At 59.7% G+C, this 113,359-nt stretch carries 112 protein-coding genes and 2 pseudogenes (2 of these 114 only partly in view); 56 read left to right on the top strand and 58 right to left on the bottom strand.

The genetic code is table 11. From position 1 onward, the window contains the following. The 3 genes in view from arsH to BM267_RS08265 are tightly spaced (each overlapping or abutting the next) and all read right to left on the bottom strand, a layout consistent with a single transcriptional unit that may run on beyond the window. Positions 1–92: the 5' portion of an arsenical resistance protein ArsH gene (arsH, locus tag BM267_RS08275; protein WP_074778825.1), read on the bottom strand. Its footprint begins 634 nt before the window's first position; only the first 92 of its 726 coding nucleotides appear in the window; the start codon lies at positions 90–92; its stop codon lies off the left edge, out of view. After that, the gene (gene arsC, locus BM267_RS08270; RefSeq protein WP_074778828.1) at positions 89–502 is read right to left on the bottom strand and encodes an arsenate reductase (glutaredoxin); all 414 of its coding nucleotides are present in this window, start codon (positions 500–502) and stop codon (positions 89–91) included. Before arsC ends, arsH begins: the two co-directional genes overlap by 4 nt. Then, positions 499–870 carry an ArsR/SmtB family transcription factor gene (locus BM267_RS08265; protein ID WP_235818248.1) on the bottom strand — a complete coding sequence of 124 codons (372 nt, stop codon included), beginning with the start codon at positions 868–870 and terminating at the stop codon, positions 499–501. The genes arsC and BM267_RS08265 overlap by 4 nt, the downstream gene beginning before the upstream one ends. 198 nt (positions 871–1,068) lie before the next feature. Here BM267_RS08265 and desA point away from each other — a divergent pair, with 198 nt between their 5' ends. The 4 genes from desA (at position 1,069) to BM267_RS08245 (ending at position 5,162) form a co-directional block, all read left to right on the top strand. After that, on the top strand, positions 1,069–2,256 hold the full coding sequence (gene desA, locus BM267_RS08260; RefSeq protein ID WP_074778830.1) for a delta-9 fatty acid desaturase DesA: 1,188 nt from the start codon (positions 1,069–1,071) through the stop codon (positions 2,254–2,256). A gap of 173 nt (positions 2,257–2,429) precedes the next feature. After that, a complete protein-coding gene (locus tag BM267_RS08255; RefSeq protein ID WP_074778831.1) occupies positions 2,430–2,852 on the top strand; it encodes a DUF2231 domain-containing protein in 423 nt (140 codons plus the stop codon). Continuing rightward, on the top strand, positions 2,849–4,153 hold the full coding sequence (locus BM267_RS08250) for a PQQ-dependent sugar dehydrogenase (protein WP_074778833.1): 1,305 nt from the start codon (positions 2,849–2,851) through the stop codon (positions 4,151–4,153). Before BM267_RS08255 ends, BM267_RS08250 begins: the two co-directional genes overlap by 4 nt. Before the next feature lie 115 nt (positions 4,154–4,268). Then, the gene (locus BM267_RS08245; protein ID WP_074778835.1) at positions 4,269–5,162 is read left to right on the top strand and encodes a peptidoglycan DD-metalloendopeptidase family protein; all 894 of its coding nucleotides are present in this window, start codon (positions 4,269–4,271) and stop codon (positions 5,160–5,162) included. Positions 5,163–5,216: 54 nt separating this feature from the next. Here BM267_RS08245 and rpmG read toward each other — a convergent pair whose 3' ends face one another. From rpmG to radC, 3 genes are all read right to left on the bottom strand, one after another. Then, entirely contained in the window at positions 5,217–5,372 is a 156-nt protein-coding gene (gene rpmG / locus BM267_RS08240) for a 50S ribosomal protein L33 (protein ID WP_022960960.1), read from the bottom strand. Positions 5,373–5,383: 11 nt separating this feature from the next. Further along, positions 5,384–5,620: a 50S ribosomal protein L28 gene (gene rpmB / locus BM267_RS08235; RefSeq protein WP_036991876.1), complete on the bottom strand. Its 237-nt coding sequence runs from the start codon at positions 5,618–5,620 to the stop codon at positions 5,384–5,386. Positions 5,621–5,805: 185 nt separating this feature from the next. Further along, a complete protein-coding gene (gene radC, locus BM267_RS08230) occupies positions 5,806–6,480 on the bottom strand; it encodes a RadC family protein (RefSeq protein ID WP_074778837.1) in 675 nt (224 codons plus the stop codon). A gap of 168 nt (positions 6,481–6,648) precedes the next feature. Between radC and coaBC the strand changes: the two genes are divergently transcribed. From coaBC to BM267_RS08205, 5 genes are read left to right on the top strand one after another with little or no spacing between them, the layout of a single operon-like run. After that, positions 6,649–7,863: a bifunctional phosphopantothenoylcysteine decarboxylase/phosphopantothenate--cysteine ligase CoaBC gene (coaBC, locus tag BM267_RS08225; protein WP_074778839.1), complete on the top strand. Its 1,215-nt coding sequence runs from the start codon at positions 6,649–6,651 to the stop codon at positions 7,861–7,863. 9 nt (positions 7,864–7,872) lie between these two features. Continuing rightward, complete coding sequence (gene dut / locus BM267_RS08220) at positions 7,873–8,328, top strand: dUTP diphosphatase (RefSeq protein WP_074778841.1); 456 nt, start codon at positions 7,873–7,875, stop codon at positions 8,326–8,328. Positions 8,329–8,361: 33 nt separating this feature from the next. Continuing rightward, positions 8,362–10,839 (top strand): hypothetical protein, encoded by a 2,478-nt coding sequence (locus BM267_RS16975; RefSeq protein WP_083392437.1) that lies wholly within the window; start codon positions 8,362–8,364, stop codon positions 10,837–10,839. A gap of 58 nt (positions 10,840–10,897) precedes the next feature. Beyond that, positions 10,898–11,800 (top strand): acetylglutamate kinase, encoded by a 903-nt coding sequence (gene argB, locus BM267_RS08210; RefSeq protein WP_074778845.1) that lies wholly within the window; start codon positions 10,898–10,900, stop codon positions 11,798–11,800. Between the two features lie 5 nt (positions 11,801–11,805). Further along, positions 11,806–12,237 (top strand): acyl-CoA thioesterase, encoded by a 432-nt coding sequence (locus tag BM267_RS08205; RefSeq protein WP_036991869.1) that lies wholly within the window; start codon positions 11,806–11,808, stop codon positions 12,235–12,237. 32 nt (positions 12,238–12,269) lie between these two features. On the opposite strand, the gene BM267_RS08200 is transcribed toward BM267_RS08205, so the two are convergent. After that, positions 12,270–12,872: a DUF4124 domain-containing protein gene (locus BM267_RS08200; RefSeq protein WP_177217179.1), complete on the bottom strand. Its 603-nt coding sequence runs from the start codon at positions 12,870–12,872 to the stop codon at positions 12,270–12,272. 40 nt (positions 12,873–12,912) lie between these two features. Continuing rightward, positions 12,913–13,557: an orotate phosphoribosyltransferase gene (gene pyrE, locus BM267_RS08195; RefSeq protein ID WP_036991865.1), complete on the bottom strand. Its 645-nt coding sequence runs from the start codon at positions 13,555–13,557 to the stop codon at positions 12,913–12,915. 78 nt (positions 13,558–13,635) lie between these two features. Here pyrE and BM267_RS08190 point away from each other — a divergent pair, with 78 nt between their 5' ends. The 6 genes from BM267_RS08190 (at position 13,636) to BM267_RS08165 (ending at position 19,942) form a co-directional block, all read left to right on the top strand. Continuing rightward, the gene (locus BM267_RS08190; RefSeq protein WP_036991862.1) at positions 13,636–14,415 is read left to right on the top strand and encodes an exodeoxyribonuclease III; all 780 of its coding nucleotides are present in this window, start codon (positions 13,636–13,638) and stop codon (positions 14,413–14,415) included. 172 nt (positions 14,416–14,587) lie between these two features. After that, a complete protein-coding gene (locus tag BM267_RS08185; protein ID WP_074778847.1) occupies positions 14,588–15,742 on the top strand; it encodes a cytochrome P450 in 1,155 nt (384 codons plus the stop codon). Between the two features lie 287 nt (positions 15,743–16,029). Next, positions 16,030–17,067: a FecCD family ABC transporter permease gene (locus BM267_RS08180; protein ID WP_074778849.1), complete on the top strand. Its 1,038-nt coding sequence runs from the start codon at positions 16,030–16,032 to the stop codon at positions 17,065–17,067. Between the two features lie 2 nt (positions 17,068–17,069). After that, positions 17,070–18,113 carry a FecCD family ABC transporter permease gene (locus tag BM267_RS08175; RefSeq protein WP_074778851.1) on the top strand — a complete coding sequence of 348 codons (1,044 nt, stop codon included), beginning with the start codon at positions 17,070–17,072 and terminating at the stop codon, positions 18,111–18,113. Then, entirely contained in the window at positions 18,113–18,895 is a 783-nt protein-coding gene (locus BM267_RS08170; protein ID WP_074778853.1) for an ABC transporter ATP-binding protein, read from the top strand. The genes BM267_RS08175 and BM267_RS08170 overlap by 1 nt, the downstream gene beginning before the upstream one ends. A 93-nt stretch (positions 18,896–18,988) precedes the next feature. Beyond that, complete coding sequence (locus BM267_RS08165; RefSeq protein ID WP_143063034.1) at positions 18,989–19,942, top strand: ABC transporter substrate-binding protein; 954 nt, start codon at positions 18,989–18,991, stop codon at positions 19,940–19,942. Between the two features lie 123 nt (positions 19,943–20,065). On the opposite strand, the pseudogene BM267_RS08160 reads toward BM267_RS08165, so the two are convergent. Both BM267_RS08160 and rph read right to left on the bottom strand, forming a co-directional pair. Further along, a pseudogene (locus tag BM267_RS08160) lies at positions 20,066–20,440 on the bottom strand (DUF4870 domain-containing protein). A 91-nt stretch (positions 20,441–20,531) separates the two neighbouring features. Continuing rightward, a complete protein-coding gene (rph, locus tag BM267_RS08155) occupies positions 20,532–21,251 on the bottom strand; it encodes a ribonuclease PH (protein ID WP_074778857.1) in 720 nt (239 codons plus the stop codon). A gap of 141 nt (positions 21,252–21,392) precedes the next feature. Here rph and BM267_RS08150 point away from each other — a divergent pair, with 141 nt between their 5' ends. The 4 genes from BM267_RS08150 to BM267_RS08135 all read left to right on the top strand — a co-directional run bounded on the left by BM267_RS08150 (position 21,393) and on the right by BM267_RS08135 (position 25,653). Beyond that, on the top strand, positions 21,393–22,259 hold the full coding sequence (locus tag BM267_RS08150; protein WP_074778859.1) for a YicC/YloC family endoribonuclease: 867 nt from the start codon (positions 21,393–21,395) through the stop codon (positions 22,257–22,259). Between the two features lie 341 nt (positions 22,260–22,600). Further along, entirely contained in the window at positions 22,601–23,857 is a 1,257-nt protein-coding gene (locus BM267_RS08145; protein ID WP_036991804.1) for an acyl-CoA dehydrogenase family protein, read from the top strand. Between the two features lie 137 nt (positions 23,858–23,994). Further along, positions 23,995–24,768, top strand: coding sequence for an SDR family oxidoreductase (locus tag BM267_RS08140; protein WP_074778861.1), 774 nt, complete (start codon positions 23,995–23,997; stop codon positions 24,766–24,768). Between the two features lie 210 nt (positions 24,769–24,978). After that, positions 24,979–25,653 (top strand): TetR/AcrR family transcriptional regulator, encoded by a 675-nt coding sequence (locus tag BM267_RS08135; protein WP_036991801.1) that lies wholly within the window; start codon positions 24,979–24,981, stop codon positions 25,651–25,653. Between the two features lie 93 nt (positions 25,654–25,746). Here BM267_RS08135 and BM267_RS08130 read toward each other — a convergent pair whose 3' ends face one another. The 4 genes from BM267_RS08130 to BM267_RS16705 all read right to left on the bottom strand — a co-directional run bounded on the left by BM267_RS08130 (position 25,747) and on the right by BM267_RS16705 (position 30,998). After that, positions 25,747–27,672 carry a TRAP transporter permease gene (locus BM267_RS08130; protein ID WP_074778863.1) on the bottom strand — a complete coding sequence of 642 codons (1,926 nt, stop codon included), beginning with the start codon at positions 27,670–27,672 and terminating at the stop codon, positions 25,747–25,749. Between the two features lie 59 nt (positions 27,673–27,731). Then, the gene (locus BM267_RS08125) at positions 27,732–28,931 is read right to left on the bottom strand and encodes a TAXI family TRAP transporter solute-binding subunit (protein WP_074778865.1); all 1,200 of its coding nucleotides are present in this window, start codon (positions 28,929–28,931) and stop codon (positions 27,732–27,734) included. 181 nt (positions 28,932–29,112) lie between these two features. Beyond that, the gene (locus tag BM267_RS08120) at positions 29,113–30,672 is read right to left on the bottom strand and encodes a class I adenylate-forming enzyme family protein (RefSeq protein ID WP_074778867.1); all 1,560 of its coding nucleotides are present in this window, start codon (positions 30,670–30,672) and stop codon (positions 29,113–29,115) included. A gap of 65 nt (positions 30,673–30,737) precedes the next feature. Then, positions 30,738–30,998 (bottom strand): hypothetical protein, encoded by a 261-nt coding sequence (locus tag BM267_RS16705; protein WP_143063035.1) that lies wholly within the window; start codon positions 30,996–30,998, stop codon positions 30,738–30,740. Between the two features lie 87 nt (positions 30,999–31,085). On the opposite strand from BM267_RS16705, the gene BM267_RS08115 reads away from it, so the two are divergent. The 5 genes from BM267_RS08115 to BM267_RS08095 all read left to right on the top strand — a co-directional run bounded on the left by BM267_RS08115 (position 31,086) and on the right by BM267_RS08095 (position 36,054). Continuing rightward, positions 31,086–32,345: an MFS transporter gene (locus BM267_RS08115; protein ID WP_074778868.1), complete on the top strand. Its 1,260-nt coding sequence runs from the start codon at positions 31,086–31,088 to the stop codon at positions 32,343–32,345. 138 nt (positions 32,346–32,483) lie between these two features. Continuing rightward, positions 32,484–33,107, top strand: coding sequence for a guanylate kinase (gene gmk, locus BM267_RS08110; RefSeq protein ID WP_074778870.1), 624 nt, complete (start codon positions 32,484–32,486; stop codon positions 33,105–33,107). Positions 33,108–33,189: 82 nt separating this feature from the next. Beyond that, entirely contained in the window at positions 33,190–33,447 is a 258-nt protein-coding gene (gene rpoZ / locus BM267_RS08105; protein WP_036991788.1) for a DNA-directed RNA polymerase subunit omega, read from the top strand. 63 nt (positions 33,448–33,510) lie between these two features. Continuing rightward, positions 33,511–35,655, top strand: a complete 2,145-nt coding sequence (gene spoT, locus BM267_RS08100) for a bifunctional GTP diphosphokinase/guanosine-3',5'-bis pyrophosphate 3'-pyrophosphohydrolase (RefSeq protein ID WP_036991786.1) — start codon at positions 33,511–33,513, stop codon at positions 35,653–35,655. 18 nt (positions 35,656–35,673) lie between these two features. Further along, positions 35,674–36,054: a RidA family protein gene (locus BM267_RS08095; RefSeq protein ID WP_036992108.1), complete on the top strand. Its 381-nt coding sequence runs from the start codon at positions 35,674–35,676 to the stop codon at positions 36,052–36,054. A gap of 80 nt (positions 36,055–36,134) precedes the next feature. Here BM267_RS08095 and BM267_RS08090 read toward each other — a convergent pair whose 3' ends face one another. Next, positions 36,135–36,974 (bottom strand): SDR family oxidoreductase, encoded by an 840-nt coding sequence (locus tag BM267_RS08090; RefSeq protein WP_036991785.1) that lies wholly within the window; start codon positions 36,972–36,974, stop codon positions 36,135–36,137. 67 nt (positions 36,975–37,041) lie between these two features. Between BM267_RS08090 and BM267_RS08085 the strand changes: the two genes are divergently transcribed. The 3 genes from BM267_RS08085 (at position 37,042) to BM267_RS08075 (ending at position 41,564) form a co-directional block, all read left to right on the top strand. Beyond that, complete coding sequence (locus BM267_RS08085) at positions 37,042–37,968, top strand: hydrogen peroxide-inducible genes activator (protein WP_036991782.1); 927 nt, start codon at positions 37,042–37,044, stop codon at positions 37,966–37,968. A 7-nt stretch (positions 37,969–37,975) separates the two neighbouring features. Beyond that, positions 37,976–40,060, top strand: a complete 2,085-nt coding sequence (gene recG, locus BM267_RS08080) for an ATP-dependent DNA helicase RecG (RefSeq protein ID WP_036992105.1) — start codon at positions 37,976–37,978, stop codon at positions 40,058–40,060. 91 nt (positions 40,061–40,151) lie between these two features. Then, entirely contained in the window at positions 40,152–41,564 is a 1,413-nt protein-coding gene (locus BM267_RS08075) for an aminoacyl-tRNA deacylase and HDOD domain-containing protein (RefSeq protein WP_074778872.1), read from the top strand. A 50-nt stretch (positions 41,565–41,614) separates the two neighbouring features. Here BM267_RS08075 and BM267_RS08070 read toward each other — a convergent pair whose 3' ends face one another. Together BM267_RS08070 and BM267_RS08065 are read right to left on the bottom strand one after the other, a co-directional pair. After that, positions 41,615–41,887: an HU family DNA-binding protein gene (locus BM267_RS08070; RefSeq protein ID WP_036991779.1), complete on the bottom strand. Its 273-nt coding sequence runs from the start codon at positions 41,885–41,887 to the stop codon at positions 41,615–41,617. Between the two features lie 206 nt (positions 41,888–42,093). Continuing rightward, positions 42,094–42,261: a rubredoxin gene (locus BM267_RS08065; RefSeq protein ID WP_036991777.1), complete on the bottom strand. Its 168-nt coding sequence runs from the start codon at positions 42,259–42,261 to the stop codon at positions 42,094–42,096. A 147-nt stretch (positions 42,262–42,408) separates the two neighbouring features. Here BM267_RS08065 and BM267_RS08060 point away from each other — a divergent pair, with 147 nt between their 5' ends. From BM267_RS08060 to phoR, 4 genes are all read left to right on the top strand, one after another. After that, positions 42,409–42,930, top strand: coding sequence for a chorismate--pyruvate lyase family protein (locus BM267_RS08060; RefSeq protein WP_459562110.1), 522 nt, complete (start codon positions 42,409–42,411; stop codon positions 42,928–42,930). A gap of 25 nt (positions 42,931–42,955) precedes the next feature. After that, the gene (gene ubiA / locus BM267_RS08055; protein WP_074778876.1) at positions 42,956–43,846 is read left to right on the top strand and encodes a 4-hydroxybenzoate octaprenyltransferase; all 891 of its coding nucleotides are present in this window, start codon (positions 42,956–42,958) and stop codon (positions 43,844–43,846) included. A gap of 78 nt (positions 43,847–43,924) precedes the next feature. Then, positions 43,925–44,614 carry a phosphate regulon transcriptional regulator PhoB gene (gene phoB / locus BM267_RS08050; protein WP_036991775.1) on the top strand — a complete coding sequence of 230 codons (690 nt, stop codon included), beginning with the start codon at positions 43,925–43,927 and terminating at the stop codon, positions 44,612–44,614. A 48-nt stretch (positions 44,615–44,662) separates the two neighbouring features. Then, positions 44,663–45,955 carry a phosphate regulon sensor histidine kinase PhoR gene (gene phoR, locus BM267_RS08045; RefSeq protein WP_074778878.1) on the top strand — a complete coding sequence of 431 codons (1,293 nt, stop codon included), beginning with the start codon at positions 44,663–44,665 and terminating at the stop codon, positions 45,953–45,955. A gap of 22 nt (positions 45,956–45,977) precedes the next feature. Here phoR and BM267_RS08040 read toward each other — a convergent pair whose 3' ends face one another. Both BM267_RS08040 and BM267_RS08035 read right to left on the bottom strand, forming a co-directional pair. Beyond that, entirely contained in the window at positions 45,978–46,817 is an 840-nt protein-coding gene (locus BM267_RS08040; RefSeq protein ID WP_036991772.1) for a response regulator, read from the bottom strand. 157 nt (positions 46,818–46,974) lie between these two features. Next, complete coding sequence (locus BM267_RS08035; protein ID WP_074778880.1) at positions 46,975–48,132, bottom strand: iron-containing alcohol dehydrogenase; 1,158 nt, start codon at positions 48,130–48,132, stop codon at positions 46,975–46,977. A 252-nt stretch (positions 48,133–48,384) separates the two neighbouring features. Between BM267_RS08035 and BM267_RS08030 the strand changes: the two genes are divergently transcribed. Then, positions 48,385–48,693 (top strand): c-type cytochrome, encoded by a 309-nt coding sequence (locus BM267_RS08030; protein WP_036991770.1) that lies wholly within the window; start codon positions 48,385–48,387, stop codon positions 48,691–48,693. An 82-nt stretch (positions 48,694–48,775) separates the two neighbouring features. On the opposite strand, the gene BM267_RS08025 is transcribed toward BM267_RS08030, so the two are convergent. Genes BM267_RS08025 through BM267_RS08015 form a run of 3 tightly spaced genes read right to left on the bottom strand, consistent with a single transcriptional unit; the run spans position 48,776 to position 50,351 of the window. Further along, positions 48,776–49,210: a hypothetical protein gene (locus tag BM267_RS08025; protein ID WP_074778882.1), complete on the bottom strand. Its 435-nt coding sequence runs from the start codon at positions 49,208–49,210 to the stop codon at positions 48,776–48,778. Continuing rightward, the gene (locus BM267_RS08020) at positions 49,207–49,773 is read right to left on the bottom strand and encodes a T6SS effector amidase Tae4 family protein (RefSeq protein ID WP_074778884.1); all 567 of its coding nucleotides are present in this window, start codon (positions 49,771–49,773) and stop codon (positions 49,207–49,209) included. Before BM267_RS08020 ends, BM267_RS08025 begins: the two co-directional genes overlap by 4 nt. After that, positions 49,773–50,351: a PAAR domain-containing protein gene (locus BM267_RS08015; RefSeq protein ID WP_074778886.1), complete on the bottom strand. Its 579-nt coding sequence runs from the start codon at positions 50,349–50,351 to the stop codon at positions 49,773–49,775. Before BM267_RS08015 ends, BM267_RS08020 begins: the two co-directional genes overlap by 1 nt. Positions 50,352–50,550: 199 nt before the next feature. Between BM267_RS08015 and BM267_RS08010 the strand changes: the two genes are divergently transcribed. After that, entirely contained in the window at positions 50,551–50,853 is a 303-nt protein-coding gene (locus tag BM267_RS08010; RefSeq protein WP_074778888.1) for a DUF2845 domain-containing protein, read from the top strand. 11 nt (positions 50,854–50,864) lie between these two features. Here BM267_RS08010 and phoU read toward each other — a convergent pair whose 3' ends face one another. The 5 genes from phoU to BM267_RS07985 form a co-directional block, all read right to left on the bottom strand. Continuing rightward, positions 50,865–51,614: a phosphate signaling complex protein PhoU gene (gene phoU, locus BM267_RS08005; RefSeq protein WP_036991767.1), complete on the bottom strand. Its 750-nt coding sequence runs from the start codon at positions 51,612–51,614 to the stop codon at positions 50,865–50,867. Positions 51,615–51,632: 18 nt separating this feature from the next. Next, positions 51,633–52,466, bottom strand: a complete 834-nt coding sequence (gene pstB, locus BM267_RS08000; RefSeq protein WP_036991766.1) for a phosphate ABC transporter ATP-binding protein PstB — start codon at positions 52,464–52,466, stop codon at positions 51,633–51,635. Between the two features lie 33 nt (positions 52,467–52,499). Then, on the bottom strand, positions 52,500–54,116 hold the full coding sequence (gene pstA, locus BM267_RS07995; protein WP_407920271.1) for a phosphate ABC transporter permease PstA: 1,617 nt from the start codon (positions 54,114–54,116) through the stop codon (positions 52,500–52,502). A gap of 81 nt (positions 54,117–54,197) precedes the next feature. After that, positions 54,198–56,474, bottom strand: coding sequence for an ABC transporter permease subunit (locus BM267_RS07990; RefSeq protein WP_036991764.1), 2,277 nt, complete (start codon positions 56,472–56,474; stop codon positions 54,198–54,200). A gap of 114 nt (positions 56,475–56,588) precedes the next feature. Then, on the bottom strand, positions 56,589–57,560 hold the full coding sequence (locus BM267_RS07985) for a PstS family phosphate ABC transporter substrate-binding protein (RefSeq protein WP_036991763.1): 972 nt from the start codon (positions 57,558–57,560) through the stop codon (positions 56,589–56,591). A 336-nt stretch (positions 57,561–57,896) separates the two neighbouring features. On the opposite strand from BM267_RS07985, the gene BM267_RS07980 reads away from it, so the two are divergent. Next, complete coding sequence (locus BM267_RS07980; RefSeq protein ID WP_036991762.1) at positions 57,897–58,289, top strand: acyl-CoA thioesterase; 393 nt, start codon at positions 57,897–57,899, stop codon at positions 58,287–58,289. A 70-nt stretch (positions 58,290–58,359) separates the two neighbouring features. On the opposite strand, the gene BM267_RS07975 is transcribed toward BM267_RS07980, so the two are convergent. The 3 genes from BM267_RS07975 to BM267_RS07965 form a co-directional block, all read right to left on the bottom strand. Then, on the bottom strand, positions 58,360–59,268 hold the full coding sequence (locus BM267_RS07975) for a hotdog family protein (RefSeq protein ID WP_036991760.1): 909 nt from the start codon (positions 59,266–59,268) through the stop codon (positions 58,360–58,362). Between the two features lie 11 nt (positions 59,269–59,279). Continuing rightward, positions 59,280–60,257 (bottom strand): NAD(P)H-dependent flavin oxidoreductase, encoded by a 978-nt coding sequence (locus tag BM267_RS07970; RefSeq protein WP_074778890.1) that lies wholly within the window; start codon positions 60,255–60,257, stop codon positions 59,280–59,282. 171 nt (positions 60,258–60,428) lie between these two features. After that, positions 60,429–60,563, bottom strand: coding sequence for an entericidin A/B family lipoprotein (locus tag BM267_RS07965; protein ID WP_051611213.1), 135 nt, complete (start codon positions 60,561–60,563; stop codon positions 60,429–60,431). A gap of 205 nt (positions 60,564–60,768) precedes the next feature. Between BM267_RS07965 and BM267_RS07960 the strand changes: the two genes are divergently transcribed. Beyond that, the gene (locus BM267_RS07960) at positions 60,769–62,025 is read left to right on the top strand and encodes an MFS transporter (RefSeq protein ID WP_074778892.1); all 1,257 of its coding nucleotides are present in this window, start codon (positions 60,769–60,771) and stop codon (positions 62,023–62,025) included. Positions 62,026–62,073: 48 nt separating this feature from the next. Beyond that, positions 62,074–62,730: a glutathione S-transferase gene (locus tag BM267_RS07955; RefSeq protein ID WP_074778895.1), complete on the top strand. Its 657-nt coding sequence runs from the start codon at positions 62,074–62,076 to the stop codon at positions 62,728–62,730. On the opposite strand, the gene BM267_RS17000 is transcribed toward BM267_RS07955, so the two are convergent. The 3 genes from BM267_RS17000 to BM267_RS07940 form a co-directional block, all read right to left on the bottom strand. Further along, positions 62,667–62,873: an IS66 family transposase gene (locus BM267_RS17000; RefSeq protein WP_074778896.1), complete on the bottom strand. Its 207-nt coding sequence runs from the start codon at positions 62,871–62,873 to the stop codon at positions 62,667–62,669. The two genes, BM267_RS07955 and BM267_RS17000, sit on opposite strands and share 64 nt — an antisense overlap. A gap of 312 nt (positions 62,874–63,185) precedes the next feature. Next, entirely contained in the window at positions 63,186–63,854 is a 669-nt protein-coding gene (locus BM267_RS07945) for a hypothetical protein (protein ID WP_036991753.1), read from the bottom strand. A 14-nt stretch (positions 63,855–63,868) separates the two neighbouring features. Continuing rightward, the gene (locus BM267_RS07940) at positions 63,869–64,516 is read right to left on the bottom strand and encodes a HupE/UreJ family protein (RefSeq protein WP_036992099.1); all 648 of its coding nucleotides are present in this window, start codon (positions 64,514–64,516) and stop codon (positions 63,869–63,871) included. A 587-nt stretch (positions 64,517–65,103) separates the two neighbouring features. On the opposite strand from BM267_RS07940, the gene BM267_RS07930 reads away from it, so the two are divergent. Genes BM267_RS07930 through BM267_RS07920 form a run of 3 tightly spaced genes read left to right on the top strand, consistent with a single transcriptional unit; the run spans position 65,104 to position 66,704 of the window. After that, positions 65,104–65,391: a metal-sensing transcriptional repressor gene (locus BM267_RS07930; protein WP_074778900.1), complete on the top strand. Its 288-nt coding sequence runs from the start codon at positions 65,104–65,106 to the stop codon at positions 65,389–65,391. Positions 65,392–65,416: 25 nt separating this feature from the next. After that, on the top strand, positions 65,417–66,259 hold the full coding sequence (locus BM267_RS07925) for a nickel/cobalt efflux transporter (RefSeq protein WP_074778902.1): 843 nt from the start codon (positions 65,417–65,419) through the stop codon (positions 66,257–66,259). Further along, positions 66,252–66,704, top strand: coding sequence for a YqaA family protein (locus BM267_RS07920; RefSeq protein ID WP_036991748.1), 453 nt, complete (start codon positions 66,252–66,254; stop codon positions 66,702–66,704). The genes BM267_RS07925 and BM267_RS07920 overlap by 8 nt, the downstream gene beginning before the upstream one ends. Before the next feature lie 181 nt (positions 66,705–66,885). Here BM267_RS07920 and chrA read toward each other — a convergent pair whose 3' ends face one another. Beyond that, a complete protein-coding gene (chrA, locus tag BM267_RS07915; protein ID WP_036991744.1) occupies positions 66,886–68,262 on the bottom strand; it encodes a chromate efflux transporter in 1,377 nt (458 codons plus the stop codon). A gap of 77 nt (positions 68,263–68,339) precedes the next feature. On the opposite strand from chrA, the gene BM267_RS07910 reads away from it, so the two are divergent. Further along, positions 68,340–69,308: a chromate resistance protein ChrB domain-containing protein gene (locus BM267_RS07910; RefSeq protein ID WP_074778904.1), complete on the top strand. Its 969-nt coding sequence runs from the start codon at positions 68,340–68,342 to the stop codon at positions 69,306–69,308. Between the two features lie 239 nt (positions 69,309–69,547). Here BM267_RS07910 and BM267_RS07905 read toward each other — a convergent pair whose 3' ends face one another. From BM267_RS07905 to BM267_RS07875, 7 genes are all read right to left on the bottom strand, one after another. Then, positions 69,548–69,841 (bottom strand): copper-binding protein, encoded by a 294-nt coding sequence (locus tag BM267_RS07905; protein ID WP_074778906.1) that lies wholly within the window; start codon positions 69,839–69,841, stop codon positions 69,548–69,550. A 31-nt stretch (positions 69,842–69,872) separates the two neighbouring features. Beyond that, entirely contained in the window at positions 69,873–70,364 is a 492-nt protein-coding gene (locus BM267_RS07900) for a cupredoxin domain-containing protein (RefSeq protein WP_136868613.1), read from the bottom strand. Positions 70,365–70,385: 21 nt separating this feature from the next. Continuing rightward, the gene (locus tag BM267_RS07895) at positions 70,386–71,777 is read right to left on the bottom strand and encodes a multicopper oxidase family protein (protein WP_074778908.1); all 1,392 of its coding nucleotides are present in this window, start codon (positions 71,775–71,777) and stop codon (positions 70,386–70,388) included. 1 nt (position 71,778) lies between these two features. Continuing rightward, positions 71,779–73,197: a TolC family protein gene (locus BM267_RS07890; RefSeq protein ID WP_051611248.1), complete on the bottom strand. Its 1,419-nt coding sequence runs from the start codon at positions 73,195–73,197 to the stop codon at positions 71,779–71,781. Between the two features lie 10 nt (positions 73,198–73,207). After that, entirely contained in the window at positions 73,208–73,534 is a 327-nt protein-coding gene (locus BM267_RS16690) for a hypothetical protein (protein WP_136868612.1), read from the bottom strand. Between the two features lie 68 nt (positions 73,535–73,602). After that, positions 73,603–73,968 (bottom strand): hypothetical protein, encoded by a 366-nt coding sequence (locus BM267_RS07880; protein ID WP_074778912.1) that lies wholly within the window; start codon positions 73,966–73,968, stop codon positions 73,603–73,605. A gap of 190 nt (positions 73,969–74,158) precedes the next feature. After that, on the bottom strand, positions 74,159–74,914 hold the full coding sequence (locus BM267_RS07875; RefSeq protein WP_235818256.1) for an HNH endonuclease: 756 nt from the start codon (positions 74,912–74,914) through the stop codon (positions 74,159–74,161). A 106-nt stretch (positions 74,915–75,020) separates the two neighbouring features. Between BM267_RS07875 and BM267_RS07870 the strand changes: the two genes are divergently transcribed. After that, entirely contained in the window at positions 75,021–76,079 is a 1,059-nt protein-coding gene (locus BM267_RS07870) for a hypothetical protein (RefSeq protein WP_074778916.1), read from the top strand. A 59-nt stretch (positions 76,080–76,138) separates the two neighbouring features. On the opposite strand, the gene BM267_RS07865 is transcribed toward BM267_RS07870, so the two are convergent. Beyond that, positions 76,139–77,503 (bottom strand): hypothetical protein, encoded by a 1,365-nt coding sequence (locus BM267_RS07865; protein ID WP_074778918.1) that lies wholly within the window; start codon positions 77,501–77,503, stop codon positions 76,139–76,141. 27 nt (positions 77,504–77,530) lie between these two features. Further along, positions 77,531–78,391 carry a restriction endonuclease gene (locus BM267_RS07860; protein ID WP_074778920.1) on the bottom strand — a complete coding sequence of 287 codons (861 nt, stop codon included), beginning with the start codon at positions 78,389–78,391 and terminating at the stop codon, positions 77,531–77,533. Positions 78,392–78,586: 195 nt separating this feature from the next. Between BM267_RS07860 and BM267_RS07855 the strand changes: the two genes are divergently transcribed. Both BM267_RS07855 and BM267_RS07850 read left to right on the top strand, forming a co-directional pair. After that, positions 78,587–80,161 carry a class I SAM-dependent DNA methyltransferase gene (locus tag BM267_RS07855; RefSeq protein ID WP_074778922.1) on the top strand — a complete coding sequence of 525 codons (1,575 nt, stop codon included), beginning with the start codon at positions 78,587–78,589 and terminating at the stop codon, positions 80,159–80,161. Continuing rightward, positions 80,151–81,548: a restriction endonuclease subunit S gene (locus BM267_RS07850; protein WP_074778924.1), complete on the top strand. Its 1,398-nt coding sequence runs from the start codon at positions 80,151–80,153 to the stop codon at positions 81,546–81,548. Before BM267_RS07855 ends, BM267_RS07850 begins: the two co-directional genes overlap by 11 nt. Before the next feature lie 250 nt (positions 81,549–81,798). Here the strand turns inward: BM267_RS07850 and BM267_RS07845 are convergent, their stop codons facing one another. Continuing rightward, on the bottom strand, positions 81,799–82,113 hold the full coding sequence (locus BM267_RS07845; protein ID WP_074778926.1) for a helix-turn-helix domain-containing protein: 315 nt from the start codon (positions 82,111–82,113) through the stop codon (positions 81,799–81,801). 267 nt (positions 82,114–82,380) lie between these two features. Here BM267_RS07845 and BM267_RS07840 point away from each other — a divergent pair, with 267 nt between their 5' ends. From BM267_RS07840 to nadE, 3 genes are all read left to right on the top strand, one after another. Beyond that, positions 82,381–82,947: a DUF6933 domain-containing protein gene (locus tag BM267_RS07840; protein ID WP_074778928.1), complete on the top strand. Its 567-nt coding sequence runs from the start codon at positions 82,381–82,383 to the stop codon at positions 82,945–82,947. Between the two features lie 79 nt (positions 82,948–83,026). Then, complete coding sequence (locus BM267_RS07835) at positions 83,027–86,254, top strand: type I restriction endonuclease subunit R (protein WP_074778930.1); 3,228 nt, start codon at positions 83,027–83,029, stop codon at positions 86,252–86,254. 106 nt (positions 86,255–86,360) lie between these two features. Then, positions 86,361–87,188 carry an ammonia-dependent NAD(+) synthetase gene (nadE, locus tag BM267_RS07830; RefSeq protein WP_074778933.1) on the top strand — a complete coding sequence of 276 codons (828 nt, stop codon included), beginning with the start codon at positions 86,361–86,363 and terminating at the stop codon, positions 87,186–87,188. A 100-nt stretch (positions 87,189–87,288) separates the two neighbouring features. Here nadE and BM267_RS07825 read toward each other — a convergent pair whose 3' ends face one another. The 9 genes and pseudogenes from BM267_RS07825 to BM267_RS07785 form a co-directional block, all read right to left on the bottom strand. Beyond that, positions 87,289–87,870 (bottom strand): DJ-1/PfpI family protein, encoded by a 582-nt coding sequence (locus tag BM267_RS07825; RefSeq protein WP_074778935.1) that lies wholly within the window; start codon positions 87,868–87,870, stop codon positions 87,289–87,291. Positions 87,871–87,955: 85 nt separating this feature from the next. Continuing rightward, positions 87,956–89,446, bottom strand: a complete 1,491-nt coding sequence (locus BM267_RS07820) for a helicase HerA-like domain-containing protein (protein ID WP_074778938.1) — start codon at positions 89,444–89,446, stop codon at positions 87,956–87,958. A 60-nt stretch (positions 89,447–89,506) separates the two neighbouring features. Then, positions 89,507–91,714 carry an OsmC domain/YcaO domain-containing protein gene (locus BM267_RS07815; RefSeq protein WP_074778940.1) on the bottom strand — a complete coding sequence of 736 codons (2,208 nt, stop codon included), beginning with the start codon at positions 91,712–91,714 and terminating at the stop codon, positions 89,507–89,509. Positions 91,715–91,851: 137 nt separating this feature from the next. After that, on the bottom strand, positions 91,852–93,384 hold the full coding sequence (locus BM267_RS07810; RefSeq protein ID WP_074778942.1) for a hypothetical protein: 1,533 nt from the start codon (positions 93,382–93,384) through the stop codon (positions 91,852–91,854). Beyond that, on the bottom strand, positions 93,374–93,673 hold the full coding sequence (locus BM267_RS07805) for a hypothetical protein (RefSeq protein WP_074778944.1): 300 nt from the start codon (positions 93,671–93,673) through the stop codon (positions 93,374–93,376). The genes BM267_RS07810 and BM267_RS07805 overlap by 11 nt, the downstream gene beginning before the upstream one ends. A gap of 133 nt (positions 93,674–93,806) precedes the next feature. After that, entirely contained in the window at positions 93,807–94,475 is a 669-nt protein-coding gene (gene tenA / locus BM267_RS07800; protein WP_074778946.1) for a thiaminase II, read from the bottom strand. Between the two features lie 44 nt (positions 94,476–94,519). Beyond that, on the bottom strand, positions 94,520–94,831 hold the full coding sequence (locus BM267_RS07795; RefSeq protein ID WP_407920269.1) for an AzlD family protein: 312 nt from the start codon (positions 94,829–94,831) through the stop codon (positions 94,520–94,522). Next, a pseudogene (locus tag BM267_RS07790) lies at positions 94,828–95,535 on the bottom strand (AzlC family ABC transporter permease). The gene BM267_RS07795 and the pseudogene BM267_RS07790 overlap by 4 nt, the downstream one beginning before the upstream one ends. Positions 95,536–95,654: 119 nt before the next feature. Beyond that, the gene (locus tag BM267_RS07785; protein WP_074778948.1) at positions 95,655–96,647 is read right to left on the bottom strand and encodes a bile acid:sodium symporter family protein; all 993 of its coding nucleotides are present in this window, start codon (positions 96,645–96,647) and stop codon (positions 95,655–95,657) included. A 95-nt stretch (positions 96,648–96,742) separates the two neighbouring features. On the opposite strand from BM267_RS07785, the gene BM267_RS07780 reads away from it, so the two are divergent. After that, positions 96,743–97,567, top strand: a complete 825-nt coding sequence (locus BM267_RS07780) for an AraC family transcriptional regulator (RefSeq protein ID WP_074778950.1) — start codon at positions 96,743–96,745, stop codon at positions 97,565–97,567. A 56-nt stretch (positions 97,568–97,623) separates the two neighbouring features. Here the strand turns inward: BM267_RS07780 and uvrD are convergent, their stop codons facing one another. Further along, a complete protein-coding gene (gene uvrD / locus BM267_RS07775) occupies positions 97,624–99,804 on the bottom strand; it encodes a DNA helicase II (protein ID WP_074778952.1) in 2,181 nt (726 codons plus the stop codon). 191 nt (positions 99,805–99,995) lie between these two features. On the opposite strand from uvrD, the gene BM267_RS07770 reads away from it, so the two are divergent. Then, positions 99,996–102,839 (top strand): putative bifunctional diguanylate cyclase/phosphodiesterase, encoded by a 2,844-nt coding sequence (locus BM267_RS07770; protein ID WP_177173388.1) that lies wholly within the window; start codon positions 99,996–99,998, stop codon positions 102,837–102,839. Here BM267_RS07770 and zwf read toward each other — a convergent pair. Continuing rightward, positions 102,836–104,302 carry a glucose-6-phosphate dehydrogenase gene (zwf, locus tag BM267_RS07765; protein WP_143063037.1) on the bottom strand — a complete coding sequence of 489 codons (1,467 nt, stop codon included), beginning with the start codon at positions 104,300–104,302 and terminating at the stop codon, positions 102,836–102,838. The genes BM267_RS07770 and zwf overlap by 4 nt on opposite strands. 92 nt (positions 104,303–104,394) lie before the next feature. On the opposite strand from zwf, the gene hexR reads away from it, so the two are divergent. From hexR to BM267_RS07730, 8 genes are all read left to right on the top strand, one after another. Beyond that, a complete protein-coding gene (hexR, locus tag BM267_RS07760; protein WP_036991696.1) occupies positions 104,395–105,270 on the top strand; it encodes a transcriptional regulator HexR in 876 nt (291 codons plus the stop codon). Between the two features lie 4 nt (positions 105,271–105,274). Next, positions 105,275–106,135 (top strand): DUF2071 domain-containing protein, encoded by an 861-nt coding sequence (locus BM267_RS07755; protein ID WP_083392440.1) that lies wholly within the window; start codon positions 105,275–105,277, stop codon positions 106,133–106,135. 41 nt (positions 106,136–106,176) lie between these two features. Beyond that, complete coding sequence (locus BM267_RS07750; protein WP_036991694.1) at positions 106,177–106,455, top strand: peptidylprolyl isomerase; 279 nt, start codon at positions 106,177–106,179, stop codon at positions 106,453–106,455. A gap of 66 nt (positions 106,456–106,521) precedes the next feature. After that, positions 106,522–106,680 carry a hypothetical protein gene (locus tag BM267_RS16790; RefSeq protein ID WP_169304539.1) on the top strand — a complete coding sequence of 53 codons (159 nt, stop codon included), beginning with the start codon at positions 106,522–106,524 and terminating at the stop codon, positions 106,678–106,680. Between the two features lie 12 nt (positions 106,681–106,692). Next, positions 106,693–107,553, top strand: a complete 861-nt coding sequence (locus BM267_RS07745; protein WP_074778958.1) for a c-type cytochrome — start codon at positions 106,693–106,695, stop codon at positions 107,551–107,553. 22 nt (positions 107,554–107,575) lie between these two features. Beyond that, positions 107,576–108,946 carry a cbb3-type cytochrome c oxidase subunit I gene (locus tag BM267_RS07740; protein WP_074778960.1) on the top strand — a complete coding sequence of 457 codons (1,371 nt, stop codon included), beginning with the start codon at positions 107,576–107,578 and terminating at the stop codon, positions 108,944–108,946. Between the two features lie 61 nt (positions 108,947–109,007). Beyond that, on the top strand, positions 109,008–109,823 hold the full coding sequence (locus BM267_RS07735; RefSeq protein WP_074778962.1) for a CbbQ/NirQ/NorQ/GpvN family protein: 816 nt from the start codon (positions 109,008–109,010) through the stop codon (positions 109,821–109,823). An 11-nt stretch (positions 109,824–109,834) separates the two neighbouring features. Further along, positions 109,835–111,874: a nitric oxide reductase activation protein NorD gene (locus BM267_RS07730; protein ID WP_074778964.1), complete on the top strand. Its 2,040-nt coding sequence runs from the start codon at positions 109,835–109,837 to the stop codon at positions 111,872–111,874. Between the two features lie 26 nt (positions 111,875–111,900). Here the strand turns inward: BM267_RS07730 and BM267_RS07725 are convergent, their stop codons facing one another. From BM267_RS07725 to BM267_RS07715, 3 genes are all read right to left on the bottom strand, one after another. Beyond that, positions 111,901–112,395, bottom strand: coding sequence for a GFA family protein (locus BM267_RS07725; RefSeq protein ID WP_074778966.1), 495 nt, complete (start codon positions 112,393–112,395; stop codon positions 111,901–111,903). A 29-nt stretch (positions 112,396–112,424) separates the two neighbouring features. Then, positions 112,425–112,946, bottom strand: a complete 522-nt coding sequence (gene sodC, locus BM267_RS07720) for a superoxide dismutase family protein (RefSeq protein WP_074778968.1) — start codon at positions 112,944–112,946, stop codon at positions 112,425–112,427. A gap of 88 nt (positions 112,947–113,034) precedes the next feature. Continuing rightward, positions 113,035–113,359, bottom strand: the 3' portion of a protein-coding gene (locus tag BM267_RS07715) for a DUF808 domain-containing protein (protein ID WP_177173389.1). It continues 602 nt past the right edge of the window; only the last 325 of its 927 coding nucleotides appear in the window; the start codon falls outside the window, past its right edge; it ends in the stop codon at positions 113,035–113,037.

Genomic DNA, 113,359 nt, shown 5'->3' with positions numbered 1-113,359 from the left:
GGCGCATCCGGGCCGACCAGGGCGCCGACATCTATCGGCTGCAGCTGCTCCGGATCGATATTGGGCAGGTCAGCGGCGACTGACTCGCTCATTGCGCGCCTCCGGCGTAGCGAATGGTTTCACCATCTTCCTTGGTGAAGAGCGCTACCGGGTTGGCCAGCAGGTCAAGTACCCGCTCCGATGGGCGGCACAGACGCGCGCCCCGGTCGGTGACGACGATGGGACGATTGATCAGGATCGGATGCTCCATCATGGCATCGACCAGTTGGTCGTCAGTCAGGGCGGGGTCGCCAAGATTCAGCTCGTCATAAGGCGTCCCCTTGTGGCGCAGCAGCTCGCGCGGCGTGATGCCCATCATGGCGATCAGCTCGACCAGGCGTTGCCGCGACGGTGGCGTGACCAGATATTCAATCACCTCCGGCGTCTCGCCGGATGCTTCAAGCATCGCCAGCGTATTACGCGATGTCCCACAGTTGGGGTTGTGGTAGATCAACGGTTTCATGGAGTCTTTCTCTCTGCATTGATGGTGGAACAGGCGCCTGGCAGCGTCAGCGATGGCTCGCAGATCTCCGGGTGACCACCGCAGCAATCGCGCACCAGAAACCGGAGCACGTCCTGCATGTGAGCAAGATCCGCGCGATAGATGATCGAGCGGCTCTGCCGACGCGAAGAAACCCAACCCGCGCGCGCCAGCACCGCAAGATGTGCCGACATGGTGTTGTGCGGCACCGCCAGCTGGCGGGCGATTTCACCCGCCGCAAGCCCCTCTGGCTCATGGTGTACGAGCAGCCTGAATGCCTCCAGGCGTGTTTCCTGGGAGAGCGCGGCGAAACTGTCAATGGCACTTTTTATTTCCATGCGTCCAAACATATAGACATATTAAAGCCTCGTCAACGAATTGCAGCGCAGCGCGCCTCCCGCCGAGAGCCGGCACGGAAAAATCCCGTAGCAATTGCCCTTCACCACCTTCTTCCAATCGACCTGCGGTCATGTCAGTTTGAATCAGCTCATTCATACTCAGGCGATGGGAAACCTGCTCCCCTTCGTCTTCCAAAGAGGTTTCGGTTCATGTGGTACAACGGTTTGCTCGATCCCTCCGGCTGGCAGCTGCTGGCAATCATCCTGGTGCTGACGCATATCACCATCGTCAGCGTGACGGTCTACCTGCATCGCTATTCGGCGCATCGCTCGCTGGAACTGCATCCGGCGCTGAAACATTTCTTCCGCTTCTGGCTATGGCTGACGACCAGCATGAATACCCGGGAGTGGACCGCCATCCACCGCAAGCACCACGCCAAATGCGAGACGCCGGACGACCCTCATAGTCCGGTGCAGAAAGGCCTGTCGACGGTTCTGCGCAAGGGTGCCGAACTCTACATGGAGGAAGCGAAGAACGAGGACACGCTGCGTATCTACGGCAAGAACTGCCCTGACGACTGGATCGAACGCAATCTGTACGGGCGCTTTCGCAATGCCGGGATCATCAGCATGCTGGTGATCGACCTGGCACTGTTCGGCGTGCTCGGCCTGACCGTCTGGGCCGTGCAGATGATCTGGATTCCGCTGCTGGCCGCCGGGGTGGTCAATGGTCTGGGCCATGCGGTGGGCTATCGTAATTTCGAATGCAAGGATGCGGCGACCAACATTCTGCCCTGGGGCATCCTGATTGGCGGTGAGGAGCTGCATAACAATCACCATACCTATCCCAACTCGGCCAAGCTGTCGGTAAAGAAATGGGAGTTCGATATGGGCTGGCTATGGATTCGCCTCTTTAGTGCGCTGGGCCTGGCCACCGTACGGCGCACCGCGCCGATTGCCCACCGCATCGAAGGCAAGCAAACCATGGACATGGACACCGCCATGGCCATTCTCAATAACCGCTTCCAGATCATGGCGCAGTACCGCAAGCAGGTGATCAAGCCCCTGGCGCAGCAGGAGATGCAGCGGGTGGATGAGTCTGTTCGGCATCTGTTCCGCCGGGCCAAGCGCCTGCTCAGTCGCGAAACCAGCCTGCTCGAGCCCCAGCAGGAAGCGAAGATCCAGACCATTCTGGAGCAGAGCCAATCGTTACGCATCATCTATGAAAAGCGCCTGGCATTGCAGCAGATCTGGACCCGCACCAGCAGCAACGGCCATGAGATGCTGCAGGCCCTGAGCGATTGGTGCACCCAGGCCGAGGCCACGGGCATCAAGGCATTACGCGACTTCGCCGCACAATTGCGCACCTATTCACTGCAGCCGGCAGTCCCGGCCTGACCAGCATTTTCCGATCCGGGCGCCTGGCAGGGGCGCCCGTACGGATCGAACCGCTTCGCTAGCCAGCGCAGACGGGTGAACTATACTCCGGCAGTATGCCTCCGATTTCCCCGATTCCAGAGCGGGACTCGGCGACCGGATTTCGCTCGCTCAACGAAGAGGAACCCCTCCCGATGGCTACTGTCGACCGAACCTATCTGTATGCTCCCCACCCCCTGCACGCGATACTACTCGCCGGACCCATTCCCCTGTTTCTAGGCGCTCTTCTGAGCGACATAGCCTATTCGTCGAGCCACCACATACAGTGGAATAACTTCTCCTCCTGGCTGATCGCCGGCGGTCTGGTCTTTGCCGGCCTGGCTATTCTGTGCGGGATCATCGGATTGTTCCGGGCCGATGGCCGTCATCGTCACGCCCTGTTGTCATTGTTGCTGCTCGTGGTCACCTGGATTGTCGGCTTCATCAACGCGCTGATTCATGCCAAAGACGCCTGGGCGAGCATGCCGATGGGCCTGGTACTCTCGGTGGTGGTCACACTATTGGCCTGTGCCGCCGCCTGGTTCGGGCTGGCCACTGCACGTGGGGGTGACGCATGAAGTATTTCAACCTGTCCCCGGTTTTCCCGCTCTGCACCCTGGCAATTCTGCTCAGCGCCTGTGGTGGCAATGAGGGCGATCAGCAGCAGACATACGGCACGGTCGATGAGTTACCCAAAGCCCAGCGCGGCCTGCTCCCCGACATGACCATTGCCGAGCCGACCGAATGGGGCGACCAGGTTCCCACCGTGCCTGAAGGCTATACCGTCACGGCCATTGCCACCGACCTGAAGATTCCACGCCAGACACTGGTATTACCCAATGGCGACATCCTGGTGGCTGAAGGCCGCGGCGGTAACGCCCAAGCGCTGAAACCCAAGGACGTGATCGCCGGCTACATCAAGGCCCAAGGCAATACCCAGGTGGAAAGCGGTAATCGTCTGACTCTCCTGCGCGATGCCAATGGCGATGGAACCTATGAGGAGCAGACGGTATTCGCTGAAGATCTCAATGCGCCCTACGGGCTGGCGTTGGTGGATAACAATCTGTACGTCGCCAATCAGGATGCCCTGGTGCGCTTCGACTACGAGGAAGGTCAGACCCGGGCCAGCGGGCCGCCGGAAAAAATCACCGACCTGCCGTCTGCGATCAACCACCACTGGACCAAGGCCATGACTGCCAGTGAGGATGGGCGCTTCCTCTATGTGGGCATTGGTTCCAACAGCAACATCACCGAACGGGGCATGGCGGCGGAAGTGAACCGCGCCGAGGTTTGGCAGATCGATGCCGAAACGGGGATGCACAAGCCCTATGCCACCGGCCTGCGCAACCCCACGGCGTTAGCCGTGCAACCGGGTACCGGCGTGCTCTGGTCGGTGGTGAACGAGCGCGACGAGATGGGCCCGGACTTGGTGCCCGACTATCTCACCTCCGTTCAGGAAGGCGGCTTCTACGGCTGGCCCTACAGCTACTGGGGCCAGAATGTGGATCCTCGCGTAAAACCGGGGGATCCGGAGAAGGTCGCCTCGGCAATCGTGCCGGATTACGCCCTGGGTTCCCACGTGGCAGCACTGGGCCTGGATTTCTCCAGCCCGGCGATGGGCGCTGAATATGCCGACGGCGTATTTATCGGCGAGCATGGCAGCTGGAACCGCAAGAACCCGGTCGGTTACAAGGTGATCTTCGTGCCGTTCAGTAATGGTCGGCCGTCTGGCCCGCCGGTCGATTTCGTCTATGACTTCCGTACGGCCGATGGCAAGACCCGTGGCCGGCCAGTAGGCGTGACCGTTGATCCCGAGGGTGCGCTGATCGTGGCGGATGACCTGGCCAATATCATCTGGCGAGTGACGCCTGCCCAGTAACGGCAGGCTTCCGACGAACGTAGCGGCTCGCGCGCCCTAACCTATTTGCGCGGGTCGCTTTCGCGCGCGTCACGGTTTATCCTTGGCGCTCGATCATGATTGACGGTTGCAACGGATGCGTACCTTTTTTCTGGGGGCTGTCCTGCTGCTGGCCAGCCCAGCCCTGCTTGGCTCCACCATCTACAAGTACACCGACGCGAACGGCGTCGTTACCTACACCGATCAGCGTGTGCAGGGCGCCCAGGTGTTCGTGTTCCGCGACCGGATGGTCGAGGACAATGACCGTCAGGTGTATGTCACCACGCGCAAGCATGCCGGCGGCGATACGCTGGTAGTCAACAATGACCTGTACGTGCCGGTCGAAATCGAACTGTCCATCATCGCTGCCGAACATGTGCTGGGCGCACCCGACGCGCCAGTGCGCTGGGTTCTGCCGCCGCGCGGCAATATCCGTCTGCTGACCCTGGCTCCGACTGGCACCGGCACCCCGCGCTACCAGCACAAGTTGCGTTACGCGCTGGGCGACCCCCGCGCCAAACCCAGCCCGCTCGCCTACCCACTGCCCTGGCGCGGCGGCCCCTTCCGCATGACCCAGGGCCCGGGTGGACGCTACAGTCATACCGGTCCGAAAGGGCGCTACGCGGTGGACATCGCCATGCCAGTCGGCACACCCATCGTCGCCGCCCGCGGCGGACTGGTGGTCAAGACCGAGAACCAGCAAAGCGGCCGCGGCACCAACCCGGCCGGCAATTTCGTCCGGCTGCTGCATGACGACGGCACCATGGGCGTCTATCTGCACCTGAAACAGGGGTCGGTCAATGTGCGGGAAGGTCAGCGGGTGCGCGCCGGCGAGCTGCTGGCGCTGTCCGGCAATACCGGCAACAGCACCGGCCCGCATTTGCACTTCGTGGTGCAGAAGAACGTCGGTCTGAACACCGTGTCCATTCCCTTCGAATTCGCCCAGCCCGTGAACAGCATGCCCAACTTTGCGGTGGGTGGGGAGCGCTAGATTACAGGCAACAAAAAACCCGCCGAAGCGGGTTTCTTGTCAGTCAGGCGGATCTTATTTGATCTTGCCTTCCTTGTACATCACGTGCTTGCGTACAACCGGATCGAATTTCTTGATTTCGATCTTGTCGGGAGTAGTACGCTTGTTCTTGTCGGTAGTGTAGAAATGACCAGTACCGGCAGAGGAGATCAGACGAATCAATTCACGCATGGTGCTGCTCCTTAAACTTTAATGCCGCGACCGCGGATTTCAGCCAGAACGGCGTCAATACCACGCTTGTCGATGATACGCATGCCCTTGGCGGACGTGCGCAGACGGACAAAACGCTTTTCGGATTCTACCCAGAAACGATGGTACTGCAGGTTAGGCAGAAAACGACGCTTGGTTCTGTTGTTAGCGTGGGAAACATTGTTCCCAGTCACCGGGCCTTTGCCGGTCACTTGACATACTCGAGACATGGTTAACCCTCTCCAACCACTTGCCCAACCCGAACTGGTTGGAAGTCAAAATAAGAATCTGTTGTCCAGCCGGGGCAACCCATCACGCTTCACTGTAATGTATGGATTACAGGTGCAGCCCCGAGAAGAGCGGAGCTTTATACCAAAATGTGCCACCCCAGGCAATGATTTTTGATGTAACCGCCTCATAAAAGCCCGCGTTCGGCAAAGGACACCGGGTCACCATCACCCACCACCAAATGGTCAAGCACGCGGATATCCACCAGCGCCAGCGACTCCTTCAGCCGCCGGGTCAGCAGCAGGTCGGCCTGGCTCGGCTCGGCCACTCCCGACGGATGGTTGTGGGTCAGGATCAGCGCTGCGGCATTGTGTGACAAGGCGCGCTTGATCACCTCACGGGGATAGACACTGGCACTGTCCAGGGTGCCGCGAAACAGCTCCTCGAAGGCAATCACCCGATGCTGATTGTCGAGATACAGGCAGGCAAAGACCTCGTGGGGCAGCGCCATCAACTTGCTGCGCAGAAAGTTGCGCACCGCACCGGGCGAGGTCAGCGCATCGCCGCGCTTCAGGTCCTCGAACAGATGCCGCCGGGCCATTTCCATGACGGCTTGCAACTGCACGAACTTGGCCGGACCCAAACCCCGATGGCGACAAAAGTCCTGCTGCTCGGCGTGCAGCAGGGCACGCAGGCTGCCAAAGCCCTGCAGCAGATCGCGGGCCAGATCCACGGCGCTGCGCCCCGGCAGGCCCGTGCGCAGGAAGATCGCCAGCAGCTCGGCATCGGATAGGGCAGCAGCCCCTTGCAGCAACAGTTTCTCCCGGGGGCGTTCAGCCTCCGGCCAATCGGTAATGGGCATGACATGCACTCCTTGCGTTCATCAATGCACGTACTGCCCTTTTCGTGCTGGCAAAACCCCGAGTATAGGGTGGGCTCGCATCGATGGTCGAGTCGCGCAGGGGGAGCGCGTGACAGGGTCGCCATATGGTATCGTTAGCGCCATTTGCCAGGCACTCTGGAGTCGATGATGCAGCGGTTGTTGAACAAGCAGGTGGTACTGGGAATCAGCGGCGGGATCGCTGCCTATAAAAGCGCCGAGCTGGTGCGCCGGTTGAAGGACGCCGGGGCCGATGTGCGTGTGGTGATGACCCGCGCTGCCCACGAGTTCATCACGCCCCTGACCCTGCAGGCGCTGTCCGGCAACCCGGTACATGGCGACCTGCTGGACCCCGCGGCGGAAGCAGCCATGGGGCATATCGAACTGGCGCGCTGGGCGGATCTGGTGCTGATCGCGCCGGCCACCGCCGACCTGATGGCACGGCTGGCCACTGGTCGCGGCGATGATCTGCTGACTACCCTGGTATTGGCCACCGATGCCCCGATCGCCCTGGCGCCGGCCATGAACCAGGCCATGTGGCGCGACCCGGCGACCCAGGCCAACCTGCAAACGCTGTTGCAGCGCGACATCAAGGTCTACGGCCCCGCTGCCGGCGAGCAGGCCTGCGGCGATATCGGCCCCGGCCGCATGCTCGAACCCACCGAGATCGCCGCGCGCTGCGCCGAATGCTTCGAGCGCGGGCTGCTGACCGGCCGCCATGTGCTGATCAACGCCGGCCCGACCCGCGAGGCGATCGACCCGGTCCGCTACCTGTCCAATCACAGCTCCGGCAAGATGGGCTTTGCCCTGGCCGAGGCAGCCGCCGAGGCCGGTGCCCGGGTTACTCTGGTGGCCGGCCCGGTCAACCTGCCAACCCCGCCCCGGGTCGACCGGGTGGATGTGACCAGCGCCGCCGAGATGCTGGCTGCCTGCGAAGCCGCCCTGCCCGCCGATCTGTTCATTGCCTCGGCGGCGGTGGCGGATTACCGGCCCGCCAGTTGTGCTCCGGGCAAATTGAAGAAAGAAACCGACAGCGACGCCGGCCTGACCCTGACCCTGATACGCAACCCGGATATCCTGGCGACCCTCGCCGGCCATGCCCAGCGCCCCGGCTTCTGTGTCGGCTTCGCCGCCGAGACCGATGATGTGCTCGGTTATGCCAGTGACAAGCTCACCCGCAAGAACCTGGACCTGATCGTTGCCAATGATGTCAGCCAGCCGGGGATCGGCTTCAATGCCGATGACAACGCCGTCACCCTGATCGACCGCAGCCTGGCTCCACAGCCGCTGCCCCGCGCCAGCAAGCACAAGCTGGCCCGCCAGCTCATCGCTGTCATTGCCGATCGCCTGACTACTTCAGCCTGAGGAAACACCATGCACGCCCTGCAAGCCCGCATTCTCGACCCCCGCCTCGGCCAACAATGGCCGCTGCCCACCTACGCCACCACAGGCTCCGCCGGGCTGGATCTGCGGGCCATGATCGACGCGCCGCTGACGCTGGAGCCTGGCCAGACCACGCTGCTGCCCAGCGGCATGGCCATCCACATCGCCGATCCCGGGCTGGCGGCGATGATCCTGCCACGCTCGGGGCTGGGCCATAAACATGGCATTGTGCTGGGCAACCTGGTCGGATTGATCGATTCGGATTACCAGGGCGAGCTGATGGTGTCCTGCTGGAACCGCGGGCAGCAGGCTTTCACCATCGAGCCGGGCGAACGCATCGCCCAGCTGGTACTGGTCCCGGTGGTCCAGGCGCAGCTGGAGATCGTCAGCGAATTCGACGACAGCCAGCGCGGCGCAGGTGGGTTCGGACACACCGGCAGCCACTGATTTCTTTGATTTGCAGGGAGGCAATACACAAAGATGAAACTGACGAAACCATCCATGACCCGACAGCCCAGCACCGTACCGGGCACCCTGGCACCGCTGCTGGTGATGCTCGCCAGCCTGGCCGCCGCGCTGACGCTGCTGTGGCTGCTGCTGTTCGCCCCGGCGGCGGACAGCTATCGCAGCGACCTCAGTCAGGCCTATGCCATTCAGCAGCAGAGCGCGCTCAATCGCGCGCTGGCGCAGCTCGATGCGGATGTGGCCCGGGCTGCCGCCAATCCCCAGCTGCAGGCCCTTCTGCAGCAGCAGGGCAGCCTCCGTCCCGCAGGCACACTGGTTCACCAGTTGGCAACCTACCTGCACCGTCCCGGCGCTGCACGTCACATCAATGATGCGCAGGCGCCGCTGAGCTTTGCGGCGCTGGACATGATCCGCCGCGCCGAACGTGGCCTGCCGGTCCCGGCCGAAGCGCACAAGGTCGGCGAGCACTGGCGGCTGTATCTGGTTGAACCGCTGCGCACCGCGCCCACAGCGCCGATTGCCGGCACCCTGTTGGTAGTATTCGAGTTGCAGCGCCTGACTGCGGCATTGCCGCAGCTGCCCCAGGATGCCGGCAAGGTCGCGCTGATCCAGCAATTCCCGGCTGGGCCGGCACAACCGCTGTATCAGGCCGGTAGCGGCCATGGCGACGTTCTCAGCCTGGCTACTGACAATCCCGCCTGGCGCCTGGAATTCCAGGCCGGGAGCGCCATGGGCGCAGGGGCACCCAATCCGCTGGTACTGCTCGCCGCAGTGCTGCTGGCGCTGGCCGGCGCCCTGGCCAGCCTGCTGTTGCTGCAACGCAGCTGGAACCAGGCACTGGCCGCCGATGCCCAGACCCTCGAGCAACTGACCCAGGGCCACAAGGCCGCTGGCTTGCGGCTGGGCCCGCTGGAGCCTCTGGCGCAGAGCATCATGCAGCTGGTCAGCCGCGGCAGGCAGGCACCGGTAGCGCCTGCTGCCAGTCAACCGGTACGGCCAACGCCACCCGTTGCCGATTCCGCCGCCGCGCCCCTGCCGCCGCTGGAAGATGTACTGGATATCGATATTCTCGATGACCTGCCCGACGAGCCGATGGCCGGCGCGCCTTCCCTGCCGGCAGAAATCTTCCGCGCCTATGACATCCGCGGTGTAGTCGGCCGCACCCTGAGCCCCGAGTACGTCTATTGGCTGGGACGGGCGATCGGCAGCGAATCGCTGGATGCCGGCCAACCCCGGGTTGCCGTGGCCCGTGATGGTCGACTGTCCGGCCCGGAGTTGCTGGAACAACTGATCCGCGGTCTGACCGACTGTGGCTGTCAGGTAGTCGATCTGGGCATGGTGCCGACTCCGGTGCTCTACTACGCCACCCACACCACCGAGGCCACCTCGGGAGTGATGCTCACCGGCAGTCACAATCCGCCGGACTACAATGGGTTGAAGATCGTCATTGCCGGTCAGACCCTGTCTGGCGAGCGTATCAGTGCGCTGCGCCAGCGGCTGGAGCAGAACCTCCTGCATGAGGGCAATGGCGAATGCCAGCCGCTGGACATCCTGGACTCCTATACCCATCGCATCGTCGACGACGTACTGCTGGCGCGCCCACTTAAAGTGGTGGTTGATTGCGGCAATGGCGTGGGCGGAGTGATTGCCCAGAACCTGCTGGAGCAGCTTGGCTGCGAGGTGGTGGCGCTGTACTGCGAGGTCGATGGCAACTTCCCCAACCATCATCCAGACCCGGGCAAACCCGAGAACCTGCGCGACCTGCAATTGATCGTCAAACAACACAACGCCGACCTGGGGCTGGCCTTCGATGGCGATGCCGACCGCCTGGGCGTGGTCATGGCCAATGGCGAAATCATCTGCGCCGACCGGCTGCTGATGTTGTTTGCCGAGGATATAGTGACTCGCAACCCCGGTGCCGATATCGTATTTGACGTGAAATGTACCCGCCAGCTACCACAGTTGATCAGCCGCCTGGGTGGTCGCCCGGTGATGTGGAAATCCGGCCACTCACTGATCAAGGCCAAGATGCAGGAAACCCAGGCCCTGCTCGGTGGCGAGATGAGCGGCCATGTGTTCTTCCAGGAACGCTGGTACGGCTTCGATGACGGTCTGTACAGCGCCTGCCGACTGCTGGAACTGGTCTCGATGCTGACTCAGGATCGCGAGCAGATCAACGCGATGTTCGACCGCTACCCGACCGGCCTGAGCACACCAGAGCTGCATGTCGAGGTTGGCGAAAAGCGCAAGTTCGCGTTGATGAACGACCTGGAAAACACTGCCGAATGGGGCGAGCAGGCCCGCGTCACCACGATCGACGGGCTGCGCGTGGACTACCCTGATGGCTGGGGCCTGGTACGGGCGTCCAATACCACCCCGGTGCTGGTGCTGCGGTTCGAGGCCGAAGACGCCGGTGGGCTGGAGCGCATCCGCCAGCGATTCCGCGAGCAGCTGACCCGCGTCGCGCCCGACCTGACATTGAACAATCTGTAATATCCACAGCCGGGGTTGCCCCGGCGCTGACGATTCCGATCAGGAGAAGAGAACCACCATGTTGAACCGTGACGCCGCTACCCAGGTATCCATGATCCTGACCGAGGCTCTGCCCTATATCCAGCGCTTCACCGGCAAGACCATCGTCATCAAGTACGGCGGCAACGCCATGGAGAGCGAAGAGCTGCAGGCCAGCTTCGCCAAGGATATCGTGCTGATGAAGACCGTTGGCATCAATCCGGTGGTAGTGCATGGCGGTGGTCCACAGATCGGTGACCTGCTCAAGCGCCTGAACATCACCAGCGAGTTCATCGAAGGCATGCGCGTGACCGACGGCGCGACCATGGATGTGGTGGAAATGGTTCTCGGCGGCCAGGTGAACAAGAATATCGTCAACCTGATCAACCAGCATGGCGGCCAGGCGCTCGGCCTGACCGGCAAGGATGCCAACCTGATTCGCGCGCGCAAGCTCAAGGTCACCCGCCGCACCCCGGGCATGGACAAGCCGGAGATCATCGATGTGGGGCAGGTCGGTGAAGTCAGCGAGGTCAATGTGAAGCTGATCAACCGACTGATTTCCGATGACTACATTCCGGTAATCGCGCCCATCGGCGTGGGTGACGACGGCACTTCCTACAACATCAACGCCGACCTGGTCGCCGGCAAGGTGGCCGAGGCGCTGGGCGCCGAGAAGCTGATGCTGCTGACCAATATTGCCGGGCTGATGGACAAGGCAGGCAAGGTGCTCACCGGCCTGACCACCGCACAGGTCGACGAGCTGATCGCCGATGGCACCATCTACGGCGGCATGTTGCCGAAGATCCGCTGCGCACTGGATGCGGTGCAGGGCGGGGTTGGCAGCGCCATCATCGTCGATGGCCGGGTACCCAATGCGGTACTGCTGGAAGTCTTCACCGACACCGGTGTTGGCACTCTGATCACCAATCAGCAGCCGGAGTGAACCACATGCAGCAGAGCGACTTCCGGTTCAGCTGCCCGCTGCGCGTGCGCTGGGCCGAAGCCGACCCCCAGGGCATCGTGTTCAATGGTCATTATCTGACCTATGCCGATGTGGGCATTACCGAGTATTTCCGTGCTCTGCGGGAGGTGCACCCTGACACCGGTGTCAGCGGCAGCGACTTCTTTGCCGTACGGACCTTGCTGGAGTATCAGGCGCCAGCCTGCTTCGACGATGTGTTGCAGATTCATGTGCGTATCGCCCGGCTGGGCAACAGCAGCATGCAGTTCGCCATCGGTATCTACCGCGAACAGCAACTGCTGGTAACCGGGGAAATCGTCTACGTGCATGCGGATATGACAACCCGGCGGCCGCAAGCCATCCCGCAAGCGTTCCGCGAGGCCATCGCTGCCTTCGAGAAAACCAGCGTTCAGCTATAACTTGCGCTGGCAGCTTGAAGCGCTGAATCGCCTCAGTCTGCCAGCAACAACTGCAACCGCTGACGGCGATTGGCGAAGGTGTCATTGACCGTCGCGATATCCTGACGGTTGTTATTGATCAGCCGCTGCAGGCGCTGCTGCTCCGCTTCTACTTCCGCCAACTCCCGGAGAATCTGCGGGTCTACCTTGCGACCAGCCCGCTCCTGCACCGCCGCCCGGCTCAGCAAGTCTTCGCGCTGGTTGTTCAGGGTGAGAATGCCCGTTTCGGAAGTGGCAATCAGGTTCTCGATCTGCTGGACCTGGCGACTGTAGGCACGGTCGAGGTCTTCCACACTGGAATACAACCGCAGCAGGGTCTCGTCGGCGCTGCGGCGCTGCTGCTGCTCGCGCTCGGCGGCCCGCGCCGCCTCCCGTTCCTCGGGCGTGAGCGCCGCCGGCACCACCTGCTTTACCCGGCCATCGCCATCGAGCACCTCATAACCGCGACTGACATGCTGGGGCGGCACGCTGCGGTCCAGCACCGTGATGCCCTTGTCATTGACGTAGCGATACAGGTCGGCGGACTGGGCCTCGGCGGCAAGCGCAATACTGCCGAGAACCACGGCCATAGCTCGATACCCAATCCTTTTCTGCATAACTGGACCACCCTGTCCTGGCTTGGTTGACGGCCTCCGCTCAGATGCCGTACTGCTCGCGATACGCCTGCACTGCAGGCAGGTATTTGCGCAATTGCGCGTCGTCTTCAAGAAACGCAAGAATCTGGGTCAGCGACACGATGCTCACCACCGGGATGCCGAAATCACGCTCGACTTCCTGAATAGCTGACAGCTCGCCCTGGCCCCGCTCCTGGCGATCTAGCGCTACCATCACCGCGGCCGGCTCGGCGCCTGCCGCCTGGATAATCTGCATGACCTCGCGGATCGCCGTCCCGGCGGTGATGACATCATCGACGATTACCACCCGACCCTGCAGCGGCGCGCCCACCAGAGAACCACCTTCACCGTGGTCCTTGGCTTCCTTGCGATTGAAACAGTATGGCAGATCGATATCAAAGCTGTCAGCCAGGGAAACGGCCGTAGCCGCCGCCAGCGGAATACCCTTGTAGGCCGGCCCGAAGATCATGTCGAACTCCTTCGGACCATTGTGGATCAGCGCCTGGGCATAGTAGCGCCCCAACCGGGCCAGCGAACTGCCAGTATTGAACAAGCCGGCATTGAAGAAGTAAGGGCTCTGGCGTCCAGACTTGAGGGTAAATTCACCGAAGCGCAAAACATTGCGATCCAGCGCAAACCGAATAAATTCCCACTGATACTCATGCATCTATTCTATTACCCTCATCTATAACAAAATTCCTTTCAGCTCGGGTATCATACACGCACGAATTTGAGGGAGCCATGTATGCGAATAATCAGTCTTAATGTCAACGGTGTCGAGGCCGCTGCGGCCCGGGGTCTGTTTGACTGGCTGCGCACGCAGGATGCGGACGTCATCTGCCTTCAGGACATACGCGTCACCGCTCCCGAGCTGGAACAGGACCCCTATTGGCTTGAAGGCTACTGGCAATATTGCTTCGAAGCGGAAGTGCCCAGCCAGGGCGGCGTAGCCATTTATACCAAGACCGCACCCAAGGCGATCATCATGGGGCTCGGCTTCGAGCTGGCCGATCGTTACGGGCGTTATATCCAGGCGGATTTCGACAAGGTCAGCATCGGTTGCCTGCTGCTGCCGTCGGGCCGGGACGGGGATGCCAGTCTGAACCAGAAATTCAAGTTCATGAATGACTTCACCACCTACCTGACCAAGCAGCGCCGCAAGCGCCGCGAGTTCATCTATTGCGGCTCGCTGCACACCGCACATCTGAAACTGGACGTGAAGAACTGGCGCGACTGTCAGCACCAGCCTGGCTTCATGGCGCCGGAGCGGGCCTGGATGGATGAAATCTTCGGCACCCTGGGCTATGTCGATGCCCTGCGCGAAGTCACCCGCGAGTCCGATCTGTACAGCTGGTGGCCGGATAGCGAACAGGCCCAGGACCTGAATCTCGGCCTGCGCATGGACTACCAGATCCTGACCCCTGGCCTGCGCCGTTTCGTGAAGCATGCGGCAATTCCGCGCAAGGTGCGCTTCTCGGAGCATGCTCCGGTCATCATCGACTACGATTGGGTGCTGAGCATCTGATCGCTGGCGGGCGCTGTCTCGGCGCCCGTTTCCCCTGCCTGCCGTTCTTGATATTGATCAATTACTGATCATTTCGCTCGCGCTAAACTCAACCCGGCTTATTACCACTTCCCCTTATATGAATGCATCTGGCTGCCCTGTGCGGCTGTCTGCGTTTCACAGGAATTGTCGTATGTCCGAATCGTTGAAGCAGGATTGGGACCCCCGGTCCGATAGCGTTCTGCGTGACCAGCGCGCCGCCTATGACGCCATGCGCGAGCACTGCCCCGTTGCTCACAGCGACTATGCCGGCTGGAGCCTGTTTCGCCATGCCGATGTCCGCCGCGTTCTGCTCGATCATGCCAGCTTCAGCAACCAGGTATCGCGTCACGTATCCGTACCTAACGGCATGGACCCGCCGGAACATACAGCCTATCGGAAAATCATCGAGCCCTACTTCAACGCCGAGCGCATGGCTGAGTTCGAGCCCATTTGCCGGGCAATCGCCGAGGACCTGGCGACCAGCGTCCTGCACCAGGACCACATCGAGGTGATGGCTGACTACGCCCAGCCCTTCGCCCTGCGCATTCAGTGCGCCTTCATGGGCTGGCCGCTGAACCTGCAGGACCCGCTGCTCAGTTGGGCTACCCGCAATGCCCGGGCCACCCTGGCTCGTAACCGTGCGGCACTGAAAGAACTGGCGCAGGAGTTCGATACGCTGATCGCGGATCTGCTGAGGATGCGCCGCCAGGCTGACAGCGAAGCCGATGACGATGTCACCACCGCGCTGATGCGGGAACAGATTGATGACCGGCCGCTGAGCGATCAGGAAATTGCCAGCATCCTGCGCAACTGGACGGTCGGCGAAGTCGGTACCATCGCCGCCTCGGTCGGTATCCTGGCGCAGTTTCTGGCCGTGCATCCCGAGGTCCAGCAGCAACTGCGCGACAACCCCGAACTATTGTGGCAGGCCAACGATGAGATCCTGCGCCTGCACGGCCCGCTGGTCGATAACCGCCGGCGCACCGCTTGTCCGGTTGAGTTTGACGGCCAACACATCGAGGCAGAGCAAGCCATCACCATCAACTGGATCGCCGCCAACCGAGACCCTGCCGTGTTCACCCAGCCGGAACGCTTTTCCCTGGACCGCGACCCGTCGCTGAACCTGCTGTATGGCGCAGGCATACATGTGTGCCCCGGCGCGCCGCTAGCCCGCATGGAGCTGGTCATCATCATGCGCAGCCTGTTACAGCACAGCCGTGAACTCAGCCTGATCGCCGGGCAATCCGCGTTGCTGGCGACCTACCCTTCGAGCGGTTACGCCCGCCTGCCGCTGCGCCTGCGCTGACCCCACTCCTCCCGATCTAATGCCGGGCGCGACAGATTGCCGCCCGGGCAGCGCCTTCCAAGGGGCGACAGCCGCTGCGCATAGGCGTATGATGCGATTGATATTACTTCCCATTATCATAAAAACCTCACCATTGGCAGCACGAGTCATCGACTCTTGCCGCAGCCCCCGTGGACCTCACTCTCTTTCAGTGCAGCAGCCAGGCACCGTCAGACCGCGTCACTATCCATCCATGAACGGGCCGCAGCAGTGTTGCCGGTGTGGTTGAGAATGCATCGATCAGGACAATGGTAAAAACTGCAATCAATCTGCCCACACACCAGTGGGCGCTGCTGGCAACCGGTGCCGCTCTACTCACCGCTCTGCTCATGCTGTCCATGGCCACCGGCGCGGGCGTGTATGGCGCCGCGCAGGTATTCGGCTATTTCCGTGGCGATGCCGCCCTGCTCGCCGATGACAAACTGGCAATGATTATCCATACCCTGCGCATGCCGCGTACCCTGGCCGCACTGTTGGTGGGGGGTAGCCTGGCGGTAGCAGCCAGCCTGCTGCAGAGTGCCACGCGCAACCCCCTGGCCGAGCCGGGTCTGTTGGGGGTCAACGCCGGAGCGGTCATGGGGCTGGTGATCGGGCTGATCTATTTCGGGGTCGAATCGACCCAGGGCTATCTGGTGTGGTCAAGCGCTGGCGCACTGCTCGGCAACCTGGTGGTGTTGGGCATCGGGTTGATGTTGGGGCAGGCCAGCCCACTGAAACTGATCCTCGCCGGGGTGGCGCTCAGCGCGGTCTTTGGCGGGCTGTCGAACTATCTGCTGCTGGCCAACCAGACGGCGCTGGAGCAATTCCGTTTCTGGAACCTGGGCTCGCTATCCGCCTCGGAGCTGGATGCAGTGCGCATCATCACCCCCGTCGTCCTCGTCGCACTGGGTCTGGCGGCCATGCTCTGTCGGCAACTGACCTTGATGCAAATGGGCGACTCGCAGGCCAAGGCGTTGGGCATCCATACCACCCGGGTGCGCATCGGCGTGCTGGTGGCGTCCACTCTGTTCACCGCCTGCGCTATTTCCCTGGCCGGCCCGATCGGCTTCGTCGGCTTCCTGGCGGCCTACTGCGCGCGCCTGGTGGAACCGGTGAAACTGATCACCCAGATGGTATTTTCCGCCCTGTTCGGCATGTTGTTCCTGCTGGCCGCCGACATCCTGGCGCGCTGGGTGATCCAGCCCTTCGAGATGCCGGTGGGTACGCTGTTGGCGGTGATCGGCGCGCCGGTGCTGATCGCCATTGTGTTACGCGGCGGTTTCCGCTCGCTGTTGACGGTGAGGTGACGATGAACACGAGCATCCCTTCCGGCGTATGGCGTCTGCAGCTGGGCAAGGCCACCGTGCTGCTGCACCGCCGCACCTGGCTGATGACCTTGCTGATGCTGATCACCCTGCTGTTGTTATTCGTCCTGTCGGTGAGTATCGGCTCGGCGGACATGAGCATGCGCGAGGTCATTGCCACCCTGGGCGGTCAGGGCAGCAAGCTGCATGAGATCATGGTGTACAAGATCCGCCTGCCACGGGTCACCGGGGTGGTGGTGGCCGGGCTGGCGATGGGTATGGCCGGCTGCCTGATCCAGACGCTGGTGCGCAACCGGCTGGCGACCCCGGACATGGTTGGGGTCAACGAGGGCGCTTCGCTGGCAGTCATCGTATTCGCTCTCTATCTCACCCTGGGCAGCTGGCCTTGGTGGGCATCGCCGCTGGGTGCGGCATTGGCCGCGGTGGCGCTGTTCGTACTGTGCCGTCGGCCGGGGGAGCAGGGCTATCTGTTCATCATCATTGGCATCGCGATTTCCGAGCTGTTCAATGCCGTCGGCGAGTTCGCCATGTCCACCCAGCCCCTGACTCACCTGGGCAGCGTCTATCTATGGACCATGGGGCACTTCGCCCATGTCAGCTACCAGACCACCCAGCCCATCACCCTGATTCTGCTGGCGCTGTGCCCGCTCATGGCACTGATCAACCGACCGCTGGCGCTGCTGCGCTTCGGCGACGCCACGGCGCGTAATCTGGGCGTGAACGTGCCGCTGGTACAGCTGGGCATACTCGGGCTGGCGATCCTGGTGGCCTCGCTGGGCACCGCGATCGGCGGGCCGGTAATCTTCGTGGCGATGGCCGCGCCCATCCTGGCCTCCTGGCTTACCCGCGATAATCTGGCGCCGATCTGGCTGGCGGCGCTGTGCGGCGCCGTAATGCTCATGGGCAGCGACATTCTGGTACGGGTGCTGGCCCAGCCCAATGAAATCCCGACCGGCATCATGACCCGCATCTTGGGCGGCTTCCTGCTGCTCTTCCTCCTGATCAAAGACAGACAGTGGTCCGACTGATGACAGTTCTGCAAGTACGCAATCTGCAATTTGGCTATCACCAGAAACCGGTTCTGCACGATGTATCTTTCAGCCTGCCCCGGGGCAAGCTGATTGGCATCGTCGGGCCAAATGGCAGTGGCAAATCCACCCTGCTCAAATTGCTGGCGGGACAACTGCCGCTGCAGCAAGGCGAGGTGGATATCCAGGGCCAGGCGCTGGCCAGTTTCTCCACCAAGGCACTGGCCCGGCAACTGGCATTCCTGCCCCAGCGGCCGGTAATGGCCGAGGGTATACGGGTAGAGCAACTGGTGCAGTACGGTCGCCACCCGCATCAGGGGTGGTTCAACCAATGGAGCGCAGAGGATGCCCGGCAGGTGGCCCGCGCCCGGGACATCATGCAGCTGGAGCCTTTATGGCAGCGCATTGCCTCTTCCCTGTCCGGCGGCCAGGCCCAGCGCGCCTGGCTGGGCATGATCCTGGCGCAGAATACCGACCTGATCCTGCTGGACGAGCCCACCAGCGCGCTGGATATCGGCCTGCAGACCGAAGTGATGGAGTCGATCCGCCACATCACCACCGAGAACCGCACGGTACTGATCGTGATCCATGACCTGGGCATGGCGGCGCGCTACTGCGATGAGCTGATCGCCCTTGATGAAGGGCGGGTCGCCGCCATGGGTCCTGCGCGGGAGGTCATCACCAAGGCATTGGTGGATCGGTTGTACAACACCAATGTGGATATTCTCGCCGCACCGGATGACGGTGCGCCGGTGATCGTACCGCGTCGGCGGACGTCCTGACGTGGGTGAGACAATTTGACCCTTTAATGAGAATCGTTATTAATATCAACAAGTGATATCATCCCCTCACTTTCCCCGTCACAGGACATTCCCATGACCACATCAATCTATCGCAGCGCCCTGGCGCTGCTGCTGGCCGGGCTGGCCAGCGTCGGTGCCTTGGCCGAGACCCGTCAGGTCGAAGACGCCCAGGGCAACCAATTAACGGTCCCCGCCGAGCCCAAGCGTATCGTGACCCTCAGTGAACTGGATCTGGATACCGCGCTGGCTCTGGGTATCACCCCGGTGGGCACCACCGATGGCCGTGGCCAGGCGTCGCCACCACGCTATCTGGAAGGCAAGGTACCGGCGCAGACCCGCTCGGTCGGCCTCCTCAACGATCCCAACCTGGAAGCCCTGCTGGAGCTGCAGCCGGACTTGATCCTCACCGGTCCGCAGAAACCCGAGCAGCTGGCGATTCTCAATGAAATCGCACCGACCGCCGTGTCCTATGCGCTGGGAGAATACTGGATGGACGCCACGCTGCGCGTCGCCAACATCCTCAACCGCGAAGCCGAAGGCCAGCAACTGCTTGAGCGCTACAAGGCCCGCGCCGCCGAGGGCCGCGACAAGCTCAGCGAGCATCAGGGCGAAACGATCAGCATTGCACGCTGGAACCCCAAAGGGCCGGCCTACATGCTCAAGGATTCCTTCGCCAGTACCGTTGCCCATGACCTGGGTCTGGTGCGCCCGGGTCATCAGCAGGAGCCGGGCACCACCCACTCCATGTCGCTGAGCCTGGAATCACTGGCCATGCTGGACGCGGATTGGCTGGTCGTCGGCACCCTGGCCACCACTGGCGATGCGGTAAACGCCATGCGTCAGGCGGAGCAAACCCCCATGTTCCTGCAAATGGAATCGGTCAAGGCCAATCAGTACAGCGCCGTCGACGGTTCCGTGTGGACCTCCACCGGCGGACCGCTGGCTGCATTGCAGGTGATCGAGGATATTGAAACCATGGTGCTGGACAGCGAAGCGAACGCCACCGCGGTCGCCGCTACCCCCTGATCCGCCCTGCCACGCCCGGCTCGTTCAGCAAGATCGGGCCGGCGCGATCAGCAAGCGCCGCAAGAATCGAGGGAATCGGATAACACTGGAAAAGCCGACCACCGGGCGGTGGCCGGCCAGGCCTTACTTGATCAAGCGCAGGCAGAACGGATAACGATAGGCCGTACCTTCGTTGGCCTTGATCGCGGCGATGATCATCAGCACGATCGCACCGACCCCCACCACCCAGATCAGCAGAAAGCCGATCGCCACGATCATCAGCAGCAGGCAGACCAGCACCGCGATGGCGACCGTAATCTGGAAATTGAGCGCCTCCTTGCCCTGGTCATCGACAAAGGGATGCAGCTACTTCTTCATCTGCCAGATGATCAGCGGGCCGATCAGGCTGCCGATTACCGGAAGGAAATAACCGAGAAACCCGGCCAGATGCGCAATCATCGCCCACAGGCGAGCATCCTTATCCGGTTCCAGCGTCTCGATGCGCGACTCATCATCAATCATGCTCGCGGCTCCTCATAGTATTAATGGGTATCATGCTTAGCGTCAGGATAGTCGAACACCACAAGACTGTCTTAACGCCGGTCAAGAATCAGTCCGCCAACGCTGCCAGCTGCGCCGCGAAGAGCTCGTTGATGCCCGCGGTGGCCAACTCCAGCATGGCAGTCAGCTCCTGGGGCGTGAACGGCGCCGCCTCGGCAGTACCCTGCACCTCGATAAAGCCACCTTTATCGGTCATGACCACATTCAAATCGGTATCGGCTGCGGAATCTTCCGGGTAGTCCAGATCCAGTACCGGCGAGCCCTGGTAGATACCCACCGAAATCGCCGCGATCATCTGCACCGAAGGTACCTTCTTGATTGCGCCACGCTGCTTCATTGACCGCAGCGCATCGACCAGCGCCACGCAGGCCCCGGTAATGGATGCCGTGCGGGTGCCACCATCGGCCTGGATCACGTCACAATCGATATAAATGGTGTTTTCACCCAGCGCCTTCAAATCCACCGCCGCGCGCAGCGAACGTCCAATCAGCCGCTGGATCTCCAGGGTCCGCCCACCCTGTTTGCCCTTGCTCGCCTCCCGTTGCATGCGCTCACCGGTCGCTCGCGGCAACATGCCGTATTCAGCAGTGATCCACCCCTGGCCGGTGCCGCGCAGAAAACGCGGCACGCCGCCTTCCACGCTGGCCGTACAGATCACCTTGGTATCGCCGAACTCAACCAGCACCGAACCTTCGGCATGCTTGGTGTAATGGCGGGTCAGGGTTACCTGACGCATCTGGTCTGCCGCGCGGCCGCTGGGTCGTATCATCTGTTCAATTCCTTACTGCATGTGTGAGCGGCGATTATACGGAGCCTGCCCGGCGGTACAACAGCAGCCTGTACCCCCGAGCCGACTGGCGGAGTACAATGCCCGCCGCCGAGCAATAAATAGACAAATTGGAGTGGACCCATGGTATTCAGCATGACGGCCTTCGCCCGCAGCGAACTCAGCACCGATCAGGGCAATCTGGCCTGGGAGTTGCGTTCGGTGAATCATCGCTACCTGGAATCCGCCCTGCGCCTGCCCGACGCCTTTCGCGATCTGGAAGGCCCGCTGCGCGAACGCCTGCGCAAACACATCGCCCGCGGCAAGGTGGAATGCACCCTGCGCTTCAACCCGGCTACGGACGCCGCACCCGACCTGAGTCTCAACCAGCCCCTGCTTGATCAACTGATCGAGGCTGCCGGCCGCATCGGCAAACAGCTGGACAATCCGGCCCCCATCAACCCGCTGGAACTGCTGGCCTGGCCAGGCGTGCTCGGTGGCGAGGGCCGTGACCAGGTAGACCTCAAGGCGCAGGCCGACCAGTTGTTCAATCAGGCGCTGGAAGAACTCAAAGCGCACCGCGCCCGCGAAGGCGCCGAACTGCGCGAGCTGATCGAAAGCCGCCTCGACAGCATGGCCGAACGGGTCATTACCCTACGCGAGATGATGCCCACCCTACTCGCCGCCCACCGCCAGAAGCTGATTGATCGCTTCAATGAAGCCAAGCTGGAATTGGACAGCACCCGCATCGAACAGGAACTGGTGATACTGGCGCAGAAGATCGACGTCGCCGAAGAGCTCGACCGCATCGACACCCACATCAACGAAACCCGCCATGTACTCGACAGCAAGGCCGCCATCGGCCGCCGCCTGGACTTCCTGATGCAGGAATTCAACCGCGAAGCCAACACCCTGGGCTCCAAGGCCATCGACGCCCGCAGCACCCAGGCAGCGGTGGATCTGAAGGTGTATATCGAGCAAATGCGGGAGCAGGTGCAGAATATCGAGTGAGCCAAGCGGCCTGACCTGATGCCCTCGAAAAGGGTGATATCACTAGATACATCCTGGTAATGACCCCGCAACACCAGGCCAGGCCGACGTTTGCTCCGATCACCCCCTTCCCTTTCCTGAAACTTCTCCAGGCCAGCTCCCTTCCTTATAGCCACCTGCCTTGACACCTCCCCGGCATCAATCGTAGCGTGAAGCTGACAGCTGTCAGGAAAGCAAGATGAGCTCTTCTCTCCGGCTAAACCTGTACCCCTCCCATTGCCGGCGGAACCATATCTGAATGAGTCGATTCCCATCGGCCCCGAACCAAAGCCGTGCTACCGATATCCCAAGGAGAACTGCACGTGAATAATGACAATAACCGTGATGACCTCAATAACCTCGCCATATCAGAGAAGGCCAAGCCGCTGCTTGAAGCTGTAATCAAGCATGTGCGCGAGAACGTGGATCCGATACTGGAAGAATACGATCGGCTGGGCGAAGGTCGGGCAGATCGTTTCAGTTATGTGCCGGGACAGTTGGAGTTGATCGAAGGTGCCAAGGCCAAGGCAAAGGCCGCCGGGCTCTGGAATTTCTTTCTGCCCAATGCGGAAACCGGTGAAGGGCTATCCAACCTCGACTATGCCTATATCGCATTCGAGCTGGGTAAGAACCCTCTGGCTTCCCAGACGCTGAACTGCTCTGCGCCCGATACCGGCAATATGGAAGTCCTGGAGCGGGTCGGGACCCCGGAGCAAAAGGAAAAATGGCTGAAGCCGCTACTGGCTGGCGAGATTCGTTCCTGCTTTGCGATGACCGAGCCGGATGTAGCATCGTCCGATGCGCGCAATATTGGCACCACCGCTGTATTAGAGGGCGATGAGTGGGTCATCAATGGCGACAAGTACTATATTTCCGGGGCAGGCGATCCGCGCTGCAAGATAATGATCTGCATGGTCAAGACCAGCCCAGACGCAGAGGCGTTCCGGCAACAGTCGCAGATCCTGGTGCCCATGGATACCCCCGGCGTCCAGATACTGGGGCCCATGAACGTGTTCGGCCATGACGACGCACCCCACGGCCATATGCACATCAAACTAGACAATGTCAGGGTGCCCAAAGAGAACATCCTGTGGGGTGAGGGCCGGGGTTTCGAGATATCTCAGGTCCGCCTGGGGCCAGGTCGCATCCACCACTGCATGCGCTCCATCGGTGCCGCCGAAAAGGCGCTGGATCTGACTCTGGAGCGCGGTATTTCTCGCGAGGCTTTCGGCAAACGCATTATCGATCTCGGCAAGAACATGGAGACCGTTTCCCGGGCCAGAATCGAGATCGAGGCGATGCGCCTTATGGTCCTGAAGGCAGCAAAAGCCATGGATGTGCTGGGCAACAAAGAAGCCCGTATCTGGGTCTCCATGGCCAAGGCGATGGTCCCGGAGAAATGCTGCAAGATCATCGACGAGGCCATTCAGATTCACGGCGCAACAGGCGTTAGCCAGTGGTCACCACTGACCGAAATGTATATGAAGCAGCGCACCCTGCGGCTGGCCGATGGACCAGACGAGGTGCATCATAATGTTGTTGCACGGGCTGAGGTGAAACGCGTCGAAAATCTCGGTTAATTCCGAGAAGAATCGGAGCGGCCGCCGATCAGCCAGATAGCCCACCGCCTGTTGCGAGCACGCCGGACAGGCGGGCAAGGCTCGCTTCAGCGGCCAATCCATTTCGACAAACAAATCAAATAACAGGATTATCAACCATGGATATAAGAGGTCGTATTGTCGTCGTTACCGGCGCGGCTGGTGGTATTGGCCGGGCCCTAGCTCTGCGTTTCCACGAGGCCGGAGCCAAGCGCATCATTTGTGCAGATATTGATGGTGCGGGGGCAGCCGCTACCGCCGAAGCCGTTGACGGCATAGCCCGGCAGGTCAACGTCGCCTCCGAGCAGGAGATAAAGGCACTGATTGATGACGTCGAGACGCAGGAAGGTCCTATCGACCTGTTCTGCTCCAACGCGGGCATTCTGCTGCGGGGCGGTCCGGAAGTTCCCGACGATGATTGGCAGCGTATTTGGGACATCAACGTCATGTCCCATATCTATGCCGCACGACATCTCGCGCCCCGCATGAAAGCACGCGGCGGCGGTTATTTGCTCAATACGGCTTCCGCCGCGGGCCTGCTTTCGCAGGTCGGCTCCGCTCCCTACGCAGTAACCAAGCATGCCGCGGTTGGTTTTGCCGAATGGCTGGCGCTCACCTATGGTGACGATGGGATCAAGGTCTCTGTGCTATGCCCCCAGGCTGTGCGAACCGCAATGACCCAAGGTAAAGAAGACAGCGTTGCCAGCATCGACGGCCTGCTCGAGCCTGAACCGGTGGCAGAAGCCTGCCTCAAGGCAATCGAAGAAGAAACCTTCCTGATCCTGCCCCACCCAGAGGTACTTGGTTACATGCGTAACAAGGTGGAGAACTACGACCGCTGGATTGGCGGAATGCGTAAACTCAACCGCCGTTACGCTCCGTCGAAAGACTAACGGACAGCGCGCCCGTCAAAAACGGGTAGCGCGGCATTATCGGCCATTTCTCCAAAGTTGTTGGCAAAGTCTGTGCCGAACGTCGCTGGCACATGCCCAACATGACGGATAAACTGACAGGCATCAGGATTGTCATTATTGCCTGTCAGTCCCCCACCGCTGCAGCGCAATACTGATACATATCAGAACCTTTCCGTAATGGATTAAATAATGTCCGATAATAAAAACAGTTCGGGGTCGGCGGAACATGCTCCGGATCCGCTGTTCGAAGCCAGACTCGTAGGTATTCAGGACTCATCCCTTGCCGAACAACGTCGGGACCAGATATGCGACGCGGCGCTTGAACTCTTTTTGCAGAAGGGATTTGCCTCAACAACGATCCGTGATATTTGCGCGCTCTCGGGCGTCAACCAGGCGAGCATCTATGACTACATCGCCAACAAGAACGACATCCTTCGGCGCCTACTGAACAAGCTCTGGTTTCGGTCCGGGGTGCCCAATCTGCATGAACTACTGAAACAGGACCCCGAGGCCTCGCTGGAGGACTGCCTGCGCCTGTATCTGCGTGAATCCTGGACGACAAAACGCAAGGGTACGATACTCGCTTACCGTGCGGTTCCTCATTTGCAGAAGGACGACCGCGCTGCCATGCGCGCCCGTGACCAACTCGTGATTCAGGAAATGGCGATGGAGCTGCGGGAACGAGCGGATCTAGCGGAGAATGACCCAAGAGCGGATATCATTGCCAACCTGATCATGTACCTTGCCGGCTTCGGTCCCCTGCGTGACTGGTTGCATCAGGACATTGACGACGACGTCATCGTTGACACGATTGCGGCAGGTGTCACTGCCATGATCGAAAAACTCTCCGAACACCAGCGCTAGCCAAGCCCCTCCTACCGGTTCAGCCAGCGTAAGCTGGCCGCAATCCGGAGCCATCAAGAATCTCTGCCTCCGGATTGCTGGCCAGGTACCCCATCAGGCCAGACTCGGGCTCAGCCGATTCTCGCGCCAAATGATCGCTACCAACAGGGCCGATGCCAGGCCGCCGACAATAGTCGTTATCACTCCCGGAAAGCTGAAGACAAAGCCGGCGATAATCAGCGGCAACCGTTGCCACGGTTTCACCAGACCCGCACCCAGCAAGTAGCCCTCAAGACCGCCAGAAATCAGCATGATGCCGGCAATGATTGATGGCAGAACGTACAACAACGGCGTCAGGTCTCCCTGCAGTACCAGCGCAGGCTGGAACAGGAAGAACAACGGGATAAAGTAGATAACCACTCCGAGACGCATGGCTGTGAACGAGGTTTTCATCGGCTTCGCCCCAGCCATGGTGCCAGCCAGGAACGCCGCAGCGCCGACAGGCGGTGTGATCACCGACAGCATTGCGTAGTACACGATGAAGAAATGCACGGCGATGGTATTCAGCCCGCCAACTTCAATGATCGCTGGAGCCAGTGTCACCGCCAGGAAGATATAGGCGACGATGGCGAGGCCGGCCATGCCCATGATGAAGCAGGCCGCGATACCGAAGAGAATGACCAGGAAAACGTTATCGCCACCGAGCCCCACCAGACCGGAGGTCAGTGACCCGGTCACGCCCGTAATGGTCAAGGCACTGACGACAAAGGCAATGGGCAAGATGATCGCGGCAGTCTGGGTGATCAATACGCCAATCTGCCGTATCGCACTGTATAGCCGCTTTGGTGTCAGGCGTGTCTCTTTACGCAGGAAGGACAGGCCAATCATCAGGATGCACGCATACCAGGGCGTATAGTATTCCCACCGCATATACAGCAGACCCCAGATGAGGAATACCATCACCAACAGGAACGGCCACCCGCGCAGCAGAACCTTGCGCGCCGACGGAATGTCCTCTTTAGCCATGCCCTTCATACCGGTGCGGGCGGCGTAGGCATCCACCTGCAAGATCAGGCCGAAGTAGAAGAGCAGCGACGGCAGGATCGCAGCAATCATGATGACCGCGTAATCCACCCCAATGGTGATCGCCATGACGAAGGCGATCGCCCCCATGACTGGCGGCATTACCACGCCACCGGTCGATGCGCAGGCCTCAATCGCTCCAGCGTAATGCGCGGGATACCCGGCCTTCTTCATCGTCGGAATGGTGATCGAGCCCGTCCCGGCGATATTGGAGAAAATGGAACCGGAGAGACTTCCCATGAAAGCACTGGCGACCACAGCCACTTTGGCGGGGCCGCCGCGGTAGCGCCCGAAACTGGCGTTGGCCAGGTCAATAAAGAAGTCGCCCGCGCCCGTGGCCAGCAAGATACCAGCGAACACCAGAAACCCCAGGATAATCTCAGCGACAATCTTGGTAGTGATACCCATCATGCCTTCGGTGCGGAAGATATGGGCCTCAATCATGTGCTCGAACTGATAGGGGATGCCCATGAACAAGCCCGGGAAATAGTCCGCAATCAGGGGATACAGCCCAATGAGCACGACCACCAGCAGGAAAGGCACTCCACCGCTGCGCCGGGCAAGCTCCATCATCAGCAGCCAGACCACAATGCCCATGTACAGGTTGCTCCACCCTGCCTGAGCCATATCCCAGGCATTGGCGGCAAAGTAGAAGCTCACGCCCACTACCAGCACGGCCGCGATCAAATCATAGAATGGCACCTTGTACTGGCCGGACTTCCCGGGCAGCGCTATAAACGCCGCCGCTGCGAAGAGGCCGATAAAGATCCAGTAGTATTCTCCTTCGAGCAACCGATGATCGGCAAATGTGAGCCCGAAAATATAGGCAATACCCGCTAGCAGCCCACAGACACAGAGTGTGACAAAAACGATACTCTGCCACGAGTTCGCGTCGCCAAGCCGAGTTACCTCAGAACTATGCTCAACACTTTCAGGAGCGACGGCATCAGACTTCATGAGTTTTCTTCCGAAGATAAGGGAATGTTGTGAGGCGTGGCCCGGCCACGCCCTGCTGCTTAGAGGCGGGTGCGGAAATGCTCCAGCCCTTTCGTATGCTCGTTCATGATTGCCATGAACTCTTCGTTGTTATGACTCGCCGGGATCCGACGCTCCCTTGCTTCATCCAGCGCCGCCTGGCGTGCCTTGTTCCAGAGATCCATCTTCTCGATTGCGGCCTGATTCCACTGGTCATCTTCGGCGGTCCAGGCGCCAACTTCTTTCAGGTAGCGGATGGTGCCTTCATGAACCGGCAGCGGTGAGCGATCCAGGTATTCCCGGAAAACGGCCAGATCCATACGAGAGGATAAAGGGTGCGTGTTCTTGTACTTGTCAAAGGACTGGTGGAGCCACTTGGCCATGTTGTAAGCGAACTCTTCATCAGCATCCGCCGGAACGGCATACAGGAAGTTGGACGCCAGACCATCGACACCTCTTGCCGTTGAAACCCCCAGATTGATGGTGGTGGGCACAACCATCGTGCGGTGCTCCAGGAACCGGTCCCACGCTTCCTTGTTGTCCCTGTCCATCGGCAGCCAGCGAATTCCTCCGGGGGCGCCTTCCATTTCCGAGAGGATGGAACTGGTGGGCGCGCAATAGGCGACGTCAGCCCGGCCTTCCACAACAGAACGGCAGCTCTGGGCGTAGCTGCTTGCAGACACGTAGGAGAATCTCTCAGAGACCTCTTCATCCGTCATGTCCAGGTAGGCAGGGAGTGCTTTCGTTACAGCGACTACCATGGGAGGCGAGAATTCGCCCTGCGCGACGGAGATCTTGCCTTTTTTCAGATCATCCATGGTATGCAGGTTAGAGCTACCCGCAACGACAAACCCCCACGGCGTGTCGTTATGGTGCCAGATCACGCGCTGGGCCACCGGCTTCATGCTGGCATAGGCCCCAATACCTTCGATCTGAAAGCGCATTTCCGCAGATGACACCGAACTGATGCTCAGATCCCTGCGATCAGTCAGCCGCCGGTAGCGCTGGGCTTCGTTATCCACCGGGACTATACGGACGTTCGAGCCAGTCTCTTTCTGAAAAACCGGGCCCCAGCCATTGGTCGAGGCAAAGCTACCGCTGGAGGTACCGGATGTACCTATCGCCAGCAGGCGCGGCATTTTGTATTCCGCCGCATTCGCCAGACTGGCACTGCTTATTGCAAGGACGGCTGCGATCGATATGCCTGAGCTCAGGATACCTTTGAGAAACGTGGTTTTCATGTGGATCTTCTCCGGTTTTATTATTTTCACGACCCAGGGGGTAGCGTATGGAACAGGCCGTCCTTGGCGGGCTTCTTGCCCCACTTTCAATCTGGCTGACACTTGTCAGGCTAAGATCGAAAGGGGCATCAGGTCAAGCAAAGCTTGTGCTCTTTCGGTCATCGGGAATTCTGGCGTAGCCCTAGATCAGGCCTTGCTCCGCGGCCATTGTGGCTATCTGTTCACGCAGGGATTTCTTCAGTATTTTGCCCACACCACTGCGAGGTAGCGCCTCAACGAAAATGATGCCGCACGGCGTTTTATATTTCGCCAAGTGCTCGTGGCAGTAGTCCAGCAATTCGGCTTCGGTCACCATGGCACCCGGGACAGGTACAACCACGGCGATCACCTCCTCACCCATGCGTTCCGACGGCACGCCCACCACCGCTACTTCCGCCACGCTTGGATGAGCAATAATCAGCTCCTCCAGATCGCGTGGATAAATATTGAAGCCGCCCCGCAGAATCAGATCCTTCTTGCGGTCGACGATATAGAGGTAGCCGTCTTCATCAAGGCGTCCAACATCGCCGGTATGGAGCCAGCCGTCCTGAATCGCAGCTCTGGTTGCTGCCTCGTTCTGATAGTACCCAGGTGTGATATTTTCGCCGCGCACCAGTAATTCGCCGATCTCTCCTACGGGCAGTGGCTGCCCGACCTCATCAGCGATGCGTAGCTCGACGCCCGGGAAAGCGCGCCCCACCGATCCAGGCTTGAGGGACTCACCGGTACGATGCGCCGATACTGTCGGAGCGGCCTCGGACAAGCCGTAACCCTCGTATACATCGACACCAAACCGCTGTTTAACCGCGGCTATCAAGGCTACTGGCATGGGAGCGGAGCCGGATCCTACTATCTCCAGGCTCGAAAGGTCGTAGTTATCCGTCGCGGGATCGGCCATCAGTGCCTGAATCATGGCCGGCACGGCGCTGAAGCGGCGGATCCTGTGTTCCTGAATCGCCTGACAGACTTCGGGGACACTGAACTTCGCCAGCACGACGATCGTCCCCCCTCGCAGAAACAGCGTATTGGCCGTGGTGAAACCATAGATATGCGCCAACGGCAGTACACCCAGGGTAACGCCAGCCGGCTCGCCGGACTGTTCAGCCAAAGCCGCCGCCGCAGCGGCATTGCTGTAGAGGTTACGGTGGGTAAGCATGACGCCTTTGGGCTGGCCTGTTGTGCCGGAGGTAAACAGAATCACCGCCGTATCGTCCGGTTGCAGATCGGGTTTTTGAACCAGCTCTGGCGCCAGTTCCACCAGCGTCTGAAGGTCCATAGTCCGCTCACTCACCAAGCCGGCATTCGCCGCATCCAGCCCAGCAACCAGCAGTAGCGGCTGCACTGCAAGGCCCTCTACCGCTTGCTGCACATTGGGCAGCACCGAGGCACTGGTAATGATCGCGCAAGCCTCGGACGCGCTCGCGATAAATCTGATTTCCTTGGGGTGGAGCACGTGCATCACCGGCAGCACAATCGCACCAGCGCGCATGACTGCCTGGTAGGCAATGAAAACCTCTGGCGAGTTCGCCATGCAGACAATGACCCGATCACCAGGCTTGACGCCCTGCGCCTGGAGCCCCGCCGCCATGCGATTAGCCGTGTCCAGAAGATAGCGATTGCTCAAGGCCTGACCATTGAAGTACAGGAACGGGTATTCGCCAAAGCGCTTCAGGTTGTGTTCAGGCAGGTCAGTCAGAATCATAGTGAAGCCCTCAGACCGCTACAGCGACCAGTATTGTTGTTGTCGACTTTTCTATTCACTCCACGTCATGTCAGGCTATGTTCAGCCTCAGTACAAGGAGAATCCATAATCCTGATAACGGTAACTAAGGAAAAGCAAAGTGGCCGAGAGGGCAGCGTTCTGCCAGGAAGCTCAAGCTTGGTTAGAAAAACTGCCCGTACAGCATGTGCTCCCTCTTCAGGAATGAGAGAGAGACTTGCCGCTGGCCTGCTGCGCTTGCCAAGACTGACGGCGAAGCCGGTCTCGAACAGGCCACCAATGATCAGCATGCTCCAGTTGATGCTCATGATTTCCCCTCTGCCCGCCCGCGCTGACGCCATGGGCGTCCGCTGCTATCATGTGCTGCTCATCCATCCCGCACCGAAGATGTCACCTTGGCTCTCTCCGCTTCCCGCTTGAACGTCTACCGTCAGCCGGGCTTCATGCCCTTCGTCATCGCCCGCCTGCTGGCGGTATTTGCCATGCAGATCCAGGCCATTGTGGTCGCTTGGCAGATCTACGAAATTACCGGTGATCCGTTGTCGCTGGCATGGGTCGGGCTGGCGCAGTTTTTGCCGATGCTGTTTCTGCTGATGCCTGCGGGCGACCTGATCGATCGCTACAGCCGCAAACTGATTCTCGCTCTCTCTTGGGCTGGCGCGGCGGGCTGCAGTGGCATCCTGCTGTGGCTGACCGCACGTGGCGAGCATGAGCCGGGCTGGTTCTATGGTGCGCTGGTACTGTACGGCTGCTCGCGGGCGTTCATCGGGCCGGCCCTACAAAGCCTGTTGCCGCAAATCGTGCCGCGGGATCAGTTGGCCCAGGCGATTGCCGCCAACAGCACCATCATGCGTACCGCGACCATCCTCGGTCCGGTGTTGGGGGGCGTGCTCTATGCCGTCGGCGGCGGTGAGCTGACTTATGCGATCTGCCTGGTGTGCTTTGCCGGCGGGCTGTTGCTGCTCAGCCGCGTACCGGTGCTCTATGCCGAAGCCATGCAGATTACCGAAACCTCCGGCTGGCAGCGCTTTACCGCCGGGCTGCATTTCATTCGCACCCGGCCGATCATTCTCGGCACCATTTCCCTGGATCTGTTCGCCGTGCTGTTGGGCGGTGTGGTCGCTCTGCTGCCGATCTATGCCAGCGATGTGTTGCACGTCGGCCCCGAGGGCCTGGGCATTCTGCGCAGCGCCATGGCCGTGGGTGAAATCTGCGTGGGCCTGTACCTGAGCGCCAGGCCATTCAACAGCAATGTCGGGCGCACCATGTTTATCGCGGTAGCGATCTTCGGTGTGGCCAATCTGGTGTTCGCGCTGTCGACGCTGTTCTGGCTGTCCTTCGTTGCGCTGCTGATAGCCGGCGCCGCAGACATGGTCAGCGTGTATATCCGCTCGGCGCTGATCCAGTTCTCCACGCCCGATGCCATGCGCGGCCGGGTCAATGCGGTCAACATGTTGTTTATCGGCTCGTCCAACGAACTGGGCAATTTCCGCGCCGGCACCAGCGCGGCCTGGTTCGGCGCGGTACCGGCCGCCTTGATCGGGGCCTTCTGCACCCTGGGCGTGGTGGCCGGCTGGGCTGCGGGGTTCCGCACGCTGCGCCAGGTCGATCGCTTCGAGGATGCCTCGCCCGAGAGCCGGACCGCACGTAGCTGATATTCATGGCCGGCACTAGTCGGCCGCACCTGGCCGGTCGCACCTAACCGGCCGTACCTCGCCGGCCACACCGAAATGACGGCGCCGGCCAATGCCTTTATAATCCCGCCACTTCGTCGATCCCGTCAGGAACCTGCCATGAGCCAAGCCACCGGTACTCTTTATATCGTTTCCGCCCCGTCCGGTGCGGGCAAGACCAGCCTGGTCAAGGCCTTGATCGAGCAGATCGACAGTCTGCGGGTGTCGGTATCCCATACCACCCGGGCGATGCGCCCTGGCGAAGTGGATGGCGTGAATTATCACTTCACCCGCCGCGAACGCTTCCTCGAACAGGTGGGCCAGGGTGATTTTCTCGAACATGCGGAAGTCTTCGGCAATCTGTACGGCACCTCCCAGAGCACGGTGGAACAGACTCTGGCCGAAGGTCATGATCTGATTCTGGAAATTGACTGGCAGGGTGCCCAGCAGGTGCGGCGGGCGCTGCCCCAGGCCCGCTCGATCTTCATCCTGCCGCCAAGCAGCTCCGCCCTGCAGGATCGCCTGAGCAATCGCGGGCAGGATAGCGACGACGTGATCGCCGGACGCATGGCGCAGGCGGTGGAAGAAATGAGTCATTACGTGGAATATGACTTCATTGTCATCAACGATGACTTCCATACCGCCCTGGATGACCTGAAAGCAATCCTGCGCAGCGGACGTCTGACCCTCGCCCACCAGCAGGATCTGCACCGGCACCTTCTTACCGGCCTGTTGTCAGACTGACTGGTTAACCGGTAAACTGTTCGGTCCCGCGTTTTTACCAAGCGCTTCCCGATTTTCTTTTTTCTGCCGTTCGGAGTACACCATGGCCCGCGTCACTGTTGAAGACTGCCTGGAAAATGTAGACAACCGCTTTGAGCTGGTCATGCTGGCCACCAAGCGTTCGCGTCAGATCGCTACTGGCGGCAAGGAACCCAAGGTTGCCTGGGAAAATGACAAGCCCACCGTCGTGGCTTTGCGTGAAATCGCCGAAGGCCTGATCACCGACGCGATCATGGCCGAAGAAGCTCTGCGTGAACAGCAGGAGCCGCTGTACTCGCTGGAAACCGAACTGCCGGAGTAAGCGGTTGCGATGGCCGTGCGACCTCGTTCAAACTGCTCTGACAGCAGGGTGCAGGAGAGTTGCATGTCCGGTATAGAAGTCTTTGCCGATCGGCTGGATGACTACCTCGAACCCGATCAGGTCAACCTGGTACGCCGCGCCTATTTCTATGCGGAGCAGGCCCATGACGGCCAGACCCGCCGCAGCGGCGAGCCCTACGTCACCCATCCGCTGGCGGTAGCCAACATCCTTGCTGATATGCACATGGACCATCAGAGCCTGATGGCCGCCATGCTGCATGATGTGATCGAGGATACCGGCATCCCCAAGGAAGCCCTCACCGCGCAGTTCGGTGATACCGTGGCAGAGCTGGTCGACGGCGTCAGCAAGCTGACCCAGATGACCTTCGAGACCAAGGCCGAGGCCCAGGCTGAGAACTTCCAGAAAATGGCCCTGGCCATGGCCCGCGATATCCGGGTCATTCTGGTCAAGCTCGCTGACCGCCTGCACAACATGCGCACCCTCGGCGCCCTGAAGCCGGAAAAACGCCGCCGCATCGCCCGGGAAACCCTGGAAATCTACGCGCCCATCGCCAACCGCCTGGGCATGCACAGTCTCAGCACCGAGTTCGAGGACCTGGGCTTCAGCGCCATGTATCCGATGCGCTCGCGGATGATCGCCCAGGCTGTGCGTGACGCCCGTGGCAACCGCAAGGAGCTGCTGAACAAGATCCTCGACTCCCTGGAAGCCTGTCTCGAGCGCGAGGGGCTGCAGGGCAAGGTGCTGGGCCGCGAGAAGCATCTGTACGGTATTTACCAGAAGATGCGCGAGAAGCGTAAGGCGTTCAACGAGATCATGGATGTCTACGCCTTCCGGATCATCGTCGACAAGGCCGATACCTGCTATCGCGTGCTGGGCGCCGTGCACAGCCTGTACAAGCCCTTCCCTGGCCGCTTCAAGGACTACATCGCGATCCCCAAAGCCAACGGCTATCAGTCTCTGCATACCACCCTGTTCGGTATGCATGGTGTACCGATCGAGATCCAGATCCGCACCGAAGAGATGGAAGAGCTGGCCAATAACGGTATCGCCGCACACTGGGTGTACAAGTCGAAGGACGAGGTGATCAACGGCAACCATGCGCGCACCCGTCAGTGGCTCAAAGGCGTGCTTGAACTGCAGCAACGCGCGGGTAATTCGCTGGAGTTCATCGAGAACGTCAAGATCGACCTGTTCCCCGATGAGGTCTATATCTTCACGCCCAAGGGCCGGATCATGGAGCTGCCCAAGGGCTCCACACCGGTCGACTTCGCCTACGCCGTGCATACCGATGTGGGCAACAGCTGTATCGCCTGCCGTATCAATCGCCGCCTGGCGCCGCTGTCCGAGCCACTGGAAAGCGGCCAGACCGTGGAAATCATCACCGCCCCAGGCGCCCGGCCCAACCCGGCGTGGTTGAACTTCGTGATCACCGGCAAGGCGCGCAGCAATATCCGTCATGTGCTCAAACACCAGCGCCACTCCGAATCCATTGCGCTGGGCGAGCGGCTGCTGGACAAGGTGCTGGCGAGCTTCGATACCAGCCTGGAGCAGATTCCCGAGCGGCAGATCAAGCGCGTGCTGGCTGACTGCCGCATGGAGACGCTGGAAGACCTGCTGGCGGACATCGGGCTGGGCAATCGCATGGCCTATGTCACTGCACGCCGCCTACTGGCAGGTGATACCGCGGCCGAGGCCGAGGCAACGCGCAGCGATGCCGTTATCCAGCAACCCCGCAGCGAAGAGAAACCCCTGGCCATTCGCGGTACCGAAGGGCTGGTGGTCAGTTTTGCGCGTTGCTGTAATCCCATTCCGGGCGATCCCATTGTCGGCTTCCTCACTACCGGCAAGGGCATGGTCATTCACCAGGAAAACTGCAAGAACCTGGCGGAACACCACGACAATAATGAAAAGATTCTGCAACTGACCTGGGATAAGAATGTCAGTGGCGAATTCACCGTGGAGCTGCGCGTGGAACTGGAGCATCAGCGCGGCATTATTGCCCAGCTCGCTACCAGCATCACCGTAGCCGATGCGAGTATCGACAAAATCAGCGTGGACGAACGCGATGGTCGCATCAGCGTGGTGCAACTGGTGCTGCGCGTGCGCGGCCGGCTGCACCTTTCCCAATTGATCAAGCGGATCCGTGCGCTGCAAGGCGTGCTACGGATTACCCGCCTTAAAAACTGAATCCAGATGGAGACCTTCATGAACAAGCAAGTCATCACCAGCGAACACGCTCCCGCCGCCATCGGCACCTACTCCCAGGCCATCAAGGTCGGCAACACCGTTTACCTGTCCGGCCAGATCCCGCTGGACCCGCAAACCATGGAAGTGGTTGAAGGCTTCGAGGCCCAGGTCTGCCGCGTGTTCGACAACCTGGCACTGGTAGCTGAAGCGGCTGGCGGCAAGCTGCAGGACATCGTCAAGCTGAACATCTACCTGACCGACCTGGCCAACTTCGGTACCGTCAACGAAATCATGGGCCGCTACTTCGAACAGCCCTATCCGGCCCGCGCGGCCATCGGCATCGCTGCGCTGCCCAAGGGCGTGCCGGTAGAGATGGACGGTATCCTGGTCGTCGGCTAAGCGATCGCTGTGGTGTCCCGTGGAGCTCCTGCCGGGCCCGCCCCACAGGTACACCCATAGCTGGACGTTTGCCGCTGAGGTTACTCGAGCATGCTCGAGTAACCCTCCCGGTAGCTGGGATACACCGGCTCCCACCCCATCTCCCGCGCCAGTGCATTACTGCAGCGCTTGCTGCCAACCCGATTGGCCGTAGGCCCTTCGGCCAGCAGTTCCACACCCACCTGCTCTGCCAGCCACTGCGCCACGTCGTGCAAGGGCGCCGGCTCATCGTCTACGCCCAGATAGCAGGGCGCCAGCAACTCGCCCTGGTCAGCAGCCAGTAACAGGCATTCCAATAACGTCGCGGCATCATCCCGATGGATGCGATTGGTGTATTGCACCGGGGTTTCCGGCACATGCAATCCGCTGCGCACCTGTTCGATCAGTCGCGTGCGCCCCGGCCCGTAGATACCAGCCAGACGCACCACCGATGCCGGGACGCCGCTGCGCAGCGCCACGTCCTCGGCCTGGATCAACAAGGGTGCGGTTGCTGACTGGGCCAGCGCTGGGCTGTTCTCGGTTACCCATTCACCCTCGCTCTGGGCATAGACCGCCGTACTGGACACCTGCAGCAGGTGACGCAGCTTATGCCGACTGTCCTTCAGCCAGCCCAGAACGTGCTGCAGCCCATCGATATAGAGCTGCTGGTACAGTTCGGGATCGCGCCGCCCGGCGGCCGGGCAGTAAACCACATAGTCGACCCGCTCCGGCCAGTCAGCCGGCTTCTGCGGCTGGGTCAGATCAGCAGCGATCCGGCCAATATCCCCGGGTAAAGCCGAGGGGTCGCGGCGCAGTCCACTGACCTGCCAACCGCGCTGCAACAGACGCTCGGCAAGAGCCGTTCCCACATCACCGCAGCCGGCAATAACTACATGTTTCATGCTGATTGTTTTCCTCTATCGATCAACCCGCTATGCTTGCTGAAAATCTCCGCGAGCAGTATACGACATGACCCTGACCGAACTCCGTTACATCGTCACTCTGGCCCAGGAACAGCATTTCGGCCATGCCGCCGAGCGCTGCCATGTTTCCCAGCCGACGCTCAGTGTCGGCGTCAAGAAACTGGAGGAAGAGCTGGGCATCATGCTCTTCGAACGCACCAAGAGCGCCGTGCGGGTCACCCCCGTGGGTGAGAAGATCGTCGCCCAGGCCCAGCGGGTACTGGAAGAGGCAATGGCCATCCGCGAACTGGCCAGCGCCGGCAAGAATCAGCTGTCGGCCCCGCTCAAGGTCGGCGCCATCTATACCATCGGGCCGTATCTTTTCCCGCACCTGATTCCACAGCTGCACCGGGTGGCCCCGGAAATGCCGTTGTACATCGAGGAGAACTACACCCACATCCTGCGCGACAAGCTGCGCAATGGGGAGCTCGACGCGATCATCATCGCGTTACCATTCAGCGAGCCGGATATTCTGACCAAGCCGCTGTATGACGAACCCTTCAGCCTGTTGATCCCGGCCGATCACGCATGGGCCAAGCGCGACTACGTGTCGCTGGATGACCTGGATGATGATCGCCTGCTGCTGCTCGGCGAAGGTCACTGCTTCCGTGATCAGGTACTGGAAGCCTGCCCCACCACACGCCGCAGCGATGAACAGCTCAAGCACACCACCATCGAATCCAGCTCCCTGGAAACCATCCGCCACATGGTTGCCTCGGGCATGGGCATGACGGTGCTGCCGATGTCGGCCGCCGATGATCGTTATTACAGCTCCGATCTACTGCTGACCAAACCATTCAGTTCGCCGGTCCCCTTCCGCACCGTGGCGATTGCCTGGCGCGCCAGCTTCCCACGCCCACGGGCAGTGGAAATTCTCAGCGACTCGATTCGCCTGTGCTCGGTTGGCGACCCCGCCGATAAGCGCCGGGCTTGATGACAGCATGACGTTGCAGCTGGAACGCACACCGCTGACGGTGTTCAAGGGTATCGGCCCGGCGCTGGCGGACAAGCTGGACCGTCTCGGTCTGAGCAGCGTGCAGGATGTGCTGTTTCATCTGCCGCTGCGCTATCAGGACCGCACCCGCATCACGCCAATCGGAGCTCTGCGCCCAGGCATGGACGCGGTCATTGAAGGTGTCGTGCTGGGGGCAGAGGTGGTGATGGGGCGACGTCGCAGCCTGTTGTGCCGCATTCAGGATGGCAGCGGCACCTTGAGCCTGCGTTTCTATTATTTTTCCGCCGCACTGAAGTCCAATCTGCAGCGTGGCAGCCGCTGGCGCTGCTACGGTGAGGTGCGCCCCGGCGCCTCCGGGCTGGAGATCTACCATCCGGAAATGCAGAACCTGGACAGCCAGCAGGCAGCGCCGGTGGCCACCACCCTGACGCCTATCTACCCGGCGACCGAAGGCCTGTCGCAGCAGCGTTTGCGCAGCCTCACTGATGCTGCTCTCGCCTGGCTGGATCAAGGCAACAGCCTGCCTGACCTGCTAGCCCCCGAACTTACCGAGCAGTATCAGCTGCCGCCCCTGCGCGAGGCCATCCACACGCTGCACCGACCGCCGCCCGATGTCGACTTGCAGGCGCTGGAAGATGGTCGCCATTGGGCCCAGCATCGGCTGGCGTTCGAGGAGCTGCTGGCCCACCAGTTGACCATGCTCAAGCTGCGCGCCGAAGTGCGCGCCCATCGGGCACCGGTAATGCAAGCCCCCGGCGAACTGGCGCAGACCTTCATCAGCCAGCTGGGCTTTCCGCTGACTGGCGCCCAGCAGCGAGTAGCGGAGGAAGTCCGCGCCGACCTGCGCCAACCCCAGCCCATGCTGCGCCTGGTCCAGGGCGATGTGGGTGCCGGCAAGACTGTAGTCGCGGCGCTGGCGGCATTGCAGGCGCTGGAAGCCGGTTGGCAGGTGGCCTTGATGGCGCCAACCGAGATCCTTGCCGAGCAGCATTTCAACAACTTCCAACGCTGGTTCGCGCCGCTGGGCATTTCCGTCGCCTGGATGGCCGGCAAGCTCAAGGGCAAGGCCCGCAGCAATCAGCTGCAGATGATCGCGACGGGTGATGCCGCCATGGTGGTCGGCACCCATGCGCTGTTCCAGGCCGAAGTGCAGTTTCACAACCTGGGGCTGGCGATCATCGACGAGCAACACCGCTTTGGTGTGCAACAGCGGCTGGCCCTGCGTGACAAGGGCGCGGCTGGACGCTTCTCCCCGCATCAGCTGATCATGACCGCCACCCCCATCCCGCGCACCCTGGCGATGAGCGCCTATGCTGATCTGGATACCTCGATTCTCGATGAGCTGCCGCCGGGGCGCACCCCGATCAATACCGTGCTGGTGTCCGACAGCCGACGCGATGCGGTGGTCGAACGGGTGCGCGCCGGTTGCGCCGAGGGCCGCCAGGCCTATTGGGTCTGCACGTTGATCGAGGAGTCCGAGCAGCTCCAGGCCCAGGCCGCCGAAGTGACGTGGCAAGCGTTGTGCGAACAATTGCCGGACCTGTCGATCGGCCTCATTCATGGGCGTATGAAGGCAACGGAGAAGGCCGAGATCATGCAGGCGTTCAAGGATGGCGACCTGCACCTGCTGGTCGCCACCACCGTGATCGAGGTCGGCGTGGATGTGCCCAATGCCAGCCTGATGATCATTGAAAACCCCGAGCGCCTCGGCCTGGCGCAACTGCACCAGCTGCGCGGCCGGGTCGGCCGCGGCAACACTGCCAGTCACTGCGTCCTGCTGTATCACGCCCCGCTGTCGGCACTGGGCCGCGAACGCCTGGGGATCATGCGGGAAAGCTCGGATGGCTTTGTCATCGCCGAAAAGGATCTGGAACTGCGCGGCCCCGGCGAAGTGCTCGGCACACGCCAGACCGGCCTGGTACAGTTCCGCGTCGCTGATCTGGTCCGCGATGCCGATCTGCTCCCACAAATACAGGAAGCCGCAGTGGTCTTTACCCGGCAGCACCCGCAGCGGGTCGATCTGGTTATTGATCGCTGGCTGGCTGATGCACAACAGTTCGCTCAAGTGTGACGCCTAGGGCCCCAGCTTGCGATGCTACGTGGACACCCCCTAAGATCACCTCAATCAAGCCATTCCGATTGTCCAGACAAGGAACTTTCTGATGACCGATCACGCAGCCATGCCGTCAGGCAGCGCCAGCTTGCCCGACCTGCTGGAAAAGCAGCTGCAGCGACAGCAGATTACCTACCGGCTGCGGCCCCAGGGCGCAGCCGGCCCGCTGTGCCAGCAGATTCGGGTGTGCCTGCTCAGCGACGCCGATGGCATGTTGTTGACGCTGTTTCCCGCTGACCATCTGCTGGACCTGCGGGAACTGACACGGGTGACCGGTCGGGAACTGCAGCCGGTGCGCGATCAGCAGCTGCAGGCGCTCCTGCAACGCTACCAGCTGGCGCAGTTGCCGGGCTTGCCGGTGTTGGTGGATTCACCCTGTCTCATCGAGCAACAGCTGCTGGCCCACGCCCAGGTGTGGATGCCCAGCGGCCTGTCCGGTTGGTGTCTGGAGCTTGAGCAGAGCGCATTGGCCAGCCTGGCGGCAACCGCCACCGCCGCCGCCTTCGCCGTCCCGCTGAGCACCATCGAATGTACCGCTGAAGATGCCGAACAGGACCGGCACGACATCAACCTGGCGGTGAAGAACTTCACCGCCCTGCGCATGCGCCAGCGTCTGGAAGAGACCATCGAGATTCCGCCGCTGCCCAACACCGCCCAGCAGATCATGAAACTGCGGGTGAACCCCGATGCCACCGTCGAGCAGCTCACCGATGTGGTGGAAACCGACCCCAGCCTGGCTGCCCAGGTGGTCAGTTGGGCCTCCTCCTCATTCTATGCCGCACCGGGCAAGATTCGCTCGGTGGAAGATGCCATCACCCGTGTGCTGGGCTTTGACCTGGTGATCAATCTTGCGGTGGGCCTGTCCCTGGGCAAGACGTTCAACCTACCCAAGGATGCGCCCGAGTGCAGCACGCCCTACTGGGAACAAGCCATCTATACCGCCGCGGCGATCGAAGGGCTGGCCAGGGCGATGCCGCGTGAACATCGCCCGGAGCTGGGCCTGAATTATCTGGCCGGGCTGCTGCATAACTTCGGTTATCTGCTGCTGGCTTATATCTTCCCGCCCTACTTCAATCTGATCTGCCGCCACGTGGAAGCCAACCCGCATGTGCCGGCCCACCTGGTGGACCAGCATCTGCTCGGCGTCAACCGGGATCAGATCGGTAGCTGGCTGATGCGCTACTGGGACATGCCGGCGGAAATTTCCAGCGCCATCCGCCATCAGCATGATCCGCATTACGCCGGTGAGCATTATCAATACGCCAACCTGGTTTATCTCAGCCTGGCGCTGCTGCGTGAGCGGGAACTGGGTGGCGGGCCGGAGATGGTTATCCCCGAGCTGCTGCTGGAGCGTCTGGAGCTGACCCGTGAACAAGCGGACAAGGCGGTGGACAAGGTACTGGACGCGCGCGATGCGCTACGCAAGCTGGTGAATGAGTACCAGCTGGGCTGGAATCGCTGAAAGATCGCTGAATCAGCTACCGGGGGCTATACAGCCCCCGGCCTTTCCGTTCAATTGACGGAATCTTTCAATCCCTTGCCGGGCTTGAAGGACACGGTGTTGCTGGCCTTGATCTGAACAGGCTCACCGGTTTGCGGGTTTTTGCCGGTCCGGGCACCACGATGCCGCTGCAAGAAGGTTCCGAACCCGACGAGGGTAACCGTATCCTTGCGGCTCAGGGCCTGGGTGATTTCATCGAGAATCGCGTTGAGCGCGCGGTTTGCCTGGTCCTTGCTCAGGTCAGCCTTGTCGGCAATAGCCGCTGCGAGTTCCGGTTTACGCATATAGAGCCTCACTATGTGTTGTTTTTGTTTTTCGCTGCCTGCTGCAACGATGCTTGGCGACCGCCCCGCCGCTCCTGGCTCAAGGCTGTCAAAGCCTGCCCAGCATGGCACGACTCGGGCGCCTGCGCCAGCCAGAAACCGGGCTGACAGAGAGAGTTATCGCTGATTTCCCGGAAAAAGGCAAAACTGTCTCATTGCCATAACGGTTAACCGATAGCAATCATCTCGAAGTCTTCCTTGCCGACTCCGCAATCCGGGCATTGCCAATCAGCCGGTACGTCTTCCCAGCGAGTCCCTGGCGCGATGCCGTCATCCGGCCATCCTTCCGCCTCGTCATAGATGAACCCACATACGATGCATTGCCATTTTTTCATCAATGATTCCTGAATAGTGCGCTGTAAAATCGGCTTCCGAGACTACCGCAAAGCTCTGACGCCGGCCAACCGCTGCGCCAGGGCGGGTGAATAACCGCCAAGTCATGATACCCTCTGCACCAGACACCCGCAGCGACAGTGAGATCCGTGAGTATTCCCGACTGGCAACTGGTAACCGATCATTCCGATATTTCCGACAGCGTTTTGCTCGATTGGCTCCGCGACACGGGGTCACTGACCCGGCGGCTGATGGCGGCCGGCAATGATGATTTCCGGGTCGAAGTACTGGCCGAGCAGCAGCAACCGGCGCGCGCAGATGAAGCCGCGGCGCTCGGATTGGCTGAGGCCCATCCGGTATGGGTCCGCGAAGTCCTGCTGCACACGGCGGGAGCGCCCCGGGTATTTGCCCGCACGGTAGCCGATTTGCAGGCTTTCAACGCCGCTGGCGTGCATCTGGAAAACCTGGGCAGCCGCAGCCTCGGCGAGCTGTTGTTCAATGATCCGCGGATCCGCCGCGCGCCGATCGAGATCAGCCGCTACCCGGCCCGCTGGTTGCCAGCGGATCGGCAGCAGCCTGGTTGCTGGGCTCGGCGCTCGTTGTTCGCCAGCGAGCGACTGCAGCTGTTGGTATGCGAGGTTTTTCTCCCCGGCTGGCCTCCGGCCGCCTGAGTCCATCACCGTTTCGGAGACTATTGTGTCTGGCCTGTTGATCAAACCCCTGTCGCGCCTCCATCCTCGCGCCATCGACTTCATCCAGCTCATGCGGCTGGATCGCCCCATCGGTATCTACCTGCTGCTGTGGCCCACGCTGTGCGCGCTGTGGCTGGCCGCAGGCGGCGTTCCGGATCTGCTGTTGCTGGCAGTGTTTGTCACCGGTGTGGTGTTGATGCGGGCAGCTGGCTGCGCCATCAACGACTTCGCCGATCGCAAGGTCGACGGCCATGTCACCCGCACCCGCAATCGGCCTCTGGCCACCGGCAAGGTCAGCCCCCGGGAAACCCTGCTGGTCTTCGCCATTCTGGTGGCGCTGAGTGCCTCTTTGCTGCTGTTCACCAATCTGCTGACCTTCAAGTTGTCACTGGTGGCACTGGCACTGGCAACCGTTTACCCCTTTTGCAAACGCTTCACCTTCTATCCCCAGGTGGTGCTGGGCGCCGCCTACTCCATGGCCATCCCCATGGCCTTCGCTGCACAGACCGGCGAACTGCCGGTGGCGCTGTGGCTGCTCTACATCGCCAATCTGCTGTGGACTGTGGCTTATGACACCGAGTACGCCATGTGTGACCGCCCCGATGATCTGGTCATCGGCGTCAAATCCACCGCCATCGTATTCGGCGAAGCCGACAAGTTGATCATCGCGCTGCTGCAGGGGCTGACATTGCTGTGCCTGCTGCTGGTCGGCAGCCGCTTTGAGTTGGGCGCCTTTTACTATCTGGGGTTGGTGGCCATGTTGTTGAGCTTCGGCTGGCAACACTGGTTGATTCGCGACCGCGAACCACAGGCTTGCCTGGCCGCATTCCTGTCCAACCACTGGAGCGGACTGCTGGTATTTGCCGGCCTGGTGCTGGACTACCGCCTGGGTTAAATGGTCAGCGGTCACACAACTGCAATATTCTTGTTATCTAATCGGTGTATGTCAGACACTGCAACTGGACGGAGTACCATGGCAGACAAGACCATACTGATCGTAGACGACGAAGCCCCTATCCGGGAAATGATTGCCGTTGCGCTGGAGATGGCCGGATACCGCTGCCTTGAAGCAGAGAATACGCAACAGGCCCATGCTGCCATCATAGATGCCAAACCGGACCTGATCCTGCTGGACTGGATGCTACCGGGCACGACCGGCATCGAACTGGCAAGACGCCTCAAGCGCGACGAGTTGACCAGCGACATTCCCATTATCATGCTCACCGCCAAGGGTGAGGAAGACAACAAGATCCAGGGGCTGGAAGTGGGTGCTGATGATTACATCACCAAGCCGTTCTCACCCCGGGAGCTGGTTGCCCGCCTCAAGGCCGTACTACGCCGCGCCGGTCCGGTGGACGAGGAAGCCCCCATCGAAGTGAATGGTCTGCACCTGGACCCGATTAGCCATCGCGTCACCATTGACGGCGCACCAGCGGAAATCGGCCCGACCGAGTATCGGCTGCTGCAGTTCTTCATGACCCACCAGGAACGCGCCTATACCCGCGGCCAGTTGCTGGACCAGGTCTGGGGCGGCAATGTCTATGTCGAAGAGCGTACCGTGGATGTGCACATCCGTCGTCTGCGCAAGGCTCTGGGTTCCGCCTATGAAGGTCTGGTGCAGACTGTGCGCGGCACGGGTTACCGTTTTTCCACCAAGGGCTGAGGCGCTGCATTGCGGCAGTGTCTACCCATCTGATCCAGGATAATACCAGTGGAAAACAACTGGTTCCGCGCAATCTCAGGCAGACTGTTCTGGCTGCTGCTGGGCTGCCTGCTGATCGGCCTGCTGGTGGGACAACCTGCCTGGGCTCTGGTCATCGGGCTGGCCATCTATCTAGGTTGGATGCTACGCCAACTGCAACGTTTTCAGCACTGGTTGCAAACGCACCCGGGTGAGCCGCCACCGGAAGCCTCCGGCATCTGGGGCGAGATTTTCGATGGCATCTACCGCATGCAGCGCCGCGACAAGCGCATGCGTGGGCGCATGCAGACGGTCATTGAACGCATCCAGGCATCCACCGCAGCACTGAGCGATGCCGTGGTCATGATCGACAAGGATGGTCATCTCGAGTGGTGGAATCACGCCGCCGAAAGCCTGCTCGGCCTGCGCGCGCCCGACGACAGCGGACAGCATGTGCATAACCTGCTGCGCGATCCGCGTTTCGTCCACTATTTCGACCACGGCAATTACCGCGAGCCGCTGGATATTCCCTCTCCCTTGAATATCAACACCTGGCTGCAGTACAACATCACCCGCTACGGCAATGGCGAGCGGCTGTTGCTGGTCCGCGACGTTACCCGGCTGCATAACCTGGAGCAAATGCGCAAGGATTTCGTCGCCAACGTATCCCACGAGCTGCGCACTCCGCTGACCGTGGTAGTCGGTTATCTGGAAACCATGATCGATAGCGATGACGGCAGCAATCCGCGCTGGATGCGGCCGCTGCACCAGATGCAGCAGCAGGCCCGGCGCATGCAGAGCCTGCTCAACGACCTGTTGATGCTCTCGCGCCTAGAGACCTCAGAGGCCCGCGCCGAGGAAAAACCGGTCGATATCGCTCTCATGCTGCCCGGCATCCGCAAGGACGCCCTCGCCGTGTCCGGAGAACGGCAGCACAGCATTTCCATCGACTGCGCCACCCAGGCCCGCATCATGGGATGGGAGTCGGAGTTGCGCAGTGCCATCTCCAACCTGGTGTACAACGCCGTGAAATATACCCAGGATGGCGGTGAGATTCAGATCACCTGGGTGCAGGATGACCGCGGCGCGCGCCTGAGCGTAACGGATAACGGGCCGGGAATCGCCGCCGAACACCTGCATCGGCTGACCGAGCGCTTCTACCGTGTCGACTCCAGCCGCAACAGCACTACCGGCGGCACCGGCCTCGGACTGGCTATCGTCAAACACGTGCTGATGCGCCATCACGGCGAGCTGCAGATCAGCAGCACACCCGGCAAGGGCAGCAGCTTTACCTGCGTATTCCCGGCCGAACGGCTTATCTGAAGAATGAGCCGTCGTTGACGGCTCAGTGACCGCCCTCGGCAATCAGCATCGACAACCACTCCAGCTTGGCCGGGTCCTGGTCGACGAATTTCAGCGTCACCAGCACCCATTCGCAATCCATGCGATCCTCCAGTGCCGCCAGGGTATGCACGTAGCCGTTGATACGGGCCACGCCCTGCTCACCTTCCTGCTCCAGATCCAGCACCGCGCTGTCGAACACTGCCGGCAATTGCTCACCCCGGCGCACCACCAACCGTGCATCGCGCAGGCTAAGGCTCCGGATGACACAGGCGAACTGCTGACCAGCCACGCGCAGTTGCGCCCGAGCCGTTGAGCGTGCTGCTGTCCGGTTATCCACCGGCACGGCCGGCTTCGGGGTTGTGGGTGGGACAGGCGCCGGGCGCGAGCCCAGCAGGCTGGTGATGGTCTCCTGGGCGTGTCCGCCGGTGGCAACGGGACGGGCACGCAACTGCTGCAGCTTGCCAGCCCGCTGCAAGGCCTTGCGCACCTTGGAAATCAGCTGTTCGTTGCTGAACGGCTTACCAACATAGTCGCTGACACCCGCCTTGATGGCCTCGACTACATTGTCGCGGTCACCCCGGCTGGTCACCATGATGAAAGGCGTCTTCTCCTGACCGGATTGGGTGCGAAACCACTGCAGCAATTCCAGGCCGCTCAGCTCTGGCATTTCCCAGTCGCACAGGATCAGGTCGAATGAGGTTCGGGCAAGCAGCTGACGTGCCTTGCTGCCATTCACCGCCTCTTCGATCTGCAGACCCGGGAAATGACTGCGCAGGGCTTTCTTGATCAGGTCACGGATAAAGGGGGCATCATCCACAACCAGAACGGATACACTCGCCATTGAGATTCTCTCTGTCAGTTACCGCCACAGCTTACCCCAGAGTGATGGCAAATACCCAGCAAAGGGCGGCGGCGTGAGACAGCAGAAGGCAGCTGAAGGCAGCAAGAACGTCCGCTGACGCCACGTCAGACTCGACGTGGCGTAGCGGTGAGTCGACTCAGAGCTTGCCGGTCAGAGCATTGAGGAACAGCTGTTGGTATTCAGCGGCGGTCAACTGACGCGCATTGGTGCGAGCAGTGACGTCCTTGATCGACATTTCGCCGATCAGCTCGGCCTTGGAATCATCCACACCGATCTCGGCCAGGGTATGCGGCAGGCCCAATTCGGCGCGCAAATTCAGTACCCAATCCAGCATGCCATTGAAGTCCGCATGGGGCAGGCCCAGGTAGCGGGCAGCACGGGCCATCTCCGGCTCGATCACCGAGCGGTTGGCCTGCATGACATAGGGCATGACGATGGCATTGAGCAGACCATGATGCGAGTCATACAACGCGCCGATGCTATGGGACACCGCGTGAATCGCGCCCAGGCCGCGCTGGAAAGCAGTTGCACCCATGCTCGACGCTACCAGCATCTGCAGCCGCGCATCGATGTCATTGCCGTTGCGTACAGCGCGCGGCAGGTATTCCTTGACCAGGCGCATGCCTTCCAACGCGATGCCTTCAGCCATCGGATGGAACGTCGGCGCGAGGAAGGCCTCCAGGTTATGTGCCAGAGCGTCCATCCCGGTAGCCGCAGTCAGCTTCGCGGGCAAGCCCAGGGTCAGCTCAGGGTCCAGAATGACGATCGCCGGGGTCATCTTGGGATGGAAGATAATGCGCTTGGCATGATTCTCCTCATCGGTAATGACCGAGGCATTACCCACCTCGGAGCCGGTACCCGCCGTAGTCGGGACCGCGACGACCGGCAGCATCAGGCTGGCATCGATAGTGGCCGGGTTACGCGCTTCCCACAGAGAGCAGTTCTGTCTGCCCACCAATGCCACCGCCTTGGCCGCATCGATGGCCGAGCCACCGCCGAAGGCGATCACGCCGTCATGATTGCCCGCCTTGAGCGCAGCGATGCCATCGGCCACGTTGCCGCCGGTGGGGTTGCCTTTGATCGCGCTGAACAGACCGATTTCCAGTCCGGCTTCACGGCATACCTGCAAAGCCTGCTCGACAATCGGCAGCGCGGCCAGACCCGGGTCAGTGATCAGCAACGGCGCCTTCATCCCCAACTGCCCGCAACATTTGGCCAGTTCACGAATACGCCCAGCGCCGACACGAACGTTGGTGGGATAGCTCCAGTTGTTGCTGTAGGACGTGATTTCCATTTACTCTCCTGAGATATCAGATAAATGACGCGGCCGCGCGATCAATCCAGCACAAATAGATCGTTCGGATACACATTGAATTTATGTACCGCAAAATACCCAAACATGCGCTCCGCGTCCAACCAAATCCACCTGCGGCAATCTGACTACTTGAAATAACCCGTTACCTAAGCCATCTTAGACACATACCTGCCGCAGAGACTGACGCGCATAAGCAGGAGCTGCATCCATATTAGCCTTCGAGGATATATCATGAAGTTCTATCTGTTGCCCTTGGTCGCCGCAGCCGCCCTGACAGCTGCTCACTCAGCCTCTGCCGCTGAAGAATTGTTCCAGAGTAAGGTATGTGTCGCCTGCCACACCGTTGATACCAAACTCGTCGGTCCGGCTATGAAGGAAGTCGCTGCCAAGTACGGCGAGCAGGCCGATGGCAAGGAGCACATCATGGCCAGCATCCAGAATGGTTCCAGCGGTATCTGGGGCCCGATCCCCATGCCGCCGAACCAGGTAACCGAAGAAGAAGCCGGCAAGCTGGCCGACTGGATTCTCTCGCTGAACTAAGCGACATCCGCACAGCAGTGCCGACAAGGGGCTGAGTCTGATTGACTCGGCCCTTTTTGTTTGTGCGTGAACCGCAGCCATCTCAGTCGCCCGTCTGTTCTCCAGCCCGTGGCAGGATATAGTCATCCTGCTGGTGTACCAGTTCCTCCACTCCGGGTGAATGATATACCTCAAGGCATCCGGCAAAGGCATTCGCCCCGCCCTGCTTCATGTGCACCGGCTCGTTGATCATGGCCTCGCGAAAATAATCTGCCACTACCGCATAAGGATCGTGCAGAGTCTCCAGTGTATCTTCGTCCTGATGAATCCGATGCTGACCCCGGCCCAGGAAATAATAAGCGCCGACCGCCTCTGCCACATCATCCCTGAGCGCTCCCGGCTGTGGATAAGCTGTCAGCAGGCAACGGGACAATCCATAATTCTTCAAAGACTGGCGGGCCGCCAATGTCGCCTCGGATGGCGTGGCCCAGACGGGCGCGCCCGTGGCCAGCGCCAGGAAAAACATGAGCGGTTTCATTTGAGTTCCCAATACAGAATGCGGGTAAGCGATACCCGGGCGTTATAGCTATGGCTATTCGGGTTTTGGTAGTCCGTACCATCACCGGCCCGGGTGTCATCCCAGAGGGTGACATGTCCAGTGGCATCACTCCAGCCCGACACCTCCATCACGATAAGCCCCTTGAGTCCCGCCAGCTGCCCTGCCTGGGCTGGCTGCAACACCTTATCGGCGCTGCCCCAATTGTGCTTCACGAAGTGGATGATGTCATCGACCCGCATAATGTAGGGCTGGCCGTCATCGCCACGAACCCGGTAAATCGGCGTAGCGGGAATGATTGTGCCTCGTGGAATCGCGTAGCCTCCATGGTTGAAGGCTCGGCTCATGCGCAGCGCACAAGCGTTGGTATAAGCCTCTGGATTGGCCCGGCGATGCCTGGCCACATCTCCGCCCACGAGTTCATACACGTCCGGGGCGGCCATAGCTCCCACTTCGGCATACGCGTCCCACAAGGACTGGAACGCGGGGCGTTTGATTTCCAGGCGGGTCGAGGCACTCCCAGCGGTGGCGATAAGACTGGTCATCAGAGTACTCCTTGCAGGTCCAAATGCTGATTTTTCAGCACCTCCGGTATAAATACCGTACCGTCCGCCTGTACGGTTCCGGTCACCGTCTTGTCGAGCGGCCCCTGTAAGTGTATTTCCACCGTCTCACCAAGCTCGTAGCCGGTGGTTTCGGCGTGCAGATTGAGATCGATATAAAAACGCGAGGTATCGGATATCGGCGCCTGACTCTCACTATAGGACCAGTAGATGCGATCAATGGATTTGTGCACTACGGTATTATTGAAGAGGAAGGCGCCGGCAGCAGTTCCGCCACTGGCCCGACTGCCAATATGCACGGTACCGTCAGCCAACAGCGTATTCGAGCCGGCCGGGCAGCCGCAGGCGACGTAGTCGCCGGCCCGCGCCGCCGGTCCCGCTGGCAGAACTACTGTTCTGGGTCCGACAGCCATGATGGGGCCGATGCCTTTGCGGCAAGCGGGGCAGCTTGCCTGATGACCGACCGAGCTGGCCACCAGGCCATCGAACATGATGCCGGGATTGCCTTCGATCACTGTGCCGCCGGTAGAGGTCTTGGAGCCTACGCCTATCTTGATCATCGCCGTCCCTGTTTTCCTGATAAATCCTGTGGATTGAGGCAGCGATGATCCTAGCGAAGCCCCGAGGCAGGTCAAGGCACTTGCTGTCTGGATGAGAGGTGCATCACAGCGTTGGCACATCACCCATTACCCAAGGCGGCTGACAGTCGATATGCTGGGACAACTTACGCTCCTGCCATGACATCTGCCGAGGTACGCAATGAACCCTATTACCTACTGTCTGGCTGGTATGATGCTGTTGATGCTGGCTGCGGGCGCGCAGGCAGCGACGATGCGGTGTGACAGCGGCCTGATTTCCACGGGCGACACCATCCTGGTTGTCATGGAAAAGTGCGGTGAGCCGGCTTCCCGGCAGGTGAATCATCCTGAGGTCGATACAGCCGGCCAGACCGTGCAGGGCGCGGTCATGGTTGAGCACTGGTTATACGGCCCAACCCATGGCATGTCCTACCATCTGCGCTTTATCGATGGACGGCTGGTGCAGATTCGCAGCCAGCGGTAATACTGCCGAGATCAATCCTCGGCAGCATTATCCGTGGAGACACTGCCCTCCACCTGCTCGGCCATCCGCTTGAGGCCGACGTGCCGTACGTTGGTGCCTTCGACCATGTGGATCACGTGCTCGGCGACGTTACGGGCGTGATCACCGACACGCTCCAGCGAACGCAGCACCCAGAGGATGTTCAATACGCGGCTGATCGAGCGCGGATCTTCCATCATGTAGGTGACCATTTCGCGCATGGCGGTCTTGTATTCCCGGTCGACGACCTTGTCTTCGCGCGCCACTTCCAGCGCCTGCTGGCTGTCGTAGCGGGCGAAGGAGTCCAGCGACTGCTGCACCATCTTGTGTACGTGATAGCCGATGTGACGGCATTCAACGTACCCACGCGGTGCCTGACCTTCTTCAATCAGTTGCAGCGCCCGACGGGCGATTTTCGAGGCTTCATCACCAATGCGTTCCAGATCGACAATGATCTTGCTGATATTCACTACCAGGCGCAGGTCGCTGGCAGCGGGTTGCCGACGGGCCAGAATGCGCATGCAATCTTCGTCGATCATACGCTCCATGTCATTGATGACCCGGTCGTTTACACGCACGTGCTCGGCGAGCTTGCCATCCGCTTCGATCAGCGCGGTCAGGGCGTCGTGTACCTGCTTCTCCACCAGCCCACCCATTTCCAACAGCCGGGTGCGGAGCGACTCCAGCTCTTCGTTGAATTGCTGGGAAATGTGCTGGGTGAAGCTATCTATATCTTTATTCATGGCGACTCTCCTCACGGACTAGCCGTAGCGGCCGGTGATGTAATCTTCGGTCTGTTTCTGGGTCGGGTTGGTGAAGAGAGTGTTGGTATCACCGAACTCTATCAGCTCGCCCATGTACATGAACGCCGTGTAGTCCGAAACCCGCGCCGCCTGCTGCATGTTGTGGGTAACGATGACGATGGTGAACTTGTCCTTCAGCTCGTGGATCAGCTCCTCGATCTTCAGTGTCGAAATCGGGTCCAGCGCTGAGGCCGGCTCGTCGAGCAGCAGCACTTCGGGCTCCACGGCGATGGTACGGGCAATCACCAGACGCTGCTGCTGACCACCGGACAGGCCCAATGCCGATTCATGCAGGCGATCCTTGACCTCGTCCCACAAGGCCGCGCCGTTGAGCGCCCACTCGACCATTTCATCCAGGGTGCGCTTGTTGTTGACGCCCTGGATACGCAACCCGTAGGCAACGTTTTCATAGATCGACTTGGGGAACGGGTTAGGCTTCTGGAAGACCATGCCGACCCGGCGACGCAGGTTGGACACGTTCACGCCCTTGGCATAGATATCCTTGCCGTCGAGCAGGATCTGGCCGTCGATACGGCAACCATCAACCAGATCATTCATCCGGTTGAAGCAGCGCAGCAAGGTCGACTTACCGCAACCGGACGGGCCGATAAAAGCGGTGACCCGGTTACGCGGGATCTGGATGTTCACGTCGAACAATGCCTGCTTGCTGCCATAAAACAAGCTCAGACCAGGCACATCGAGGGCGATGGTTTCCTGATCCATGCTCAGCACCTGCTGCGAGCGCTCCAGAGCGCTCATATCCATTGCATGGGTTTTGCTGCTATTGGACATAATTCTGTATCCGCGTCGTAAAGGTTGAGACGATCAGTTTTCCAGCGCCTTGTATTTTTCGCGCAGGTGGTTACGTATCGCGACCGCCGAGAAATTCAGCAGGGCGATCACTGCGACCAGCAATAACGCCGTCGCGTAGACCAGCGGCCGCGCGGCCTCGACGTTGGGGCTTTGGAAACCGACATCATAGATATGGAAACCAAGGTGCATGAACTTCTGGTCCAGGTGCAGATAAGGATAGTTGCCATTCACCGCCAGTGACGGTGCCAGCTTGACCACACCTACCAGCATCAGCGGGGCTACTTCGCCAGCCGCGCGGGCTACCGCCAGGATCAGACCGGTCATCATCGCCGGGCTGGACATCGGCAGGATGATCTTCCACAGGGTTTCCGATTTGGTCGCGCCCAGCGCCAGGGAGCCTTCGCGCAGGGAGCGGGGAATCCGTGTCAGACCTTCTTCGGTGGAGACGATCACCACCGGCACCGTCAGCAGCGCCAGGGTCAGCGAGGCCCACAGCATACCGCCGGTACCGAAGGTCGGTGTCGGCAGCGCCTCGGGGAAGAACAGCGAATCGATGCTGCCACCAAGGAAGTAGATAAAGAAGCCCAGACCGAACACACCATAGACGATCGAGGGTACCCCCGCCAGGTTGTTGACCGCGATCCTGATGGTGCGAGTCACCACGCCTTGTTTGGCATATTCGCGCAGGTAAACCGCCGCCAGCACACCAAACGGCGTGACTACCACCGACATGATCAACACCATCAGCACCGTACCGAAGATCGCCGGGAATACGCCGCCTTCCGTGTTGGCCTCACGCGGCTCGTCGCTGACGAACTCCCACAGCTTGGCGAAGTAGTGCCCGATCTTGTCTAGGGTGGTCATGCTGTTGGGCTGGAAGGCACGCACGACCTTGCTGAGATTGATCTCCTTCTCACGGCCGTCCGACACCCGCGCCGTCAGGCTGTCGCGGTTGAACTCCTGATACAGCCCCATCAGGTGCTGCTCCAGCTCGGCATACTCATTGTTCAGCGCGGTACGCTCGGCTTCCAGTGCGGCTTCCAGCTCGGGCGTCAGCTCGTTGCGCATCTCATAGCCGCGCTCCTGCAGGCGCACCCGCTCCAGGCCGGAGTTGATGCGGCCGATGTCGGACTTTTCCAGCTGCTGGATATCGTCATAGATAGCCAGTGCGCGATCCATCGCCTGCTCCAGCGCCGGCCAGGCATCGGCGCCGGTGGCGACAACCTCACCATTCTGGCGCACGTCGGTCAGGTAGCCATAGAAGTTGCCCCACTCCCGACGTTCGATGACGATGATATCTTCCGGCGTGCGTATATTTTCCAGCCACTCACCGACCACCCAGCGGAAATCGGCACCATAGAGGTCCCGGTTACCGACCTTGAGCAACTGGCGCTCCATGAAGCTTTCGTTTTCCGCATCCACCGGCAGGCCGGCCCCGGCGAGACGCGCCGCAGGCACCTCTTCCCGGCTATTGACCTCGCCCATAATGATCAGGGATTCCTGCCCCGGGATACGGTACTGTGCCTCGATCACATCCGCAGGCCAGAAGTGGCTGAGCCCGCGCACGGCGATCAATATCAGCAGACCCAGGGTCATGACCACCGCGATGGAGACCGCACCGGCGTTCATCCAGATCCACGGGCTGCCGCTTTTGCACCAGGCTTTGAAAGTATTCTGTTTCACTGTGTCGATTCCTGTTATCCGTGGGCCTTAGAGCGATGCGTACTTCTTGCGCAGGCGCTGACGGATCAGTTCGGCCAAGGTGTTCATCACGAAGGTGAAACTCAGCAGCACCAAGGCTGCCAGGAACAGCACACGGTAATGAGTACTGCCCACCTCGGATTCGGGCATTTCCACCGCGATGTTGGCCGACAAGGTGCGCATACCTTCGAAGATATTCATGTCCATGATCGCCGTGTTGCCGGTGGCCATCAGCACGATCATGGTTTCACCCACGGCGCGCCCCATGCCGATCATCACAGCGGAGAAGATACCCGGGCTGGCGGTCAGAATGACCACCCGGCTCATCGTCTGCCAGGGCGTCGCGCCCAGCGCCAGCGAGCCCTGAGTCAAATGCCGCGGCACGCTGAAGACGGCATCCTCGGCAATCGAGTAGATAGTCGGGATAACCGCAAAGCCCATCGCCAGACCAACCACCAGGGCGTTACGCTGGTCAAAATCGATACCCAGGTCATGGGTAAGGTACATGCGCATGTCGCCACCGAAGAACCATGCTTCCAGGTAGATGCTCATCTCAAAGCTGAACCAGCCGATGATCAGCAGCACCGGTACCAGCAGCAATGCTTCCCAACCATCGGGAACCACGAACCGCACCTTCTCCGGCATCTTGCTCCAGGCGAAGGCAAAGGCAATGAAGGCGATCGGCGTGAGGATCAGCAGGCTGACGATCCCCGGCAGGTTGGTCTCCAACAAAGGGGCCAGCCATAGACCAGCAAGAAAGCCCAGGATTACCGTCGGCAGCGCTTCCATCAGCTCGATGATCGGCTTGACCTTACGGCGCATGGCCGGGGCCATGAAGTAGGCCGTATAGACCGCGGCGGCAATCGCCAGCGGGGTCGCCAGGATCATTGCGTAGAAGGCGGCCTTCAGGGTGCCGAAGGTCAGCGGCGCGAGACTCAGCTTAGGCTCAAATTCGGTGCTTCCAGAGCTGGACTGCCAGACGTAATCGGGTTCGGGATAGCTCTCATACCAGACCTTGCCCCACAGCGCCGACCAGGAGATCTCCGGGTGCGGGTTGTCCACCTTCCAGGCACTGATCTGACCATCAGTATGCTCGACCAACAGATCGGCGGCGCGCGGCCCGATGCTATAAGCCGCTACCGACCGGTCATCCACCGACTCCACCATCAGGTTCTGGTGCGCAGTGGTGTTGTAGAAGCCCAGACGGCCTTTCTCATCAGCGGCGAGGAAGACCTTGCGCCGCTCTTCACCTTGAATATCGGTGATCGCGGTGCCTTTCTGCGCATCGAAGCTGCGGACCAGAGTCAGTTTCGAGGTGCCCTCACCGCGCACCATAAACCACTGGTTCAGGTTGCCCTCGTTATCGCCGATGATCAGCGAAATGCCACCCAGCAACAGGTTGGCCGCAGTCACCTTGCGGTCAGCGCCCTCAACGACGGGGTAGCGCTCCAGCAGCGCGCCGTCCTGGCGCAGCGCGTAGACGTTGACGTACTGATTACCGTTGAATACGTACATCCACTGCAGCAGCGGATCGACCAGCACCTTTTGGATATCACCACTCACTGGCGCCAACGGAATCTGTTGTTGGTCAACGCTGACCTCACCGGTCATTAGGTTCTCGCGGCTGCTGATGCGGGTGTAGACCAAATTGCGTCCAACGCTACCGATCAGCGCCATATTGTCGCCGTTCACGCGCATGGTCACGCTGTCCAGGGCGCGGCCCTGTTCATCCAGCGTCAGCGGCTCGCTGCCGTAAGGAAACACCAGCGAAGGCGTGATCAACCGGCGATCTTCAGGGTAGGTAACGCGATAATCATGTCGACCGATAATGACCTGGCCGTTGCTCAGGCCCACCACGAACTGACGTGAGGTGGGGCTTTCCACATTGAAACTGGTGATCTGCGCGCCGTCCGGGATCGGCAGTTGCTGCTCGCTGATCAGTGCGCCATCAGCCGTCTGGAAGAACGCCAGCTGGCCACTCTCGGCCAGCCGTACGCCGACCTCGGCCTGCTCCTCCATAGCCAGCATCAGGGGCGCACCGCTGTTGGCAGCCCAAGCTGGCTGATACCGCGTGCGCTCCTCCAGATCGGCCCCACTGAATAGCGGCAGCACCTCGGATAGCAGATAAAGGAAGATGAGCAAGATAGCAGCAATCACCCCCAGGCCACCGACCGCCACATACCAGCGGGTAAAGTGATCCTTGAAGTGGCGTACCTTGCGGTGGCGTTGCATCGCTTTGGTATCAAAGTCGATACGAGTGTCTTGGGGGGATGATTGCATATTCATGGCGCCACCCTACAGGGCAAATATGACAGATTAATTACAGCGAGAAGGCGAAAAAGGGGTGTGCTCGAAGCACACCCCTTTCGCTGGGCATCCATGCCCTCAATAGTCCTTTGCTTACATGTCCAGCTCTTTGTAGACCTTGTCTACGACGCGCTTGGGCATCGGCACGTAGCCGTCCTTGAATACAACTTCCTGACCTTCCTTCGATAGCATCAGCTTGACGAATTCGCGCTCCAACGGTGCCAGTTCCTTGTTCGGCGCCTTATTCACGTAGACGTACAGGAAGCGCGACAGCGGGTACTCACCGGAGACGGCATTCTCGGGAGTAGCGTCAACGAACTCGGCGCCTTCTTCAGCGGCCAGCGGCACAGTGCGGACGCTGGAAGTACGGTAACCGATACCGGAATAACCGATAGCGTTCAGCGACTGGCTGATCGACTGCACCACGGAAGCGGAACCGGGCTGCTCGTTCACACCGCTCTTGAAATCACCCTTGCACAGAGCAACTTCCTTGAAGTAGCCATAGGTGCCGGAAACCGAGTTGCGACCGTACAGCTGGATGTCGCGGTTTGCCCACTGACCGTCGAGGCCAGCCTGACCCCAGGTAGTGATGTCACTGTCATTGCCGCACAGACGAGTAGAGGAGAACACGGCGTCCAGCTGAGCCATGGTCAGACCTTCAATGGGGTTATCCTTGTGTGCAAACACAGCCAGAGCGTCGATAGCGACAGGGATCTCGACCGGCTTGTAGCCATACTTCTCTTCGAATGCCTGCAGCTCGCTATCCTTCATCTTGCGGCTCATCGGCGCCAGGCTGGAAGTGCCCTCGGTCAGTGCCGGTGGCGCAGTAGAAGAACCGGCGGCCTGGATCTGCACGTTGACGTTCGGATAGTGACGTTTGAACTCTTCGGCCCACAAGGTCATCATGTTGGCCAGGGAGTCGGAACCCACGCTGGACAGATTGCCGGAAACGCCACCTACCCGCTCGTAGGCTTTCAGATCTGCATCAACGTTGGCAAAGCTGGTGCCTGCGGCCATCCCGGCAGCGGCAACAGTGATAGCGGCGCACAGTCGCTTCATTTTCATGTCTTTCTCCTGGTGAGGTAGTGTTAGCAACACGCGACTCAGTATCGGGAGCCGATGTGACAACTCTATGCCCGGATTATGACAATTGGATGAAAAAGCGCTGTCAAAGTGCCGGCAATGTTCTTAACCGGCTCCCCCTTGTTTTATTCCTTGTTCCAGAGCCGATTATTGCTCCTTCCGCCATTGAGCCCCCCTGCGCAATCCCTTAAGATACGCGCGTTGAGCTTGTCAATAATCATCATTGTCATTTATTCAGGGAATTGCCGAAGGCGCTGCGCGTATTCGCCGTTTTCGAAATTTCTCAGCGGACACAACAACTACAATATCGAGTAGTTCATGCAAGATTTAGATCAGAACCCAGTGCCCAGGGGTGAACTGGCACTTAAAATCACCGCATTGCCCCGCGACTGCAACAGCTTCGGCGACATCTATGGTGGATGGCTCGTCGGTCAGATGGATATGGCCGGTACCAGCAGCGCCTCACGTATCGCCCGCGGCCGGGTAGCCACCGTTGCCATCGACCGCATGGGCTTCATGGTGCCGGTACCGGTAGGCGCGCAACTCGCGTTTCACTGCCAGGTGCAGGATATCGGCCGCAGCTCGATCACCGTGCTGGTGGAGGTGTGGAGTGATGACCACACTCACGAAGAGAGCCGCAAGGTGACCGAAGCCACCTTCGTGTTCGTGGCCATCGATGACCGGGGACGAACTCGGGTTATTCCTTCCTGAGCAGAGCATTCACAGGATGCCGGCGCCCCGTCAGGTAACGGGTGCCGGATCCTGAAGCACTACTGCGGCCTCAAGCCTGGGGATAATCCGCGTAGGAATGCTTGAGCGTGGCGTGGTTGAGCAGCATCTCTGCCTTCAGCTGGCTGCCGTCGGCAGAATAGATGCGTGAGCGCACCCAGTACGACTCAGTACGCTTGCTTTCCGACAGCGCCACTACTTCCCGGCGGATCAGATAGTCCTCGCCCACCAACAGTGGCCCGTCGATCATGCGGATTTCCTGGTCGGCGAACAGGCCGATTACCGGCTGGCGCACCGGGAAAGCCGCCTGCTTGCTGCTGTATTCCGCCAGCACACTGACCATCTCCAACGGAATGATCGGCCGGCCCCAGGGAGACACATCGGCCTGCGAATACCAGGGCGAATTTTCGGTAATACGCTCCAGCTTCTGGTTCAGCGAAAAGGGATACAGCTCACCCATGTGCTGATCGGCGTCCATGCGTACCCGCTCTTCCTCTGCTCCGGTCATACCCACCTGCAGATCGGCCAGAATCACCAGCCGCTCCGGCGGGCGCAGCCTGGCCATACGCTCATCCAGCAGGCTCGGGCCCGCATCACCAATACTCGCACTGGCTTCCAGCACCGGCGTACCATCGGCCTTCTCAGCCCAGCAACGTACGCGGGTCGCGCCCGGCGCCGGACGCTCGACAAAGGCGCGTACTTGCTCGCCCTCCACCACCATGTTCTGGAAGTGCGCCGAAAAACAGCCGCGCTCGAACCAGTCCTGCCCCCAGATCTCCACCAGCAGCGGTGTGAACTGACTGAAATGGGTTGGCCCCTCGATAGGGCCAGCGCGGAAACCGAGCTTTTCCGCCATATCGTCATCATGGATAGAGGTATGGCCACTGTATTGCTGATCAGCCAGCATCTGTTTTGGCTCGCGCAGCGGGCCGCACAGGTAAAGCGGGGTATCGAAACTCATGTGTCGTCTCCTCAACCGTTGAGCATGGCGCTGAGGCGCTCACGAATAATGCCTTCGGCCTCGGCCATGATGCGGTCGACCAGTTGCTGCACCGTCGGCACATCGCGGATCAGCCCCGCCACCATGCCGCAAGACCAGGCGCCCGCATCCATTTCGCCGGTCTTCATGATGCGCGGATAGACGCCGGCCACTTCCTCGACAATATCCTCGAACTTGATCGAGGTGCCCAGGCGCTGTTCTTTCTCAAGCAGGCGCTCGACCGCCGCGTTGTTCATCACCCGCTCGGTATTGCGCAGCGGGCGCATGACCAGCCGGGTATCCAGCTCGCTGGCCGCCACAATGGCCTGCTTCACGTTCTCGTGTACCGGTGCTTCCTGGGTGGCGATAAAGCGCGTACCCATGTTCATGCCGTCAGCACCCAGCGCCAGCGCAGCGGCCAGCGAACGACCATCGGCCATACCACCGGAAGCGACAAAGGGGATTTTCAATTCTTCGGCAGCACGCGGCAGCAGGATGAAGTTGGGGATATCGTCCTCACCCGGATGCCCGCCGCATTCAAAACCATCCACACTCACCGCATCGCAGCCAATGGCCTCGGCCTTCAGCGCATGGCGCACCGCGGTGCACTTGTGGATAACCTTGATGCCGTTTTCCTTGAGGATCGGCAGCCACTTCTGTGGATTGTTGCCGGCGGTTTCCACCACCTTCACACCACCTTCGATGATGGCCTTGATGTAGCCAGGATAATCCGGCTGATTCACCGATGGCAGAAAGGTCAGGTTGACGCCGAACGCCTTGTCGGTCATCTCACGGCAGCGGCGAATCTCCGCGGCCAGCGCTTCGGGGTTCGGCTGAGTCAGCGCAGTGATCATGCCCAGCCCGCCGGCATTGGCTACCGCCGCTGCGAGTTCGGCATAACCGACGTGGTGCATGCCGCCCTGGATGATGGGATGCTCGATACCGAAGAGTTCTGTGATTCTGGTTTTCATGGCTACCTACCGAGTCGAGTTGGCAGCACGCCACGGGCGTGCCTCTGACAATAACGACTGAGTTTAGGCGGGCCGACGTAGCTCGGGCAAACACGAGATTGAAGGGGTATTCAGGAGGTTTATGGATGGCTCAGTACCGGCCACCCAAACGAGTGGCCTGGTGTTTTGGTGTTACCTGTCCGAGGCAGAATCTTCCAATGCCTCGCCGCCTCTCTGGATATCCCTGCCTGCGCCTTCCATGGTGTTACAGCCGGCCATGAACAGAACCATCATTCCGAGCAATACTGATTTCAGTGTCAGACTCATAATTTGACTCCAGCATTATTATTGAGCACCAGTCACGCGCCGGGGGCAGCGTGGGTCAGGCTGAATGGAGCGCAGCCACAATTATGGACAGCGAAGGGGCGAAGCTGGTTCATATAGGGTTTGCTGGGGCTTGTCTCAATCGGCCACCATAGCGGAAAGCTGGTACCCTGAGCCGCTGCGAAGCGTCAGACAATAAGAGAACCCCATGCCCCAGAATGCCGATCGCCCTAACATGATCCTGACCGTGCTGTGCGACACCCTCACCTCCCTCGTGGTGATCGGGTTCGCCCGCCTGGCCTACGGCATCATCCTGCCGGCGATGCGCGCGGACCTTGGCCTGTCCTACCAGCAGGCCGGGATTCTCAGCACGGTTACCGCCCTGTGCTACGTCTGCTTTGTCCTGGCCGGCGGCCTGGCTGCGGCCCGCTGGGGAGCGAAGGCCTCCGTCATGTTCGGCATGCTCACGGTCACGGTAGGGTTCCTGGGCCTGGCTATCGCCACCCACTTCTGGCTGGTGATGTTTCTTATGGGGTTACTGGGGTTTGGTACCGCCTTTGCGTTCGCGCCAATGGTGGCGCTGCTGGCGACCTGGTTTCCCGAGCAGCGCGGGTTGGTCATCGGCTACATGTCCAGTGGTGTCGGCATCAGTGTCCTGCTGACCGGTGTCCTCGTGCCCATTCTGTTCGACGTGTTTGGCGAACAGGGCTGGCGGGTCAGCTGGGGCATGTTTGCCGCCTCCGCCCTGTTTGTCACCGTCATGATCGGTCTGTTTGTACGCAATCCACCCAAGGCCACAACCACCGCTGCCGGGCAACTGCCGTCGGAGGTGAAGTGGCGGATCTACCGCAACCCCCGGGTACTGATCGTGGCCACCACCTACGGCATCATCGGCCTGGGTTATATCGTCCAGACGGTATTCATGGTCAGCTTCATGGTCGAAAGCGGCCACACTGAAGCCATTGCAGGACGGTTTATGGCGATGATGGGCTTACTGTCCATCGCCGGCGGACCCTTGTGGGGATGGCTGTCTGACCGCTGGGGCCGGGGTAACGCACTGGCCATGTGCATGTTCCTGGTGCTCATCGCCGTGGCGTTACCCATCACCGGGCAGACCCTGCCCCACTTCTTCTTGCACTTCCTGGTGATGGGCGCCTCGGTCAACGGCTTGTTCGCGATGATCCAGACCAGCGCGACAGACCAGGTGGCCCCCCGCTACATCCCTATCGCATTCAGTTTTGCGACCGTGTTCTTTGCATTCGGCCAATTCCTCGGGCCGGCCGTCGGCGGTTGGCTGATCGAAAATACCAGCGGCTTCACCGCGGCTTTCAGTTTTACCTTCCTGGTGCTGTCGGTCGGGTTTGGTCTGACGCTGTTGATTCGGCGGTTTCCCAATGAATGGGCGGTCGGGGAGCCGAAGGCGGTGCCGATCCAACTTTCTGAAGGCCGGGGAGCAGCGAAATGACCAACGGAGTCCCGGCGCCCACCGGCGGCGTTAGTTAGGAAGTACATTATGTCCGGCTCACTACCTCGCTTGTACTCCTTCCGCCGCTGCCCTTACGCAATGCGCGCCCGACTCGGCCTCCTGTTTGCCGAGCTGAAAGTAGAGCTGCGGGAAGTAGTACTGAAAAACAAGCCGGCGCAGATGCTGGCTATCAGCCCCAAAGGCACTGTTCCTGTTCTGGAACTCGCGGAGGATGACAGCTCTGAGAGACTCGTTATCGAGGAAAGCAGGCAAATAGTGGAATGGGCACTGCGACAGAACGATCCAAAAGGTCTATTGAACATCGATTTAGTAAGCGCTAATACCCTGATCGACCAGAACGATAACGAATTCAAACATTGGTTGGATCGCTACAAATACGCCGATCGCCATCCAGAGTTAACCCAGTCAGAGTATCGGGAGCAGGGCGAGGTGTTCTTGCAGGTGTTAGAACAGTTGCTCGCTAAAAACAGGTATCTGCTGGGAAGCAATATCAGCATCGCTGATATCGGCATCATGCCTTTTGTACGCCAGTTCGCCCATGTAGATCAGGAGGTGTTTTACAGCCTGCCCTATCCGAATCTACAGCAATGGCTGAGGGATTGGCTGGAACACCCAGTCTTTCAGCACGTCATGATCAAGTTCCAACCCTGGCAGGAAGGCCATGAAATAGTGGTGTTTCCATAGGGCGGCAAGCAAACTCGAGCCCAGCGTTTCAGGGTCTGATCCAAGGCCCTGGCAGTATCTGTTCCGTTCGACACCTTTTCCCACTGGGCCAACATCCATTTATGCAGTGCATCAGCAACGGGCCTGGCATGTTTATTTCTCATGATTCAGCGCTGCTCTGACGTGAGCTCGCTGGCTTCCAGCTCGACCTGGTACAACAACTTGATGTACTCCAGTACCTACTCGGCCAGCACGCTCTGATTGACCACGTGCAGATCGGCCTCTTACGAGGGGGCGCCTTTGGCCGGCAGCAGTAGGTCACGACGGCCGAAACCGGCCAAAAGCGGGCAACAGTCCAAGAGGTGTGAAGGAAGGTTTCAATATCTACCAGAAGCACACGTTTATGGTCCCCACACCAAGCCAGCCTCAATTCGAGACTGGCCTGGGCGTGACGGCACCTAATCAGGTCTTCCGCTTCACATCGCCCGCTTTAACTCACCGTAGTTGCCACGAGTGCGAAGCACCAACGTGACATCCTCATTATTCCGGTTACGGAAAAACCAGCCATGGTTCCCCGTGAACGCGGCCGTCAAATCGCCTTCATCCTCCGTAACGCCACGGCCCTTCTCATAAGAGATAGACTGGCCACCGCCATCACCGTGGGTGTCGAAGTTGACGGGGCCGCCTTCTGATACCCAATGAAAGCTGGCAATCGCACCTTGTTCCATAGTCAGCTTGTACTCAGTGCCTTCGCCAGGGGTCAGCACTACGCGGACCTCATCCTGCCATTCCGGCTGCGCTGGAGCAGGCGTTGCGACAATTGGCTCTGCCTGTGGCTCAGGGTCAGCAACTGTCTGTTGAACCGGGGCCGTCGGCTCTGGTGAGAGCTCTTCAGCAGCGGAAGGCACCGCCGTCAACTGCGCGGCTTCATCAGCAGCGGCTTCATCGGCAAGTTGCTGTTTGATCTCGCCCATCTCAGTCAAACCCAACAAACGGCCTACACCCGTCGGGTCAATCGCGTATTCGGCTGGCATGACGACGGTCACCAGAAGCACCAATGCAACGATGGCGGAGATGATGGTAGAGCGAATCAGTTTTGCGCTACTGGGTAGTTCAGCGCGTGAGGGCATATCGGTGTTGTACATAAATGTCTCCAGAATCAAGCAATAAAGTAGCCAGTGAGCTGATAGCCAATAAGCAGAAATCCCGCGCCCATCATGGCTACGTTGGCGGTGTAGGCATGACGGAAGAAGCCGTCAGTCTTACGCCAGAAGCTCATTGCAATCAGGATCATGGCCAAAGCAATTAGCTGGCCCATTTCCACGCCGACGTTGAACGCAAACAGGTTTGGGACCAGCCCATCCGGTGAGATGTCGTATTCGATAATCTTCGACGACAGGCCAAAGCCGTGAAACAAACCAAAGATCAAGGTGGCGGCTTTGGTGTTGGGTTGAAAGCCAAACCAGCGTTGGTAAGCGCCCAGGTTATCCAGCGCCTTGTACACCACAGAAAGGCCGATGATCGCGTCAATGATGTAGCTGTTGATACCGATATTGAAGTACACGCCCAGCAGCATGGTGAGCGAGTGTCCAACAGCAAACAGGCTTACATAGATAGCGATATGCTGCATGCGGTAGAGGAAGAAAATCACCCCCAGCAGAAACAGCAGATGATCATAGCCGGTGACCATGTGCTTGGCCCCGAGGTACATGAAGGCAATGAGGTTCACGCCAGTGATTTCCTGAATGTAGCCCTTGTCGCCTTCGGCGACAGCGTGGGCAAATGCGTCAGGCATACCTATAAACATCAGCGCGGTGAACAGTAAAAACAGTAATAGCGGGCGATTCGAGCCTACAGGGAATCTGCCCGAATCGCTTCCTGGAAAAGAATGCATTATTTAGTCCTGAATGACGGTGGTTAAAAGTCGCGAGGCGGCGTTGTCAGCACACCAGATCAGGACGGGGAGGCCGCTTGACTAAAAAGATCGGTGCCGCAGGCACAAAACTGCCGGCGTCACGCAGAAGCGCCGCACTCTTCGATTGAGCGCTTAGGCCCAGAGGCATATTCAGGTGCGGCGTTTCGTGCACGTGATCGGCAGTCAGCGATGAATGGAAGTGATCCGCACAGATTGTGCAGGTGGGAGCGTCGTTACCGTGCGAATGCGCGTGAGCGGGCGGGCTGGCGCCATTCACTAATGCCGAGCTATGCCCGACCCATGCCATCAATATGACGAGAGCGAGGGCAAATATCACCTTGGCGCTGATGGGCTTGCTGGGCATATCTAGAGGGTCCGGTGCCTGGGGCTCGTGAGTCTTGCTGATTCGACGGATTGACCGTATCCCCTCCAGGGGGATAGGATGCGAGCATAATCCATCCCGACATGAGACTCAATACATGAGCGAAAACGCAGAGGGGCACCAGCACTCAAGCCATGGCGATATCGTCAAAAGATTGAAGCGGGCAGAGGGTCACCTACGTAGCATCATCACCATGATTGAAAGCAGCCGCCCCTGTGTCGATATTGCACAACAGTTGCACGCGGTAGAAAAGGCAGTCTGCCAAGCCAAGCGAACACTTATTCAGGACCATATTGACCACTGTCTGGAGCACACGGTAGAGGCGCTTTCCGGGGGTGAACGTGCACCACTGGAAGATTTCAAGCAAATCACCAAATACCTCTAAGACTTTTCCCAGCAGGGTTTCTTCCATGTCGAGTTTCGCCGAACTACTGCAGCAGGGGGCCTCCCAGGCGTGGTTATATTTTCCCACCGCCATTTTATTAGGCGCTCTGCACGGCCTGGAGCCTGGACACTCCAAAACCATGATGGCGGCGTTTATCGTGGCGATTCGCGGCACAGTAAAACAGGCCGTTCTGCTTGGTTTCGCAGCGACGCTTTCTCACACGGCGGTGGTCTGGTTAGTGGCCATGTTTGGCATGTATCTGGGGCAGAATCTCGACGCTGACACTACCGAGCCCTACTTCCAGCTTGCCAGCGCCGCCATCATTATTCTCATCGCCCTGTGGATGCTGGGGCGCACCTGGCAGGGCGAGCAAACATGGCAGCTCGAGGCGGCTAGTGCACATCAGCATCACCATGAACATGAACATGAACATGCCCATAACCATGATCATGTCAAAGCTGGAGGGCTTGAGCTGTCGCTGGAAGGTTATCAGGATGCCCACGAACGAGCGCATGCCCAGGATATTCGCACGCGTTTCAGCAATGGCAATGTCAGCACCGGCCAGATCATTCTGTTCGGGCTGACTGGGGGTTTGATCCCCTGTCCGGCGGCGATTACTGTGTTGCTGCTCTGTCTGCAGGTGAAGGAAGTCACGCTGGGAGCGGTACTGGTGTTGTGCTTCAGTATTGGTTTGGCAATCACGCTGGTCACCGTCGGCGCCGCTGCCGCCATCGGCGCACGACAGGCATCCAATCGTTGGCCTTGGCTCAGCACGGTGGCACGCCGCGCCCCTTATTTTTCCAGCGTACTGATTATCGGGGTGGGTATATATATCGGCATTCACGGCTGGACCGGGCTCAATGCCTGACGCGTGGCTGGAGCTTTCCGGCTATCTTGGACTTTTCCTTGCGGCATTCGGTGCCGCCACGCTACTGCCGATGCAGTCAGAAGCGGTGCTGGTCGGGCTGTTGCTGACAGACCGTTACGCTGCCTGGGCATTATTGACGGTCGCAACCACTGGCAATGTGCTTGGCTCCGCCGTCAACTGGTTGCTGGGCCGCTCTATAGAGCGCTATCGACAAAAACGCTGGTTTCCAGTCAGCGAGCGCAAACTGGAAAAAGCCCAGCAGGCTTACCATCGTTTTGGCCGCTGGTCGTTACTGCTCAGTTGGGTGCCAATTATTGGCGACCCACTGACCGTGGTCGCCGGCGTTATGCGCGAACCTTTCTGGAGCTTTCTGTTGATCGTCACACTGGCCAAGACTGCCCGCTACCTGCTGCTGGCAGCCGTCACGCTAGGATGGTTTATTTGAGCTCAAGGGGGCTTTTGACAGCCGAGCTTAAGCCTTGAACGTCGACGAACTAAAGGCGCGGCCATATTCAGTCGTCGTTCTCAAACTGCGTAATGACTTGGCGGTCTTAGTTTTCTTCTGCATGGAATCTGACCTGGAGTTAATGTTCATCTGCATCTGACGTCAATAGCGCGACCGCTGGCTAAAAAACCACAAGAGAAGCTAAAACACCAAGAATCGCACACCCTGCCAGCACTTTGATCATGCCGACTTTGAAATGAAAAATCGCGACCATGGCGCCTACAGCCAGTAGCAACGACAGTACATCCAGGGATTCTAGGTTTGGCGTTAACACACGCGCTCCCATAAAGCGCCATTCGCCTACTTCAGCGAAAATAACGTGAAACCCAAACCAGATCGCTAAGTTCAGGATAACCCCGACTACCGCAGCGGTAATGGCTGACAGCGCGGAGCTCAGTGCGCGATTATCGCGTAGACGCTCCACATACGGAGCCCCTAAAAATATCCAAAGGAAACAAGGAACGAAAGTAACCCAGGTCGTCAGCAGCGCAGCCAGCGTCGCTGCTACCAAGGGATCAAGGCCTGTGGCCTCGCGATAAGCACCCATGAACCCGACAAACTGCACCACTTGAATTAACGGGCCCGGGGTCGTCTCCGCCATGCCGAGGCCATCGAGCATTTCGCCCGGTGCCAACCATCCATAATTTTGCACCGCCTCTTGGGTTATGTATCCCAACACCGCGTATGCACCCCCAAAGGTCACCACCGCCATCTTGCTGAAAAAGAGAGCAATCTGGCTGAATACATTCTCGCTACCAAACATTGCTAACAAGAGCACGACCGGCGTTAACCACAACAGCAGTAGGGTGGCTGACATGCGTAGCGACCACTGGCGATTGGGACTCGCATGAGCAGGCAGTCCTTCGCCGAGTATGGAGTCTCGGTCGCTAAGAACTGACTCGTCAGCACTTCCATGGCCACCTCCCACTTCAAAGGCCGTCATGCCCCGCTTACCGCCCCAATAACCTAGAAGAGCTGCGGTTAAAATAATCAGTGGAAACCCCACCTCAAAAAGGAAGATGGCGACAAAAGCCGCAGAGGCTATGGCAAGCATTATCCAATTCTTCAGAGCTCGCTTGCCTATACGCACAACTGCGTTAAGCACCACTGCCAGTACCGCCGCTTTCAAGCCAAAGAAGAGCCCCTCAACAGCTCCAACATTGCCCAGGACGGCATACAGATAGCTCAGTGCTAGAATGGCGATAAAACCCGGTAGCACGAAGAGACTGCCCGCGACCAAGCCGCCTTTGGTGCGATGCATAAGCCAGCCGATATAAATAGCCAACTGTTGCGCTTCTGGCCCCGGCAGCATCATGCAGTAGTTGAGCGCGTGGAGAAAACGGCGCTCGCCAATCCATTTTTTTTCTTCGACAAGGATGCGGTGCATCACTGCTATTTGACCGGCTGGGCCGCCGAAGCTCAATAATGCAATTCGTAACCAGACCCTGACGGCCTCACGAAACGGTACCTGATGGGGCGATTCAATGTTTGGCGGCATGGCGCACTCTTTAATGATGGCAGGGCTTATTTGTAGAATGTATAACGTTAGTGTAATGAATACAACGAGAGGGTGTTATGGCTGATCACGTGCAGCACTGGTTGATATTGATCATGCGCCTTAGTGGGCGGGCGGGAACGCCTCGCATGAGGATATGGCGCGCTCTTCGTAGCTTAGGTGTGGCGGTACTCAGAGATGGCGTTTACTTGCTGCCTGCCAGCTCCTCCCGCAGAAATGCCCTGGAGCAGCAGGCCAGCGAAATCAAGATGCTGGGAGGTGACGCGCTGCTGATTGAGGTAGAGGAATCAGCCATAGATGGCATTGATGCTTTGCCTTCGCTCTTTGATCGAGCGGCAGATTTTCAAGCCTTAAGAACAGCGGTGGTTGACTGGCAGCAGGCATGCCCTCAGTTGGAGGAGCGAGAAGCACAGCGTCAATTGACCCAGCTACAGAGACGTTTGCAAAGCATTATGGAGATCGATTTCTTTCCACGCGCAGAAAGTGAGCACGCCGTCACAGCCATGGCAGATGCGGAGAACGTCTTTAATCGTTGCTTTGTGCCTGACGAGCCGCAGCCGAACCAGGCCGAGATCCCACTGCTTGATCGCTCTGCATTTATCGGAAGATGCTGGGCCACGCGGCGCCGCCCCTGGGTGGATCGGCTAGCATCGGCTTGGTTGATCCAGCGCTTTATTGATCCCGAGGCTCGCTTCGTGTGGCTGGAACACCCAAACCAGTGCCCGCCAGATGCGCTAGGGTATGATTTTGATGGAGCCAACTTCACCCATGTTGATGACAAGGTCACCTTTGAAGTGCTGCTGAGGAGTTTCAGTCTTGAGACTCAACTGGGTTTAAGCAAGATTGGGGAGCTAGTTCACTACCTGGATGTGGGAGGCCCCCCCGTTCCAGAGGCAGTAGGGTTAAAACTCATGGTGCTCGGGGCCAAGGAGCGCTGTCATGATGATGACGCGCTCCTGCAACATACCAACATGCTGTTTGACGACCTTTACCAGGCGTATTTGACAGGAGACCCGTACCGGGAATGAGCGTCGCGCAGACAACAGGTTCCAGACAGCAGGGTCAGATGGAGAATGTATCGTGACCCTTCCGTGTTGGTTATCGTGCTCTGCTTTCTGAAGCTTTCTGTTGATAGTCACCCTGGCCAAAGCCGCCCGCTACCTGCTGCTGGCAGCCGTGACGCTAGGATGGTTTGTTTAAGCCCAAGGGGACTTTTGACTGCTGAGCCTGAACTTTAAACGCCACCGGAAAAAAGCTGCGACCAGATTTAATCTGCTTTCTCAAGTTCTGTAACAACGTAGCTTCCATTTTCCTCTTCAGCATGGAATCTAACCTTGTCCCCCGCAGTGAGTCCTTCCAGATCAGAGGCGTCCTGAACGCGGAATACCATGGTCATCGGCGGCATTTTCAGGTTGTCGATCGGGCCGTGGCGCAAGGTGACACGCTGCCCAGCCTGATCAATCTTTCTCAGCTCACCTTCGGTCATGGCGTCATGCTCGTCTGCCATGGCGGAGGTGGCAGTAAGCGCACATGCCACAAAGAACATCATTACTTTTTTCATCGTATTGCTCCTGTTACTCAAGGTTAATAGCTCAGTTCGTGCTTACTTCAAGACCGCCAACCATGCCGGCTTGAAAGTGCCCTGGCAGCAGGCAAGCAAAGTCAAAGCGCCCGGCTCGATTGAAGGTCCAGATCAGCGTTTGCGTTTGGCCCGCGGCTACGTGCGCCATATAGGGCTCGTCATGCTCCATCCCTGGAAACTTTTCCATGAGCGCGGCATGCTCTTTCAGCTCCGCAGCCGTGCCCAATACCAGTTCATGCAGCATTTCCCCTTCGTTTTTAATTACCAGTTTCAGCGTCTCACCCTCAGCCACTTCGAAATGATCCGGGGTAAAGCGCATGTTGTCGTTCATGCGAATGACTAACTCGCGATCTACCTGGTCCTCGCTTGCGCCGATGCCCCAGGCCTTTTGCTCCGGCGGCATCGCACTGCGCGCGCTATCTTCGGCGTCGCCATGCGCCAATACCCCGAACGACAGCGTACTTAGCGCCGCAATGACTGTTATCCGTATTAACGTGTTCATCTGTATATCTCCCGTTGCAGATTAATGACCGGAATGCCCGGTGGGTTTGCGTACTTGCACTTCAACCGCCGGCTTGCCGGTAGTCGATTCGGACTTGAAACGCGCCGGCTCGGCCAGAGGCCCGGTCCACTCGAAAGCCTGGGTGCCTTCCGGCTGCCGATACCAACCAGGATCGCGGTAATCACCGGCAGGCTGATCTGCACGTACTTTGAGCATGGTGAACATGCCGCCCATTTCCACCGAGCCAAAGGGCCCGTCACCGGTCATCATCGGTATGGTGTTCTCCGGCAGCGGCATCTGCATTTCCGCCATATCGGCCATGCCCCGCTCGCCCATCACCATGTAATCGGGGATCAGATCATTGATCTGCGTAACCACCTTGCGGTGATCAACGCCAACCATCGTCGGCACGTCATGGCCCATGGCGTTCATCGTGTGGTGGCTCTTGTGGCAATGAAAAGCCCAATCACCGAGATCGCTGGCGATGAACTCGATCTGCCGCATCTGACCCACTGCCACGTCCGTGGTTACTTCCGGCCAGCGTGCGCCGCGCGGTACCGGTCCGCCGTCGGTTCCGGTGACCTCGAACTCATGGCCGTGCAGATGTATGGGGTGATTGGTCATGGTCAGATTGCCGACGCGGATCCTCACCTTGTCATCCTTACGTGCCACAAGAGGGTCAATCCCGGGAAAGACCCTGCTGTTGAACGTCCAGATATTGAAATCAAGCATCTCCATGATCTTGGGCGTGTAGCTTCCAGGTTCGACGTCATAGGCGTTAAGTAGAAAACAGTAATCGCGGTCGACCTCGTCAATATTGGGATGAGCATCGCGCGGGTGAGTTACCCAGAAACCCATCATGCCCATGGCCATCTGCACCATTTCATCCGCATGCGGGTGATACATGAAGGTCCCGGGGCGCTTGGCTTCGAACTCATACACATAGGTTTTGCCCGCCGGGATAGCACGCTGATTTAGGCCAGCCACCCCATCCATGCCGTTGGGCAACCGCTGCCCATGCCAATGGATACTGGTATGTTCCGGCAGCTTGTTGGTAACAAAAATACGGACTCGATCACCCTCTACCACTTCTATCGTAGGCCCAGGCGATTGGCCGTTATAGCCCCAGAGATGAGCATTGAAGCCTGGAGCCATCTCCCGCACTACCGGCTCCGCAACCAGATGAAACTCCTTTACACCGTTATTCATGCGCCAAGGCAGCGTCCAGCCATTGAGCGTCACCACCGGCTTGTAAGGCCTGCCAGTATTCGGCTCCAGCGGCGCCATGGTCTCCGGGCTGCTCTGAATTACCGGCTCGGGCAACCCCGCCAAAGAAACCCGGCTGACCGAAGAAGCAGCAACGGCTGCCGTTATGGCACCCGCGCCCATAAAGAAATCACGTCTTGAAACCATGTTAGTGCCCTCCGGCGGGGGAAGCGGATGTGGAGGAAGCGCTATTGGCCTCGCTCGGCGTTACTGGCCCAAAACGGACCAGGTCCAGTTCAGACTGAGCTACCCAGAAATCACTCTGGGCCTGCAGATAACGATTGACTGTGGAGATCTGCTCCCGCGCATCAGCAAGTAGCTCGAATACACCGATAAACATGCCGTTGTAGAGCAACATGTTTTCCTCACTGATACGCTTGCGCAGCGGGACAATCTCATCCCGGTAATGCGCTGCCACATCCCATGCAGTACGGTAGGCTTGATAACCTTCGCGTACCTGCGAGCGCGCATTGATTGCCACTTCGGCGGTCATCTGCAGTTGCTGCATGTACCGCGCCTCGTTGCCGGCCATGCGAGCTCCGCTCCAATCAAACAACGGCAGCTCAACGGTAACTTCATAGCCGCGCTGCACGGGCTCTTCGTTGGAACTGTTATTGCTGACCCCCAATTCCAGCACATTGATAAAGCGCGTCGCCTTGCCCAGCTTCAAGTTGGTCGCCAGGCGTTTGGCACCCTGTTGTGCGGCCCTCACATCCAGGCGACTGGCCATGGCCTGCTGCTCGATATCTGGCTTGTCCAATGGCTTAGCAGGCACGTCCGGCAGCCGCTCTGGCAGGGTAAAATCCGTCTGTTCTCCCCATAAGCCAAGCAAGCGAACCAGCCGCTCATGGCTTGCGACCTGCTCTTGTCTGGCCTGCAGGTGAGCCAGTGCTGCTTCCGCGTAAAAGCTCTGCTCACGGGCTTGCTGCAAGGCGCTGTAATTACCCACGGCGGCCATACGGTGAGCCATTTCCGCGCCTGCATCAGCCGCCTGTAGAACCTGCTCGCTGTATACCAGACTCTGCTGCGCTGCGACCGCGCGATACCAGGCTATACGCGTGTCCGTTGCCAACCGCATCACCGACAAGCTGACTTCCCGCTGTACCTGCGCATTTTGGCCCTCAGCTATGCGACGGGTTAAGGGCAAGGCGATCAAGCTGCCCAGATTAAGGTGCAACCCGCGTTCCCACTCCACTTCGCTGCCACGCGTCATGCGCCCGATGGAAAAGCCGGGATTCGGTAAACGGCTCGCCTGTACCCGCTGCGCATCAGCGATACCCAGATCAAACAAGCGAGCTTGCAGCCCGGGATTGTTCATCAGCGCAATTTCCACTGCACTTTCCAGCGCTAACGGCTCGGCCAGAAGCTCGGCGATACGCTCGCGGACCACCGGCGGCTGATCCTGCGCGGTGGCCCAATGCAGCGAATCCTGCCCGGTCAGCTCGGCGCTCTGTTGCTGAACCTGTTCAAGGCTACTTTGAGGCGCCAGCCCCGCACAGCCCGCCAGGGTCAACAGCAGCACGCCGATGAAACCCAAACGCGCGAGAGCCGTATTGGTCTTGTTCATAACCAGCTCCTTAATGATGTTGATGCGGATTGGCGTCGCCGCCAGCATCGGAAGCGTTATCAATGTCGGCATCAGCGCCATCATCTTGCGACTGGCTGGCCTCCCATACCTCTGCCGCATAGGCTTGCCAACCGCCTATACGGCCGACGGTAGCATTGGCCTCACGCCAGTCGCCGGGAGCCTGGTGCTCAAAGCCTCGATAGCTGTGCAATGGAGATTGGTAAGTCACTGGCGGGACGACGTTGGCGCCAGATGGATCAGGCTGGGTTGCCTGGGCGTGACTGTGCCACGCCAGAACGGCTAATAAGCCGCCAATACAATACGTTGGGGAAAACATGACCACCTCTGCGATCAGATCGGTATTACCGATCAGAAATGTTCAGCTCAACAGGAGCCGTTATCGTTTCAGAGGAGGACGGTGCGGGGAGGTCGTTTGAGTGGCTCGGGGGTTTGCCCGACAAATAACAGATAGGCCGGCACAGAGAGTACCGGAGCAAACACAGCCAAAGGCTCGGTGTTGCAACTGGTCAGGGCACTGATGCCATGACAACTGACCGCACAGAGCACACAACCGCTATGCACTGTGTCGCCGGTCTCGTTATCGGCTTGATCAGCCATTGCATGATGGGCGTGCTCAGCTGGCATCTCAGCCTGCTGCATGGCCTCAGGCGAAGCTGTGCAGGACTTAGAAAACGCACCCGCCATCGCCTGGGCCGGGATGATCAAAATCATCAGCCAAAGCAGACAGATACGCAGTAAGCCAGTTTTCATCAAGCATCCTGAAGGAGTTGTTATACGGAGATTACCGCTGACGGCCATATTTATCCAGTTGCCGACGCAACAAGTTGTAATTTCTATACCATCATTCTAGGTCTGCTTATTTGTGAGGCATCTAGTTTAATCGGACTGATCATGCATATGCGAAGGACGTCTGCTATTGGCCGATAGCAGCCCCCAACGCTCACCCAAGAAACATATTCTCCCGATGCCACCTAACCAACCCACCATCCGGCACAAACCGCTCAGGTAACACAATCTCGCTCCCTTCAATCCCCACTAGCGCCGACCTAGCAAATGAATCTGCACGAGTCTTCAATTGATCGCTCACCATCACCGTAAACTCATCCGACAACGCAATAAGTCCCTGATCGAACGCCCGGTCGTGCAAGGCTGACAAGCATAGGCCGTTAGCCGGGTTCAGCCTGTTCGCTTTGTCGACACTCCAAGGCACGATATGGCTTGCGAGGAGCAGGCGGGGTTCGCTCAAGCCAGACATGCAGCACTTCGCTTTGTAGCTTGCGAGGACGGCCTTGCGAAAGAAACTCTGCCGAATCCGTATGCGAACCTGGGCTTCTCGCGTTTCGCCAACATAGTCGGCGGGGTCTTCGGCAATGTTGGGGTGTGCTGTTGGGACTGCGTGTTCCGATGTGGTGAGCAGCGCGCTGCATTCATCAACCAGGCTTTGCCAATCGTTCTGGAACTGGTCCCAGATAACTCGATCCAGCTTTGATGCGCCAGAGAGACCTTTGCGACCAGTATTAGTGATGGCAGGATCTAGGCTAGCAAAATTGACCAGCTTCATAGCGATTGAAGATGGCGTCCGACCAAGCCGGGTTGCCAGGTCGATGATGTCTGGGTTGCCTTTGTGAAGCCGGCCGAAGGGAAGCTGGCAATACAAATAGAAAGCCAATTTGAGCTCATCGGCAGTCCAGCGCACATTGGACAAAACGGACTCCTTTCTCGTCTCGCTGTGGTGGCACCAGGATAGCTCAACAACACCGTTGCGGATATGATCCCGTTACGCACATTAGCAAGGAAGCCGTATGCAGCAGAAATGGAGTGATCGTCCGCCCAGCGAGGACGCAATTGATGTTCTGCTGAATACCTCTCCGGCGTTTCTCCGAGCACATGGGTCCCTGCTGGCGAAAGCGCTCCCTCCGGTTTCCGGGTTCGGTATCTTTTTGCTGTACTTCTACCGTAACCACTTCTATCCCAGCTTTGATCTATTCCAGTTTTCGTCATTATTGCTGGCGGCGGCGTGTATTGGCTTCGCCATTGTTGGTGCGGTGATCATTATGATGGTTCTACCTGGTGCCGCTCTGTTTCATTGGTTCCTCAATACTAAGAGGGTCAAGGAAGAGATTGTCTATGCGATGCCCTATGCGGAGGATGCACGTACAAAAGCCGTTTGGCAGCTGGTACTGCTGGCGTATTTTGCGCCTTTCGGGGTGGTCGGACTTGGTCTGGTAGCAGCGCTAGTGCTTGAGCCGCGTCTTTTTACCATTACCGCCCTGCTATGGTCCGTCTTTGTTGCGCTGGGTTTCGGCATTGCTTTGCAAATACGGTTCGATCTGCCTCGTTGGAGCTTTCTCAATTACACTTGGGCGGCTTTCATCCCACTCCTGATCTTTGTAATCCTACTTTCGACGATCCTGCGAAGTAGCATGCCGATCGTGGAGAACCTGGAAGGCTTCTGGCACTACCCGATTCTCTGGGCGGTTCCCGTCATCATTGCCATCATGGTATCGATCTGTTCGATGGCACATTTCGCTGGTTGGAATGCCGCTCTGCTCTTCGGGCTGTTCTTTGGTTTGCTTGTGGCCGGCTACAGCGGCCTGCTCACTACGGTCCCAGAAAAGGCTGTCAAAGCCCTCGGGCTCGGCGCTTACGAGGCGGAAATGGTCATGCTCGATCCGGCGTTCTGCAATACCGACCTCAGCGAATTAGGCATCGCCGAGGACTGCACATTGCGCAATGTGCATGTGGTGTGGTCGTTCGGCGAGTCGATCGTATTGCGACCTGCACTCAATCAGCCGCGGCAGATCCAGATTCCGGCGGTGTTTGTCCGGTCGTTGGTTCAAAAGTCCGGTGCAGGTCATTAACTACTTTCATCGAATCGCCAGAGGCACCTCCGCTTCTGAAAACGCGTTTACGTATGCCCTCAAGCATCGGGGCACTCGGCAGCCGCCTGCTCCGCCGCTTCGCTATCTTCAATCGCCATTACCTCAACGGGATCACGCTTCTGCAATTTCGGCGGTGGCGCCACCCAGGCTCTGAGCTTTTGTCCGACTTCCTGATAAAAATGCGGTACAGCCTTTTCGAGTTCCTCGATGAATACCTTTGCGCCGGAGAAGCGCGAGCCTAAATCAGCCATATAAAACACTTCGAAGGCGCTCGGCACCACATTGGTCGAAAGCGTTTCAAGTGCGTTCCCATCCGCAAGTAGTTTCCCCAGTGGTGCTTGCGTTTCTTCAGCACGGCCTGGGCGGATGGCTTTGACGTAAAAACCCTCTGCATTAGCCTTGTTGACTTGCTTTATCAGCCAGTTAATCCGAGCGGAACTACGTATCTTGTCTTGCGGTGCGACTAGACGCATGGAGCAGGTTATCGTGCGCTTAATTAAATCTGCAGTTATGTCGAGATCAGCCGCAGCATCAGGTATAGCCAGACAGCAGGTTAGCTTGTGTTCCTTGGCTAAAAGCTCACAGTCGCCCTTGAGCCGAAGAACGGGGTCATTACGGTGGGCTTTGCTGATCTTTTGCTTTACCTGCCTACCAAGCTGGCGACTCATGACAAGGCATAGATCACGTTGCTCCTGATGCCAGCTTGAAACCGTGTTCTCTACTTCCCCTGTGGTCTTGCCCAGCACTGCTCCGCTTTTGACCTTGGCAACGACTTCCTTCCATTCACGGTTCATGCTGTCAAACCGCGTTGCACCGCTGGAGTCATGGCTGAAATAGCGCAGCACTTCTTCGAGGATAAATCGTTGATCTGGTGATGTGATGTCACCCGAATCCAGTAGCAATGTTGCCTGCGTCACAGCGTACATCCAAGACCAATGATAGAGCTCTACGCCTTTCAATAGCGTTTTAGGAAGCTTTACGGGGTGATGATTGGGCAGAGCAACGAACTGGTTGGTGATGGTGATGACCGCATCGATCTTGTTTTTCTTGGCTTGCAGCAGATAACGCTTCAACTGCTCCTCACCCACTTCATTGTTACCGACTTTTGCTTCGATCAATGCGGACCATTGTTTGCTGCCGGTTACCAACTGCACCAGGCCGTCTGGGCGGTCTTTCTTCGGTATGTCTAGATTGCATTCCAATGCGACTTCAGTCCAGGCTCCCATTCGAGCCCGAGCGCTGACTCGATGCCCCAATGAAGCAAACATTACCTGCCGAAACTCATACACCCCACGCAACGCAGCAAGCAGAATCGAGGCCGCCCTTTGCTCGCGGTTGGTATCGGCTACTACCGGTATTAAGCGAGCTACTTCTCCATGAATTACGTAATCTGGCCGTTCCATATGCGTTTATCCTTTTTTGGTTCTCAATCAAGCATTCACTACCCCTCGGCACCCTGGATACTTAGAGCACCCCCAAAAGGCGTTCCCTGCATTGGCACCGCGCTTGGCCAGACGTTTGATCATCATGCTGCTGCATACCGGGCACGTTGGGTTCTCAGGTATCGGTTGATGGGCTGGTTGGTCGGGCTCCGCAGGCTTGGGCTCTGGGGGCGTGGCGCGATGCTGGGCAAGCCATTGTTTGAGCCGAATCCCATCAATCAGTTGAATGTTGCGGCCGGCAGCAAAGGTTTTTGCGGCGTCGGTGAACTGGCCGGAGGTGACGACGAATCCCCCTGCAGCCCCTTCTGCCGCCATCGCACCGAAGAACTCACGCACCACCGGCACACCGACCCTCAGTGAGCGCCAGTGTTTGCACTGCACCAAAGACTTTTCTCCACTCTTGCGCAGGATCAGGTCTACACCGCCGTCTGGGCCGCTGCCGCCGGTTTCAGTGACGCTGTAACCCTGACCTCGGAACGCCTCACCGATCAGTTGTTCGAATTGCTGCCAACTGAGGCCATCTATGGTTTTGCCGGGTTGGGTGGCAGCTTTGACGTCTTTAAGCAGTGTTTTACGACGCTGACGCCCGGCAATAGAACCAATCACGCCGAACAGACATACAAGCGGAATGAGGTATCGCCCAATCATGGCGGAGGTGTGCCACAGCTGGCTGAGCATCACGCTCGACATGTCTCCGGGCTTGACGTCAGCGGGAACAACTACAGGACTGTTGGCTATGGGATTCAGAATCAGCCAGGCGAAAAAACCGATGCCCAGGCTGACCCACCAAGGCAAGCGGGAAAGGATTATTACCAGATCATCGAAAGTTGAAGTACGTCTACGCGCCATCCATGAGCTCCTGAGAGTGGCCTACTGCCTGTATTTAAAGTAGACCTTCCTTACAATAAAGGCCACCGCTGCGTCCCGGGCCCGACCCTTGGACACACCCGACACGCTGCTTTATGCTTCGTGCCATCAGGGGCGCAGCATACCTGCAACGGATCGCTCGCCCCGCTTTACTAGCCTCTCTCAAAGCCGAAACACATGAGCAAACAAGCAGCATCCAGTAAAAAGACCAAATCCTTCGAACAGACCCTCTGGGATACCGCCGACAAACTGCGCGGCAGTGTCGAGTCCTCCGAATACAAACACGTTGTACTGAGCCTGATCTTTCTCAAATTCGTCAGCGACACCTTCGAAGCACGCCGGCAGGAATTGATTGACCTTGGCCAGAGCGACTATATCGACATGGTCGACTTCTACACCATGCGCAACGTCTTCTACCTGCCCGAACAATCGCGCTGGTCGTATATTCGAAAGCACGCCAAGCAGGATGACGTCGCGGTCAAGATCGACACCGCGCTGCACACGGTCGAGAAGAGCAATCCGTCATTGCGCGGCGCATTGCCGGATAATTACTTCTCGCGTCTGGGCCTGGAGGCCAACAAACTGGCTGCGCTGATCGACTCGATCAGCAATATCGATACCGTCGCCGATAACGAGCAGGACGTGGTTGGTCGGGTGTATGAATATTTTCTCGGCAACTTTGCCGCGACCGAAGGCAAGGGGGGCGGCGAGTTCTATACGCCCAAGTGCGTGGTCAACCTGATCGCCGAAATGATCGAGCCCTACCAGGGCAAGATTTATGACCCCTGCTGCGGGTCGGGCGGCATGTTTGTGCAGTCGATCAAGTTCATCGAAAATCACCAGGGCAACAAGAAAGACATCTCCATCTATGGTCAGGAACAGACCGCCACCACTTATAAGCTGGCGAAGATGAACCTGGCGATTCGTGGCATTGCCGGCAACCTCGGTGAAGTGCCCACCGACACCTTCTTCAAGGACCAGCACCCGGATCTGAAAGCCGACTTCATCATGGCCAACCCACCGTTCAACCTGAAGGAATGGCGCGCCAGCAACGAGCTGACCAACGACCCGCGCTGGGCCGGTTATGAAGTACCACCCACCGGCAACGCCAACTACGCATGGATACTGCACATGCTGAGCAAGCTCAGCGAGAACGGTGTCGCCGGCTTCGTTTTGGCTAACGGCTCCATGAGCACCAACACCAGCGGCGAAGGCCTGATCCGTCAGAAGCTGATCGAGAACGACCATATCGATTGCATGATCGCCCTACCCGGCCAGCTGTTCTACACCACACAAATTCCCGTGTGCCTGTGGTTCATGACCAGAAACAAGCGCGCCCAGCAGTTCAGTGATGGTCGCAAACACTTCCGCGACCGCCAGGGCGAAACCCTGTTTATCGACGCCCGCAACACCGGCAGTATGATCGACCGCACCCACAAGGAACTGACCACCGAGGATATCGCCAACATCGCCCGCACCTACCACGCCTGGCGGGGCGAATTCGACGGCGAGACGGTATATGAAGACGTACCTGGCTTCTGCAAATCCGCCACGCTGGATGAGATCAAGGCAAACGACTACGTGCTGACGCCCGGTCGCTATGTAGGCGCAGCGGAAGTGGAAGACGATGGCGTGCTGTTTGAGGAAAAGATGGCTGAGCTAAGCCAGACCCTGTACCGGCAGATGAAGGAATCGGCCAAGCTGGATGCGGTGATTCGGCGGAATCTGGAGGGGTTGGGTTATGGGGAGTGAGTGGACCACAATCGGCTCGATCGCTACCGTTTTCGATGGGCCGCACGCCACGCCAAACAAGACCGATGAGGGTCCATACTTTCTCAGCATTTCGAGCTTAGAGAACGGAAAACTCGATCTTTCCAAGTCGGCAAGACTGAGCGAAGAACAATTCTCGAAATGGACGAGACGTGTCACCCCAGTTGAAGGTGATGTGCTTTTCTCGTATGAAACCCGTCTTGGCGAAGCTGCGCTTATGCCCCAAGGGATAAGGGCGTGCCTTGGCCGTCGAATGGGATTGTTAAGACCTCTCGTATGTAAAGTATTACCTCGCTATCTCTTATTCGCATATCTAGGGCCTGATTTCCAAAAGGAGATTCGCTCAAGAACGAATAGCGGAGCTACCGTCGACCGACTGTCCTTGAAAGAGTTGGCGGATTTTCCGATCAGAGTCCCGCCGTTGTCTGAGCAAAAAGCAATTGCAGACATCCTCGGTTCCCTTGACGACAAAATCGAACTCAACCGCCAGATCAACACCACGCTCGAAGCCATGGCACAAGCGTTGTTCAAAAGCTGGTTTGTGGATTTCGATCCGGTGATCGACAACGCCCTGGCCGCCGGCAATCCGATCCCCGACGAACTGGCCGACCGCGCCGAACGCCGCGCCCAAGCCGCACAGCAGCCATCGCCCGAACAACCCCACACATTGCCCACCCACATCCGTCAGCAATTCCCTGATCGTTTTGTGTTTACCGAAGAAATGGGCTGGGTGCCGGAGAGGTGGGATGCTGTTACGTTAAACACGTTAACATCCAAAATCGGTAGCGGCTCAACACCACGTGGCGGGAGCCAAGTGTACATAGAGGATGGTGTCTCTTTGATTCGGAGTCAAAATGTTTACGATTCGAAGTTTGTCTGGGAAGGGCTGGCGCGCATTACGGATGAAGCTGCAGCGCAGTTGAAAGGAGTGACCGTGCTAGAGGGCGATGTTCTTCTGAATATCACCGGGGCCTCCATTCTTAGGACTTGCATCGCACCCTCAGAAGCGCTACCTGCGAGGGTAAACCAGCACGTAGCTATAATAAGACCACGCCCAGGCGTTCCTTCTAAGTACCTTCACCTTCACTTGCTGAACGCCAGTACCAAGAGCTATCTAATGGGCCAGAATGCAGGTGCATCCAGAGAAGCCGTAACAAAGACGCACATCGAATCCGTTCCAACATTGAACCCTGGAGTCGAAGTTCTTGCCCAATTCGCCGAGTTCGTATCTTCTTTTCAGGACTGTGCGGCGAACTGTAGTTCAGCGGTGCGGACACTGTCTTCGCTTAGAGATCGGCTCCTCCCCAAACTCCTCTCCGGCCAACTGCGCATCCCCGAAGCCGAACAACTGCTGGCTGAAGCGCTCTGAAACAAGCAACCACATGGTGTAAATTCATTCACTTGGCGGAGGATTTTACACCATAATTTTCACACCCATGGGCCGGTTGATCTGGCAGATAAGCCTGCAAAACAGCTACCTGGAGTGCGATTACTCATGCAGGCGTTCCTGTTCGGCGCTCCTGCAATCCTTCAAGCACTGCGGCCCGTCCTGAAGCACTTCCGGCAGATAGCTGTCGTCTGGGTCTGAAGCAAGCTAGGGCCGACGAGCAGCTAAACATCTACACGCTAGCCAATCGATCAAGCATATCGGGGTACTGCTCAACCAGTTTTAGCAGCAGCGCCGCATGAGCATTCGGCTTCGCCTTATCCTGTTCCCAGTTGCGTAGGGTTTCAGGGCTCGTTCGTATGCGCATAGCAAACACCCCCTGTGACATCTTCATTTTCTTTCGCAGAGCGACGATTTCATCTGCAGTCACCTTGGGGGCAGGCTTGTCTTCAACGGACACCTGACGCAAGGTGATCTTGCCCTCCCGCTGCGCCGCCATCTCATCGATGCCCTGCAGCATTTCATCAAACAGATTGCGCTTCTTCATTTGAGACCTCGCTTGCGGAAGTGTAGGCAAGCTGCCTATGCTTTTCAAGCAATGCGGGCCCGTCACACATGACCATCAACCACTCAGTATTGCTTAGCAGTTGCTGCGGCGAGAAGACGCCGCTTGCCCGGAGGCACCAGCGGCTGAGATGTTCAGCAGCCCGAGTTTACGCCACGCGAGAAACTGGCACTGTAGGTGTTACTATCTGCGCAGAAATAAACTCGGCATGACAATATCAACTGCAATACAAGGTTGCATCGGACTTCGATGATCCAGCTGCGCTGCACAAAGAAACTGTTCGCCAGACTGCCAATAGACGCCAACGGTCGATTGCCGAACACCAGAGCCCGCCCGCTCGCAGCCAATGATGCAGGCGATAGCCCCTTGAGCGGCTGGCACGCTAATCTGCTTACACTGCAACGCCGCAACTGCGTGCTATTCGCCCACGACGCTACCCGATTTCCGGTGCTGCTCACCTGCCTGACCAAACCGGACTTTGCCGAGCTGGACTACTTGTTTCAGGATGGGTTGATGAATGCCCTGCTCAAGGGCGGCGCGAATCAGGCGCAACTGAATGCGGCAGCCAGCGCTCTGACGCCTCTGCAATGCGACACGACGTGCGACCGATCGGTGCAAGGCACACTGAACCATATGAAGCAGGATGTGGATCATATGCTCTGGTACGACAGCGCATCGATCATGGATCTCAACCCCTACCGCGCCAGCCTCTGGCTTGCTGACCGCCCCTGTAACGTGAAGGGCAGCAAGGACTTTGTTTGGCCCATGAAGGCAATGCTGGCACTATTGGATCAGCTTTCCCGAAAGTCCGAATAGTTGCTGAACAGATATACACTTTTTGCATAGTACTTTCTGCTCCGCAGAAACTGTCGTCATTGAGGATAAGGAGTACCCGATGAGTTTCAACGAGGCCAAGCTGGAGCAGGCGATTATCGAGCTGCTGGGTCAGCAGGGTTACTCGCATTACACCGGCGACAGCATTCAGCGCGCCAGCAACAGCGACGTACTTATCAAGGGCGATCTGCGCCAGTTTCTCGCGGCACAGTACGCCGTTGATAACATCACCGCCAATGAGATCGAGTCGATCATCCAGCAGCTGGAAAGCCTGCCGGCGCTGGATCTGTATGAGTCCAACAAGACCATTCACAAGCGCGTGGCCGATGGTTTTCTGCTCAAGCGCGAGCGCACTCAGCAGAGCCAGAAAGACCTTTATATCCAGCTGATCGACTACAGCGGCCTGCCGGAACAGCGTGTGCCCGTGGCAGGCGAGGTTGAAACCTTGCAAGCCGAGGCTCCGGCGACCTACCGGGCCGGCAGTAATATCTACCGGCTGGTCAGTCAACTCACCATTGAAGGCAGCGAAAAGCGCATCCCTGATGCCATTTTGTATATCAACGGCCTGCCGCTGGTGGTGTTCGAGTTCAAGAGCGCGGTGCGCGAGAACACGACCATCCATGACGCTTGGAAGCAGTTGGCCACCCGCTATGTACGCGATATTCCCGAGCTGATGAAGTACAACGCGCTGTGTGTGATCAGCGACGGGGTGAATTCGCGCATGGGCTCGCTGTTTGCGCCCTACGAATTCTATTACACCTGGCGCAAGATCACCGGCGATGAAAGCATCGAGCAGGACGGCATCAACGCTCTGCACACCATGATCGAAGGTCTGTTTCACCCAGACCGGTTGCGCGCGGTAATTCGTCACTTTATCTACTTCCCGGATGTATCGAGGAAGGAAGAGAAGATCCTCTGCCGCTATCCACAGTTCTACGCAGCCAACAAGCTGTACGAGAACATCCGGCTGCACCGTAAGCCATTGGGCGATGGCAAGGGCGGCACCTATTTTGGCGCGACCGGCTGCGGCAAGAGCTACACCATGCTGTTTCTCACCCGCTTGCTGATGAAAAGCGTGGAGTTCGAGAGTCCGACCATAGTACTGATCACCGACCGCACTGACTTGGACGACCAGCTGGCCGGCCAATTCACCAATGCCAAGGGCTATATCGGCGACCAGACGGTGATCAGTGTGGAGAGCCGCGCGCAGTTGCGCGAACTGCTCAAGGGCCGCAACAGCGGCGGGGTATTCCTGACCACTATTCACAAGTTCACCGAAGACACCGAACTTTTGACAGAGCGCACCAATGTGATCGTCATTTCTGACGAGGCGCATCGCAGCCAGGTGAATCTGGATCAGAAGGTGCGGGTGACAGACCAGGGTGTGAAGCGCACCTTCGGCTTCGCCAAATACCTGCACGACTCCCTGCCCAACGCGACCTATGTGGGCTTTACCGGTACACCAATCGACGCGACCCTGGATGTGTTCGGTGACGTGGTGGACAGCTACACCATGACCGAGTCGGTGAAAGATGAGATCACCGTACGCATTGTCTATGAAGGCCGCGCCGCCAAGGTGCTGCTGGATAATGACAAGCTGAAGGATATCGAAGCCTACTACGCCCAGTGCGCTGAAGACGGCACCAGCGAATATCAGATCGAGGAAAGCAAGAAAGCCAGTGCCAACATGAGCGCGATTCTCGGCGACCCGGATCGCATCCAGGCGCTGGCCATCGACTTTGTTCATCACTATGAAAAGCGCATCGAGGAAGGCTCAACGCTGAAGGGCAAGGCGATGTTCGTCTGCAGCAAACGCGAGATCGCCTATGCCTTCTGGCAGCAAGTGATAGCGCTGCGGCCGCAGTGGAATGAGCTGTTGGCCGCCGAGCAAGGCGTTGAGCTGACCGAGCAAGAGCGCAAGGACATCAAGCCGATGGAACGGATCAAGATGATCATGACCCGCGGCAAGGATGACCCAAAAGCGCTGTACGACATGCTCGGCAGCCAGGAATACCGCAAGGAGCTGGACCGTCAGTTCAAGAATGCCAAGTCCAATTTCAAGATCGCCATTGTCGTGGACATGTGGCTGACCGGCTTCGATGTACCCTTTCTGGACACCATGTATATCGACAAGCCCATTCAGCGCCACAACCTGATCCAGACCATCTCACGGGTCAATCGCAAGTTTCAGGGCAAGGAAAAAGGCCTGGTGGTGGACTACATCGGCATCAAGAAACAGATGAACATGGCGCTGGCTCACTACAACAAGGCCGACCAGCAGAACATCGAGGAGATAAACCAGTCAATTGTGGTGGTGAAGGACCATCTGGACCTGCTCAACAAGCTGTTCCACCGCTTTGATGCGCGCCTGTACTACACCGGTAGCCCGCTGGAACAGCTCAACTGCCTGAACATGGCCGCAGAATATGCGCAGATCACCGACAACGTCGAAAAGCGCTTCATGGCGCTGGTGAAACGCTTGAAAGCCGCCTATGACATTTGCTGCGGCTCGGAGGGCATCGGCCAGGCCGAGCGCGATCAGATCCATTTTTATCTGGCGGTGCGTTCCATCGTGTTCAAGCTGACCAAGGGCAATGCACCGGATACCGCGCAGATGAACGCCCGGGTACGCGAGATGGTGGCCGAGGCGTTGAAAGCCGACGGCGTGGAGGAAATCTTCAAGCTGGGTGAGGATGGCGCCGGTGAGATGGATATCTTCGATGATGATTATCTGGCCAAGATCGAGAAGATCAAACTGCCCAACACCCGGATCAAATTATTGCAGCAGTTGTTGGCCAGGGCGATTGAGGACTTCAAGAAGGTCAATAAGACCAAGGGCGTCGATTTCGCGGCGAAATTCAAAGCGCTGGTAGATCATTACAACGAGCGTAAGGAAGACACGCTTTATGTCGGCGAAGTCTGGGAAGATATTACCGACAAGTTTGTGGAGCTCATTTCTGCGCTAAAAGATGAGAAGCAATCCTACGCTGACTTGGGTATCGATATTGAAGAGAAAGCCTTTTATGACATTCTCAAAAAGCTGGCTCATGAATACAGCTTCACTTATCCCGAAGACAAGCTGCTGACCCTCGCCGCTGCGGTGAAAGTGGTGGTGGATGACAAGGTGCAATACACCGACTGGAGCCAACGGGCTGACATCAAGGCCGAGCTCAAGGTTGGGCTGATCCTGGTGCTGGCGAAACATGGTTACCCGCCGGTGGATCGGGACGAGGTGTACAAGGAGATTTTCGAGCAGGCGGAAAACTTCAAGAAGTACAGGTCGTCGTGAAGCTTGCCCAGCAGATGATCCGTCTTGGTGTTGGCACTAACCTCGTTTATCGTGTCGAACTATTAGATTGTTAAGCATTTCGGTACCGAATTCCAAGGAGACAAGCATGACCACCGCATCAACCCGGGCCGCCGATATTCGCAGTGCGTTGCAGGTCAATCCGAACCTCAAGGGAGCCGCTGAACTCAAGCAGGAGATCGAGCGGCGCGTCGATTTCGTCAAGGACACGCTGCGCCGCTCCGGTATGCGGGCGCTGGTGTTGGGGATCAGCGGCGGGGTGGATTCGACGACGGCGGGCAGGTTGTGCCAGCTGGCGGTCGAATCCCTTCGTCAGGAAGGGTACGAGGCGACTTTCTACGCCATGCGCCTGCCCTATGGTGTGCAGTTTGATGAACAGGATGCACAGGCGGCGCTGGATTTCATCAAGCCGGACCAGATCCGCACGGTCGATATCAAGGGCTCGGTAGATGCGATGATGACCTACTTTGCCGACGAGCCAGCGGAAGCGGCCAAGCGCGATTTCGCCAAGGGCAACGTCAAGGCCCGCACCCGGATGGTCGCGCAATATACCCTGGCCAATTTCGTTAACGGTCTGGTGGTCGGTACCGATCATGCTGCCGAAGCGGTGATGGGCTTTTTCACCAAGTTTGGCGACGGGGCCTGTGATCTGGCTCCGCTAACGGGACTGGTCAAGAGCCAGGTACGACGTATTGCTGCGGATCTGGGTGCGCCGGCCGGATTGGTCGGCAAGATACCCACTGCTGATCTTGAAGAGCTGCAGCCCGGCAAGCCGGATGAGGATGCCTACGGGCTGAGCTATGAGCAAATCGATGCCTTTCTGTTGGGCGGCGCCGTTGACGATGCGGTCGCCAGCAAGATCATCGAGCGGTATGACATGACAGAGCACAAGCGCCAGCTGCCTCTGGCACCCTGATCATTGCTGCGGCTCGCCGCCCTTAGCCAGATACGGTTCGCATCACCGACAAGGGCACCTGACGCGCCTCACGCTGCGGCAGGTGCTGCCACCACTTGGTTTAAAGAGTTATCCGGGCGCCCAGCAGTTTGACGAAGGCGGCTAGCCAAGCGGGATGTGCTGGCCAGGCAGGGGCGGTGACCAGATTGCCCTGAACGTGTGCCTGATCCACCGGAATATCCATATAGGTTCCGCCGGCCAGTTTCACGTCTGGGCCGCAGGCTGGATAAGCACTGCATTCCCGGCCCTGCAGCACGCCTGCCGCTGCGAGCAGCTGCGCGCCATGGCATACCGCGGCGATGGGCTTTTGAGCCTTGTCGAACTGCTGCACAATGTCGATTACACGCTGGTTCAGTCGCAGATACTCTGGCGCCCTGCCGCCGGGTATCACCAGGCCGACATAGTCCTCGACTTTTACCTTGTCGAAATCATAGGTCAACGCGAAGTTATGCCCAGGCTTTTCCGTATAGGTCTGGTCACCTTCAAAGTCATGAATGGCGGTACGCACAGTGTCACCCGCTTTCTTGTCGGGGCATACCGCGTCCACCTGATAACCCAGCATGGTCAGTGCCTGGAACGGCACCATGGTTTCATAATCCTCGGTGAAGTCACCGGCCAGCAGCAGTAGTTTCTTGGCGCTCATCTTACGGCCCTCCAGATAGTGAAAAGACCAGCATGCACGGGTTTGCCGACATACGGGTTACAGACAGCGAGTACAATGGGCGCAGCTAGCGCCCCTTCAACGAACCCAATAGCCCGCGCATGATCTGCCTGCCCAGTTGCGTGCCGAAGGCGCGCATGGCGCTGCGCCCTGCTTGCGTGATGAGATCACCCATGACGGATTTCTCTGCGGCCGGGCGCCGGGTTTGCTTGGCTTCGGACTGGCGGCGGGTAACCACGGTTTCTTCCGACAGTGCCCGTTCAGCGTTCTGTTGCAGGATCTCATAAGCCGATTCGCGGTCCAGCATCTGGTCAAACACACCCGCCAGCACCGAGCGTTGCACCAGGGTGCTGCGCTCCGGGTCGCTGATGGGCCCCATCTGGCTTGCGGGCGGACGAATCAGCACGCGCTGGACCGGCGTGGGCACGCCCTTGGCATCGAGCACCGACACCAGCGCTTCGCCCACACCCAGTTCGGTAATGACGACCTCGGTATCCAGCCCTGGATTGCTGCGAAAGGTCTGGGCGGCGGTGCGCACCGCTTTCTGGTCCTTGGGGGTGAAGGCGCGCAGGGCGTGCTGCACCCGGTTGCCCAACTGCCCGAGAATGGACTCAGGCACATCCAGCGGGCTCTGGGTAATGAAATACACGCCGACGCCCTTGGAGCGGATCAGCCGCACGACCTGCTCGATGCGATCAACCAGGCTGGTGGGCGTATCCTTGAACAGCAGGTGCGCTTCATCGAAGAACAACACAAAGCGGGGCTTGTCGGCGTCACCGACTTCCGGCAACTGCTCGAAGAGCTCGGATAACAACCAGAGCAGAATGCTGGAATAGGCCAGCGGGCTGTCGCGGTACAGGCGCGCCGCATGCAGAATATTGACGACGCCCTGCCCTTGCTGGTTGGTCTGCATGAAGTCATCGAGGGTGACCGCCGGCTCGCCGAACAGTTGATCGCCGCCCAGGCTGTCCAGATTCAGCAGCGCCCGTTGAATGGCGCCGATACTAGCGGGCGAGACATTGCCGTATTTGGGGCCGATCTCGCTTCGATTGTCGTTGACGTGACCCAACATGGCGCGCAGGTCCTTGAGATCGAGCAGCAACCAGCCGTTGTCGTCCGCGACCTTGAACACGATCTGCAAGACGCCGGTCTGGGTCTCGTTCAGGTTCAGCAGGCGCGACAGCATGATTGGGCCGAAGTCGGTCATGGTCAGGCGCAGGGGGTGGCCATGTTCGCCGTAGACATCCCAGAATACCGTTGACGCACCGCTTGGTTGCAGATCATCCAGGCCAACCAGTGCCGCCCGCTGTTGCAGACGCTCGTTCATGATGCCCGGCTTGGCAATTCCGGAAAAATCGCCCTTGATGTCGGGCACCAGCACCGGCACTCCCATCTCCGAAAACGCCTGGGCCATCACCTGCAGGGTAATGGTCTTGCCGGTGCCGGTGGCCCCGGCAATCAGGCCGTGACGATTGGCCATGCGCGGCTCGATGGCAACGCGCTGTTCGCTGTTGGCGCCCAGCAACAGGGGCGGCAGAGTGGTATCGGTCACGGGCATGCTCCAGAGGAAGGATTACCCGAGTGTAAACGGCTTGTCGCGTACAGGTGAAGCCGGAAGTTACTGCCCGGCCAGTCCCGCCGCCCGGCCCCGCGCCGCATGCAGCTTCTTGAAACTGTCGATCAGCCGTTGATGCCGGTCCAGCCCTTCCAGTTGCATGTTGGTCGGCGTCAGACCATGGAAGCGCACGCTGCCCTCCATCGAGCCGATCACCGCGTCCATGCGCTCGTCACCGAACATGCGGCGGAAGTTGGCTTCGTAGTCGTCCAGCTCCAGCTCTTCGTCCAGTTCGACTTCCAGCACCACGTTCAGCGCCTGGTAGAACAGGCCGCGCTCGACAGTGTTGTCGTTGTACTGCAGGAAGGTTTCGGTCAATTCCTTGGCTTCTTCGAACTGCTGCAGGGCGAGATGAATGAGGAGTTTCAGCTCCAGAATGGTCAGTTGGCCCCAGACCGTGTTGTCGTCGAACTCGATGCCGATCAGCGTGGTGATGTCGGTATAGTCGTCCAGCTCGCTCTCTTCCAGGCGCTCGACCAGTGCCTGCAGGCTGTCGTCGTCCAGGCGGTGCAGGTTGAGGATATCCTCGCGGAACAGCAGCGCCTTGTTGGTGTTGTCCCAGATCAGGTCATCGACCGGATACACCTCCGAATAGCCGGGCACCAGGATGCGGCAGGCGGTGGCGCCCAGGTCATCGAAGACGGCCATGTACACTTCCTTGCCCATGTCTTCGAGGATGCCGAACAGGGTGGCGGCTTCCTCGGCGTTGGCGTTGTCGCCCTGGCTGGAAAAATCCCATTCGACGAAGTCGTAATCCGCCTTGGCGCTGAAGAAGCGCCACGAGACCACGCCGCTGGAGTCGATGAAGTGTTCGACGTAGTTGTTCGGCTCAGTGACCGCCTGGCTTTCGAAGGTCGGCTGGGGCAGGTCGTTCAGGCCTTCAAAGCTGCGGCCCTGCAATAGTTCGGTCAGGCTGCGCTCCAACGCGACTTCAAGGCATGGATGGGCGCCGAAGGAGGCGAAGACGCCGCCGGTGCGCGGGTTCATCAGGGTCACACACATCACCGGGAACTGGCCGCCCAGCGAGGCGTCCTTCACCAGCACCGGGAAGCCCTGCTCTTCCAGCCCCTGGATGCCGGCCAGGATCGCGGGGTACTTGGCCAGCACCGCCTGCGGCACGTCCGGCAGGGCCAGCTCACCCTCCAGGATCTCGCGTTTCACCGCCCGCTCGAAGATTTCCGACAGGCACTGCACCTGCGCTTCGGCCAGGGTATTGCCGGCGCTCATGCCGTTGCTGAGGAACAGGTTCTCGATCAGGTTGGAGGGGAAGTACACCACCTCACCGTCCGACTGGCGCACATAGGGAATGGAGCAGATGCCGCGCTCGGTATTACCGGAGTTGGTGTCATACAGATGCGAGCCGCGCAGCTCGCCCTCGGGGTTGTAGATCGCCAGGCAGTGTTCGTCGAGGATCTCCGCCGGCAGCGCATCCTTGCGGCCAGGCTTGAACCAGCGTTCGTTGGGGTAATGCACGAAGGCCGCATTGGCGATGTCCTCGCCCCAGAACTGGTCGTTGTAGAAGAAGTTGCAATTCAACCGCTCGATGAATTCGCCCAGGGACGAGGCCAGCGCTGCTTCCTTGGTCGCGCCCTTGCCGTTGGTGAAGCACATCGGCGACTGCGCATCGCGCACGTGCAGCGACCAAACATTGGGCACGATATTGCGCCAGGAGGCGATCTCGATCTTCATGCCCAGCCCGGCCAGGATGCCCGACATGTTAGCGATGGTCTGCTCCAGCGGCAGATCCTTGCCCAGGATGCAGGTGCCCTCGTCCGTTGCAGTGGCCGGCAGCAACAACGCCTGGGCGTCGGCATCCAGGTTATCTACTTCCTCGATCACGAACTCCGGCCCGGTCTGCACCACCTTCTTCACCGTGCACCGCTCGATGGAGCGCAGGATGCCCTGGCGGTCCTTGGCGGAAATGTCGGCGGGCAACTCGACCTGGATTTTGAAGATCTGCTTGTAGCGGTTCTCCGGGTCGACGATGTTGTTCTGCGACAGGCGGATATTGTCGGTGGGAATATTGCGGGTGTTGCAGTACAGCTTCACAAAATACGCCGCGCACAGCGCCGATGAAGCCAAGAAGTAATCAAAGGGCCCCGGTGCCGAACCATCACCCTTGTAGCGGATGGGTTGATCGGCCACCACGGTGAAGTCATCGAACTTCGCTTCGAGGCGAAGGTTGTCGAGAAAGTTGACCTTGATTTCCATGGGGGCGATTACCGGGTTGTGGGCGGAGCGAAGAGGCCGCCATTATCCGGGTTTTGCGCGGGAAGTCATGTGCTGGTCATCGGACGCTGACATGCATATCAAACTATCAGTACACAGCAGCCCCTGTTTGCATTGCCTTAATCGGAGTTGGTATCGCCCAGAAGCAATGGGTTGTAAGTGAATTCCTTCAAACAAGACATATAGGTTCCCATCAGATCGTAGGCCGTCGTGCAGCTGTAGGGCTTCAATCTCGCCGGCAGCTCGGCTAGAAGGCCGAATCGTTGAATTTTGAATAATGCGTGATCATGCACATGGGCCATGTGAACGAACGGCGTCTCGCCATCCTCAGCGTTCGCAGCCAAGGAAAAAAGCGAAACCATGTAGTTCAGCGCCTTGGTATCCATTTGGTGCATTACCGTATTGAGCCGGTCGTCGTTGGCCTCGGGTCCCAGCCTCAAGTTCACGCCGGCAGCCTCCAGCGCAGCCAGAAAGGATTTGTAAACGGGTACGCCTGGGTGGGTCTCTCCAGGCACGGCGACTCGGACTTCGCTGCCGGTGACTTGCAAATGAAATAGTATCGCGGCCGCCAATGCCAAATAAGGTGGCTGCTTCAATTGTTGGAAATAGGCCTGTCTCTCAGGCGAGGCACCTTCCAACCCGAACGGGTCATGCTTCAAGCCGTAGAGCCATACCAGGCATTCAGCCTGCTCCACCAGCATGTTTGGCAGACTGGTCGTCTCCACGCCAAATACATCTGCCACCGCGTCCGGTATCTGCTGGCGGTTCAATCGTAGATCGATCTTTGCAATCTCTCTAGGCAGGTCCCGCTGCGAGGAACTATAGAGCTCATGCATTTCTCGCCAATACGAAGCTTCAGAGTCGAGAAAGAAGTCCTTTAACAGACGTACTCTGGCCAAATCCTTATGCGCATTGGGCGGCGTCATGCCCAATAAGGTCACAAACGCTGTCCTGGCCACTCCTATCGCTTCTGATGCACCCTCTGCGGGCGAAACATGGGACGGCCAGAAGGCGTATCCGTCACGCGGGTGGAGCCGTCCTTGCTGCCTGTTCTGTTCGACCAGCAATTCGCGCTGCCGCCCGGTAATGAAATCCGCTACATAGCGACTCATTTGTGCCACCCGGCCCTCGAAATAGCCTCCTTCCAGCTGCCCTGGCTCAGGGCCTTCCAGTAATGGGCGTGCGCTTGCTAATCCGATAGGCGGAATACCATTCTTCAGTTCGCGCAGGTAATACCGGAGCATTTCGTTGTTTCTGGTTTTATGCGTAGTACTGCTCGGTGCGCTTGATCCAAATACCGCACTCATCGAATCCTTCACCAGCAACACATGGGAGCGCCACTTCTTGTTTATCCTGGACATCTCCCTGGCAAGCACCGTCAGCTTTGCCTGTTCATACCGCAGCAGATCGTCCAGGCCTTCCCCACAGGGAAAGTCCTGGCCCAGCAACTGGTCAAAGGGGATACCGTAGTTCGCCAACAGCGCCTTCAACGGCTCGTAAACCTTCTCGCTAACACCGAATCGCAGATCGAGGAAATCCAGAAAATCCTCTCGATCAAATGGCATCGACGGTTCGGCCCCATTCACCGGAACAGCTGGTGCATACCGAGCCGGAACCTCCCCTTGCTTTTCCGCCGCCTGGCTAGTGTTCATTCGAACCGACCTGCGAAAGATCAGTAGCAACTAAATTTTGCACCGCTTTTATCCGCCCGAGTCCCTGCGCTGATCGCATCTGGGAGAAGACCGCTTTGCCCGCCTGCAACTCATCGAGCAGCTCGAATTGATCGGCTGCCGCCCTGACCGCCGAGGTCGCGGAACAGTGATTGATACGCATCTGCCGCTCGGCCAACATGCCAATCAGAGGCAGGTCACCCACCTCCTCTCGTAGCTGCGCAAAGTGATACATCTCTTTCCCGGTTACAAATACTACGTTGTTGCTCATGCCTGCTCCGGCTGCTTCAGTGGATGAGAAGCAACATTAACGACAGCCTTGCCACAGGCAAAGGATGGAATCTTACAAACTTTGGTCCGTGAGCAGGCTTTGCTCTACTGAGCAAGCGAATACTCCAACCAGCTTACATGCGCTGATTCAGCCCCATGTCCCAGAAGTCGATTTCCAGGCGAGTGGCGTCGCTGAAGATGCGCACCAGTTGTTCGAAACGACGCGGCGAGACGTCGGCCAGCTCGCGGTTCAGCCAGTCGATTTCCGCTGCGGTGGCGCTCTGGAATTCGTCGCTTTCGTACATGGCGATCCAGGCGTCGTAGGGGTTCTGCTCGCCGCGCAGGGTTTCGCTGCGGCTGTTCAGCCACTGGGCGATCTGACCGTAGCCCACCAGACAGGGAGCCAGCGCCACGTGCAGGTCGAGCAAGTCACCGCGGTTACCGGTATCCAGCACGTAGCGGGTGTAGGCCATGGTGGCGCGGGCTTCGGGCAGGGCCTGCAGCTCCTGTTCCGAGATGCCCCATTCGCGGCAGTACTGGATGTGCAGACCCAGTTCCAGATCCACAATCGCTTCCAGCCCGGCCTTGGCCTGACGCAGATCCTCCAGCGTCGGGCTCTTGTAGGCGGCCAGCGCGAAGGCGCGGGCGAACTGGATAAGGAATAGATAATCCTGTTTCAGGTAATGCCGAAACGCACCCGCCGCCAGCGTGCCGTCACCCAATTGCCGCACGAAGTCATGCTGGAGGTAGGCATCCCACTCGCTCTGGCAGGCTTGCTGCAGCTGCGTGAAATTGAAAGCCATGGTTTTATCTCACTGATTTGAAAGAGTTTATTGGTGGCAGATACCTATAAATACCTGACCAACGCCGCTGCCACTATGCCGGCAGCGATGGCTGGCAAGGGTTTCCGGAACAACAGCATCAGGGTTGCGGTGGTCAGCAACGCCAGCCGGGCACCATTGTCCCCGCTGACCGCCATGGGCGCGAGCAGTGCCACCAGTACCGATCCAGACATGGCCTCAATGAACCGCGTCACCCGGTCACTGATAGGCACGAAGGACATCACATACACCCCACCCCAGCGGGTTGCCAGTGTCACCACGGCCATGACCACAACAATGACCATTGCCCCGCTGCCTGTCGTGCTGACGGTGATCATTTCCCGCCCCCACGGATCATTCCTGCCAAACCTCCCGCCAGCGCGCCCACCACAACATGGCTGTTTTCCGGCAGATACCAATACGCCAACAGTGAAGCGATGGCAGCGATGCTCCAGATGACCAGCATCCGCAGGTTCCTTTCGCCGCCCACCACCATTGCCAGCAGGAAGCAGCCCATGACCATATCCAGCCCCAGGCTCGCCGGATCACTGATCGCGTTGCCGAAATGAATGCCAAGCCAGGTGCCGACTATCCAGAACGACCAAAGCGCCAGGCCACCACCCAACAACACTCCCAACCCCGGCTGGCCGCGATTGAACGCCTGCATGGACATGGCCCAGTTGGCATAGGATGCAGTCAACATCACGCCATAGCGCTGCGGCGCTGGCAGTTGGCGCAATCAGGGATATAAGGTGGCTCCCATCAGCAGGTGCCGGGCGTTGATAGCGAATACCGTGAGCATCATGGTGAACAGCGGCATCTCCGCGCCCCACAGATCCAACACCGCAAACTGCGAGGCGCCGGCAAATACCAGCGTGCTCATGCCCATGATGGTCGACTCACTCAACCCGACCTGCGCCGCAGCCAGACCGAAAGCAGCGCCGAAAACAATAACGAACAGAGAAATCGGCGCCAGTTGCTTGAAGCCCGACCAGACCAATGATCTATCGAGTTGATGGAGTTCAGTACTCGCCTTTATCAATTCATGGCCCTCGAGCCGGCTTAACGGAACACTAGAGTGTACCAGCCATTCGATAGGCAAATTGTCGAGTACGGAAGATGACTCACCAGTTCAGGAATCATAGGGCGTCATGAACGCCCTCATGTACTTTCCACCGCCACCTCAGGCTCCTCCGGGCGACGCGCATACCGCTCGGCCAGCACCGCGCAGACCATCAGCTGGATCTGGTGAAAGATCATCAGCGGCAGGATCATCGCGCCCATACTCCCGCCGGCGAACAATACCTGGGCCATGGGCACCCCGGTGGCCAGGCTCTTTTTCGAGCCGGCGAACAGGATGGTAATGCGATCCTCGGTATTGAAGCCCATGCGCCGGGCCAACTGCTCAACCAGTACCAGAACCAGAGCCAGCAAGATACAGCAGGCCAGCACCAGCCCGCCCAGTTGCAGCAGCGGGATGCTGTGCCACAAGCCCTCCACTACCGCTGCGCTGAAGGCGCCATAGACCACCAGCAGGATGGAGCCCTGGTCCACGTTCTTCAGCCAGATCTTGTTCTGTTCGATCCACTGACCGATCCAGCGGCGGGCAATCTGGCCAGCGATGAAGGGTAGCAGCAACTGCACGGTAATCTGCCCGATTGCTCCCAGCGTATCGCCACTGCCAGCCTCAGCCCCCATCAGCAGCATGACCAGCAGCGGCGTGACGAAGATGCCCAGCAGGCTGGACGTCGCAGCGCTGCACACTGCCGCCGCGACGTTGCCCCGCGCCAGCGAGGTGAAAGCGATGGCAGACTGCACGGTTGCCGGCAGCGCGCAGAGAAACAGCATGCCGAGATACAGTTCATGGCCCATCATTGGCGCCAGCACCGGCTTGAGCGCCAGGCCAAGCAGCGGGAACAGCACAAAGGTGCAGCCAAACACCACCAGATGCAGGCGCCAATGGGTGGCGCCGGCCCAGATGGCCTCACGCGACAACTTGGCGCCATGCATGAAGAACAGCAGGGCGATGGCCAGGTTGGTCACCCAGCCAAATACGACGGCCACGTGGTCACGTACCGGCAGCAGGCTGGCCACGGCCATTACGGCGATCAGGCAGAGGGTGAAGTTGTCGGGCATGAAACGAGGACGGGCCATGGCGTCGATCTCCTGGGCAACGGAACGGCTTGCACTGATGAACGCATGAGTCTACTGTCGGGCAGACTTTCTGACTAACGCAATCAGGGCCATCAATGTCGAGAAACGGACAAAGCAGTCCCGTACATCGTCCGGTACCAAAGCTCCCCCACCTGCCCCGGCCGTTGTATGCACGGGTCGAATCACTGGCGCGGCCGGCTGCCACGGACTGGCACAGCCACCCCTGGGCGCAATTGTCCTATGCCACCCAAGGCGTGCTCTCGGTGCACACCCAGACCGGGCGCTTTCTCGCGCCGCCGCAGCGGGCGATCCTGGTGCCGCCGGATATGCCACATGCGGTGCTCAGTTCGCCGCGCACCGAAATGCGCAGCCTGTATCTGGAGCCGCAGGTAGTCGGTTGGGCCGAAGAGCACTGCCTGGTATTGGAGATCACTCCGCTGCTGCGTGAGCTGATCAGCGCCTTCGGCCAGGTGCCTGCCGAGTATGCGCTCGATGGGGCGGACGCTCGCTTAGTGGATGTCTTGCTCGATCAGCTGCGAGTGGCCCCGCGCACCGGCCTGTTCCTGCCTTGGCCTGGCGATCCCCGGCTGCAGGCGCCCTGCGAGCAGCTCTATCAAAGCCCCGAGCATAGCGTCAGCTTGCAGCAGTGGAGCCGGGAGTTGGGTATATCGGAAAAGACCCTGTCGCGGATATTCCTGCGCGAGACCGGCATCGGCTTTCGCGCCTGGTATCAGCGCCTGCGTCTGTTGCACGCCCTGCCGCTGCTGGATCAGGGCCAGAGCGTGACCGACGTGGCGCTCGCCTGCGGCTACGATTCCACCTCGGCCTTCATTGCGGCGTTCCGCCAGCAGTTGGGAATTACTCCCGGTGCGCTGGCGGGCAGGGTCGGCCAGATCGCTGAATTGGCGCCAGCTGACTAAGAGCGAGTCAGCCGGGGTCGAGACTACAACGGGCCATCAGGCGGACCAGCGTCCGTTCAAATCGCCTCCAGCTTGGCATAGGCCACCATCAGCCATTTGCTGCCTTCATCGTCGAAATTCACCTGAATGCGCGCTTGGGCGCCATGTCCTTCGTAGTTGAGGACCACGCCTTCGCCGAATAGCGAGTGCATGACCCGCTGGCCCAGGGCGAAGCCGGTGCTCTCGGAGGCTTCCTGGGTGAACATGCTGCCCTTGCCCTTGCCGGGGCCGAAAGGTCGGCTGACCGTATTGCCCAAGCGTACTTCACGGATCAGCTCGGCGGGGACTTCACGGACGAAGCGCGAGACCTTGTTGAAGGTTTCGCTGCCGTACAGCCGGCGGGTTTCTGCCCAGGTGATGATCAGTTGCTGCATCGCCCGGGTGATGCCCACATAGGCCAGGCGGCGTTCCTCTTCCAGCCGACCCGGCTCTTCCAGGCTCATCTTGTGCGGGAACAACCCCTCCTCCACGCCAGCGAGGAACACCAGCGGGAATTCCAGGCCCTTGGCGCTGTGCAGGGTCATCAGCTGGACGCTGTCCTCGAAACGATCGGCCTGGGTTTCGCCAGCTTCCAGCGAGGCATGGGCGAGGAAGGCCAGCAGCGTGTCGCCCTCTTCTTCCTCGTCGGCCATGTCGTTCTCGAAGGCGCGGGCGGCGGAGACCAGTTCTTCCAGGTTTTCCACCCGGGCCTGGGCCTTTTCGCCCTTTTCCTTTTCGTGGAAGGCCAGCAGGCCGCTGTGTTCGATGACCTGCTGGGCCATGCTGTACAGCGGCACGCCTTCGACGCGTTCGGCCAGTTGTTCGATCAGCTGCATGAAGGTCTGCACTGCGTTGGCAGCGCGCCCCGGCAGGCCCTTGTTGTCGAGCAGGTCACAGCCGGCCTGCCATAGCGATACATCCTGCTGGCGGGCGTGCTGGCGCAGGGTTTCCAGGGTCTTGTCGCCGATGCCGCGGGTGGGAACATTGATGATGCGCTCCAACGCACCGTCATCCCCGCGGTTGGCAATCAGACGCATGTAGGCCATGGCGTTCTTGATCTCGGCGCGCTCGAAGAAGCGCTGGCCGCCATAGATGCGATAGGGGATCGCAGCGCGCAGCAGGGCCTCTTCCAATACCCGGGACTGGGCGTTGGAGCGGTACAGGATGGCGATCTCGCTGCGCGCCATGCCTTCGCTGACGGCCTCGCTGATGCGGTCGACGATGAACCGCGCTTCGTCCTGTTCGTTGAAACCGGCATACAGGGAAATCGGCTCGCCGTCGTTGCCGTCGGTCCACAGCTCCTTGCCCATGCGTCCGGCGTTGTTGGTGATCAGCGCGTTGGCGGCCTTGAGGATGGTGGCGGTGGAGCGGTAGTTCTGCTCCAGGCGGATCAGCTCGGCGGTCGGGTAATCCTGCTGGAACTGCTGGATGTTCTCGATCCGCGCACCACGCCAGCCATAGATCGACTGGTCGTCGTCACCCACCACCATCAGGCTCGGATTGTTGCCGGCGATCAGCCGCAGCCAGGCATATTGCACGGCGTTGGTGTCCTGGAATTCATCCACCAGCATGTGTCGGAAGCGCGCCTGGTACTGCTCGCGCAGCGCCTGGTTGTCGCGCCACAGCTCCAGTGAGCGCAGCAGCAACTCGGCAAAATCCACCACGCCGGCGCGGGCGCAGGCCTGCTCATAAGCGGTATAGATGCGCAGCATGGTGGTCAGAAACAGGTCGCCAGCAGCCTGGATATGCTGCGGACGCAAACCTTCGTCCTTCTGCCCGTTGATCCACCATTGCGCCTGGCGTGGCGCCCACTGGTTCTCATCCAGCCCCAGCTCGCGGACCACCCGCTTGACCACCCGCAGTTGGTCATCGCTGTCGAGAATCTGGAACTGCTCGGCCAACCCAGCCTCGCGCCAGTGGGCGCGCAGCAGGCGGTGCGCCAGTCCGTGGAAGGTGCCAACCCACATGCCCTGGGGCGATATGCCGAGCAGTTGCTCGATACGCTGGCGCATCTCGGCCGCGGCTTTGTTGGTGAAGGTGACCGACAGAATGCTCCAGGGCGAGGCCTTTTCGACCTCCACCAGCCAGGCGATACGGTGTACCAGCACACGGGTCTTGCCGGAACCGGCACCCGCCAGCACCAGTTGTTGACCAGTGGCGGCGGTAACGGCCTGGCGCTGGGCGTCGTTGAGAGAACTGAGCAAATGAGAGATATCCATCGCAGCATTCTACCGTGCCGGCGCCGGGGTCGGAAGGAAGACTGCCGGAGCCATTTGGGTAATCGTCCGAATTGTCTCAAAGGGGTCTGTGCCGAATGGGATACGCTGGTGTATGGTTTGCCAAATGGATTGCAGTCACATGGAAGCGTCATGACAGTAGACCCGACCCGGCGCCGTGGATGCGCCCCAGCATGACCGGTAGTGAAAAGGACCTCAGTACGGCGGCTGTTCGCCAACAGTTGCGCCAGCTTGATCTTTTGTTCGAATGCGCCCGGCTGCCGCAATGGCTGGTCATGCTGGCCGCCTGCGCTGTCAGCCTATTGATCTGGCAGGATGGATCGCAGCCGCTGGTGCTCGGCTGGCTGATGGTGATCTGCATGCTGACGCTGCTGCGAATTCGCGTGGCGCGCTGTTACCGGCACAGCTCGCCAGAGCAACGCCTGCGCCCGCGCTGGTCCGCGTTGTTCTATCTCGGCAATGCCTTCTCCGGGCTGGCCATGGGCCTGGTGCATATCTTGCTGGTGCCGGTGGATACCTTCGCCGTGCAATCAGCAGCCTACGCCGTGACCACCGGCGTGATCCTCTGCGTCAGCATCATCTACGCGCACCGCTTCAGTGCCTTTTTCAGCTTCGCCCTGCCCAGTTGGCTGCCGCCGACCCTGTTCCTTCTGCTGCAGGACGACCCCACCAGCCCGTATTGGGGTCTGATGGGAACTACATTGTTTTGTTGCATGTTGCTGGCAGCGGCGTTCATCAATCGCTCGGCCAGGCGCTCCCTGCAAAGCGACATCCATAACGAGGCGCTGCTGCACCGACTGAATGAGGCCCACCAACAGGCCGAAGCGCTGAACATCCAGCTGACCGGCGAAATCCAGCATCGCCGCCAGGCCGAACAGCAATTGCGTAACAGCCATGACGCACTGGAGCATCGCGTCGCCCAACGCACCACTGAGCTGCAGCAGACCCAGGCGCGACTGAGCATGGCACTGGAGGCCAGCGCCCTGGGATTATGGGACTGGGATCTGCGCACCGATGAGGTTCACCACTCCCACCTGCAGGAAATCTTTGGCCTGCCGGATACCCGCCTCACCATGCAGGGCGGGCTCAAGCCGCGGGTACATCCAGAGGATGTGGAGCGCGTACGCGCTGCGTTGATTGCCCATTTCAAGCACGCCACACCCTATTGCGTGGAATACCGGGTGAAACACCAGGCTGGCCATTGGGTCTGGGTCGAGGATAACGGCCGCGCCGTCGAGCGCGACAGTGCCCGGCGCGCATTGCGCATGATCGGCACCCGCCGCGACATCACCTCGCGCCGGCAGCACCATGAGCAGGAGCGCTTGGCCGCCACTGTGTTCGAGGCCACGTCGGATGGGATTTTCGTACTTGACCCACAGCGCCGCATCCTGGCGGTGAATCAGGCCTTCAGTGTAATCACCGGTTACGCCGCGAATGACGTGGTCGGCAAGGCTCTCACCTCCGCCAGCACCAATCCTGACACGCTGGCCACCTATGCGCGCATGCGCACAACCTTGCTCAGCCATGATCGTTGGGAAGGCGAGGTGCAAGAACAGCGACGCAGCGGTGAACGCTATCTGCAGTGGTTACAACTGACCGTGGTACGCAACGGCGCTGGCGATATCACCCACTATGTCGGCTTCTTCGCCGACCGCACCATTAACCGCCAGACCGAGGAACAACTGCGCTATCTGGCCAACCATGATTCATTGACCCAACTGGCCAATCGCGGCCTGTTCACCCGGACCCTGGCAGAGGCCACCGGTCAGGCCCGTGCTCATGGCACAGGCCTGGCGCTGCTGCATATCGACCTGGATCGTTTCAAAAACATCAATGAGACCCTGGGCCATGCGCAGGCCGACGCCCTGTTGCGGCAGGTGGCCGACCGGCTGAGCGCGACCCTGTCCGATGCCCTCATTCTGGCGCGATTGTCAGCCGATGAGTTCGTCGTCGTGCAGCAGGATATGCCTGGCAGTGCCCTGGAGCAGTTGGCGAGCCGGTTGCTGCAGATACTCGGCGAGCCGATCCGGCTCGGTGACAACGACCTGATCATTTCCGCTTCCATTGGCATCAGCCTGTTCCCTGGCGAGGCGCGCAACAGCCTGCAGCTGATCAACCAGGCCAATCAGGCGATGCAACATGCCAAGCATCTTGGCGGCAATGGTTTCCAGTTCTATTCAGCACAGTTGCCAACACGCAGCACCGACCGTCTGCATCTGGAAAACGACCTGCGCAAGGCGTTGACCGATGATCAGCTGCAGGTGCACTACCAGCCCAAGCTGCATCTGGCTTCCAACAGTATCAACAGTGCCGAAGCGCTGGTGCGCTGGCAGCACCCCACTCGCGGCATGCTGCTGCCCGGCGAGTTCATCGCCATCGCCGAAGAAACCGGATTGATCTTGCCACTAGGCGAAAAGGTACTGCGCCGGGCCTGTATCCAGGCCAGCCAGTGGTTGCATACAGGCTCCCTGGCCGTGCGGGTGGCGGTGAATCTATCGGTGCAGCAACTACGCCAGCCGCACTTCGCCGCCCTGGTTGCGGACATCCTGACGGACACCGGTTTGCCCAGCCACTTGCTGGAACTCGAATTGACCGAAAGCATGTTGCTGGAACACAGCGATAGCGTGGCAGACAACCTGGCGGCCCTGCGCCAGCTGGGGGTGGAATTGGCGGTGGATGATTTCGGCACCGGCTATTCCTCACTGGCCTACCTCAAGCGCTTCCCGATCCGCTGCCTGAAAATTGATCGGGCCTTTATCTGCGAACTGGACGAGCAGCCCGGCGATACGGCCATCGTCCGGGCTATTATCGCCATGGCCCACAGTATGCATATGAGCGTGGTGGCCGAAGGTGTGGAGCAGGAGAGCCAGTTGGCCTTCCTACGCAGCCAGGGCTGTGATGAGGTGCAGGGTTACCTGATCAGCAAACCGCTGCCCACCGATGCCTTCACTCGGCTGCTGCAACAGCAGCAGTCTCAGGCGGACACCCCGAGCCAGCCCAGCGAAACGCTTTCCTAGCGCTCATCAGACCAGACATGCCCGGCGCGCTCCAGCAGGCTGTCCGCGGCCTCCGGGCCCCAACTGCCGGCGGCGTAGCGCTTGGGCGAACGGTAGACTTCGCGCCAGCCACGGATGATCGGGTCGACCCAGCGCCATGCCGCCTCGATCTCGTCACGGCGCATGAACAGGGTGGCGTCGCCCTGGATCACGTCCAGCAGCAGTCGCTCGTAGGCATCCCAGCGACGACGTTGGAAGGCTTCGTCGAAATGCAGGTCAAGATCCACTTCCTGCAGCGCCATGCCCCGCCCCGGTGACTTGGCCATCAGCGACAGGCTGATGCTTTCATCGGGCTGCAGACGAATCACCAGGCGGTTGCCCACCGGGGTGTCGTTGCCGGGAAACAGTCGGTGCGGGACCGACTTGAACTGGATGACAATTTCCGATTTGCGCTGCGCCAGGGATTTGCCGGTGCGCAGATAGAAGGGCACGCCGGCCCAGCGCCAGTTATCAATTTCGGCCTTGAGCGCCACATAGGTTTCGGTATTGCTGTCGTGGTCGACGCTTTTCTCAAAGTAGTAGGCCGGCAGCTGTTCGCCGGCACGCTTGCCCTTGGAGTATTGACCGCGCACGGTCTGATCCTGCACATCCATACCGGTGATCGGCCGCAGGGCTTCGAGGATCTTGAGCTTTTCGTTACGCACCGCTTCGGGTTCGAAGTGCACCGGCGCTTCCATAGCCACCAGGCACAACAGCTGCAGCAGATGGTTTTGCACCATATCGCGCATGGCGCCGGCGTGATCGTAGTAGGCGCCGCGGTTTTCCACCCCGACGGTTTCCAGCACGCTGATCTGCACGTGGTCGATATGGCCATTGCGCCACAGCGGCTCGAACAGCGCATTGCCGAAGCGCAGCGCCAGCAGGTTCTGCACTGCTTCCTTGCCGAGAAAGTGATCGATGCGAAAGACCCGCGACTCGTCGAACACGCTGCCGATCCGGTCGTTGATCTGGTTGGCGGTCTTGAGGCTGTCGCCCAGGGGTTTTTCCAGCACGATGCGGGCTTCGGCATTCACCAGCCCGGCCGACTCCAGGTGCAGGGCCGTGGGTGCGAACAGGTCGGGCAGTGTGGCCAGGTAGAACACCCGCACCCGACCCGGCTGCTCGCCCAGATGCCGGGCCAGCCGTGCGAATTCAACCCGCTGGCTGACGTCCAGGGTCAGGTAGTCGAGACGCTCGGCAAACCCATCCCAGGTGGCCTCATCGAAGTCGGCCTTGGCCACGTGCTGGCTGACATGCCGGCGCACCAGTTTACGGTAACTGCCCCCGTCATGCCGGGCGCGGGCCAGCGACAGGATGCGGGTATCGGGATGCAGATGACGATCACGATGCAGGTAGAACAGGGCCGGCAGCAGCTTGCGCATGGCCAGATCCCCGGTGCCGCCGAATACCACGATGTCGCAGGCTTTGCCATATCGTGCTGACACTATTGTTCTCCTCGGAAAAGCGGCCGGAGGGTTTTTGTAGTATAACTACACGACACTACGACTCCCGTACCGCAGACTATCATGAAGCTCACGTGAACTTGCTCCAACACATTGCCGGTAACCGCCAGATTCTCCGAAAATCGGAGCTGAAGGTCGCCGACCACGTCCTCACCAACGCCGCCCAGGTGATGCATTCGTCCATGGCCGACCTGGCCCGCGAAGTGGGCGTTAGCGAGCCCACCATAGTGCGCTTCTGCCGGGCCATCGGTTGCACCGGTTTCCAGGACCTGAAACTCAAGCTGGCGCAGAGCCTCGCGGCGGGCGCCAGCTTCGGGCAGTTCTCGATCAATGAGGACGACAGCGTCGATGAGCTGTCGCACAAGATCTTCGATACCACCCTGGCAACCTTGATGGATGTGCGCGAACGCCTGGATGCCGATGCCATGGAACAGGCCATTCTGGCCATGGCCGACGCCCGCCGCGTGGAGTTCTACGGCTTCGGCGCCTCCGGTGCGGTGGCCAGTGATGCCCAGCACAAGTTCTTCCGCCTGCAGGTGTCCACCGCAGCCTATTCCGACCCGCACATGCAGGCCATGTCCGCCGTGACGCTGGGCCCCTATGATGTCGCCGTGGCCATCTCCCAGACCGGGCGCACCAAGGATTTACTGCACTCGGCCACCTTGGTAGTGGAGGCCGGCGCCACCTTGATCAGCCTGTGCCCCAGTCACACGCCGCTGGCCGAGCTGGCACGCATTCACATCCCCATCGATGTCATTGAAGATACCGATATCTACACCCCACTGTCATCCCGTATCGCCCATCTGGTGGTGATCGATGTGCTGGCCATGGGTATGGCCATGCGCCGCGGTCCAGAGCTGGTCAATCACCTCAAAAGCGTGAAGCGGAGCTTGCGCGGGTTGCGGCTGTCCAACAAGGGCAGCCAACGGAATACCGATACGCAGGAGTGAGCCGATGCGCAAAGTCTCTCGTGGCCCGAACCCCACCGAGCATGACGCCTCGCCCGTTCATTCCCGACCCTGGCAGCGGCTGCGCTTCGCTGATCATCTGGTGCCTCGCCCGCCAGTGTCGGGTATCAATGTCCGCTGCCGCCTGCAGCATTTCGCCATTGTGACTTACGCTGTTGCGGCGGATCGTTTGCGCCGGCTGATACCGCCCCGCTTCATGCTCGATAGCGTAATAATCGGCGGTCAGGAACGCGGGCTGGTCTCTGCAGTACCCTTCGTCAATGTCGATTTCACCCTGGCGGCTTATCCTTTTCCACGCCTGCGCATGGGTCAGGCCGACTATCGCACCTATATCATCGACCGCCTGACCGGGGAGCGTGCCGTCTGGTTCTTCGGTACCACCCTGGACTCCTGGACGCTGCCCCTACCCCGGCACGTCTGGCAACAGCCCTGGCATCACGGCTCTCTGCGTTTCGATTGCGCGCTCGATGCCAGTGGCAGTCGTTACCAGCGTTATCGCCTGCATACCGCATCAGCCGGAGCCAGCGTCGAACTCAGCCTGACCCAGCAGGAAGTGCCGGAAGCCGACTACCCCGGCTTCGCCGATGCGGAGACCGCACTGGTCTACCTGACCCATCCGCTGGTGGGCTTCTTCCATCGCCGGCGGGATGGCCATATCGGCGCCTATCGCGTGTGGCATGATCAGCTGCAGGTGCAGCCCGGGCGCCTGTTGAATGCGCGTTTCGATCTCTTTACTCGCATGGGCCTGCTCTCGGTCGCCGAGCAGCAGTATCCGCACAGCGTGCTGATGCAGCCGATCAATGACTTTATCGTGTATCTGCCGCCGACCCGTCTGGAGTCCGAGTGAGGCATAATGGGGCGCCTTGCCTTTTTCATCAGGAGCCGCACATGCCCGTCGCCATGGCCCGCCATATTCTGGTCAAGACCGAAGCCGAAGCTGCACAACTGAAACAGCGTATCGCTGCCGGCGAGGCATTCGATGTGCTGGCGAAAAAACACTCTACCTGCCCCTCGAAGAAACGCGGCGGCGACCTTGGCGAAGTGCGCCCCGGCCAGATGGTGCGGGCTGTCGATCAGATCATCTTCAAAAAGCCGCTGAAAGTCGTGCATGGCCCGGTGAAGACGCAGTTCGGCTGGCATCTGGTGCAGGTTTTCTACCGCGACTGAATACCGCACCCCGCCGCGCTGCAAACCCCGGAATACCGTCTATGCTTGTAGGGACATTTTTCAATAATGACCCAACAAGGCAACGTACCCGGGGGCAGCATGCAACTGAAGAATCTCTACAAACCCGTGCGCATCGCGAGTTTCGTGGTCCTCGCGCTGATGGTGGTTTCCGCTCTGTATGCCTTCACCATGACCGTCCTGCACTGGACGGGTATCAACGTCTGACGAGGCGCGATCATGAACAACAGGCAAGCCAGGATCTTTGCATGGGGCTCGACCATCGCCGCCGCGGTGCTGTTCCTCGGGCTGACACTCGACAGTCATCGCCAGTTTCCCGAACTCACCAATGCCGACACCATTACCCCGCAGGTGACCCACGGCAAGGATGTGTGGCACAAGTACAACTGCATCAACTGCCACACCCTGTTCGGTGAAGGTGCCTATTACGCACCGGATCTGACCAAGATCACCCAGCACCGCGGCGAGGCCTATCTGCAGGCCTACATGCGCGATCCCAGCGCGTTCTACGATGAACAGACCCACCGGCGGCTGATGCCGCAGCAGAACCTGAGCGAAGAAGAAATCACCGACCTGATCCAGTTCCTCGACTGGGTCGCCAACGTCGACAACCAGGACTGGCCGCCACGGCCGATTCTGGTCACCGGCGGCTTCACCGCGGTGGCGGGCTCCGGGGGCGCCGGGCAGGCGGCTGAGGTGCAGAGCGGCTCGACCTCGGTGGGAGTGCGTCCGGTGGATGCCGATGATGACATCCGCGCGCTGGGTGAGAACGTGTTCCGCACCGCCGTACCCGGCTGCGTGGCGTGCCACTCGCTGACGCCCGGTGCCGATGGTGCCGGCCCCAGCCTGGCGGGTGTGGCCACCCGCGCCGAGTTGCTGGTGGGCGAAGCCAACTACAGCGGCCAGGCCAGCGATATCGAGGGTTATCTGCGCGAATCCATCCTCGAGCCCAGCGCACATCTGAGCACCGGCGGCATGTACTCGGCCAACGGCGTGTCATTCATGCCCGATACCTATGGCAACAGCCTGAGCGAAGAACAGATAGAGCAGCTGGTTGCCTTCCTTGCCACGCTCAAATGACCCCTGCGGACGGAGAACAACAATGCGCTACAAGTCACAGTCAGTCGCCTACTGGTACTTCGCCGTCGCCATGGTGCTGTTCGGGCTGCAACTGGTGTTCGGTCTGCTGTCGGCCACCAAGTACCTGGGGCCCGATCCGCTGCTGTATATCCTGCCCTTTGATGTCACCAAGGTCATTCACACCAACCTGCTGATCGTCTGGGTACTGACCGGATTCATGGGGGCGACCTACTGGTTGATCCCCGATGAATCGCGCACCGAGTTGCACAGCGTCAAGCTGGCTTATATCCAATTGATCCTGTGGACGCTGATGGGCGTGACCGCGATCATCGGCTACCTGTTTCGCTACGGCACCGGCAACAAGCTGCTGGAACAGCCGCTGCCGCATAAGCTGGTCATCGTGGTGTGCATGCTGATCTTCATCTACAACATCGGCATGACGATCAGGAAATCCGGGCGCTTCACCACCACCGAGGGGGTGCTGCTGCTCGGCATCGTCAGCTCCGCCGTGCTGTTCGTTCCGGCGCTGCTGCACTACGAAAACTACACGGTGTCGATCTTCTATCGCTGGTGGACCATCCACCTGTGGGTAGAGGGTGTATGGATGATGATCATGGGCGCGTTCCTCGCCTACCTGCTGATCCGCCTGTCCGGTGCCGACCGCGAGGTCATGGAGAAGTGGTTGTATGTGATCGTCGGGCTGGTCTTCCTGGCCGGGATCCTGGGCACCGCGCACCACTATTACTGGGTGGGCGTGCCCTATTACTGGCTGCCGATCGGCGGTTTCTTCAGCGCACTGGAGCCGCTGGCGATCGTCGGCATGGCGATGTATGCCTATGGCGCCATGCGCCGTGCGGGGCTATCGCACCCCAACGTACTGGCGCTGCACTGGACCCTGGGCAGCACCATCTTCACCCTGTTCGGCGCGGGCCTGCTGGGGCTGGCCCATACCTGGCCCAGCATCAACAAGTGGACCCACGGCACCCTGATCACCGCCATGCATGGCCATGCCGCCTTCTACGGCGCCTACGCGATGATCACCCTGGCGATGATCAGTTATGCCCTGCCATCGCTGACCCACGGCCGCCCGGAAAAGGGCAGCAGCATCGGCTACTGGTCCTTCTGGCTGCAGCTGGGCGGCATGTTCGGCATGACCATCTCCTTCGCCACCGCCGGCATCGGCCAGGTGTACCTGGAGCGGATCATGGGCATGGGTTATCTGGATGCGCAGCTGAAGATCCAGATCCACTTCGTCATGCTGATCATCTGCGGCAGCATCTTCGCCACCGGGGTCGGGTTGTTCATCTTCGACTTCTTCCGCTACCGACCGCGCTTCGAGGTTACCGAGCCGGAGGTGAGGGATAACGAGGTTGCCGTTGGGCGCGTGGTCTGATGAACGCAGGAGTGGGCGATTCCATAGTGCCGTGCAATGTTAATGTGGGAGAGGATGTTTGATGGCAGTTGATGAAGCCGTACGCGGCCAGGTCAATGTCCGCGAGGCGCCCTGGTATCACCCGACCGGCAACGAGGTGGCGCTGTTCGAACAATGCCATGCCCGGGGGCTGGCGGTGATGCTCAAAGGGCCGACCGGTTGCGGCAAGACCCGCTTTATCGAGCACATGGCCTGGAAACTGGGCCGGCCACTGATCACCATTCCCTGCCACGACGACCTGGCGGCCAGCGATCTGATCGGCCGCTTCCTGATCCAGCACAACGGCACCGTCTGGCAGGATGGCCCGCTGACCCGCGCCGTGCGCGAAGGCGCCATCTGCTATCTGGATGAGGTGGTCGAAGCGCGCCAGGATACCGTGGTGGTATTGCATGCGCTGACCGACCATCGCCGCCTGTTGCCGATCGACAAGACCGGCGAAACCCTGCAGGCCGCCCCCGGCTTCCAGTTGGTGGTGTCCTACAACCCTGGCTACCAGCGCATGCTCAAGGACCTGAAACCCAGCACCCGACAGCGCTTCGTCTCCATGGATCTGGATTTCCCGCCGCCCGAGCAGGAAGTGCGCATCGTGCAGCATGAAAGCGGCCTCGACGAGGCCACGGCCAAAGGGCTGGTCGCCCTGGCCGAGCGCATCCGCCAGCTGCGTGATCGTGGTCTGGCCGAGGTGCCCAGCACCCGATTGTTGATAGCCGCCGGGGCGCTGGCGGTCTCCGGCATCGACCTGCGCGAAGCCTGTCAGGCCGCCATCGTCTCGCCGCTGTCCGACGAGCCTTCGATGGTTGCAGCGCTGCGCGATCTGGTTGATGCCACCTTTGTCTAGGGTGGTTTTTCGTGGCTGAAGCAGAGGAGCTGGTCAGCGACGCGGCGCGCCACGCGACCATCTATGCACGCCGATTGTGGCTGCGTTATCGCCCGCCGCCCGATGCTCCGCCCACGGCACTGCTGGTGGACATCGCCCCGCGTCTCGACCTGCTGATTACCGCGTTGACCGGCCGTAGCCTGCCGATCCGCATTGCCCAGTTGCCGGCACGGCCAACGCTGTTATCGCGGCTGTACCGTCGCCACCAGGCTCCCTGGTTGCGGCAACCGATACCCGCCACCGACGGCCAACGGTTATGGTTGCCCGCCGATTCCGGTATTGAGAATATCGCCCAGGGCAACGAACTCTATCGGGTCATGGCCTTGCAGCAGGCCGCACGTATCCAACGTAGCAGTGCCGAGCTGCTGGACCCGGCGTGGCCGGCGTTGCTGGCCGATGCTTACCTGCTACTGGAAGCCTGGGCCGCCGATGCCGAGCTGATTGCGCACCTGCCCGGCATGATCGCCACGGTCACCCGGTTGCGCCAGTACGCTCTGCAAGCGCGACCACCACTGAGTACCTTCTCGCGTCCGCGCCAGTCACTGGAAGCACTCCTGCGCCAACTGCTGGAGGCGCCCTGCGGCCAGCCCTGCGCAGCCATCCCTCTCAGCCCGTCGCCGAAGGCGTCGGTACGCCTGGCGCCCGAGCTGTTGGCAAGCATCGGCCTGTCACCGACAGATCGAGCCGGCGGCAACGCGCCGCTGCTCAAAGACTGGTGGACCGGTGAGTTGCGCCAGCCCGCATCCAGCGCGCGCAACGAGCTAGCCCCTGGCGACGCGCCAACCGAGCCGCAGCCCACCGCGGCGCCGACCCGCAGCTCACATCTGCTGCGCCGGCCCGACGTACGCGAAGCGAAGGAAGATGAGGATGACGACAGCGATGCGGGGGTCTTCATGGTGCAAGCCGACGAGCCCCATCAGCACGCCGAAGACCCGTTCGGGCTCAACCGACCGGTGGACAAGGATGAGGACATCAGCGCCGATGACTACGGCGACATGCTCTCCGAGCTGTCCGAAGCGCGACTGGTATCCACACCGGGCCGGTCGAAGGAAGTCTTGATCTCCGATGATCCGCCGGACACCAATACCGCCATGCAGCTGAAGACCGCCATCCGCGAGCAACAAGGTCTGCGTTACCCGGAATGGGACTACCGCATCCAGGCCTACCACCAGCCCGGCGCGACCCTGCATGTGCTGCCCAACCTGCCCGGCTCCCAGCAATGGGTGGATGACACCCTGGATGCCCACCGCAGCCTGCTCAATCATATTCGCCGCCGTTTCGAAATGCTCAGCGCCCAGCGTGTCACCCGGCGCAAACAGCTGGATGGCGACGACATCGATCTGCAGGCCTATATCGACAGCTACGCCGACTTCCGCGCCGGCGGCAGCCTCTCCGCTGCCCTGTACCAGACTCGCCGCACCGCCGAACGCAACCTGGCCATCACCTTGTTGATCGATATCAGCGGCTCGACCGACAGCTGGGTCTCGACCAATCGGCGCATTATCGACGTGGAGCGCGAAGCCCTGCTATTGGTCAGCGTGGCGCTGGACGGCATGGGCGAGCCCTGGTCAATCCAGGCCTTTTCCGGGGAGGGGCCCGATGCGGTCATCGTCCGGCAAATCAAAGGCTTTGATGAGAACTTCAGCAACGAGGTCGCACTGCGCATCAGCTCACTGGAGCCGGAACACTACACCCGCGCCGGTACCGCCATCCGCCACGCCAGCCGTGATCTGTTGCAGCAACCGGCCAGCCACCGGCTGCTGCTGGTGCTGTCCGACGGCAAGCCCAACGACAAGGATATCTATGAAGGCCAATATGGCGTGGAGGACATGCGCCAGGCCGTCACCGAAGCCACATTGCAGGGTATCTCGGCGTTCTGCCTGACCATCGACCGCCAGGCCCCGGCCTATCTGCCGCGCATTTTCGGCGCGCAGCATTATGCGCTGCTGCCACGCCCGGAGCTGTTGCCGACGGTATTGCTGGATTGGATGAAGCGGCTGGTGGTGCACTGAGCCGGGAGCGGGCTTTTGTGGGAGCTTTACTGCTTATCTCCCGCCAACCCCAGCCGCTCATGCCACTCCGCCAGTGACTCCTGTGGATAACCATCAAACTGCTGATCCGCGGGCGCCAGCTGCAGCTCGACCCAACCGGCCCTGGAGCCCAGCAAGATGTGGGTATGCTCCGGCGGCACCGGCAATTCGGTGTCGATAGCCGAGGCGAACGGGTGGATCAGCTCCGGCCACTGCGGGTCGTACAACCAGAGCCCGCTGCCGCATCCACGGCAGAAGTGCCGCTCGCCGCTGCTGGTCTGGATACTGCCGTCGGGCTGTGCGATCCGCGCGTGGTACACCGAAATCGATTCGCGCCCGCTGACCTGCAGACTACGGGCGTCGCCGCCCAGATTGATGGCGTAGCCGCCACCGCCCTGGGTCTTGCGACAGATCGAGCAATAACAGCGCTGATAAGGATAAGGCTGGGCGCTGTCCAGACTGAAGCGTACCGCGCCACAATGGCAGGAACCTTCAAGCTGCATGGCGATTTCTCCCCTCGTTCATACCCCTATCAGATCACCCCGCAGGCAGAGCGCGCTCCGCCGCCACCCAGCGGCTCGGGGGTATCGGCATGGTTGTCGCCACCTGCGTGGATCATCAGCGCGCGGCCCTCGATTTCCTCGAGCTTCTTGATGCGCGGCGCCAGCACCGGATAGTCCGCCGTACCGTCGCTGTTCACATAGAGCGCCGGCAGGTCGCCCAGATGACCGTCGGCATAGGGGCCAAGGTGTTTGCCGGTATCCTGCGGATCGTAATGACCGCCCGCCGCCTGCGCTGCGGTCGGCTGGCCGTCTTTCTCCGCCGCTTCGCAACTGCCGTTCTCATGCACATGGAAACCGTGCACACCGGGTTCAAGGGATGTCAGCTTGGGAGTAAATAGCAGACCGTGATCCGTCTCGCTGATCTCGATGGTGCCGATGGATTCCTGCTTGCCGTCGGCACTGACCTTGTTGATGGTCACTTCCTGCGACGCCGCGTGAGCGGTACCAATGGTCAATGCGGCGGCGATTATCAGCCATTTCTGCGATTTCATGCTCGTCTCCTTGGGATGATTCTAAGCATGGGACAAAGCCGCCGGGCGGTCGTTCAGGGTTTTGCGTCCTGAGAGATGGCATTGCCGCTCAGTGCGCCTCTCGCCGATCGAATAGCTTGCCGCCCAGCATGATCACACCAAAAATCACCGCCCCGGCCAGAATGCCTACCCCCGCCGACATCAGCGTCGGCAACACTCCGCCGAGCACCGAGCCGATCCAGGGCAAATCCACCGTATGCTCAGCGGTATTTTCGATCCAGTGACCCAGGGCGTGAAAGCCGTGGGTGAGAATGCCGCCGCCGACCATGAACATCGCCGCGGTCCCCACAACCGACAGGGTTTTCATTAGCCAGGGCGCCAGCCACAACAGACCGTGGCCGATTTTCTGCAATGCCGTGCTACCGCGCTCGGTC

Origin of the sequence: Halopseudomonas bauzanensis (assembly GCF_900114735.1) — a bacterium.
Classification (GTDB): Bacteria; Pseudomonadota; Gammaproteobacteria; order Pseudomonadales; family Pseudomonadaceae; genus Halopseudomonas; species Halopseudomonas bauzanensis.
The sequence above is the reverse complement of the archived record's forward strand: the minus strand, read 5'-3'. Positions and strand labels throughout refer to the sequence as shown.

Bases quoted from the DNA above. Each gene is read 5' to 3' on its own strand.
- BM267_RS08095 (WP_036992108.1), top strand. From the start codon at position 35,674: ATGAACAAGCAAGTCATCACCAGCGAACACGCTCCCGCCGCCATCGGC.
- BM267_RS07750 (WP_036991694.1), top strand. From the start codon at position 106,177: ATGCCCGTCGCCATGGCCCGCCATATTCTGGTCAAGACCGAAGCCGAA.
- BM267_RS08185 (WP_074778847.1), top strand. From the start codon at position 14,588: ATGTCCGAATCGTTGAAGCAGGATTGGGACCCCCGGTCCGATAGCGTT.
- BM267_RS08040 (WP_036991772.1), bottom strand. From the start codon at position 46,817: ATGGCGAGTGTATCCGTTCTGGTTGTGGATGATGCCCCCTTTATCCGT.
- BM267_RS08205 (WP_036991869.1), top strand. From the start codon at position 11,806: ATGCAGCAGAGCGACTTCCGGTTCAGCTGCCCGCTGCGCGTGCGCTGG.
- BM267_RS07880 (WP_074778912.1), bottom strand. From the start codon at position 73,968: ATGAAAACTGGCTTACTGCGTATCTGTCTGCTTTGGCTGATGATTTTG.
- BM267_RS08085 (WP_036991782.1), top strand. From the start codon at position 37,042: ATGACCCTGACCGAACTCCGTTACATCGTCACTCTGGCCCAGGAACAG.
- BM267_RS07940 (WP_036992099.1), bottom strand. From the start codon at position 64,516: ATGTTTATAGGTATGCCTGACGCATTTGCCCACGCTGTCGCCGAAGGC.
- BM267_RS07970 (WP_074778890.1), bottom strand. From the start codon at position 60,257: ATGAAAACCAGAATCACAGAACTCTTCGGTATCGAGCATCCCATCATC.
- gmk (WP_074778870.1), top strand. From the start codon at position 32,484: ATGAGCCAAGCCACCGGTACTCTTTATATCGTTTCCGCCCCGTCCGGT.
- BM267_RS08200 (WP_177217179.1), bottom strand. From the start codon at position 12,872: ATGCAGAAAAGGATTGGGTATCGAGCTATGGCCGTGGTTCTCGGCAGT.
- BM267_RS07820 (WP_074778938.1), bottom strand. From the start codon at position 89,446: ATGCCCGTGACCGATACCACTCTGCCGCCCCTGTTGCTGGGCGCCAAC.
- rpoZ (WP_036991788.1), top strand. From the start codon at position 33,190: ATGGCCCGCGTCACTGTTGAAGACTGCCTGGAAAATGTAGACAACCGC.
- BM267_RS07955 (WP_074778895.1), top strand. From the start codon at position 62,074: ATGTCCGGCTCACTACCTCGCTTGTACTCCTTCCGCCGCTGCCCTTAC.
- BM267_RS08130 (WP_074778863.1), bottom strand. From the start codon at position 27,672: ATGAAGTCTGATGCCGTCGCTCCTGAAAGTGTTGAGCATAGTTCTGAG.
- BM267_RS07745 (WP_074778958.1), top strand. From the start codon at position 106,693: ATGAACAACAGGCAAGCCAGGATCTTTGCATGGGGCTCGACCATCGCC.
- BM267_RS17000 (WP_074778896.1), bottom strand. From the start codon at position 62,873: ATGAGAAATAAACATGCCAGGCCCGTTGCTGATGCACTGCATAAATGG.
- BM267_RS07930 (WP_074778900.1), top strand. From the start codon at position 65,104: ATGAGCGAAAACGCAGAGGGGCACCAGCACTCAAGCCATGGCGATATC.
- BM267_RS08070 (WP_036991779.1), bottom strand. From the start codon at position 41,887: ATGCGTAAACCGGAACTCGCAGCGGCTATTGCCGACAAGGCTGACCTG.
- dut (WP_074778841.1), top strand. From the start codon at position 7,873: ATGCACGCCCTGCAAGCCCGCATTCTCGACCCCCGCCTCGGCCAACAA.
- uvrD (WP_074778952.1), bottom strand. From the start codon at position 99,804: ATGGATATCTCTCATTTGCTCAGTTCTCTCAACGACGCCCAGCGCCAG.
- BM267_RS08170 (WP_074778853.1), top strand. From the start codon at position 18,113: ATGACAGTTCTGCAAGTACGCAATCTGCAATTTGGCTATCACCAGAAA.
- BM267_RS08255 (WP_074778831.1), top strand. From the start codon at position 2,430: ATGGCTACTGTCGACCGAACCTATCTGTATGCTCCCCACCCCCTGCAC.
- BM267_RS07825 (WP_074778935.1), bottom strand. From the start codon at position 87,870: ATGAGCGCCAAGAAACTACTGCTGCTGGCCGGTGACTTCACCGAGGAT.
- BM267_RS08250 (WP_074778833.1), top strand. From the start codon at position 2,849: ATGAAGTATTTCAACCTGTCCCCGGTTTTCCCGCTCTGCACCCTGGCA.
- BM267_RS08120 (WP_074778867.1), bottom strand. From the start codon at position 30,672: ATGATTCTGACTGACCTGCCTGAACACAACCTGAAGCGCTTTGGCGAA.
- rph (WP_074778857.1), bottom strand. From the start codon at position 21,251: ATGATACGACCCAGCGGCCGCGCGGCAGACCAGATGCGTCAGGTAACC.
- phoU (WP_036991767.1), bottom strand. From the start codon at position 51,614: ATGAATAAAGATATAGATAGCTTCACCCAGCACATTTCCCAGCAATTC.
- spoT (WP_036991786.1), top strand. From the start codon at position 33,511: ATGTCCGGTATAGAAGTCTTTGCCGATCGGCTGGATGACTACCTCGAA.
- rpmB (WP_036991876.1), bottom strand. From the start codon at position 5,620: ATGTCTCGAGTATGTCAAGTGACCGGCAAAGGCCCGGTGACTGGGAAC.
- BM267_RS07975 (WP_036991760.1), bottom strand. From the start codon at position 59,268: ATGAGTTTCGATACCCCGCTTTACCTGTGCGGCCCGCTGCGCGAGCCA.
- BM267_RS07925 (WP_074778902.1), top strand. From the start codon at position 65,417: ATGTCGAGTTTCGCCGAACTACTGCAGCAGGGGGCCTCCCAGGCGTGG.
- BM267_RS08135 (WP_036991801.1), top strand. From the start codon at position 24,979: ATGTCCGATAATAAAAACAGTTCGGGGTCGGCGGAACATGCTCCGGAT.
- BM267_RS07945 (WP_036991753.1), bottom strand. From the start codon at position 63,854: ATGTACAACACCGATATGCCCTCACGCGCTGAACTACCCAGTAGCGCA.
- pstA (WP_407920271.1), bottom strand. From the start codon at position 54,116: ATGAACGCCGGTGCGGTCTCCATCGCGGTGGTCATGACCCTGGGTCTG.
- BM267_RS07755 (WP_083392440.1), top strand. From the start codon at position 105,275: ATGCGCAAAGTCTCTCGTGGCCCGAACCCCACCGAGCATGACGCCTCG.
- BM267_RS07850 (WP_074778924.1), top strand. From the start codon at position 80,151: ATGGGGAGTGAGTGGACCACAATCGGCTCGATCGCTACCGTTTTCGAT.
- BM267_RS07840 (WP_074778928.1), top strand. From the start codon at position 82,381: ATGATCCAGCTGCGCTGCACAAAGAAACTGTTCGCCAGACTGCCAATA.
- BM267_RS07735 (WP_074778962.1), top strand. From the start codon at position 109,008: ATGGCAGTTGATGAAGCCGTACGCGGCCAGGTCAATGTCCGCGAGGCG.
- BM267_RS07805 (WP_074778944.1), bottom strand. From the start codon at position 93,673: ATGAGCAACAACGTAGTATTTGTAACCGGGAAAGAGATGTATCACTTT.
- BM267_RS08030 (WP_036991770.1), top strand. From the start codon at position 48,385: ATGAAGTTCTATCTGTTGCCCTTGGTCGCCGCAGCCGCCCTGACAGCT.
- BM267_RS08025 (WP_074778882.1), bottom strand. From the start codon at position 49,210: ATGAAACCGCTCATGTTTTTCCTGGCGCTGGCCACGGGCGCGCCCGTC.
- BM267_RS08265 (WP_235818248.1), bottom strand. From the start codon at position 870: ATGTTTGGACGCATGGAAATAAAAAGTGCCATTGACAGTTTCGCCGCG.
- BM267_RS07910 (WP_074778904.1), top strand. From the start codon at position 68,340: ATGGCTGATCACGTGCAGCACTGGTTGATATTGATCATGCGCCTTAGT.
- phoB (WP_036991775.1), top strand. From the start codon at position 43,925: ATGGCAGACAAGACCATACTGATCGTAGACGACGAAGCCCCTATCCGG.
- nadE (WP_074778933.1), top strand. From the start codon at position 86,361: ATGACCACCGCATCAACCCGGGCCGCCGATATTCGCAGTGCGTTGCAG.
- recG (WP_036992105.1), top strand. From the start codon at position 37,976: ATGACGTTGCAGCTGGAACGCACACCGCTGACGGTGTTCAAGGGTATC.
- BM267_RS08075 (WP_074778872.1), top strand. From the start codon at position 40,152: ATGACCGATCACGCAGCCATGCCGTCAGGCAGCGCCAGCTTGCCCGAC.
- argB (WP_074778845.1), top strand. From the start codon at position 10,898: ATGTTGAACCGTGACGCCGCTACCCAGGTATCCATGATCCTGACCGAG.
- tenA (WP_074778946.1), bottom strand. From the start codon at position 94,475: ATGGCTTTCAATTTCACGCAGCTGCAGCAAGCCTGCCAGAGCGAGTGG.
- BM267_RS07890 (WP_051611248.1), bottom strand. From the start codon at position 73,197: ATGAACAAGACCAATACGGCTCTCGCGCGTTTGGGTTTCATCGGCGTG.
- BM267_RS07810 (WP_074778942.1), bottom strand. From the start codon at position 93,384: ATGAACACTAGCCAGGCGGCGGAAAAGCAAGGGGAGGTTCCGGCTCGG.
- BM267_RS08090 (WP_036991785.1), bottom strand. From the start codon at position 36,974: ATGAAACATGTAGTTATTGCCGGCTGCGGTGATGTGGGAACGGCTCTT.
- BM267_RS07990 (WP_036991764.1), bottom strand. From the start codon at position 56,474: ATGAATATGCAATCATCCCCCCAAGACACTCGTATCGACTTTGATACC.
- BM267_RS07965 (WP_051611213.1), bottom strand. From the start codon at position 60,563: ATGAGTCTGACACTGAAATCAGTATTGCTCGGAATGATGGTTCTGTTC.
- sodC (WP_074778968.1), bottom strand. From the start codon at position 112,946: ATGAAATCGCAGAAATGGCTGATAATCGCCGCCGCATTGACCATTGGT.
- BM267_RS08020 (WP_074778884.1), bottom strand. From the start codon at position 49,773: ATGACCAGTCTTATCGCCACCGCTGGGAGTGCCTCGACCCGCCTGGAA.
- BM267_RS08180 (WP_074778849.1), top strand. From the start codon at position 16,030: ATGGTAAAAACTGCAATCAATCTGCCCACACACCAGTGGGCGCTGCTG.
- BM267_RS07895 (WP_074778908.1), bottom strand. From the start codon at position 71,777: ATGGTTTCAAGACGTGATTTCTTTATGGGCGCGGGTGCCATAACGGCA.
- BM267_RS16790 (WP_169304539.1), top strand. From the start codon at position 106,522: ATGACCCAACAAGGCAACGTACCCGGGGGCAGCATGCAACTGAAGAAT.
- BM267_RS07980 (WP_036991762.1), top strand. From the start codon at position 57,897: ATGCAAGATTTAGATCAGAACCCAGTGCCCAGGGGTGAACTGGCACTT.
- BM267_RS08140 (WP_074778861.1), top strand. From the start codon at position 23,995: ATGGATATAAGAGGTCGTATTGTCGTCGTTACCGGCGCGGCTGGTGGT.
- BM267_RS07900 (WP_136868613.1), bottom strand. From the start codon at position 70,364: ATGAACACGTTAATACGGATAACAGTCATTGCGGCGCTAAGTACGCTG.
- BM267_RS07920 (WP_036991748.1), top strand. From the start codon at position 66,252: ATGCCTGACGCGTGGCTGGAGCTTTCCGGCTATCTTGGACTTTTCCTT.
- BM267_RS08175 (WP_074778851.1), top strand. From the start codon at position 17,070: ATGAACACGAGCATCCCTTCCGGCGTATGGCGTCTGCAGCTGGGCAAG.
- BM267_RS07835 (WP_074778930.1), top strand. From the start codon at position 83,027: ATGAGTTTCAACGAGGCCAAGCTGGAGCAGGCGATTATCGAGCTGCTG.
- BM267_RS08035 (WP_074778880.1), bottom strand. From the start codon at position 48,132: ATGGAAATCACGTCCTACAGCAACAACTGGAGCTATCCCACCAACGTT.
- BM267_RS08190 (WP_036991862.1), top strand. From the start codon at position 13,636: ATGCGAATAATCAGTCTTAATGTCAACGGTGTCGAGGCCGCTGCGGCC.
- BM267_RS07740 (WP_074778960.1), top strand. From the start codon at position 107,576: ATGCGCTACAAGTCACAGTCAGTCGCCTACTGGTACTTCGCCGTCGCC.
- BM267_RS07785 (WP_074778948.1), bottom strand. From the start codon at position 96,647: ATGGCCCGTCCTCGTTTCATGCCCGACAACTTCACCCTCTGCCTGATC.
- BM267_RS07865 (WP_074778918.1), bottom strand. From the start codon at position 77,503: ATGGAACGGCCAGATTACGTAATTCATGGAGAAGTAGCTCGCTTAATA.
- coaBC (WP_074778839.1), top strand. From the start codon at position 6,649: ATGCAGCGGTTGTTGAACAAGCAGGTGGTACTGGGAATCAGCGGCGGG.
- BM267_RS08150 (WP_074778859.1), top strand. From the start codon at position 21,393: ATGGTATTCAGCATGACGGCCTTCGCCCGCAGCGAACTCAGCACCGAT.
- BM267_RS08015 (WP_074778886.1), bottom strand. From the start codon at position 50,351: ATGATCAAGATAGGCGTAGGCTCCAAGACCTCTACCGGCGGCACAGTG.
- pyrE (WP_036991865.1), bottom strand. From the start codon at position 13,557: ATGCATGAGTATCAGTGGGAATTTATTCGGTTTGCGCTGGATCGCAAT.
- BM267_RS07870 (WP_074778916.1), top strand. From the start codon at position 75,021: ATGCAGCAGAAATGGAGTGATCGTCCGCCCAGCGAGGACGCAATTGAT.
- radC (WP_074778837.1), bottom strand. From the start codon at position 6,480: ATGCCCATTACCGATTGGCCGGAGGCTGAACGCCCCCGGGAGAAACTG.
- BM267_RS07905 (WP_074778906.1), bottom strand. From the start codon at position 69,841: ATGAAAAAAGTAATGATGTTCTTTGTGGCATGTGCGCTTACTGCCACC.
- BM267_RS07960 (WP_074778892.1), top strand. From the start codon at position 60,769: ATGCCCCAGAATGCCGATCGCCCTAACATGATCCTGACCGTGCTGTGC.
- rpmG (WP_022960960.1), bottom strand. From the start codon at position 5,372: ATGCGTGAATTGATTCGTCTGATCTCCTCTGCCGGTACTGGTCATTTC.
- BM267_RS08125 (WP_074778865.1), bottom strand. From the start codon at position 28,931: ATGAAAACCACGTTTCTCAAAGGTATCCTGAGCTCAGGCATATCGATC.
- BM267_RS07985 (WP_036991763.1), bottom strand. From the start codon at position 57,560: ATGAAAATGAAGCGACTGTGCGCCGCTATCACTGTTGCCGCTGCCGGG.
- arsC (WP_074778828.1), bottom strand. From the start codon at position 502: ATGAAACCGTTGATCTACCACAACCCCAACTGTGGGACATCGCGTAAT.
- BM267_RS07860 (WP_074778920.1), bottom strand. From the start codon at position 78,391: ATGGCGCGTAGACGTACTTCAACTTTCGATGATCTGGTAATAATCCTT.
- BM267_RS07770 (WP_177173388.1), top strand. From the start codon at position 99,996: ATGACCGGTAGTGAAAAGGACCTCAGTACGGCGGCTGTTCGCCAACAG.
- BM267_RS08010 (WP_074778888.1), top strand. From the start codon at position 50,551: ATGAACCCTATTACCTACTGTCTGGCTGGTATGATGCTGTTGATGCTG.
- BM267_RS07815 (WP_074778940.1), bottom strand. From the start codon at position 91,714: ATGGAAATCAAGGTCAACTTTCTCGACAACCTTCGCCTCGAAGCGAAG.
- BM267_RS07725 (WP_074778966.1), bottom strand. From the start codon at position 112,395: ATGCAGCTTGAAGGTTCCTGCCATTGTGGCGCGGTACGCTTCAGTCTG.
- BM267_RS08245 (WP_074778835.1), top strand. From the start codon at position 4,269: ATGCGTACCTTTTTTCTGGGGGCTGTCCTGCTGCTGGCCAGCCCAGCC.
- BM267_RS08065 (WP_036991777.1), bottom strand. From the start codon at position 42,261: ATGAAAAAATGGCAATGCATCGTATGTGGGTTCATCTATGACGAGGCG.
- chrA (WP_036991744.1), bottom strand. From the start codon at position 68,262: ATGCCGCCAAACATTGAATCGCCCCATCAGGTACCGTTTCGTGAGGCC.
- desA (WP_074778830.1), top strand. From the start codon at position 1,069: ATGTGGTACAACGGTTTGCTCGATCCCTCCGGCTGGCAGCTGCTGGCA.
- BM267_RS16705 (WP_143063035.1), bottom strand. From the start codon at position 30,998: ATGAGCATCAACTGGAGCATGCTGATCATTGGTGGCCTGTTCGAGACC.
- BM267_RS08165 (WP_143063034.1), top strand. From the start codon at position 18,989: ATGACCACATCAATCTATCGCAGCGCCCTGGCGCTGCTGCTGGCCGGG.
- BM267_RS07780 (WP_074778950.1), top strand. From the start codon at position 96,743: ATGTCGAGAAACGGACAAAGCAGTCCCGTACATCGTCCGGTACCAAAG.
- BM267_RS07795 (WP_407920269.1), bottom strand. From the start codon at position 94,831: ATGATCACCGTCAGCACGACAGGCAGCGGGGCAATGGTCATTGTTGTG.
- pstB (WP_036991766.1), bottom strand. From the start codon at position 52,466: ATGTCCAATAGCAGCAAAACCCATGCAATGGATATGAGCGCTCTGGAG.
- BM267_RS07855 (WP_074778922.1), top strand. From the start codon at position 78,587: ATGAGCAAACAAGCAGCATCCAGTAAAAAGACCAAATCCTTCGAACAG.
- BM267_RS16975 (WP_083392437.1), top strand. From the start codon at position 8,362: ATGAAACTGACGAAACCATCCATGACCCGACAGCCCAGCACCGTACCG.
- BM267_RS16690 (WP_136868612.1), bottom strand. From the start codon at position 73,534: ATGTTTTCCCCAACGTATTGTATTGGCGGCTTATTAGCCGTTCTGGCG.
- BM267_RS07845 (WP_074778926.1), bottom strand. From the start codon at position 82,113: ATGAAGAAGCGCAATCTGTTTGATGAAATGCTGCAGGGCATCGATGAG.